Below are 111,603 nucleotides of genomic sequence, written 5' to 3' on the forward strand. Positions count from 1 at the left end.
GTTAGGCGAATTCCCCCGGAGCGGCAAGGAAAATTGTGCGGTGCGGAATTGCACTTCGCGCCGCAGCATCGGCTACACTCCTCCCGATATGATGCTCCGGAGCCCATCCCATACGAGCTTCGAGCCGGCGAGGAAGGCCATCGTGTACATGAAGGGATAAAAGATCTGCGGCTTCATCCGCCGGACGATCCAGGCGCCGCAGGCGGTCGCGACCATGGCCAGCGGGAAGAGCGTTGCCGAGGTCTTGAGATTGCTGAAATCGAGTTGGCCGAGGGCGAAATAGGGGATGAGCTTCACAGCATTGAGGATTGCGAAGAAGCGCACGATGGTGCCGGTATATTCGCGCGGCGCGAGCTTCAGCGGCAGTGCGTATATCTGGAAGGGCGGACCGCCGGCATGGGCGACGAAGCTGCCGTACCCGGCGAAGGAGCCCCAGAGTGCTGCCGGACCGGCGCGCTGCGGCTTCGGCTGGATGGGCGCGCCATTGCGGCTGCGCCACAGGGTGTAGACATAGCGCAGTACGAAGACCACGGTGATGAGCCCGATGATCAGCCTCAGCGCGTCGCGGGGCACATAGGCGGACGTGGCCCAGCCGATGGCGATGCCGGCAAGCGCGCCCGGAAGGAGCATCACAAGGGTTGGCCGATCCCCGTGCTTGCGCCAGATCCAAAGGGAAACGATGTCCATGGCGATGAGGATCGGCAGCAGCAGCGCCGCGGCCTGTACGGGCGAAACGGCCATGGACAGGATCGGGACGCCCATCAGCGACAGGGCCTCGCCCATGCCCCCCTTGGACAGGCCAACGAGCAGGACGGCCGGAACGGCAACGAGATAGAAGTCGATGTCGGGAAGCATTGGCGGCGGTTGATCCTTTTGTCATCTCCGTCTATCGGTTTTCCCGAATGAAATCGAGTGCCGGCTTCCGGCCCGAAGCGAGATCGCCAGGATTGACCCATGAGCAACATTGAAGACCGCTGCCGCCTCGTGCTGGTCGTTCCGGATATCGCAGATAGCGCGGAACGCGCGAAGCTCGTCGGCGAGGCGCTGAAGGGCGGCGACGTAGCGTCGGTGATCGTGCCGCAATACGCGCTCAGCGATGCGGATTTCCAGAAGCATGCGGAAGCGCTCGTACCGGTGATCCAGCAGGCCGGCGCCGCGGCCTTGATAGAGGGCGACACGCGGGTCGCCGGACGGGCGAAGGCGGACGGTCTCCACATCGCCGGCGGTCCGGATGCGCTGGCCGATGCGATCGAGCGGCACGCGCCGAAGCTGATCGTCGGCGGCGGCAACGCCACCGACCGTCACCATGCGCTCGAGATCGGCGAGCTGCGGCCCGATTACGTTTTCTTCGGCCGCACGGATGGCGACATAAAGCCGGAGGCGCATCCGAAGAACCTGGCACTCGCCGAATGGTGGGCGTCGATGATCGAAATTCCCTGCATCGTCATGGGCGGCACGGATCCGCAATCCGCGCTTGCGGTCGCTGAAACCGGTGCCGAGTTCGTGGCGCTCCGCCTTGCCGTCTTTGGTGAGGCCGGTCAGGCACCGTCGGTGGTTGCGGCCGTGAACGCATTGCTTGACGAAAAAGCGCCACGGTTTGAAGGTTAAGACCTGCCGATGGTAATCCGCTCTCTCCTGAAATCCAGCCGGCCCGCAGCCCTTGCCGCCGCGATGCTTCTTGCAGTCGCGCCGGCAGCGGCTCAGCAACCGGTCGCGCCTGCGCCGGCCGACGAGGGCAGCGCGCCGAAGCGCGGGCGGATCACGCCTTTCAACGGCGCTGTACTGCCGGAGGATACGGAGCGCAAACCGGCAGCGGCCGGTCCGGAAAAGCCGAAGGCCAGCGACGGCAGCGCGCCTTCGAAGGGCGTCACCGTGTTCGATCGCATGGGAGCCGAATTGCCGGCTCTGCCCGAGGAAAAGCCCTTCACCGGCAAGATCGACGAAGCCTATGGCGCCTTCCAGCGGGGTTACTACCTGACGGCGATGGACCTTGCCTTGCCGCGGGCCCAGCTCGGCGACCCCGCCGCCCAGACGCTCGTCGCCGCGATCCTGGAACAGGGCCTTGGCGTTGCGCGCGACGCCAAGGCCGCCGCCTTCTGGTACGGCCAGGCGGCGAACAATGGCGACCCGGCCGCCATGTTCAAATATGCGCTGATCCTGATGGAGGGCCGCTACGTCAAGCGCGACCGGAAGAGGGCCGACGAACTGATGAAGAAGGCTGCCGATCTCGGCAACGCCTCGGCCCAGTTCAACTACGGGCAGACGCTCGTGGCCGACATGCCGGGCGAGCGGGGGCTGAAGGCGGCGATGCCCTATTACGAGAAATCCGCCGAACAGGGCATTGCGGATGCGCAGTATGCGCTCTCGCAGATCTATCTCAATGTCGACGGCATCGAGGAGAGCAAGCGGGCCCGTGCGCGCGAGTGGCTGCTCAGGGCGGCGCGGGCCGGCTATGACACCGCGCAGCTCGACATTGCCATCTGGCTGATCGAGGGGATCGCCGGCGACCGCAATCTCGAAGAGGGGTTTGCCTGGATGAAACGCGCCGCCGAAAGCGGCAACGTCGTCGCCCAGAACCGGCTCTCCCATCTCTATGTCAATGCCATCGGAACCCGTCCGAACCCGGTGGAGGCGGCAAAGTGGTACGTGCTCTCGCGCCGGGCCGGCCTCAAGGACGATGCGCTCGAGGATTTCTATCTCGGCCTCAACGAAACGCAGCAGAAATCGGCGCTGACGGCGGCAAACAAGTATCGCTCGACCTGACATGCGTCGGCGGACCCGATCTATTTCGCTTGAACTTCCGGGGTTTTTGTGGTCTTGAAGCCCCGGTTTTGTCCGTGGCCTTCCATCCCCGTGCCGCCGCGGACGGAGTGACGTCTCACTCGGTTTTTTGACGACGGTTCCCTTGCCCGCGCTTCGAGCTGCGGCCCGCATGCGGACTGTCAGACAGGTTCAATGTCCGGTCGAGCGGTCTCGGCCGGCCTTCGCTAGAGGAATTGCCGTATGGCCCGCTCCGCCCTTCTCAATGTCATGGTCCAGGCCGTCTTCAAGGCCGGCAAGTCGCTGGCACGCGATTTCGGCGAAGTACAGAACCTGCAGGTTTCCTTGAAAGGCCCGGCCGACTACGTTTCGCAGGCGGACCGCAAGGCCGAGCGGATCATCCGTGAGGAGCTCATGAAGGCCCGCCCGACCTACGGCTTCCTCGGCGAGGAGGGCGAGGAGATCAAGGGGACGGACGGCGCCCACCGCTGGATCGTCGATCCGCTCGACGGCACCACCAATTTCCTTCACGGCATCCCGCATTTCGCCATCTCTGTCGCGCTCGAGCGCCAGGGCGAGATCGTCGGCGCGGTCGTCTTCAACCCGGCGACGGACGAGCTCTACACCGCCGAGCGAGGCGGCGGCGCCTTCCTGAACGACCGCCGCCTGCGCGTCGGTGCGCGCAAGGCCCTCTCCGATGCCGTGATCGGGACCGGCACGCCGCATCTCGGCCGCGGCAATCACGGCAAGTATCTGGTCGAGCTGCGCCACGTCATGGGTGAAGTCGCCGGCATTCGCCGCATGGGCTCCGCCTCGCTCGACCTCGCTTATGTTGCGGCCGGTCGCTTCGACGGCTTCTGGGAACGGGACCTTGCCGCCTGGGACATGGCTGCCGGCCTCTTGCTCATCCGCGAAGCGGGTGGGTGGTCCACCGATGCCGAAGGCGGCAGCAAACCGCTGGAAGCGGGTTCGATCGTCTGCGGCAACGAGCATATCGCGAAGGCGCTTCGCGAGGTGATCCAACGACCGATTCCGTCCAAGTAACGGCAATATAATTCACCCGGAACCGTGCAACGTTTCCGGGATGGCGACATGCATAAAACAGCAACCTGAAGCGCGCCCAATGAATTCGATTTGAATGCGACGCGCTTTAGGGCCGTGCCCTTTGTTTTCCCTTCAATTCGGCGCAAACTTCCACTAGTCTCCGGGCCAATACGGATGGCCTGCGGCCATCGGCAGCACCGCTCTTCGATCGTCCTCGATTCGGGAATGGTGCAGCAATTCAGAGTGATGCGGCCGCCCTCTTGTTCGTCGGACAGGCGCGGAAGCTGCCGCAAAACCGGGAGACTGGCGAACTTATGGCGAAACTGAATCTGTCCGGGTGGCGCGATCGCGAAGACGTGGAGGAGGACTACGGTCCGCACAAGCTTTCGAGCCCGATGCCCTATTTCTGGACGATGGTCCTTTTCCTGATCATCGTCGGTTTCGTCGCTGCGATCCTCTTCCGCCAGGCAAGCGAGGCCTTCGCCGGCAATCCCGGCCTCAACGGACTGATCCTGGGCGTGCTCGTGATCGGTATCCTGCTGGCGTTCAACCATGTCCTCAGTCTGAGACCCGAGGTTCGCTGGTTCAACTCCTTCCGTGCCGCCGGCAGCGCCGACAAGGTCGGGCGCGATCCGGTGCTGCTTGCGCCGATGCGGGCTCTCATCGGGGGCCGCCAAACGACGGCAATCTCGACGGCCGCGCTCCGGTCCATCCTGGATTCCATCGCTGCGCGCCTCGACGAGTCGCGTGACATCACCCGCTATCTCGCCGGCCTTCTCGTTTTCCTCGGCCTTCTCGGTACGTTCTGGGGCCTGCTCGGCACCATCGGTTCCATCAACACCGTCATCCAGTCGCTGGATGCGGGAAGCGGCAGCACGGACGATCTCCTGAGCTCCCTCAAGGGCGGCCTTTCGGCGCCTCTCACCGGCATGGGAACGGCGTTCTCCGCCTCGCTCTTCGGTCTTTCCGGTTCGCTCATCGTGGGCTTTCTCGATCTGCAGGCGGGACGCGCGCAGAATCGCTTCTATACGGAGCTCGAGAACTGGCTCTCGTCGGTAACCGACGTCAGCTCCGGTTTTTCCTCGCCGGGCGACATGACCGACGGCGCTCCGGTGGAAGAACTGCGGCGGCTCACCGACCAGCTCACGCGCCTGACGCATGACGGCGGCGTGAACCAGCGTACCACCGCCGCGATGGCAAGCCTCGCCGAAGGCATCCAGGGCCTCGTCAAGAATATGCGCGGCGAGCAACAGATGCTGCGCGACTGGATCGAGGCGCAGCAGGAGGAGGCCAAGGCGATGCGCAAGACGCTCGACAGGCTGACGGCGCGCATCGGCCAGGCCGACCGGATCACCGTGCAAAGCGAGAAGGCCGTAGGACAGGCGAAGCTCAGCCGCATGGAAGACAGCGGAGGGGATTGATCATGGCGCTTTCCCGACGCCGCGAACCGCGGGCGATCAACTACTGGCCGGGCTTCGTCGACGCACTCTCGACGCTGCTCATGGCGATCATGTTCCTGCTCAGCGTTTTCGTCACCGCGCAATTCCTGCTCGGCAGGGAGATCAGCGGTAAGGACGAGGTGCTGAACCGGCTGAACAGCCAGATCAACGAACTCACCCAGCTTCTGGCGCTGGAGAAGAGCGGCAAGCAGGATCTCGAGGATTCGCTCGCCAATCTGCAGGCGTCGCTTTCACAGTCGGAAGGCGAGCGGTCCCGCCTGCAGGCTTTGCTCGACCGGGGCGCCGGCAGTGCCGAAGTCGCAGACGAAAAGATCGGCCGGCTTGGCTCGGAACTCGAAAACGAGCGGCAGGTCAGCGCCCGGGCGATGAGTCAGATCGAACTCTTGAACCAGCAGATCGCAGCGCTTCGCAGCCAGATCGCCGCCATCGAAGGTGCACTCCAGGCATCCGAGGCGAAGGACGACGCCTCGCAGGCCAAGATAGCCGATCTCGGCCGCAGGCTGAACGTCGCCTTGGCGCAGCGTGTCCAGGAGCTCAACCGCTACCGTTCGGACTTCTTCGGTCGGTTGAGGGAGATCCTCTCGGATCGGGAAAACATCCGCATCGTCGGCGACCGTTTCGTCTTCCAGTCGGAAGTGCTCTTTCCGTCCGGCGGCAGCGACCTGAACCCGGAAGGGCAGACCGAGATGGCGAAACTCGCGACGGCCCTTCTCGACCTTGCCAAGGAAATTCCGGCGGAGATCAACTGGGTGCTGCGCGTGGACGGCCACACGGACGATGTTCAGCTGTCGGGGATAGGGCGCTTCCGGGACAACTGGGAACTGTCGTCCGCCCGTGCTACGTCCGTCGTCAAATTCCTGATCTCGAAGGGCGTTCCGGCCGACCGCCTGGTGGCGGCCGGCTTCGGGGAGTATCAGCCCATCGCACCGGGCGAAAGCCAGGAAGCACGCGCGCAGAACCGCCGCATCGAGCTCAAGCTCACGGAGAAATAGGCGCGGGCGAAGCGACGAACAGTGCTTCGGCGCCGTGGTCGAACTGGAGCCGCGCGAGCTTCGCGTAGAGCCCGCCCTGGCGGATCAGCGACTCGTGGGTGCCTTCCTCGACGATACGGCCATGCTCCATCACCAGGATGCGGTCGGCCTTGAGCACGGTGGCGAGCCGATGGGCGATGACCAGCGTCGTGCGCTCCTGCATCAGGATGTCGAGCGCCTTTTGCACCAGCGTTTCGCTCTCCGCATCGAGCGCTGAGGTCGCCTCGTCGAGAAGAAGGATCGGAGCGTTTTTGAGGATGGCGCGGGCAATCGCGATGCGCTGGCGCTGGCCGCCCGAAAGGGTCACTCCGCGCTCGCCGACCAGCGTGTCGTAGCCGTGATCCAGCCTGCCGATGAACTCGTCGGCCTGTGCCGCAACGGCGGCGGCGCGCACCGCTTCGCGGCTTGCGTCCGGCACGCCGAAGGCGATGTTGTCGTGCACCGAGGTGGCGAAGATGGTCACGTCCTGAGGCACGATCGCAAGCCTCTCCCGCAGCTCCTCGGGATCGACGGCGCGCACATCCGTACCGTCGACGCGGATGGTGCCCTTCGCCGGGTCGTAATAGCGCAGGAGCATCGAGAAGACGGTGCTCTTGCCGGCGCCGGACGGGCCGACGATGGCCACCGTCTCGCCCGGTCTTACCGCAAAGCTCAAGCCCCTAAGACTCTTATAGTCCGGCCGGGCGGGATAGGCGAAGTGGACGTTCTCGAACTCGACCGCGCCTGTGGCAGGGACGGGCATTGCGACCGGATGCTCGGGCGCCTCGATCTCCGGCACTTCGTTCAGCAGCTCGTTCAGGCGCTCGGCGGCGCCCGCCGCCTGCGAGAGCTCGCCCCACACCTCCGAGAGTGCGCCGAGGCTGCCTGCCGCAAAAACGGAATAGAGCAGGAACTGACCGAGCGTACCCGCGGAAAGCGAGCCCGCCAGGACGTCCCGTGCACCGAACCAGAGCACGGCGACGACGCTTCCGAAGACCATGGTGATGGCAAAGGCGGTCAGCACCGAGCGCGCCCTGGTCGCAGCGCGCGCGGCGCGATAGGCCGCCTCCACCGCGCTGCCGTAGCGCGAGCGCGCGCTCTCCTCGCCATTGAAGGCCTGCACGGTGCGGGTGGCGGCGATCGCTTCGCCGGCATAGGCGGAGGCAGCTGCGAGCATGTCCTGCGCTTCGCGGGAGCGCCGGCGTACCGAGCGTCCGAAGCCGACGAGCGGGAAGACGATGAGGGGGATGGCCGCAAGCACGAGGCTCGAAAGCTTCGGGCTCGTATAGACCATCATGCCCATCGCGCCGAGACAGAGGATCAGGTTGCGCAGCGCCACGGATGCCGTCGCACCCACCGCCGACTTGATCTGCGTCGCGTCGGCCGTCAGCCGCGAGACGATCTCGCCGGACTGATTGACGTCGAAGAACGAGGCCGAGAGCTGCATGACGCGTGCGAAGACGTCGCGCCTGAGATCGGCGACGATGCGCTCGCCGAGCGAGATCACGAAGTAATAGCGGGCGGCACTGGCAAGGGCGAGGACCACTGCAAGCACCATCAGCATGGAGAAATAGGTGTTGATGAAGCCGGAATCGGAATTGGAGAAGCCGTGATCGATCATCCGGCGAACGGCCAGCGGCAAGGTCAGCGTGGTGGCCGCTGCAATGGTCAGAGAGACGGCAGCGCCGATCGCGAGGCCGCGGTAACGCGAGAGATAAGGCAGCACGGTTGCGAGCGGGCGTATGGACCTGCGCGCCGGCGTTTGTTTTTCTTGTCTTGGCACAGAGCCCCCCGTTCGCCTGTCACGGGGCCACAGCCTTGTGCGCCGCCGAGGCGCCAGAGCTGTGCGACTGCGATCTGCTGCCGTCCAGGACCGGTGCCGATCCGACGAACCATGCAGAGATCACAAGTCTTCCGCGCGGCACTTGTTATCCCGCAGACCTTCATGTATAGGCACGGCATCGAATTGGGAAGCCGCGGCCCAAGAGCGGTCTGCGGCTTCATTTACGTGTTCGGTCCCAAAGTCGCAATGCCTTGCGACAATTGGACCCTGGAACTCTAGGAAGATTGTTATGAAGGCAGACATCCATCCCGACTACCACACGATCAAGGTTGTCATGACCGACGGCACCGAATACGAAACCCGCTCGACCTGGGGTACGGAAGGTGCGACCATGAACCTGGAAATCGATCCCAAGTCGCATCCGGCCTGGACCGGCGGCAACCAGCAGCTCGTCGACCGCGGCGGCCGCGTTTCCAAGTTCAAAAAGCGCTTCGAAGGCCTCGGCCTCTGATATCAGGCGCTCGACAGCGTGTTTCGAAGCCCGGCAGTGCCGGGCTTTTTTGTTGGCTGCCACATTATCTTGCCGGCTTTTGGGCAGGTGGTCCTCGTTCGGGTCGCCGGTGCATGATCCTCGGTCAAGCCGGAGGATGACACCTGCGCGGGGACATTCCAGCCTATACATCGCGCGACGGCGACCCGATTTTTCCTCCGTCATCTTCGGGCTTGACCGGGGCTTGACCCGAGGATCCAACCGCAGGCATTCATTTCACGCCCGCGCCAACAAAAAACCCGGCACACATGGCCGGGCTTTGGATTTCAGGGGCAGGGGCCTGCCTCGCTCAACTCGCCCCGAAGGCCGTCTGCAGCAGCTTGATCTGCGCCTTGACGCCGTTCTGGTTGTCCGGAACGAAGCTCGTTGCTTCCTGGGGCCGATAAATCTCGCGGTCGAGCAGTGCGACCCGGTTCTGCAGCCGGAGCGACCGCTCGATGAGGTCGCGGAAGCTCTCCGGCAGATCGTTCCAGCCCGGCGCGCTGCGGTCGACGTTGAAGCTGTCCAGGCGCACCTTGCTCTTTTCCGACAGGACCTGCTCGCGGCTCATCTCGCCATTGTTGACGGCCCGCTGCAGCAGGAGCCACGAGGCCATCTGCATCAGCCGGGTGGTGAGACGCATGGACTCGGCAGCATAGAGAACGGATGCCATGCGGGGCAGCACCTTGGCGGCGGTGCGGCCAGGACCGTCGAGATAGCTTGCCGTTTCCTCGACCAGGCCCATCCCTTCAGCGTAGAGCGCCTTGAACTGCGCCGATGACGCAGCGTGACCGGCGAAACTGACGGTATTCAATCCTCTTTCGGACATGCCTGTATTCCCTGGTTCCAACGCATCACGACTGTCAGGTAACGGGCGGCTCTGGGAAAAGTTTCCTGAGGCCCCTCCATGCTCGAAGAATGATCCCATACCGCATTCCGCGCAAGGGCATTCTTAAGAAAGGGTTAATCTCCACACTTCTTTGAAGGCCGCCTGTCGCAAAGCAAAAAAAAGAGCCGCGCGAAGCGGCTCTCAAGGTAAAACAGGGAGAAAAATCAGACCCATTCGCCAGTCGGTGAAATTGTCTGAGTCCGGAAGGACCGGATGCTCAGACAATCGCAGAAAATGCTTAATTTGCGGTTAAAGGCCAAGCATTCTTCTGGATTAAACGTGCTGGAACCATTCCATCAGCGCTCAACGGAAAAGGCTTTCGGCGGCCGAACGGCTCGCCGATTTGCGGTTCCTCTCCGCTTCGAGCCTTGCAATTTCCTCCGTCAGAAGCGCGATGCGCGCGTTCAGCTCGTCCACGGAGAGCAGCGAAAGATCGCTGCCGATCTCGTGCTCGGTCTTCTTTTTCGGCTGGTCCTCGTCATACAGGCTCATTCGATCTCTCCTCTTCCTGGGGATCGTCGGCGCCTTCGTCCGGCAGTTCCTCCAGCGGAGCCGCACGCGGCGAGAGCTGCAGGCTCTCCGGCGTCGTCGCCGTGCCGGCATTGACCGGCGAGAAGTTTTCGCGCTCGGCCGCGGGCACCGGTGCGCGCCGGCGGCTGCGGACGATTGCATAGGCAGTGATCAGCATATGCGCACAGGCCGTGATCATGAAGAGGCCATAAGGCCCGCTGGCGGTCATTATCGGCCCGCCGATCGTCGGGCCGATGATCGTGCCGATGCCGTAGAGCAGCAGGAGCCCGCCGGAAACCTTCACGAAATCCTCGGGCGTGGCGAAGTCGTTGGCGTGGGAAACCGCGATCGGGTAGAGCGCATTGGCGGCCGCGCCGTAGATCGCGATCAACGTCAGAACGATCCAGACCTGGCCGGGCTCGACGAGGAAGATCAGGAGGCCGGCGAGAGCGCCGACCCCGGCGAGCGCGGCAAGCACATAGCGGCGGTCGATACGGTCGGAGATGCGGCCGGCCGGCAGTTGCATGACGGCGCCCGAGAAGATCGCGACGCTCATCATCGCCGCAACTGTGCTGTCCGACAGCCCCGCCTGGCGGCCGAAGACCGCGCCGAGCGTGCCGAAGGCGCCGTTGGCGATGCCGATGAGCAGGATGCCGAGGAAGGAAACCGGCGAATTGCGGTAGAGGCCGCGCAGATCGAGGCGGACCTGTTTCAGCGGCTGCGGCGAGGCGGCCCTGGACAACAGCGTCGGCAGCATGGCCACGCAGTAGAGAATGCCGCAGATCATGAAGAAGAAGGTCGTCGACGTTTCGCCGAAGGGAATCATCATCTGGCCGCCGACGACGCCGAAAAGGGTGATGGCGATATAGAGCGAGAAGATCACGCCGCGGCTCTCATTGGTGGCGCGCTCGTTCAGCCAGCTTTCGATGATCATCGACGTTCCGGCAGTGGAGAAACCCGTGACCGCGCGCAGCGCCAGCCACCAGATCGGGTCGATCAGAATGCCCGTCAGCAGGGAAACGATGGCGATCAAGGCCGTGAACACGCTGAAGGCGCGCACATGCCCTATGCGCTTGACGACGTTCGGCGCGAAGAAGCAGCCAAGCACGAAGCCGGTGGCCCAGAGCGTACCGAACAGGCCGAGGATGGTTGTCGGATAGCCCTCCGCGGTGCCGCGCACCGGCAGGAGCAGGCCCTGCAGGCCGTTTCCGAGGAAGAGAAACAGGGTACCGAGCAGCAGCGCGGCAACGGGAAGCAGGTTATTTCTCATCGTCCACCCGGAATTCGTTCGCCCTTCGGCGTGTCGTGACGAGGACCGCCGCTCTGCCGATGGAAATCAATACCACCGGTCATTGCAAATCGACGGCGAAAACAATAGCCCTCTATGCGACGAAAAGTGACGTCCGTATGGCGTCGCTCCCATTGCGGCGGATCTTCCCGGAAATGAGCGAATGTCAAAGGCACTGACGGTTCTCCTGCTGCTGGCCATGTGCGTCCAGCTCATCAAGCCGCTCGGCTTTCCGGGCCTCAGGCAGCGCCGCGATTTCTGGAAGATTGCCGTCTTCGCCATCGTCGTGATGATGGTCACGGTGCTCGTGCGTCCTTGAACTCCTGCCGTGCCACGCGGGATCTCGATTCTCCGGCGGCTCGGCGTTCCCCGAGAAACAGCAGCTTGGGCTAGGGCCGCGCTATTGTCGTCACCAAGTCGCTCTATCTCCGCACGACATGACGACAGGAAAAGGTTAAATTACCGTGCTCGGCCACAAGATGAAGATCGAGGCTCTGTTGGAACGTCGTCTCACCGCCATTCTCGCAGCCGATGTCGTGGGCTACAGCCGCCTCATGGGAGCGGATGAGGCCGGCACGCTCGCGGCGCTGAAGCGCCACCGCCGCGAGCTGCTGGAGCCCAGGATCGCCGATCATAAAGGCCGAATCGTCAAGCTGGCAGGAGACAGCATGCTCGTCGAGTTTTCGAGCGTGGTGAACGCTGTTGCCTGTGCCGCCGCCATTCAGCGCGGTATGCTCGCCGCCAACGAGGGCTTGCCGAAGAGCAGGCGCATCGAGCTCAGGATCGGCATCCATCTCGGCGACGTGATCGTCGAGGACGGCGACATCTTCGGCGACGGCGTCAATGTCGCGGCGCGGCTCGAAGGGCTTGCCGACCCTTCCGGCATCGCGGTTTCTGCCTCCGTGCGGGACCATGTCGGCTCGAGACTCGATGTCGGCTTCATCGATAAGGGCGAATACAGTCTGAAGAACATCGCATCGACCGTTCGCGTCTATACGGTGTCCCTCGGCGACAATTCGCTCGGCAAGCGTGCGGAATCGTCCGGCGTGGTCGACCGCGGTTACGAATTATCGATCGCCGTCCTGCCCTTCACCAATATGAGCCATGATCCCGAGCAGGAATATTTCTCCGACGGTATCACAGAGGACGTCATCACCGATCTTTCGAAGATTTCGCGCCTGCACGTCGTCGCCCGCAACACCGTCTTCACTTACAAGGGCAAGTCCGTGAAGGTTAAGCAGATCGCCCATGAACTCGGCGTTCGCTTCATCCTCGAAGGCAGCGTGCGCAAGGCGGGCGGGCGCGTGCGCATCACCGGCCAGTTGATCGACGCGCAGACCGGCGGGCACCTCTGGGCCGATCGTTACGACCGCGATCTAACGGATATATTCGCGATTCAGGACGAGATCACGCACGCCATCGTCGACCAGCTCAAGATAAAGCTTCTGCCGGAGGAGAAGAGGGCGATCGAAAGCGACCCGACGACCTCGGTCGAGGCCTATACCTACTATCTCCGCGGCCGCCAGTTCTCCCATACCTGGACCCGGCCCTATCTGCTGCTCGCGCGTCGCATGTTCCTGAAGGCCGTCGAACTCGACCCGAACTATGCGCGGGCCTATGCCGGCATCGCCGAGTGCGAATGTGCGATCAGGGACTGGCACGAAAAGGAGTTTCCGCTGGAGAGCATACTCGACATGAGCGCCAGGGCGCTCGCGCTCGATCCGAACCTGGCGGAAGCGCATGCCTCGCGCGGGCTCGCATTGAACCACGACGGCCAGACGGAGGAAGCAAGCCGTGAGTTTCTCCAGGCTCTGGCGCTCGACCCTTCGCTCTATGAGGCGAATCTATATTATGGCCGTTTCCTCTTCGCGCAGGGTCGATTCCGGGAAGCGATCGGATTCTTCGAGCGCGCGGCGGAAATCCGGTCGGACGATTACTTTTCGCCGATCCATTTGATGGGTTGCTACCTGTCGCTTGGTATGGAGACCGAGCGCCAGCGCTGGGCGCGGATCGGCATCGAAAGAGCGCAAAGCGCAATGGAGCGGAACCCCGAGAATGCCAGCCCGGCGCATCGCGGTGCATTGGCGCTAGCGCATATGGGCGAGGCGGAACGTGCGAAGGAATGGGTTTCTCGCGCGCTGGCGATCGATCCGGACGATATCGTCGCGCAGTACAATGCAGCCTGCGTCCATTCGCTCCTCGGTGAGGGCGAACGTGCGCTGGAACTGCTGGAAACCGTGGTGCCGCAGAGCTCCAGCTACCATGTCCAGTGGTTCAATCAGGACCCCGACCTGGACCTCATTCGCGACGATCCGCGCTTCCGCGCGCTCCTCGACGCACTCGCAGAGTGCAAGGGCGGGAGGCGCTGAATAGTTCGGCGATCAGATCTCGATCTCGCCGCGCATCGCCGAAACGCAGTCGCCCGAGACGCTGACCTTGCGGATTGTGCCGTTCCTCTTGTCGATACCGACCGTGATGAGGCTGCGGCGCCCCATTTCCACGCCCTGTTCGATGACGAGTTCCACCTCCGCGTCGGCCGCGGGAAGCAGCGAGACGAGGTAAGCGCCGAGCGCCGCCGAAGCGCTGCCGGTTGCCGGATCCTCGATGACGTTGTCGAGCGGCGCGAACATGCGTGCCCTTACCTGGCCGGGCCGCTCGCGCGTGCGGGCATAGAGAAACAGGCTGAAGCTGTCTTCCGCAAGCGGATAGCGGATATTCGCCTCCTCGAAGGCCGAGACGTTCGGCCGGGCTCTCGAAAGGGCCTCAACGTCGCGCACCTCAGCGACGGAGAAGGGCAGTCCGACCGAAATGCGCACCGGCGGATGATTTCGGTCGATGAGGTCGTCCTGGCGCAGCGATGCGCAGGCGGCAATCGTCGCGGCGTCTATGGCGGGGCCGATTTGCAGCGCCTGCGGGGCGACGATCCTTGCGCCCGTGACGATGCCGTCACTGCCGAGAAGGGTCACTTCGACCAGGCCCGCCTTTTCCTCGAAACGCAATGCGCCGCCCGGGTTGCGGCCGAAGATTTCCTGTTGCCGGCCGAGCACGAAGGCCGTGCCGACATTCGGGTGGCCGGCGAAAGGCACTTCGGTCGTCGGCGTGAAGATGCGCACGCGCGCAGTGTTCTCCGGGTTTTCGGGCGGAAGGACGAAGGTGACTTCGGAATAGCCGAACTCGGTGGCGATCGCCTGCATCCGGGCCTCGCTCAAGCCCCGCGCATCCGGGATGACGGCAAGCTGATTGCCGGCGAAACGCTCGGCCGTGAAGACGTCGACGGTAATGAAGGAGACGGTGCTCATGGGGCCCTCTGGTCGGTCGCAGATGGCGCAGATTTAAAGTCGTCGCCGGCGCTGCTGAAACAGCGAACTTGTCTCCCTGACAATTGTCGGGGCAGCAAGGCGGCGCCATGCAAAAAGGCCCGGCGGCATCGCTGTCACCGGGCCTCTCCTCTCTCCCTCTGACTATTTTGGCGCTTAGGCTGCCTTTTCGAAGTCCTTCGTCCAGCTTCCCTTGGCGGCGAGGCTGCACATCTTGGCGCGATGGGCGAAGGCGCGCTGACCGGCGGCGACGTTTTCCGACTTTCCGCCCCAGGCATTGAGCGCTTCCTGCTGCAGTGCCCGGCCATAGGAGAAGGTAAGCTTCCAGGGCAGGTCGTGCGCTGCGTTCATGGCCGAAAGGTGGGCCGTCGCCTCTTCGGTCGATTGGCCGCCGGAGAGGAAGGCGATGCCCGGAACAGCCGCCGGAACGGTGCGCTTCAGCACCTTGATGGTGCGTTCGGCGACCTCGTCGACGGACGCGTTGCGCGCTTTTTTGCCGTCGATCACCATGCTCGGCTTCAGGATCATGCCTTCGAGCCTGACGCGGAGCTCGCCAAGTTCCTCGAAGACTGTGCGCAGGACCCATTCGGTGACTTCTTCCGAGCGCTCGATCGAGTGATCGCCGGGGGCGCCATCCATCAGCACTTCCGGCTCCACGATCGGTACGATCTTCGCCTCCTGGCAGAGCGCGGCATAACGGGCGAGCGCATGGGCATTGGCCCTGATCGCGCCCCAGGTCGGGAGAGCGTCGGAAATCGCGATCACGCCCCGCCATTTGGCGAAGCGGGCGCCGGCCTCGTGATATCTGGCGAGGCGGGCGGCGAGCCCGTCGAGGCCTTCGGTTATCGTTTCATTCGGGAAATGGGCCATCGGCTTGGCACCGGTGTCGACCTTGATCCCCGGGATCGAGCCCGCGTTGCGGATGACGTCGGCGAGGGGCGTGCCGTCGGCAGCCTTCTGGAACAGTGTTTCCTCATAGAGGATGACGCCGGAGATATACTCGCGCATCGCATCGTCCGAGCGCAGCAGCATCTCGCGATAGTCGCGGCGCGAGTTCTCGGTGGACTCCAGGCCGATGCTGTCGAAGCGCTTCTTGATCGTTGCGGTCGACTCGTCTGCAGCGAGCAGGCCCCGGCCATTGGCGACCATGGCAACCGCAATGTCTTCCAGTCTTTCGCTCATATTCTTCTCCTACACACAGCGCCGATCACCAGCGGAACAGCGAATGAATCCAATCTCGAACTGAGGCGCGAAAGCGTCGTTCGCACCTCAGGAACAAAGGCGCGTTAACAGAAGATACCGTGCGGGAAAATGGCAGTAAAACGGGCTAAAACGATTTAAATAATTTTAATCGTTTGAAAAGGCATAATTATTTTTGATGGTCAGGTCAGAAGCTCTCCTCGAAAGCCCCTCACCCTAATCCTCTCCGTTCCGACGCTACGGCATGCACATATCTCTTGTTGTCCAGCCCTTCGCGGACAGTAGCGAGGCTTGCGGATGGGTCCATGGGATCAAACCCGTATGCGCTAACATTGGCATTAGCGGTCACCCGCCCCTCATCCGCCTGCCGGCACCTTCTCCCCGCAGGCGGGGAGAAGGGACAAGCGGCGCCGACTGAACCCCGCATTCACCGTCCGCCCGAGGGCGCGAGCGGGCGCGGCATATCCCTTCTCCCCGCCTGCGGGGAGAAGGTGGCGGCAGCCGGTTGAGGGGCAATCCCGACCGAGCGGGTTGAGGCGGTTGGGTTCCCGAGGGATCCCTTTCATGAGCAGTATCCGCCGCACCGGCGCGCAAGAGATATGTGCATGCCGTAGCGTTCCGACGGGGAGAGGGGACTGAAAGTCGCCGCGAATCTCCTTCGCCCCGCTTGCGGGGAGAAGGTGGCCGGCAGGCCGGATGAGGGGCTGAAGCCGAGCTCAGTTCCGCTGCCGGAGAACATCTACGCCCGGCAAGGGCTTGCCTTCCATCCATTCGAGGAAGGCGCCGCCGGCGGTCGAGACATAGGTGAAATCGTCCGCGACCTCGGCATGGTTGAGTGCTGCGACCGTGTCGCCGCCGCCGGCGACGGAGACGAGCGAGCCGGCGCGGGTGCGGGCTGCCGCGTGTTTCGCCGCCGCCACGGTCGCCCTGTCGAAGGGCGCGATCTCGAACGCGCCGAGCGGGCCATTCCACACGAGGGTTTCGGCGCGCGAGATCCATTCGTTGATGGCCTCGATCGATTTCGGCCCGACGTCAAGCACCATGGCGTCGGCAGGGATGGCCTTGATATCGACGACCTCGTTGTCGGCACCGGCCTTGAACTCACGGGCAACGACGCCGTCGACCGGAAGCACGATTGCGCATCCCGCTTCCGAGGCGGCCGCGAGGATGGCCTTGGCGGTCTCCGCAAGATCGTGCTCGCAGAGCGACTTTCCGACATCGACGCCTTGCGCCGCGAGGAAGGTGTTGGCCATGCCGCCGCCGATGACCAGCGCGTCGACCTTCTTCACGAGGTTCTGCAGAAGGTCGATCTTGGTCGAGACCTTGGCGCCGCCGACGATCGCGACGACCGGGCGCTTCGGATTGCCGAGCCCCTTTTCAAGCGCTTCGAGCTCCGCCTGCATGGTGCGGCCGGCATAGGCGGGAAGGTGATGGGCAAGCCCCTCAGTCGAGGCGTGGGCGCGATGGGCGGCGGAGAAGGCGTCGTTGACATAGATGTCGCCATTGGCGGCGAGCGCCGTCACGAAGTCCGGATCGTTCTTCTCCTCGCCCTTGTGGAAGCGGGTATTCTCGAGCAGCAGCACTTCGCCGTCGTTCAATTCGGCAATGGCGTTGGCGGCCTTGTCGCCGATGCAGTCGGCAGCGAAATAGACGCGCTGGTCGAGGATCTCCTCGACGGCGGAGGCGATCGCCTTCAGCGACATGTCGGCGACGGGCTCGCCCTTCGGCCGGCCGAAATGCGCGAGCAGAACGACTTTCGCGCCCTTCTCGGAGAGCTCGCGAATGGTCGGCGCCACGCGTTCGATGCGGGTGGTGTCGGTCACCTGGCCGTCCTTGACAGGCACGTTCAGATCGACGCGCACGAGAACGCGCTTGCCGGCGATGTCGGTCAGATCGTCGAGAGTCTTGAAAGTCATCAGATGGTCTCCGGTGATAGTCTCTGGAACAGGGTAGGGTAGTCGAGGACCAGGCCGTCCTCGTCCACCGGCAGGTCCGCCGTGAAGCTGCCGTCCGCCGCCTCGTAGCGGTAGAGCTTGCCGTCATCGAGGCAGGTATAATGCTGGCCGTCGACGGTCGGTTCGAAGCTGTCGAAGGGCACGTAAAGCATGTTGAGCCTGGCGGTGCCGGATTGCCGGGTGAGGCCCAGGCGGCGGATCGGCAGCGTGTTCGTGAAGGGCGTGCCGGCGAGGTCGATATCGACGCAGCCATCGAATTGCGGCAAGGCCGTTCCGTCTGCTTTGCGCCAATGGCCGTGCCCATCGGACATGAGGTGCAGCCTCTGCCCTTGGGTCGTTTCTATGAGAAAGGAAAAGACGCGCCAGCCGGCATCGCAGTCGATTCGGTAGCGGGCGCCATAGGCCGTTGCGCCGCGTTCGCCGATGAGAACGCTTTCGGCGCGGATGGCCGCGCCGAGCGATGTATCGATAGTCCTGAGCGTCAGATGTTCAAGCCCTTCCCCTTCGAGCGGACGCCAGCGCACCGTCGTTGAGGAAAGAGCCCGGAACATCGGTCTTAGATGAGCTTGCTCAGGGCAACCGCCGTGTCCGACATGCGGTTGGAGAAGCCCCATTCATTGTCGTACCAGGACAGGATCGAGACGAACTTGCCTTCCATCACCTTGGTCTGGTCCATGTGGAAGACCGAGGAACGCGGATCGTGGTTGAAGTCGATCGAGACGTTCGGAGCGAGCGTGTAGCCGAGAACGCCCTTGAGCGGACCGTCGGCGGCAGCCTTGATGGCCGCGTTGATTTCCTCCTTGGTCGTCTCGCGCTTGGCGACGAACTTCAGGTCGACCACCGAGACGTTCGGGGTCGGGACGCGCACGGAGATACCGTCGAGCTTGCCCTTGAGTTCCGGCAGCACGAGACCGACCGCCTTTGCAGCTCCCGTAGAGGTCGGGATCATCGACAGCGCCGCGGCGCGTGCACGGTAGAGATCCTTGTGCATCTGGTCGAGCGACGGCTGGTCGTTGGTGTAGGAGTGGATCGTCGTCATCATGCCGTGATCGATGCCGACGGCATCGTGCAGCACCTTGGCGACCGGTACCAGGCAGTTGGTCGTGCAGGATGCGTTGGAGATGACGAGATGATCCTTCGTCAGCTTGTCGTGGTTGACGCCGTAGACGACGGTCAGGTCCGCGCCGTCGGCCGGAGCCGAGACGATGACGCGCTTGGCGCCGGCTTCCAGATGAGCGGCTGCCTTGTCGCGGGCGGTGAAGATGCCGGTGCACTCCATCGCGATGTCGACGCCGAGTTCCTTGTGCGGCAGTTCTGCCGGATTGCGGATCGCGGTCACCTTGATCGGCTTGCCGTTGTTGATGACGATCGCGTCGCCGTCGACCTTCACGTCGGCCGGAAAGCGGCCGTGGATGGAATCGAAGCGCAGCAGGTGAGCGTTGGTCTCGACCGGACCGAGGTCGTTGATGGCAACGACTTCGATGTCCGTGCGGCCGGATTCGACGATGGCGCGGAGAACGTTGCGGCCGATGCGGCCAAAACCGTTGATGGCGACTTTCACTGTCATATCGGGTCTCTCCCTGTCAGAATGCGTGTGGTGGGAAGGAGGACATCCGGGAATGTCCTCCAGGCTTGGTCAGGACAGCTTGGCTTCGGCGGACGCAACCACGACTTCTGGCGTAATGCCGAAGTGCTTGTAGAGATCCTTGTAGGGGCCCGAAGCACCGAAGCTCGACATGCCGATGAAGATGCCATCGTTGCCGATGAAGTGGTCCCAGCCCTGGCGGATGCCGGCTTCGACGGCGATCTTGACCGGCGACGTGCCGATGATCGCCTGCTGGTAGTCCTCGCTCTGCTCGGCGAAGAGCTCGAAGCAGGGGACGGAGACGACGCGCGTCGCGATGCCCTTGGCGGTCAGCGTCTGGCAGGCCTTGACGGCGATCTCGACTTCCGAGCCGGTGGCGAAGATCGTCACCTGCGCATCGCTTGCGGAGATCAGGTCATAGGCGCCGCGGGCGCAGAGGTTCTGTTCCTCGTATTCCGTGCGCACCGCCATCAGGTTCTGGCGGGTGAGCGCAAGACCGGAGGGGCGCTTGCGGTTTTCCAGGGCGAGCTGCCAGCATTCGGCGGTCTCCGTCGCATCCGCGGGGCGGAACATCAGGAGATTGGGGATGGCCCGAAGCGCGGCCATGTGCTCGACCGGCTGGTGGGTCGGCCCGTCCTCGCCGAGACCGATGGAATCATGCGTGAGCACGTGGATGACGCGGATGCCCATGAGCGCGGCAAGGCGGATCGACGGGCGGCAATAATCCGAGAAGATCAGGAAGCCGCCGGAATAGGGGATGAGGCCGCCATGCAGCGCCATGCCGTTCATTGCGGCCGCCATGCCGTGCTCGCGCACGCCGTAGTGGATGTAGCGGCCGGAGAAATCGTCCGGGGTGATGGAGTGTGTCTGGCTCGTCTTGGTATTGTTGGAGCCGGTCAGGTCGGCAGAGCCGCCGATCGTCTCGGCAAGTACGCCGTTGATGACTTCCAGCGCATCCTCCGAAGCCTTGCGCGTCGCCGGCGAGGGCTTGGTCTCGGCAAGCTTCTGCTTGTAGGCGCCGATCGCCGAGGCGAGGCTGCCTTCGAGCTCGCCGGAGAAGCGGCGGACGAACTGCGCCTTCTTCTCCGCCTCAGCAGCTTCGAGCCGTTCTTCCCATTCCTTGCGCGCCTTGGCCGACCGCAGGCCTGCGATGCGCCAGGCGTCGAGCACGTCGGAGGGAACCGTGAACGCCTCGGCTTCCCAGCCGAGCGCCTTGCGGGTGGCGGCGATTTCCTCGGCGCCGAGCGGTGAGCCGTGGACCTTGTGCGTACCGGCCTTGTTCGGCGCACCGAAGCCGATCACGGTCTTGCAGGCGATCATGGTCGGCTTGTCGGACTTGTGAGCCTCTTCGATCGCGGCGGCGATCGCTTCGGGATCATGGCCGTCGACGGCGATCGTGTGCCATTTGCTGGCGCGGAAGCGGGCGTGCTGGTCGGTCGAGTCGGCAATGGAGATCGGACCGTCGATCGAGATGTTGTTGTCGTCCCAGAAGACGATCAGCTTGTTGAGCTTCAGGTGGCCGGCAAGCGCGATCGCTTCCTGACTGATCCCTTCCATCAGGCAGCCGTCGCCGGCGAGCACATAGGTATAATGCTCCATCAGTTCGCTGCCGAACTCCTCGCGCAGCTTGCGCTCGGCGATCGCCATGCCGACGGAATTGGCAATGCCCTGGCCGAGCGGACCAGTGGTCGTCTCGATGCCGGCGGCGTGGCCGTATTCCGGGTGACCCGCCGTGCGCGAACCCAGCTGGCGGAAGTTCTTGATCTCGTCGATGGTGATGTCGTCGTAGCCCGTGAGGTAGAGCAGCGAATAGAGCAGCATGGACCCGTGGCCGGCCGACAGGACGAAGCGGTCGCGGTTCGGCCAGGCGGGGTTTTTAGGGTCGAAACTCAGATAGCGGGTGAACAGCACTGTTGCGATATCGGCGGCGCCCATTGGGAGGCCAGGGTGGCCGGAATTTGCCTTCTCGACGGCGTCCATGGAGAGGAAGCGGATTGCATTCGCCATCCGGTCGTGTTTTTCGCGAGAGATCATGACTGTTCCGTTTGCGTTCGGTGGTCAGGGGACGGTCTCTATCCTCCAAAGACCGCATGAGAAGCGGCAGACACATAGCAGGTGCGTGAGCCGAGTCAATAAATACGGGCCCTCCGCGACCAAATGCGGCGGCCCCCGCGCGGTGTCTCTCGATGGCAGAAACGCCGCCGGTCGGTGGCCGGTTCGGGAGGCGAAATCGACCATCCACAGCTTCCGCAGTTCAATGCCGCGCTTGGCATTGTTGAGACTTGCGTAATAGGTTTAAAAAGAAAAGGGCCGAAGTGATGAACGCTCTACGATTCGGCCTTGGAGCGGGGCGCGTCCAGGCAAGGTGCAGGCGCTCCGCACTTTGTTTTAGGGCAGGGCGAAGCCGCTCCCCCTAGAGAGGTATCGGAAGACATGCCGGCAAAGACGGTCAAGGCGGCGATCGACGAGTTGCGCAACGCGGTTCAGTCTCTTGAAATCGCGATCGACGGCCGCTTCGACAAGGAAAGGGATGTGAGCGAGTTCGAAGGCGAGGTCAGGCGGGTCAACGAGGACCGGTCTCGCCTGGCGCAGGAACTCGACCAATCCCAATTCCGCGCCAACCGGTTGGAAGAGGTCAATCGCGAGGTATCCCGTCGTCTGGTGACGGCGATGGAGACTATTCGCGCGGTGCTGGATCGCTGAGGTTCTGAACGTATGGCGCAGGTGACGGTAACGATCGACGGCAAGGCCTACCGCATGGCTTGCGAGGAAGGGCAGGAAGATCACCTCGGCGACCTCGCGACCAGGTTCGACCAGTATGTCGGCCATCTGAAGGCCCAGTTCGGCGAAATCGGCGACCTCAGGATCACCGTCATGGCGGGGATCATGGTCATGGACGAGTTGAGCGAGGTCAATCGCCGGCTGAAGAGCATCGAAGCGGAAGTGGACGATCTGAAGAGAGGCCGCGATACCGCGCTTTCGGATCAGACGAGAAGCGAGGAGGCGCTTGCCTCGGCGCTCGGCGAAGTGACGGCGCAGATTCAGGATATCGCCGCCAAGCTCAACGGGCGGCCGACTCCCTCGGCAAATTGAGCCCCGCCTGCGATTTCGCAGAAATTATGCAGCTCCATCGCATCCGGCTCTGGTGAAAAGCCCCGGGACGCTCTATATCTGCCAGGCGATCTGCGCTTCCCGACAGGAACCACAATCCCCGGGGCCATACACGATCTCAAGGGGACTGTCCCTGGCCGGACCCGTGGGTCCGGGCATACGGTGCCCACCTACCTAGTAGGTACCCGGGATCGTAAATCATCCATCGGTCGTCGTGGATCGCACTTCTTCCTTTTCCTTCTCGGCCGGTGCCCGGAACGCTCGGCGGATGGCATCCGCCATCGCGTCGACCGTCGGCGACCGGTTCCCGCGCCTCGTCCGCAGCACGACATTGGTCATGTCGATGATGCCGAAGCCGTCCTCCTCGGTAAGTTCCCTGCACCCCGCCGGTATGGCGGTTCGCGACAAGGGTGCGATGGCAAGGCCCGAAATGAGGGCGGCGATGAGGCCGCCGCTCGTGCGGCTCACATATGCGATGCGAGACTCTATGCCGCGGCTCTGCAGGCTCCGCCGGGCCAGTTCGTCGCACCAGCCGCCTTCGGCATAGGTATAGGTCGCGATCGGTACCGGCCGGCGCTCATGGGCACCGTGCTGGTCGCAGGTCGCCCAGACCGTAGGGTTCACCATCAGGACCTCGTTCCGGCTGCGCCCGCCCGGCTCGAAGACGACGGCGATGTCGAGTTCTCCGGCGGCGAGCGCTGCCGAATTGGCCATGGAGGTTTCCTGCCGCACCGTCACCTCCACGCCAGGATGAATGGCAGCGAAGGCGCCAAGTGCCTTCGGAAGCGTGGAGTTGACGTATTCCTCCGAAATCCCGATCCGGACCGAACCCTCGAGCGCCGGCGAACGCATGGTCGCCGCGGTGTCGTCGAGAAGAGAGACGATGCGGCGCGCATTGTCGGCGAGCCGCCGCCCGTCATCGGTCAGTATGACGCCGCGCGAATGGCGTTCGAAAAGCGCCGAGCCGATGAGTTCCTCGAGCTTGCGGATCTGCATGCTGACGGCCGACTGCGTCCGCCGCACCGTATCGGCAGCCCGCGTCAGGTTGCCGGTGTCGGCGACCGCGAGAAAGGTTCTGAGCAGATCGCTGTCGAGCGGAGTTGACATGCTGTCGCCATAAGAAAACCTGATGACAGGCATGGTTGCAATTCATTTGTCAGATGTCAACAAAGGAGAGAGGATCGCGGCTGTCGCTTTCCTTCCGAGGGTCTCGCCATGCCCGTTCTGGTCGTGCCAGCACATCCTGCCGCTCGAAGCTCCCCGTCGCTTGCGACGGCGTTTGCGCGTTGGCGGCTGGGGCTCACCCTTTACCTGGAATGGTCGATCGTAAGCCGTCGCGCCGACCCGCACCTGCTGGCAGACGCAGCTATCCCGGAGACCTATCGTCTCTGGCGCGAGGAAGCCATGCGCCAGCGTGAAGCGGTTCGGCATCTGCACTGGATGCTGTAAATCAGCTCCATCGGGAAATCGCCATAAAGCGTCGCGATACGCGAACGAGTCGCGAAGTAGTGCAAAAGCGGCGGCCGCATGGTTCCAGCCGGAGGCCGTTTTGCGCTATGGCAGGGGCATTCCGATCATGTAAAAGCGGTTCGGTCTGCCCGGAAGGAAGGTTCGATGTCACCCAGGGATTTGAAGGCAGCGTTGAGGAAGGAGCGGCTGGCGCTCCGCGATGCGATGCCGGCGGAAGTGCGGATCGAGGCGAGCCTTGCCATGGCCGATCATGCCGGCGACATTATCGCGCTCGATCCGGGACATGTCGTCTCGGGCTTCTGGCCGATCCGTTCGGAGGCCGACGTCCGGCCGCTGATGGTGCGGCTCAGGGATCGCGGTGCGCGCCTCTGCCTGCCGGTGATCCTGGACAGCAAGGCCATCGTTTTCCGGGAATTGCTCGACGGCATCGCAGTCGTCGAAACCGGTTTCGGCACCACCGGTCCCGGCCCCGATGCGCCGGAAGTCGATCCGGACATCATGCTCGTACCGCTTTCGGCCTTCGATGCCGTGGGCCATCGGATCGGCTACGGCGCCGGCTATTATGATCGGGCGATCGAGCGGCTGCGTCGCAAAGGCCACATGCCGCGCCTGATCGGGATTGCATTCGACTGCCAGGAAGTGGCATCAGTGCCGGCTGAACCGCACGACGTGGCGCTGGACGCCGTATTGACGGAGAGCGGTTTTCGGCATTTCAGAGCGGGATGAGGATACTTTGCGCGGATTCCGCCACATCCTGTCTAAATTCATGGAACCGACCACGTGCATGATTTGGTGTCGATCCAAATTGCCTTGGTCCAAGCGGGATTGACCGGCATGCGACTTCTGTTTCTGGGGGATATGGTGGGCAAGACGGGTCGCATGGCCGTCTGGGAGCGCCTCCCGGGACTCGTGAGCGATCTCAAGCTCGACTTCGTCATCGTCAATGGCGAGAACGCAGCCGGCGGGTTCGGCATCACCGAAGACATCTTTCTCGAGACGATCAGCGCCGGCGCCGATGTAGTGACCACCGGCAATCACGTCTGGGATCAGAAGGAGGCGGTGGTCTTCTGCGAGCGGCACGATCAGTTCCTGCGGCCGGCAAACTATCCTGCGGGGACGCCGGGTCGCGGTTCCAATCTTTTCTTCGCGCGAAACGGCGCACGCGTTCTGGTTGCCAATGTCATGGGGCGGGTCTTCATGCATCCCGAGCTCGACGATCCCTTCAAGACGGCCGAGGCGATCCTTGACGCCTGCCCGCTCGGCGAGCAGGCCGATGCAGTCGTCTTCGATTTTCACGCGGAGGCGACGAGCGAGAAGCAATGCTTCGGCCACTTCGTCGATGGGCGTGCCAGCCTGGTGGTCGGCACGCACACCCATGTGCCGACGGCGGACCATCAGATACTCAACGGTGGCACCGGCTATATGAGCGATGCCGGCATGTGCGGCGACTACGACTCGTCCTTGGGGATGGACAAGGAAGAGCCGCTCAACCGCTTCATCTCGAAGATGCCCAAGGGCCGCTTCGAAGCGGCATCCGGCCCGGCGACCATCTGCGGCGTCGGGATCGAGATTTCGGACCGGACGGGGTTGGCGGAGAAGATCGCGCCGATCAGGATCGGCCCGCGTCTGGCCGAGACGATCCCGCAATTCTGGGTTTGAGCGGCAGAGCTTTCTGTTTCTCCACCTGCAATCCTGCCGCGCTCTGCCTCTGCCGAATTGCCTTTTTTCAAGGGTGACAGACCTTTCAAATGGTGGCAGGTTAGCGACCAAATGAGAGCCGCAATCCACGCGGCCGCTATTCGCAAGTTTCCATGCCCAATAGTTGAAGCGGGATGCGGGCGGAGGCGCCCATACTTTCCCTCGTCCCGCCTTAGTGCAACCGAGCCCTAGAGCGCCGCACGTCTGTCGGACGCTTAAAGGTCGCTATAGCGCCCCGGTATTGGAATGTCGCCGCGCCAATTGCAGACCCCGGTGCCGGCGATCTGATGTTCAGGTAATTTGGAGAGCGTGCATGTTGCGAAAGTGGCGTCTGCCGGCCATCGCCGGCGTATTCGTCTCCCTTCTCGTTTCGGCACCGGCGGTCGCGCAGGACGCGCAGATGCCGACGGTGACCGTTGCCAAGCCGGTCGTGCGCGACGTCATCGACGCCGACGAATTCATCGGCCGCTTCGAGGCGGTCGACGAGGTTTCGATCCGCGCGCGGGTCGGAGGCTATCTCGATCAGGTCTTCTTCACCGACGGTGCCATGGTGAAGAAGGGCGACAAGCTCTTCGTCATCGACCAGCGCCCGTTCCGCACCGCTCTTTCCCAGGCGGAAGCCTCGCTCGAGGCAGCGCGATCGACGCTCGTCTTCGCGGAGACCACGTTCAAGCGAACGGAATCGCTCGCCGGAACCGGCACGCTCTCCGTGTCCAGGCTCGACGACGACCGCCGGGCGCTGCTCTCGGCACAGGCGAATGTACGCGGCGCCGAGGCGGCGGTCGAGCGGGCCAAGCTCGATCTCGATTACACCACCATCACCGCGCCGCTGAGCGGCCGCGTCGACCGGCGGCTCATCTCCCCGGGCAATCTCGTCCAGGCGGACCAGACGGTACTGACGACGATCGTCTCGCTCGATCCGATCGATTTCTATTTCGATGTCGACGAGCGCCGGCTGCTTTCCTATGCGCGGACGGCGCGGGAACGCGGCAGCGCGCTGCAGGAAGGGGCCGGCTCCATCCCGGTGCTCGTCACGATCGCCGATGCCAACGAGCCGCCTTTCGAAGGCAAGCTCGATTTCGCCGAGAACCGGGTCGACAACGAGACCGGCACGATGCGGGTGCGCGCCCGCTTTGCGAACCCCAAATTCGTCCTGCAGCCCGGCCTGTTCGGGCGTGTGGAAGTCGAAGGCTCGAATACCTATCGAGCGGTTCTCGTCCCTGACGAGGCAATCGCTGCCGACCAGAACGAACGCATCGTCTATGTGGTCGGCGAGGATGGCAGCGTCGCCACCAAACCGGTCCGTCTTGGCCCGAGGCTCCACGGTTACAGGGTCATCCGCAGCGGCTTGACGGGGGACGAGACAGTCGTCGTCAACGGCCTCATGCGCGTCCGGCCGGGGGTGAAGGTCAAGCCCGAACTCGTCGTCCTGCCCCCCGAGGCCGCGCAATCGGCGGAGAATGCCCAATGAGGTTCGCGCATTTCTTTGTCGACAGACCGATCTTCGCATCGGTGCTATCGATCGTTCTGCTGATCGTCGGCAGCATCGCCTATTTTCAGCTTCCGGTGGCGCAGTATCCGGAGATCGCACCGCCAACCATCGTCGTGCGCGCCTCCTATCCGGGCGCGGATGCGGAGACCGTCGCCAATACCGTTGCTACCCCGCTCGAGCAGGAGATCAACGGCGTGGAGAACATGCTCTACATGTCCTCCTATGCCACCGCTGACGGTTCGATGGCGCTGACGATCACCTTCAAGCTCGGGACCGATCTCGATCAGGCACAGGTGCTGGTGCAGAACCGTGTTTCGATCGCCGAGCCCCGGCTTCCCGAGGAAGTCCGGCGCATCGGCGTCACCACGACGAAGAGCTCGCCGGATCTGATGATGGTCGTTCATCTGCTTTCGCCGAACGACCGCTACGACCAGCTTTATGTTTCCAACTACGCCCGCACGCGCATCCGCGACATATTGGTCCGGCTGGACGGAGTCGGCGACGTTCTTCTGTTCGGCGAGCGTGAATATGCGCTGCGCATCTGGCTCGACCCGCAGAAGCTCTCCGCCTACGGCATGACCGCAGGCGATGTCGTCTCCGCGCTGCGCGAGCAGAACGTCCAGGTCTCGGGCGGCTCCATCGGTGGTCCGCCGATGTCGAGCGACAGCGCCTTTCAGTATACGGTGACCACCGACGGCCGCTTCAGCGACGCTCGTCAGTTCCGCTACGTCATCGTCAAAGCGACCGAAGAGGGCAGGCTCGTCCAGTTGCAGGACGTCGCCCGCATCGAACTCGGTGCGCGCGAATACGTGACCAACAGCTATCTCAACGGCAGCCCCGCCGTCGCGCTCGGCATCTTCTCCCGCCCCGGCAGCAATGCGCTCGCTGCGGCCGATGCGATCCAGGCGACGATGACCGAACTTTCGCGAGATTTTCCCGAAGGGCTCGAATACAGGATCATCTACAATCCGACGGAATTCATCTCGGAATCCATCGACGAGGTCTACAAGACCATTGCGGAAGCCGCGCTTCTCGTCGCCCTGGTCGTGATCGTGTTCCTGCAGTCGTGGCGCACGGCGATCATTCCCATCGTCGCCATCCCCGTTTCGCTCGTCGGCACATTCGCGCTTCTCTATGCCTTCGGTTTTTCGCTGAACATGCTGACGCTTTTCGGTCTGGTCCTCGCGATCGGCATCGTGGTCGACGACGCGATCGTCGTTGTCGAGAACGTCGAGCGCAACCTCGCGCGCGGGATGACGCCGCGCGAGGCGGCGCATGTGACGATGGACGAGGTGGGCGCCGCGGTCATCGCGATCTCGCTCGTCCTGACGGCTGTGTTCGTGCCGACCGCGTTCATTCCCGGTATTGCCGGGCAGTTCTACCTGCAATTCGCGGTAACGATCGCAGTCGCGACGGTGATCTCCGCGGTCAATTCCCTGACGCTCTCGCCGGCGCTCGCCGCAATCCTGTTGCGGCCGCACGAGAACCACGAGCATGAGAGCCGCAATCCCCTGACGCGGCTCGGCCGCGGGTTTGCCAACGGCTTCAACCGCGGCTTCGACCGCATGGCCGATGGCTATGCATGGACGGTGCGCCACCTCGTCAGGACGCGGATCGCGCTGGCCGGGGCGCTCCTCGTCTTCGTCGCCCTGCTCGGAGCCACCTGGTACATGGCGCAGGTCGTGCCCCGCGGCTTCATACCCACGATGGACCAGGGCTATGCCATCGTCGTTATTCAGCTTCCCGACGGCGCCTCTCTCGAGCGCACCGATACGGTCGTCCGGCGGGCCTCGGAGATGATCCGCGAGGTACCCGGCGTCAAGGATGCGGTCGCCTTTGCCGGTTTCAACGGCGCGACCTTCACCAATGCATCCAATTCCGGCGTGATCTTCACGCCCTTCGACAGCTTCGAGGAACGCCTCGAGCAAAAGCAGAGTGCTGAACAGATCATCGGCCAGATCTTCGGTGCCATGCAAGGCATTCAGGAGGCTTTCATCATCGCCGTTCCGCCACCCTCCGTGCGAGGCATCGGCAATTCGGGCGGCTTCAAGATGCAGATCATGGACCGGCAGAGCGCCGACATGCGCCGCGCGCTCGGGCTCGCCTATCAGATGATGGGAGCGGCCAACCAGACGGAGGGGCTGACCGGCGTCTTCACCACATTCACGGCCTCCAGCCCGCAATTCTTCCTGGCGATCGACCGCGACAAGGCGCGGGCCCTGAACGTCCCGATCCCCAATATCTTCGAGACGCTCTCGATCAATCTGGGGACGTCCTACGTCAACGATTTCAACGCCTTCGGCCGCGTCTATCAGGTCCGCGCCCAGGCCGACCAGCAATTCCGGCTGGAGCGGGAGGACATACTCGCGCTCAAGGTACGCTCCGCCTCGGGCGCGCTCGTGCCGCTCGGAACGCTCGTCGAAATCCGCGATACGAGCGGTCCGGCGCTCGTCCAGCGCTACAACATGTATGTCTCGGTTCCCGTTCAGGGCAATCCCGCGCCGGGCGTCTCGACGGGCAGCGCCCTCGACAAGATGGAAGCGCTTGCAGGTCAGATCCTGCCGCAGGGCACGACCTTCGAATGGACGGAACTCGCTTTGCAGGAGCGCCAGACCGGCAACACTGCGGTCTTCATCTTCGCTCTTTCGGTGGTCTTCGTCTTCCTGGCGCTCTCGGCGCAATATGAAAGCTGGGTGCTGCCGCTGGCCATCATCCTGATCGTGCCGCTTGCCGTCCTCGCGGCACTTCTCGGCGTTTCGATCCGGGGCTTCGACAACAACGTGCTGACCCAGATCGGGCTCATCGTCCTTATCGGTCTTGCCGCCAAGAACGCGATCCTCATCGTGGAATTCGCCCGCCAGGGCGAGGAGGAGGGCAAGACGCCGATCGAGGCGGCGATCGATGCGAGCCGGCTCAGGCTGCGGCCGATCCTGATGACCGCTTTCGCCTTCATTCTCGGCGTCGTGCCACTGGTCATCGCCACGGGGCCCGGCGCCGAAATGCGCCAGTCTCTCGGTACCGCGGTCTTTGCCGGCATGCTCGGGGTCACCTTCCTCGGCCTGTTCCTGACGCCGGTCTTCTACGTGGCCCTGCGCTCCCTGCGCCGCAAGCCCGCACCGGCGGCTGCGCCGGCGCCGGCGCCGGGAGAGTGAGGAGACCAGGCGCATCGGCAATGACGTAATTGTGAGCGGTTGTCCGTCGTTAGACGCTGGACGCGATCACGACCTTGAATGATCCTGCCTGCCGCCCGGCATGAGCGGCAACGCGGGATGCGGGCGGAATGAGAGAGCAAGTTTTTCATCCCCCATATGTGAGAGGTGAAGGATGCTGCTGCGATACCTTGCCTACACCCTGACCGTCATCTGGCTCATCCATGCGCTCTGGCCGACACCGGCTCACGCGCAGCAGGCGAAAGCCCATGTGAGCCAATGCCAGGCGATCGCGGCAGCCACGCCGGCGGCGACGTTCGCCAGCTTCTCGGCCGCCGACGCCACTCCGGTGGCGTCGGCCGACACGAGCGAGGTGACGATCACCTTTCTCGGCCATTCGACCTTCCTGATCGAAACGCCGGGCGGGGTTTCGATCGCCACGGACTACAACGGCTGGTTCCGGACCCCATCGCCGCCTACGGTGGCGACGATGAACAGGGCCCATTCCAGCCACTACACCCTGGCGCCTGATCCGGCGATCGCGCATGTCCTGCATGGCTGGGGCGACAATGGCGAGCCGGCGGATCATGACCTCGTCGTCGGCGACGCCTATATCCGCAATGTGACGACGGATATCCGTTCAGGCTTCGAGGGCATGGAACGGGACGGCAATTCGATCTTCATTTTCGAGATTGCCGGGCTCTGTATCGGCCATCTCGGCCATCTGCACCACGAGCTCGACGAAAGCCATTACCGGCAGATCGGCCGGCTCGACGTGCTCATGGTGCCGGTGGACGGCGGGCTGACGATGGGCGCGGAGAGCATGAGCCGTGTCGTCTCGCGGCTGCGCTCGGCGCTGATCCTGCCGATGCACAGGCCGATGACCAACGACTTTCTGGCGATGTTCGGCGATGACTTCGACAAGCGCTTCGCCACGGAGCCTTCCGTGAAGGTGTCGCTGCGTTCCCTGCCGAGCAGACCGCTCATCTATGTCCTGCAGGGCGTTTGAGGACCGCTGCAGCGCATTTCCCGCCTCCTGAAAACACGACGCGACTGCTGGACTGGACGCGGCAATGAAACTATAAGGCGCCCGATCTCACCAAAATCACGCATGCAGAGGGCGTCATGGCTGGCCATTCACAGTTCAAGAACATCATGCACCGCAAGGGCCGTCAGGATGCGGTGCGCTCCAAAATGTTTTCCAAGCTCGCGCGCGAAATCACCGTCGCAGCAAAAACCGGTCTTCCCGACCCGACGATGAATCCGCGTCTGCGTCTGGCGATCCAGAACGCCAAGGCGCAGTCGATGCCGAAGGACAATATCGAGCGCGCGGTCAAGAAGGCTGCGGGCGGCGATGCCGAGAATTACGAAGAAGTCCGCTACGAGGGCTACGGCCCGGGCGGCGTCGCGGTCATCGTCGAGGCGCTGACGGACAACCGCAACCGCACCGCCTCCAACGTACGATCCACCTTCACCAAGGCGGGCGGAGCGCTCGGCGAAACCGGTTCGGTTTCCTTCTCCTTCGATCGCGTCGGTGAAATCACCTACAAGCTCTCCGCCGGCGACGCCGACAAGGTCATGGAAGCGGCGATCGAAGCGGGTGCCGACGACGTCGAGACGGATGAGGAAGGCCACACGATCACCTGCGGTTTCGAGGATATCGGCGAGGTGTCGAAGGCCCTCGAAGGCGCGCTCGGCGAGGCGGAGACCGTGAAGGCGGTCTGGAAGCCGCAGAATACCGTGCCGGTCGACGAGGAAAAGGCACAGTCGCTGATGAAGCTCATCGACAATCTCGAAGACGACGACGATGTCCAGAACGTCTACTCGAACTTCGAGGTCTCCGACGAGGTCCTGGCGAAGCTTTCGGCCTGAGGAGAGGAAGGGTACCCCCCTCTGGCCTGCCGGCCATCTCCCCCGCAAGGCCCGCAAGGGGGGAGATCGGCAAGCGGCGATGTTCCACTCAATTCAATTAGGCAGCGTGCACGCACTGCGTTCACCGTCGGGCAGGACGGGAGATGCCCGGCAGGGCAGAGGGGGGCGTATCGGGCCGGTTGGATCAGAGCACTCAACCCGTTCTTCGGACCCCGCCGAAAAGCTTCACCGAACGCAACCGCGCTTCCATGTCGAAGATCGGCATCGAGACGATCAGCTCGTCCGCCCTGGTGAGATCCACAAATGCCTCGATCTTTCGGCGGATCGTCTCGGGGCCGCCGACCACCGCGTAGCTCATTGCGTGGTCGACGAAAATCTTCTCGTCCTGGCTCCAGAGGCCGTCCATCGATTTGACCGGCGGCGGGAAGCGCCCGCGCGCATTGCGGCGAAGCGCGACGAAGGATTGCTGCATGGAGGTGAAGAGGTGGTTCGCCTCCTCGTCCGTGTCCGCTGCGACGCCCATGACTCCGACCATGACATGCGGCTTGTCGAGCTGTGGCGACGGGGTGAAGCGCTCGCGGTATATTTCGAGCGCGGAAAGCAGCATGTCCGGCGCGAAATGCGAGGCGAAGGCGAAGGGAAGGCCGAGCATGCCGGCGAGATGGGCGCTGAAATGGCTCGAACCGAGCAGCCAGATCGGCACGTTCGAATCCGCGCCCGGAACGGCGATGATCTTCTGGTCTTCGGTCGCCGGGCCGAGCAGCGCCTGCAGTTCCACGACATCGTTGGGGAAATTGTTGGCGCTCGCCTCCATGTTGCGGCGGAGCGCCTGCGCCGTTCTCATGTCCGTGCCGGGCGCGCGGCCGAGGCCGAGATCGATGCGGCCGGGGTAAAGCGCCGCAAGCGTGCCGAATTGCTCGGCGATGACGAGCGGTGAATGGTTGGGCAGCATGATGCCACCTGAGCCGACGCGGATCGTCCGCGTGGCCGAAGCCACATGCGAAATCACGAGAGACGTCGCGGCGCTGGCAATGCCCTTCATGCCATGGTGTTCGGCCAGCCAGAAGCGCTGATAGCCATTCTCCTCCGCCGCGATTGCCAGCCGCCGCGAATTTTCGAGCGACTCTGCGATGCTGCCCCCTTCGGTGATCGGCGACAGGTCGAGAATGGAAAAGGGGATCATGGCGAGGCTTTCAATTAAGAGAAATTGATCTTCCGCAATGTAGGTTCAAGTTTCCTTACGCCAAGGGTGCCCCGGCGCTTTTAGGCAGTGCGCGGCCATTTCTGTGCAATGTTTTTGTTTTGTTCACTTTTTGCTGGCAGCGTCCCGCCGACCGAAATAGGGTGAAGCATGCAGAATACGATTCGCATCATCGGCATCGATCCGGGCTTGAGGCGCACCGGCTGGGGGGTCATCGAAACGCTCGGCAATTCGCTGCGTTTCGTCGCTTCCGGCACCGTCACTTCCGATGGCGAGATGGATCTTGCCTCCCGCCTCTGCCAGTTGCATGACGGGCTTGCCGAGGTGGTGCACGGCTACCAGCCGCACGAGGCCGCTGTCGAACAGACCTTCGTCAACAAGGATGCGACCGCCACGCTGAAGCTCGGCCAGGCGCGCGGCATCGCCATGCTGGTGCCGGCCCGGGCGGGCTTGAGGGTCGCGGAATATGCGCCGAACGCCGTCAAGAAGGCCGTGATCGGCGTCGGCCACGGCGAAAAGCAGCAGATACACATGATGTTGAAAGTCCTGATGCCCAAGGCCGAGTTCAAAGGCAACGATGCCGCCGACGCGCTCGCCATCGCCATCTGCCACGCCCATAACAGGCAGGCAGTCACGAGCCGCCTTGCGGCGCTTGCGGGGTAGGTCGTGCGAATGAATATGACGGCAAGCGATACGCCCTCTGGCCGGCAGGTCAAAGGGCGTTGGAGGGCAACCGGATGATTGGCAAGCTCAAGGGCACGATAGACGAGATCGGCGAGGATCACGTGGTTCTCGACGTGCATGGGGTCGGGTATGTCGCCCATTGCTCAGCGCGCACGCTCGGAAAGCTCGGAAGCGCCGGAGAGGCGGCCGTGCTCTTCATCGAGACCTATGTGCGCGAGGATCAGCTGAAGCTGTTCGGGTTTCTGAGCGCGTTGGAGCGCGAATGGTTCCGCCTGCTTCAGAGCGTTCAGGGTGTGGGATCCAAGGTGGCGCTGGCGGTGCTCTCCACGCTGACCCCCGGGGAACTCGCCAATGCCATCGCCTTGCAGGACAAGACGTCGATCTCGCGCGCGCCGGGCGTGGGTCCGAAAGTTGCCGTGCGCATCGTCACCGAACTCAAGAACAAGGCTCCGGCCTTCGCCGGCGAGATGGCACCGTCTATCGGCCTCAAGCAGGAGCTCGGCGAAGGCGTTGCCGCAGCGCCGGTTGCGGACGCGGTCTCGGCGCTCACCAATCTCGGCTATTCGCGAGACCAGGCGGCCAACGCCGTTGCGGCTGCGCTGAAAAACGGCGGGGAGGGCGGCGACAGCGCCAAGCTGATCCGCCTGGGCTTGAAGGAGCTGTCGCGGTGAGGACGCGGCGAGCCTTCCTGCGGCCACAAAAGCATTGGAGTAGAGGGACGCTGGCCGTTCTCGCTGGATTGATCCGGGCGCCCCTATTATGGTTGAGCGCGGCAGCGGCGGTGACCGGCCTCAACGCCGGCACCCCTATGGCCGCGGACAGCCCGAAACGGAAGCAATGACATGAGCGAAGCCGCACGTCTGATCGCGCCGGAAAAGCGAGGCGAAGACCTCGATGCGACCATGCGCCCGCAGACGCTCGACGAGTTCACCGGCCAGGCTGAAGCGCGCGCCAATCTGAAGATCTTCATCGAAGCGGCGCGCAACCGCGGCGAAGCGCTCGACCACGTGCTCTTCGTCGGCCCGCCCGGGCTCGGCAAGACGACGCTGGCGCAGATCATGGCGAAGGAGCTCGGCGTCAATTTTCGCTCGACTTCCGGCCCGGTGATCGCCAAGGCCGGTGACCTTGCGGCGCTGCTCACCAATCTCGAAGAGCGCGACGTGCTCTTCATCGATGAAATCCACCGCCTCAATCCGGCCGTCGAGGAAATCCTCTACCCGGCCATGGAGGATTTCCAGCTCGACCTCATCATCGGCGAGGGGCCGGCGGCTCGTTCGGTGAAGATCGATCTCGCAAAGTTCACCCTAGTGGCGGCGACGACGCGCCTCGGACTGCTGACGACGCCGCTGCGCGATCGCTTCGGCATCCCCGTGCGGCTCAATTTCTATACGGTCGAGGAGTTGGAACTGATCGTCCGGCGTGGCGCGCGGCTGATGGGTCTCGGCATGACCGACGAAGGCGCGCGCGAGATTGCCCGCCGCGCGCGCGGCACGCCCCGCATCGCCGGCCGCCTCCTGCGCCGGGTGCGCGACTTCGCCGAGGTCGCACGGGCGGAGGCCGTGACGCTAGAGATTGCCGACGAGGCGCTGACCCGGCTGCTCGTCGACAGCATGGGTCTCGACCAGCTCGACCGGCGCTACCTGACGATGATCGCCCAGAATTTCGGCGGCGGGCCGGTGGGGATCGAGACGATCGCCGCCGGGCTTTCCGAGCCGCGCGACGCGATCGAAGACATCATCGAGCCCTATCTGATCCAGCAGGGCTTCATCCAGCGCACGCCGCGTGGCCGCGTGCTCACGGCGAATGCCTGGAAGCATCTCGGCCTCAATCCGCCACGGGATGTCGAGGCAAGCCAATTCCGGCTGACGCTCGAGGACGACTGAAATGAACACCCGGCGGGGCTTCATGAAGGTCCTCGGCGGTGGATTGGTGAGCGCCGTGGCCCTGGGCAGCTACGCCTTCGGCATCGAACCGCTTGCGCGTCTGAGGGTGGCCCGCTACGCCCTGACGCCACCCGGCTGGAGCCCCGGCCTGAAGCTCCGCCTGGTCGCGCTCGCGGATATTCATGCCTGCGAACCCTGGATGTCTGCGCGCCGCATCGCATCCATATGCGAGCGCGCCAACGGACTCGGCGGCGACGTGACGGTCCTTCTCGGCGACTACGCTTCCGGCATGAATCTCGTGACGCGCTATGTCCATTCGAGCGAGTGGTCGAAGGCGCTTGCCACGCTCAGGGCACCCCTCGGCGTCCATGCGATCATGGGAAATCATGATTGGTGGGAAGACAGGACCGCCCAGAAGAACGGCGGCGGCGATACCTTCGGCCATCGGGCATTGGCCGGCGTCGGCATTCAGGTGTACAGCAATCGCGCGGTCCGCCTTGAGAAGAGCGGCTTCCCCTTCTGGCTCGCAGGGCTCGAGGACCAGCTTGCGCTTCTGCCGGGACGGAAATGGAAACGCGCGTGGATGGGCGGCCTCGACGATCTCGATGGCACGCTTGCACAGGTGACGGACGAGGCGCCTGTGATACTGCTCGCGCACGAGCCGGATATTTTTCCGAAGGTGCCCTCGCGGGTGGCATTGACACTATCCGGTCACACGCATGGCGGACAGGTGCGCTTTGCCGGCCACTCGCCCGTCGTGCCATCGCGTTTCGGCGACCGGTACGCCTATGGTCATATTGTCGAGGGAGATCGCAACCTCATCGTCTCGGGCGGCCTTGGCTGCTCCATCGCACCGATCCGTTTCGGCGTGCCGCCGGAAATTGTGGTCGTCGATCTCGGATGACCGGAATTGCCCCTCATCCGGCTGCCGCCACCTTCTCCCCGCATGCGGGGAGAAGGGACTCGCGGTTTCGTCATTGCAACCAATATCGGCCGCGCATTCGCAGGGGGCATGTCCCCTCTCCCCGCTCGCGGGGAGAGGGTTAGGGTGAGGGGCGAAATCTTGGTTCAACGGTCACAGCTTGCACGGCAAGCTCCCGGATCGTCGCAGCCAGTCTTTCCCTTCCGCCCGGCACCCAGCCGAGAGCGCGCAGCTTCTCCGTCGACATCGTCTTGAATGCTGCCGCTTCCGCTGCCGGCGGCAGAGGGTGCGGGCAGCCGGTTGCAGCCTGGAGAAAGGAGAGGATCTCGCGGTTGTCGGTCAGCACGTCGGAGACGTTGAACACCTGAGCGGATATTCTCGCCGGTTCGGTTTCGAGCATGAGGCGGACGGCCTGGGCGACATCGTCGCCGTGGACTTCCGTGCCGATGCGCCTTGGCACCGGCCGGCCGGCAATGTAATCGGAAAAGAGATCGCTCCACTTGTGTTTTCGTCCCGGGCCCGCGGGGCCGTAGACACCGGTGACGCGCAGGCTGGTCGTGACGAAACTGTGGTCGGTCATCGATTTCAAGGCGTTCTCAGTGGCGAGCTTTACCTGTCCGTAGAACGTGTCCGGCTCGACAGGTGACGTCTCAGCGACAACCGGCGGCGCCGTCTCGCCATAGACGGCGCGGCTCGACAGGAAAACGCAGCGCCGTACGCCGGCGGCGCGCGCTTCCTCGAAAAGGCGAACGGAGCCGTCGAGATTGGCGCGGCGGAAACTCGTGGGGTCGTCACCCTCGCCTCCGCGATATCTGCCCTCGACATGCTCGAAGGCCGCATGGACGAAATAATAGATATCGTCGAAGGCGCCGGCCTGGTCCGCATCCGCATCGAGACGGAGCGGCACATGGGACACGGGTTGCGAATAAAAGCCGGCAGGCGGCGGAGAGCGCCCGCCGACCGTGACCTCATAGCCGTTTGCCAGCAGGTGCTCGATGATGAAGCGGCCGACGAATCCGGTGCCGCCGGAGACGAGAACGCGGGTCATGGCGACGTGATGCCGGCGTGCGGCGGGTTGGGAAGACCGGCAATATCGGGAATCTGCTCGCCGGTCAGAAAAGTGTGCCAGAGATCGATCAGCGGGCGCAGCGCATCCGCGCGCGGATGATCCTTCTCCCACGGCTTTTCATACTGGTAATGGAGCACTCCGATCGAGCGCCAGTCCCAAAGCTCAGGCAGGTTGAACCACACATACTGCAGCATGTTCATCGTCACCGGCAGGCCATGCCAATCGGGGAAGAAGCTTTGCAGAAAGGTCTGGTCCGTGCGCGGCCAGAAGGCGTCCGGCGCATCGAGGGCCGCGAGCATCTTCTCGAAGGTCGCGACTGCCGGCTCGGCGACGAAGACGCCGGAGTTCAGGCGGTGGAAGTCCGCGAGACTCTCATAGACGTTCGGCGCTGCGGCAAATTCCGGATAGAGAAACAGCTTGTCGATGTTGCGCAACACGATCGCGTCGGCATCGATGAAGATGCAGCGTTCGTATTCGACGAGTTGCCACAGCCTTATCTTGCAGAAATTGTCGAGCGGCGAATGGAAATCGGGCTTGCGTCCTTTTGTGAAGGGGGCCTGCTCATGCACGTTGCGGCGCTGATGCCGGGCGTTGAATTCGTCCGAAAGCGGCAGCAGGTCGGTTTGGATCAGGCGGCAGTCGAATTCGGTCAGCGGCTCGAGGGAGGCGGCATCCACCCCGCCGGTATGGAGCACGACGATATCTGCGGGCGTCCGGGTGAGACGGATCGATCTGAGCAGGGCCCGCGCACCGAGCGCGTAGTCGCTGTTGGTGACGAGCGTCACGAAAGCGTGGCGCGCAGTCACCGTGGAGGAGGGACTGAGCCCCTCCGGACTGGCGAAGACGCGGCTCATGAAACCGATTTCAGCCGCTTGCCCTCCGGATCGTGGTTGATCAAGGGGGCGATGTCCTTCGTCCAGGCGGAAACCGCCGGCACGCGCGAGCGATCGACGCGATAGGCGAATTTCTTCGCCACGTCGACGATCTCCGAAAGCAGCCCGTCTTCGAGCCGAACCGGATTGAGTCCGAGCGCGAGGAATTTCTCGTTCCGCACCACGAGCTCGTTCTCGGCCGCTTCCTTGCGCGGATTGGGCAGCCAGGCGATTTTCGCGCCGGTCATGCGTGCGACCATCTCGGCGAGATCGCGGATGCGGTGCGTTTCCGTCATCTGGTTGAATATCTCGACGCGGCTGCCGCGCGCCGGCGGGTTCCTGAGCGCGAGTTCGATGCAGCGCACCGAGTCCTGAATATGGATGAAGGCGCGCGTCTGGCCGCCGGTTCCGTGAACCGTCAGCGGATAGTCGATTGCTGCCTGGATCAGGAAACGATTGAGGACGGTTCCGTAATCGCCGTCATAGTCGAAGCGGTTGATGAGCTGCGGATGACGCCGCGTCTGCTCCGTATGCGTGCCCCAGACGATGCCCTGATGCAGATCGGTGATCCTGAGGCGGTCATTCTTCGCATAGAACTGGAAGAGCAGCTGATCCAGGCACTTGGTCATGTGATAGACGGAGCCCGGATTGGAAGGATAGAGGATTTCCTGGTTCACCGTCTCTCCGCCCATGGTCTCGATGCCGACGGGCAGGTAGCCTTCAGGGATCGCCGCCCCGATCGTGGAATAGCCGTAAACGCCCATCGTACCGAGATGCACGAGATGGGCATCGAGTTCGAGTTCGACCAGTGCGTTCAGGAGATTGTGGGTCGCGTTGACGTTGTTGTTGACCGTGTAGTTCTTGTGCCTGTCGCTCTTCATCGAATAGGGGGCGGCCCGCTGCTCGGCGAAGTGGACGACCGCATCGGGCCGATGCTCCGCCAGCCAGTTCTTCAGGAGTTCGTAGTCGCGGGCGAGATCGATCAGATTGAAGTGAATACGCCGGCCGGTTTCCGCGTGCCAGATGCGCGTGCGCTCCTGGATGGAATCCATCGGCGTCAGGGATTGAACGCCGAGTTCCGTGTCGATCCAGCGGCGGGAGAGATTGTCGAGGATGTGAACCTCGTGGCCCGCATCGGACAAATGCAGGGCGGTGGGCCAGCCGACGAAACCATCACCGCCGAGGACTGCAATCTTCATGCACGATTCTCCTGCTCGGGAAGAGGACAGGGTCCTGATAGGATAGGATTGTGACAAAGCTGCAGTGCTTGCAAATGTCTTTTTGTTCCTGCACAGGAAAACGCAATAAATCCTCCCGGAGAATGCCATGTCACTGATTTCGCTTGCCGGCGAGCTGACCGAGACCGGCCACCGACTGATCCAGCGGGTCTATTACGAGGACACCGATTTTTCCGGCGTCGTCTACCATGCGCGCTATCTGCATTTCATGGAGCGCGCCCGGACCGACTATCTGCGGCTTCTCGGCGTCGAGCAGGCGTCGCTGGCGATCGAAGGCGACGTGGAAGGCCTCGTCTTCGTCGTCCACCGTATGGAAATCGACTTCAAGGCGCCGGCGCGCATGGACGACGTCCTGACTATCGAGACCGCGACCGAAAAGGCCGGCGGCGCAAAAATGATCCTGCAGCAGCAGATCAGGCGCGGCGACGCGCTGCTGATCGCGGCCAAGGTAATCATCGCGGTCATCAACGGTCAGGGACGGCCACGGCGTCTGCCGGAGGCACTGGCAACGAAATTCCTGGCTGCGCAAGCGGCTTCCGCGTGAGCGGCCGGCTCATTCGACCGAGTTCAATATCTTCTTCGTCAGCGACTGACTGATCTTGCCGATCTCCCGCCACGGATCGGTCCCGGCTTCGATCCGCTCGATAATGTCCGGAATCTGAAACCCGTTGGCGGCTTCGAGGCCTTGGAGTTCGTCCCAGCCGACCGGTGTGGCGACCGGTCCGCCGGAGCGCGCGCGGGTGGAATAGGGCGCGATCGCCGTGGCGCCGCGATCGTTTCTCAGCCAGTCTATGAAAATCTTTCCCTTGCGCTTCGCCTTCGACATGGTGGCGACGAAATTGTCCGGATCGCGCTCGGCGATAGATCGCGCGAGCGCTTTCGCGAAGCCTTTGGCCTCCTCCCATTCGGCATGGGGGCGGAGCGGAACGATGACGTGGACGCCCTTGCCGCCGGTCACCATGGGCACTGTTTTCAGGCCGATCTCGGCGAGTTCGTCGCGGAGCCTGAGGGCTGCCGCCTTGACTGTCTCGAAGTCGACGCTCGGATCGGGGTCGAGATCGAAGACCAGACGGTCGGGTTTCTCCAGCCGGTCGATGCTTGAACCCCAGATGTGAAACTCGAGCGTCCCCATCTGCACCGCGGCGACGAGGCCCTTGGCATCGTGGATGTACATATAGTTCTCGGTGTCGCCCGATGCCTCGGTAATCGGCACTTCCCAGATCGCCTCGGGAAAGCCGTCGCTTGCGTGTTTCTGGAAGAAACAGTGCCGCTCGCCGCCCTGCGGGCAGCGCACCAGCGAAACGGGGTGATCGGCGGCAAAGGGGAGCATCCTCTCGGCGACAACGGCATAATAGCGGGCGAGATCGATCTTGGTGATGCCCTGGCCTTCGAAGAGCACCCGGTCCGGATGGGAGATGCGGATGCCGAGGACATCGGCGTCTCCCTGCACAGGCGGCGTCTTGCGCGTCCTGGCGGAAGATTTGCTCTTGGCGGTCTCCGGCTCCGCTTCTGCCGGCTTCGGTGTCTCCAGTTTCACGGCCCTGGCCTCCTTGTCCTCGCGCAATCCCTCGAATGAACCGTGACGGACATGTCCGTCGGCCGTGAATTCGGCGAAATCCACCTCCGCCACCAGGTCCGGCTCAAGCCATACCGAATTTCGCATTCTCTCTCGCGGCACGCTGTCGAAGGGCGACGTATCGCGCTTGCGCTTTGCGAAGGCCGCGGCGAGGTCCTCCATTGTCTTTCCGCTGAAACCGGTGCCGACGCCGCCACGGTAGATCAGCTTCCCGCCTTCGAAGGTCCCGACGAGCAGCGAGGCGAAGGCACGTCCCTTCTTCGAAGACGGGGTATAGCCACCGATCACGAACTCCTGGCGCTTCGTGCATTTCACCTTGAGCCAGCTTCGGCTGCGCCCGCTGCGATAGGGGGCATCCGCCTCCTTGGCGATTATACCCTCCTGGCCGGCCTTGCATATCGCGGAAAGCACGTGCTCGCCATTGCCGCGGACATGCTCGCTGAATTGTACGGTAGAGGTGGCGCCGAGCGTTTGGAGCAGCGCTTCGAGCCGTTCCTTGCGTTCCACGAGCGGCTTCCGGCTCAGATCCTTGCCGTCGAGCTCGATGAGATCGAAAGCGTAAAGCCGTGTGCTGGCCCCCGTTCTAAGCGCCTTCTGCAGGGCCGAAAAGGTCGATCCGCCTTCCGAAAGCGCCACCACTTCGCCATCGATCAGAGCGGACTGGCAGTCGAGTTCGGCAAGGGCGGCGGCAATTGCAGGGAACTTCTCGGTCCAGTCGAGGCCGTTGCGCGTGTAGCAGCGCACGGTGCCGGCACCGACGGCGCAGACAAGACGGTAGCCGTCGAACTTGGCTTCGTTCAGCCATGCGTCGCCGGCGGGCACCTTGGTCACCAGAGTCGCCAGCTGCGGTGCCTTGAAGGCGGGCAGCTTGCCGGAGGCTTTTCGCGTCGCGCGCTTGCCTGCATTGCCGTTTTCGGCGATCGCGCCGGCCTCGAGATTGGCCGAGATGCTCTTGTTGGAATGCCAGACCCGCGCCCGCTTCTCGCCCCTGCCTTCGGCGATCTCCTCCATCGTCCGGCCGGTAACGATGCTGGTGATGTTCTCGTTGATCAGGCTCTCGCCGTCATCGGAGGCGACATCGTCCGTTTCCTTGACGAGCAGCCAGTTCTCGCGCTTTTCGCCTTCGCGTGGCCGCATGCGCACCAGCGCCCAGCCGCCCTTCATTCGGCTGCCATGCAGCTTGAAGGAGAGCTTGCCCTTCTTCAGGGCTTCTGACGGGTCATCCTCCGGCTCCCACCAGCCGGTATCCCAGAGCATCACGGTACCGCCGCCATACTCTCCCTTCGGTATCGTTCCTTCGAAGTCGCCATAGGCAAGCGGGTGGTCTTCGGTACGCACGGCCAGGCGCTTGTCTTCGGGGTTGAGGCTCGGGCCGCGTGTGACCGCCCAGCTCTTCAGCACGCCCTCCCATTCCAGGCGGAAGTCGTAGTGCAGGCGGGTCGCAGCGTGCTTCTGAACCAGGAACCGCATCCTGTTGTCCCCGCTGCGCCGAGCGACCGCTCCCTTGGGTTCGCTCGTCCGCGTGAAATCGCGGCGCCGGTTATATTCGGAAAGCGGTTCATTGCGAGCGGCCATGGATCGTCAGCCCGATTTCGGCTGGAAGGCTGTATGTTTCGGGGACCAGGGGCTCATGGCACCGAAACGTGCGACCTGCTGCGAAGTTCCGTATCGCGCAAGCTCACTCGAACTGCGCGCGCGGTAATACTCCCTTAACCATAATGGTGTCTTAATCCGTGTATCAGGATTTGTGCAGTGCACGTCATCCTTTGACCAAAATTGACGGCAAGAAGGCAGGCTGAAGCGAGTAGATCGCAATGCCGCGATCGGTGGCAATACCGGGGCATTCCTGCTGCAGGACATTTGGGCGACCCGGTCACGAGCATGAGTTGCTCTGCCGGGTGTTTGGATTCGGGGACTGAAATCGATGGAACAGGTTGGATTGGCCGCGACGAGCGACGTGACCCTCTGGTCGCTCTTCATGCAAGCGGGCTTGGTCGTGAAGCTGGTCATGCTGGGGCTCATCGCCGCCTCGGTCTGGACCTGGGCTATCGTCGTCGACAAGAGCCTGAATTACGGGCGTGTCCGCCGGCAGCTCGATAATTTCGAGCAGGTATTCTGGTCGGGTCAGTCGCTGGAGGAGCTCTATCGGACCCTCTCGGACAGGCAGACGAGCGGAATGGGCGCGATCTTCGTTTCGGCCATGCGCGAATGGAAGAAAAGCTTCGAGCGCGGCGCGCGCGCGCCGATCGGCCTGCAGATGCGGATCGACCGTGCGATGGACGTGACGCTCGCCCGTGAATCCGAAGCGCTCGAGGCAAGGCTCGGCTCGCTGGCGACGATCGGCTCGGCTGCCCCCTTCATCGGCCTTTTCGGCACCGTCGTCGGTATCATGACCTCGTTCCAGGCCATCGCCGGCTCCAAGTCCACCAACCTCGCCGTCGTTGCTCCCGGTATCGCCGAAGCGCTGCTTGCGACCGCCATCGGTCTGCTCGCCGCCATTCCTGCCGTTATCGCCTACAACAAGTTCACCGCCGATGCCGGCAAGCTGACGGCACGCATGGAAGCCTTTGCCGACGAGTTCTCCGCCATCCTGTCGCGGCAGATCGACGAGAAGCTGCAGCCTTCTCGCCAAGCCGCGCAATAACGACCTCAAAGCACGGAGACCACGCTGATGGGTATGGCAGTTGGCGGAGCCAAGGGGTCGGGCGGCGGGCGCCGCCGCCGCGGCGGCAGAAGAAGTGCGATCAGCGAGATCAACGTCACGCCGCTCGTCGACGTCATGCTGGTTCTCCTCATCATCTTCATGGTGGCTGCGCCGATGATGACGGTCGGCGTGCCGATCGATCTGCCGGAAACGCAGGCGAAGGCCATGAACGCCGATACGCAGCCGATCACCGTCTCGGTCAACCCGGCGGGCGAGATCTTCCTGCAGGAGACGCCGATAGCGATCGACGAGGTCGTCCCGAAGCTCGAGGCGATCGCCACGACCGGCTACAATGAGCGCATCTATGTGCGCGGCGACACCAATGCCGACTACGGCACCGTGATGAAGGTGATGGCACGCATCTCCGCGGCAGGCTTCAAGAACCTGGGTCTCGTAACGCTTCAAGAACAAGAGAAGTGATCGTCCGAATGAAGGGCAGTATCGCTACATCTGCTGTCCTCCACGCCCTGGTCCTGACCTGGGCGCTGGTGTCGCTTGGCAGCCCGGCCGATTTCGAGGTCGCGGACGTCGAGGCGCTGCCGGTCGACATCGTGCCGGTCGAGTCGATCACGCAGATCCAGCAGGGCGACAAGAAGGCTCCGGCCAAGGAAAAGGCATCGCCCGTTCCGACCAAGAAGCCGACGCCCGTCGAGAACGCCGAGAATGTCGGCGAGAACGACGTCGACCTGAAGACGCCGCCCACGCCCAATGTCAAGCCGGTCGAGAACGAGTCGGCCGCAGCGCCGCAGAAGACCGAAAAGGCCCCGCCGACGCCCGATCCCGTGAAGGAAGAGATCGAAAAGGTCGAAGAGACCAAGCCGGCCGCCGAGCCCGCGACGGAAGTGGCGGCACTCCCCGAGCCCAAGCAGGAAGTAAAGCCGGATACGAAGCCGGAACCGGCACCGGCGGAAGAGCAGCCCGCGGAAAATCCCGAGGCCGAGGCTCTGCCGGACAGGGTGCCGACGCCGCAGGTGAAGCCCAAGGTCGAAAAGCCCGCGCAGACGGCCAAGACGCCAGAGCGCAAGAAGGAAGAGGTCAAGAAGGAGCAGAAGAAGGCGTCCTCCCAGAAGGAGAGCGACTTCAATGCCGACGAGATCGCGGCGCTGCTCAACAAGCAGGAATCCTCCGGCGGCGGCGCCAAGCGCTCGACCGAGGAGGCGGCCCTCGGCGGCAAGAAGACGACGAGCGGCAACACGCTTTCGCAGAGTGAAATGGACGCGCTTCGCGGTCAGATCCAGAACAACTGGTCGATCATTCCCGGCATGGCCGACGCGGCGGATGTCCGCATCAAGGTGACGATGCGGCTCGACCCGAACGGCGACCTGATCGGCGAACCGGAAGTGGAAGCCAGCGGCGGCTCGGATGCGGCGCGGCGGGCACTCATGGGTGGTGCACGCCGGGCCATCCTGAAGTCCGTTCCCTTCAAGGGGCTGCCGGCCGACAAATACGATTCGTGGAGCGAGGTCGTCGTCAACTTCGACCCGAGCTCGATGCTCTAGACAGGTTGGGCCGGTTGTGGGCGGAATATTGCGCCTCATCCTGCTCGGAACACGAAAGGCTGAAAGGCTTTATGGAAATGCTGAGACGCAATTTTTTCCGCCTCCTGATGGTGCTGGTCGCCGGCTGCGGGCTCATTGCCTCGCCGGCAAATGCGCTCGTCGAGATCAACATCAACAAGGGTAACGTCGAGCCGCTGCCGATCGCGATCACGGACTTCCTGCAGGGCGAACTCGCCCAGAAGATCTCCGGCGTGATTGCCGCCGACCTGAAGCGCTCCGGGCTTTTCGCGCCGATCGACAAGGGCGCCTTCATCGAGAAGATCTCCAATCCCGATGCCACACCGCGTTTCGAGGACTGGAAAGTGATCAACGCGCAGGCGCTCGTCATCGGCCGCGTCACGCAGGAAGGCGACGGCAGGCTGAAGGCGGAGTTCCGCCTTTGGGATACCTTTGCCGGCCAGCAGATGCTCGGTCAGCAGTTCTACACCCAGCCGGAGAACTGGCGCCGGGTCGCCCACATCATTGCCGACGCGATCTATGAGAGGATCACCGGCGAGAAGGGTTATTTCGACACGCGCATCGTCTACGTCGCCGAAAGCGGGCCGAAGAATGCGCGCAAGCGCCAACTCGCCATCATGGACCAGGACGGGGCCAATTCCCGGGCGCTCACCAATTCCAACGACATCGTGCTGACGCCGCGCTTCTCGCCGAACCGTCAGGAAATCACCTATATGTCGTTCGAGAACCAGCAGCCGCGCGTTTATCTGCTTCAGCTTGAAACGGGGCAGCGCGAGGTGGTCGGCAATTTCCCGGGCATGACCTTCGCCCCGCGTTTCTCGCCGGATGGCCAGCGGGTGATCATGAGCCTGCAGCAGGAAGGCAACGCCAATATCTATACGATGGATCTGCGCTCGCGCACGACGACGCGGCTCACCAACACCGCGGCGATCGACACCTCTCCCTCCTATTCGCCGGACGGCAGCCGGATCGTCTTCGAAAGCGACCGCGGCGGCAAGCAGCAGCTCTACGTCATGGGCGCCGACGGCTCCGGCCAGACGCGCATTTCCTTCGGCGACGGTTCCTATTCGACGCCCGTCTGGTCTCCGCGCGGCGATCTCATCGCCTTCACCAAGCAGTCGGGCGGGAAGTTCTCGATCGGCGTCATGAAGCCGGACGGGTCGGGCGAGCGCATTCTCACCACCGGCTTCCACAATGAAGGCCCCACCTGGGCGCCGAACGGCCGTGTCCTGATGTTTTTCCGTCAGAACGCCGGTGCGGGCGGCCCGCAGCTCTATTCGATCGATCTGACGGGCTATAACGAGCAGCTTGTCCAGACGCAGGGCTTCGCCTCGGATCCGGCCTGGTCGCCGCTGATGGAATAGGGCATCCGCCGCGAGCCCAATCGAGAGAAATGATGAGATTCAAAGATTTCGGGCCAATACGGCCCGAAATTCTTCGTGATCGCGCGTCCACAGTTATGGCAGGGAATGAGGCGAATGTGCCGCTTTCTCGCCGCAAAGTGCTGGTGTAGCAGGCGCCCCGACGCACATTGTCGATTTGTTAACCATATCCGTTGAAAAGCAATTAACCGCTTCCGGTTACAGTCTGGCAACCGTGAATTTGACACTTCTCAAGGAGACCCGGCCCATGAGCCGAATTGACACCCCGGCAGCAAGCCGCATGCAGACCATCGCCCGCAATCCGGTCATGATCGCGCTCGTCATGACGCTTGCCCTTGCTGGCTGCGCTTCGAAGAAGAACCTGCCGAACGATGCTGCCGGCCTCGGTCTCGGCGCAGGCGCGGCGACCCCGGGCTCGCAGCAGGACTTCACCGTCAACGTCGGCGACCGCATCTTCTTCGATACGGATTCGACGTCGATCCGTGCCGACGCGCAGGCGACGCTCGACCGCCAGGCCCAGTGGCTGGCAAAATATCCGAACTACGGAATCACCATCGAAGGCCATGCCGACGAGCGCGGCACCCGCGAATACAACCTGGCGCTCGGCGCCCGCCGTGCTGCCGCGACCCGCGACTATCTCGTCAGCCGCGGCGTCCCCGGAAACCGCATGCGCACGATCTCCTACGGCAAGGAAAAGCCGGTCGCCGTCTGCGACGACATCTCCTGCTGGTCGCAGAACCGCCGCGCCGTTACCGTGCTCGGTGGCGCCGGCAGCTGATTATTCGGCATAGAAGGTGAATTCGAGGGGCGGTCTACGGGCCGCCCTTTCTTTTTTACCACACTTTGGCCGAACTCCGTTGCTTTTTCACGGGAGTTGGAAAACTGTGCGGCACCCCGCCTCGGAATCGGCAAATGTACTGCGCAACGCGATCCAGGGCGGGATAATCGGTTACGAACAGGACAAATGAAATGAAGAAATTTGTCGTGGCAGGACTGCTTGGCCTCGTGACCCTTGCGGGTCTCGGCTCTACAGCAGATGCCATGCCGCTTTCCGGGCTCTTTGCCCGCACGACGCAGACCGATGCCGGCAGCAAGGGCGACCTTCCGGTAATGAAGGTGCAATCACCCGATATTGCGCGGGTCGGTCAACTCGAGGAACAGATCCGCTCCCTCAATGGGCGTATCGAGGAAATGAGCTTCCAGCTCCTGCAGATGCAGGAGCAGATCCGGAAGTTCCAGGAGGACAACGAGTTCCGCTTCCAGGATCTGGAAAACGGCAGGTCCTCCTCCAAGAAGAGCGGCGCGCTTGAAACGCCGAAATCGAATGATCAGGCGTCCGTCACCCCCGGGGTGACGGATAGCCGGCCGTCGGGCGCTCCGGCTGCCGGCGGCGCCGATATGGCGGGTGTCGATCCCAACGCGCCGGGCGCCGCGCCCGCGCCGGCGACGCTGGGGCAGATCATTTTCGACGAGAACGGCAACCCCGTCTCGGCAACGGCGGGCGTAGAGCCCGGGGCCAACGCCACTCTGCCCGGCGTCGATACAGGGCTTGCGACCCAGGGCGGTGGCCTCAACGACAATCCGGGAAGCGTGCCGGACAGCGGACAGGCGACCGCGTCTCTCAGCGATCCGGGCGATCTCTACCAAGCAGGCTACAGCCACGTGCTTTCCGGCGATTACAGCATCGCAGAGCAGGAATTCCGCGATTACCTCGATGCCTTTCCAAGCGGCGACAAGGCGGCGGATGCGAGCTTCTGGATGGGCGAGGCACAGTATTCGCAAGGCAAGTACAGCGACGCGGCCAAGACCTTCCTCAACGCGCATCAGAGCCACGGCAAGTCACCGAAGGCTCCGGAAATGCTCTTGAAGCTCGGCATGTCCCTCGGCGCCCTCGACAACAAGGAGACCGCCTGCGCCACGCTGCGCGAGGTCAACAAGCGCTATCCGAAAGCATCACCCGCCGTGAAGGCGAAGGTGGCGAGCGAGCAGAGCCGTTTCGGCTGCTGAGGCGGGCCCAGATGCCCCATGCCGTCCTCGATACGGCCCGAAATTTTCTCCGATCCTTTATCACGCCCCGCAGGATCCTGGTTGCCGTCTCCGGTGGCAGCGACTCGATGGGGCTGCTTGTAGCCCTGCATTCGGCGATCGCCGCAGATGAGCGCCGCGGATTTTCCCTTGCCGCCTGCACTGTCGACCATGCGCTGAGGCCGCAGTCGGCTCGCGAAGCCGAAGATGTGGCGGCCTTTTGTGCTGCGCTCGGCATTGCCCACCGTATCTGCCGCTGGGAGGGCCCGAAGCCGTCGACCGGCATCCAGGCGGCGGCTCGAAACAAGCGCTACGAATTGCTGGCTGAGGCCGCCGACGCGCTCGGCGCCGATTGCATCGCGACCGGCCATACCCGCGACGACCAGCAGGAGACCGTCGCCATGCGCATTGCCCGCGGCAAGGGTGATGGTGCCGGAGACGGGCAGGGCGAGGGGCATGGCGGCGCCGGCATGGCCGCGTCCATGTTATACGGACGGCGGATCTGGGTGTTGCGGCCGTTTCTCGGCTTGGCGCGCGCCGAGATCCGCAGCTTTCTCCAGGCACGCGGCGTCTCCTGGATCGACGATCCGAGCAATGCAAACCCCGCCTTCGAGCGGGTCCGGGTGCGTGCCCGTATAGCGACATCCGGAGGGATGCCGACGCCCTTGGGCAACGGGCGCCAGCGCGCCGCCTCTTCCGCCAGAGCCGCCGCCCTGATCGAGAAGCGTATCCGCGTTCACGAGGCGCTCGTCGCGGAGGTCTCGGCGCGGCATGCCGGGGAGATCGACGATCCGGACTGGCGCCGTGCGCTCCTGACGGTCGCGTCGGTTCTCGGCGGGCGCGAGCACATGCCCGCTCTCGCCACGGTGCAGCGGCTTTCGCAGTTCCTGCGATCGGGTGAGCCTGGCCGCATGACGGCGGGACGGGTCGTCTTCGACCGGCGAGCAAGCGGTCTCTATCTCTATCGAGAGGCGCGCAACCTGCCGGTGCTCGCCGTTGGACCGGGCCGGCAGGGCACTTGGGATGGGCGGTTCACGGTAAAGAGCCGCGGGCCGGCGGTTACGGTCGCCGCGGACGCTTCGGCGAGGTTGTGGACCCAGAGGCTTATTGACGCAGGGCTGCCGGCGGGGATTGCCAAGCGCGGATCCACGGTGGCACCAGAAATCGCGTCGACGGACGGCGCGGGGCTCGCCTTCGGCGAGGCTCCGGCGCAAGTCGAGTACCACATCGGGCTTTACGACACCTTTTTGCCGGGTTTCGACAGGATCATGGCGGATGCGGTCGCCGTGTCGTTTGGGCGTGATCGATACCCCGCGCCGCCGGTGCACGATGTTTTGATAGAAATGGAAACGTAACCGGCGGTTTTCCTTGGCAAGGTCACCCCGGACACCTATGTTAGGGACAAGAATACAGTCCGGCAAATGCGCGGGCTGCGCCAGGTTCCGGGGAGTTCGATGAACCCTAATTTTCGAAATTTTGCCCTTTGGGCAATCATAGCGCTTCTCCTGATAGCGCTATTCAGCATGTTCCAGCAGCCGACCGAACGAGCAGGCTCGCGTGAAATTCCATTCTCGCAGTTCCTCAAGGACGTCGACGCGAGCCGCGTGAAGGACGTGGTGATCACCGGTTCGAAGGTGATCGGCAGCTACACCGAGAGCGGGGCGACCTTCCAGACCTATGCGCCCGCCGTCGACACGGCGCTGACGGAGCGGCTGGAAGCCAAGGACGTCACGGTCACGGTTCGGCCGGAGACGGACGGCTCGTCGGGCTTCCTCAGCTATATCGGAACGCTGTTGCCGATGCTCCTGATCCTCGGCGTCTGGCTGTTCTTCATGCGGCAGATGCAAGGCGGCTCGCGCGGCGCGATGGGTTTCGGAAAGTCCAAGGCAAAGCTTTTGACGGAAGCGCATGGCCGCGTGACCTTCGACGACGTCGCTGGTGTCGACGAGGCCAAGCAGGACCTGGAGGAAATCGTCGAATTCCTGCGCGACCCGCAGAAGTTCCAGCGTCTCGGTGGCCGCATCCCGCGCGGCGTGCTGCTGGTCGGACCGCCCGGCACCGGTAAGACGCTGCTTGCCCGCTCGGTGGCCGGTGAGGCGAACGTGCCCTTCTTCACGATCTCGGGTTCGGACTTCGTCGAAATGTTCGTCGGTGTCGGCGCATCGCGCGTCCGCGACATGTTCGAGCAGGCGAAGAAGAACGCGCCCTGCATCATCTTCATCGACGAAATCGATGCGGTTGGCCGTCATCGCGGCGCCGGTCTTGGCGGCGGCAACGACGAGCGCGAGCAGACGCTGAACCAGCTGCTGGTCGAGATGGACGGCTTCGAGGCGAACGAGGGCATCATCCTCATCGCCGCGACGAACCGGCCGGACGTGCTCGACCCGGCGCTGCTGCGTCCGGGCCGCTTCGACCGCCAGGTCGTCGTGCCGAACCCGGACATCAACGGCCGCGAGCGGATCCTGAAGGTGCATGTCCGCAACGTGCCGCTCGCACCGAACGTGGACCTCAAGGTGCTGGCGCGCGGCACGCCGGGCTTCTCGGGCGCCGATCTCATGAATCTCGTCAACGAGTCGGCGCTGATGGCGGCGCGGCGCAACAAGCGTCTCGTTACCATGCAGGAGTTCGAGGACGCCAAGGACAAGATCATGATGGGCGCCGAGCGCCGCTCCTCGGCCATGACCGAAGCCGAGAAGAAGCTGACCGCCTATCACGAGGCGGGCCATGCGATCCTTGCGCTCAACGTCCCCTCGGCCGATCCCTTGCACAAGGCGACGATCATTCCCCGGGGCCGTGCGCTCGGCATGGTGATGCAGTTGCCCGAGGGCGACCGCTACTCGATGAGCTACAAGTGGATGATCTCGCGTCTCGCCATCATGATGGGCGGACGCGTTGCCGAGGAACTGACCTTCGGCAAGGAGAACATCACCTCGGGCGCATCCTCCGATATCGAGCAGGCGACGAAGCTTGCCCGGGCGATGGTGACGCAGTGGGGCTTCTCCGACCAGCTCGGACAGGTCGCCTATGGCGAGAATCAGCAGGAGGTTTTCCTCGGCCATTCCGTCGCGCAGCAGAAGAACGTTTCGGAATCGACCGCGCAGAAAATCGACAACGAAATCCGCCGGCTGATCGACGAGGCCTATGAGACGGCACGCCGCATCCTCGTCGAAAAGAACCATGAATTCGTGGCTCTCGCGGAAGGCTTGCTCGAATACGAGACGCTGACCGGCGACGAGATCAAGGCTCTGATCCGCGGCGAGAAGCCGGCGCGCGATCTTGGGGACGATACACCGCCGCACCGCGGCTCCGCAGTGCCTTCGGCCGGTACGAAGAAGGAAGCCGGCACGAAGGGCGAGGAGCCTGAAGGCGGGTTCGAACCGCAGCCGCAATAGGTTCCTACACATGCGCAAATCAAATGCCGCCGCTCCGGAAGGGGCGGCGGCATTTTTGGATGCTCACGGTTTCAATGAAGCAGTGGTGCGCGCTGGTTTTGCGTTCATGCTTCAGGCGACCCGGCCGAAGCGTTGAAAGATCCAGTTGTAACGCGCTGTAATGATTTCTGATGTTATGATCGGTGCCGTATATTGCGGTTTTATGGCAAATATGGCGCAGATCTGCAGGCGGGGTCGCGGAACTATGAAAAACAATAGCGGAACACGCAGGCAGACGCGGCCGGCACAAGAGACGATGCCGAAGCAGGACAACGGAGTTTTTATGAAGCGCAGATATTTCGGCACCGACGGCATTCGCGGCCAGTCCAATATATTTCCGATGACGCCGGACCTCGCCATGCGGGTCGGCATTGCAGTGGGAACCATTTTCAGAAACGGCGCTCACCGACACCGGGTGGTGATCGGCAAGGATACGCGCCTCTCCGGCTATATGCTCGAGAACGCGATGGTCGCGGGCTTCACGGCGGCGGGGCTCGACGTCTTTCTGCTCGGCCCGATCCCGACGCCAGGCGTTGCCATGCTGACGCGGTCGCTGAGGGCCGATATCGGCGTGATGATCTCCGCCTCGCACAATGCGTTTCGCGACAACGGCATCAAGCTCTTCGGACCCGACGGCTACAAGCTTTCGGATGACATCGAGCAAAAGATCGAGGACCTGCTGGAGCAGGACATGTCCGGGCAGCTCGCCAAGCCGGAGGATATCGGCCGGGCCAAGCGCGTCGACGGTGACATCTACCGTTATATCGAGCAGGCCAAGCGGACGCTGCCGCGCGACGTCACGCTGAAAGGTCTCCGGATCGCCATCGACTGCGCAAACGGTGCCGCCTACAAGGTCGCGCCCTCCGCCCTTTGGGAACTCGGCGCCGAAGTCGTTACGATCGGGACCGAACCGAACGGCGTCAACATCAACCTCGAGTGCGGATCGACGCATCCGGCGGCGCTTCAGAAGAAGGTGCACGAGGTGAGGGCGGATATCGGCATCGCGCTCGACGGAGACGCCGACCGTGTTCTGATCATCGACGAGGAGGGGGCGGTCATCGACGGGGACCAGCTCATGGCGGTCATCGCCGACAGCTGGGCGGCAGACGGCATGCTCAAGGGCGGCGGCATTGCCGCGACCGTCATGTCGAATCTCGGCCTCGAACGCTACCTTCAGGCGCGCCGGCTCAAGCTTCACCGCACGAAGGTGGGCGACCGCTACGTCGTCGAGCAGATGCGTCAGGACGGCCTGAACGTCGGTGGCGAACAATCGGGCCATATCGTGCTTTCCGATTTCGGCACGACCGGCGACGGCCTCGTCGCGGCGCTGCAGATCCTCGCGGTCGTCAAGCGCCAGGGCAAGACTGTGAGCGAAATCTGCCGTCGTTTCGAGCCGGTGCCGCAGGTCCTGAAGAACGTTCGCGTGTCGGCCGGCAAGCCCCTGGAGGATGCCGCCGTGCAGCAGGCGATCGCTGAAGCAGAGGCGCAGCTCGCCAAGAACGGGCGGCTGCTCATCCGGCCCTCCGGCACCGAACCGCTGATCCGCGTCATGGCGGAAGGCGACGACCGCGGTCAGGTCGAGCGCATCGTCGACGAACTCGTAAACGTGATCGGCGGCGTGCGCAACGCTGCCTGAAGAAGTAGCCTTTGCCCCTCATCCGGCCTGGCGGCCACCTTCTCCCCGCGCGCGGGGCGAAGGGACAAGGGGCCTGCCCTCGTACGCCATCGCCTCCCGGTGTCAGGGAGTGAAACCGTTGCCACGAGTCACCTTCTCCCCGCGCGCGGGGAGAAGGTGCCGGCAGGCGGATGAGGGGCAACTATTGTTGGCTACGACGACCGAATACTGCCGGCAGTTAATATTCAAGGTAAATTTTTGTAGTTAATCAGGGATTAACCATTCCCCTTCATTATGCGTCGAAGCATACGGAACCGCTGCGACTATGATCCGTCAGCCGTTCAAGAATACTCTAATGTATTGGGGTTGGGGCATGAAGAAGATTTTTAGGGGCGTTGCTGCGGCTCTGCTGAGCGGCACGCCGGTATATGCAGCGGACGTCTATCAGCCGCCCGTGGAGGCGCCGTTCGTCGAGCAGCCTGTGGAGGTGGTCGAAGCCAGCGGCTGGTATTTGCGCGGTGACGTCGGCTATGCGTGGAACGATTTGCGCGGGGCCCACTATTTCCAGGGCTCGAACAGCAACCTGGTCGATTTCGACCGCGCCGATGTGGATGATTCCTACGTCCTTGGCGGCGGTGTCGGATACCAGATCAACAGCTATCTGCGTGCCGACGTCACGCTCGATTATCTCGGCGAGTCCGACTTCAACGGTTCTACCAGCGGCGGTTGCGGGGTTGCCGTCAATTGCGTCTCGAACGATGTCGCATCGATGTCCGCCTGGAGCCTGCTCGCCAATGCCTATGTGGACCTCGGGACCTACGGCGCCTTCACGCCCTATGTCGGTGCCGGTATCGGTGGCACCCGGGTAAAGTGGGGAACGCTGCGCAACACGAGTTGCGACGTCACGGATCCGAGCAACTGCGACCCGACGATCGAGCACAAGGGCGAAAGCGATTGGCGCTTCACCTATGCGCTGATGGCCGGTACCTCCGTAGATCTCACCTGCAATCTCAAGGCCGATGTCGGCTACCGCTTCCGCCATATCAACGGCGGCAACATGTTCGGCTACAATCTCAACAGCGGCCCGGCCTACGACAAGGACATCTATGTGCACGAGGCGCGCGCCGGCTTGCGCTATTCCTTCGGCAACAATTGCGAAGCGGCCTATGTGCCGCCGGCCGAGCCGATCGTATACAAGTGATCCGAGCTAGACCTAGACTGCGGAGTTTCGAAGGGCCGTCCCATGGGGCGGCCCTTCCGTTTTGTCGCCCTTTCCACATTCCTAAGAGACATGGTTAACCCATAGTTAACCCGTGCCTGCAATAGTTAACGCGAATGGTCAGCTTCATGCTGCAGCGCTTTGCGTCCCCATATGCGCAAGCCCGCAGCTTGGCCGAGCGAAAGGGCATGGCATGGATTGGCGACGGGGATTTTGCAGCATGGCGTTCTGCGCCGGCCTGTTGGCGCCGTTCTCCGCACAGGCCGCCGACGAAGAACTGCTCGACGCGCCCGAGATCACGATTTCGCCGGAAGCGACCGGCGGCGGCCGCATTTATCTGCGTGGCGACATCGGCTACGCGGCCTGGCTGGACGAGGGCGATCCCTTCTACCGCTCCTTTGGCGGCACGGGAGAAGTTTCCTTCGACAACGCACGCTTCGACAAGCCGCCCTCCGCCACGATCGGTCTCGGCTATCAATTCACCGACGTCATTCGTGCCGACCTGACGGCCGAATATTTCGAGGGCCGCTTCGACGGGTCGTCGCTGTCCGCCAGTCCGTGCGCGGGCGAGGGCGCTGGGACAAGGTGTGCCCTTTCCCACAGCGCCAATTTTTCCGCGCTCGGCCTGATGGCAAACGGTTATCTCGATCTGGCGACGCTTGCCGGTTTCACGCCGTATCTCGGTGCCGGTATCGGAGCGACCCGGATCGACTGGAAAACGACCCATGAAACCTCGACTTGCGTCGGGGCAGGCGGGGCCTGCTCCGGGGCGGCGGGCGGTGCTTCCTACGGCGGGCGGGACAGCTGGCGCTTTACCTATGCCCTCATGGCGGGTGTCTCCTACGATGTCACGGATCGGCTGAAGTTCGATGCGGGCTATCGCTATTCGCAAATCGCGGATGGCGACATGTTTGGCTCCGGGGGCGCGAAGGGTCATGACGACGGACTCTCACGCCATGAGTTCCGCGTCGGCCTGCGTTTCGCGCTTTGGTGATGCAGAGCGGGTTTGCTCGAAACGGCAAAAGTTTCTTCAATCGCGACGCGACCGCTTGACTTCCTCTCCGAGCCGCAATATTTCCGGCGGCGGGACACCCCTCCCCAACGAGGGGCTTCTATCTGAGAGGATAGCATATGACGAAGCCTGCCAAGCCGGCCATGCGCCCGGCCAATACTCATTTTTCTTCTGGTCCTTGCGCCAAGCGTCCCGGTTGGACGCTCGAAGCTCTCTCCGATGCCCCGCTCGGTCGCTCGCACCGTGCCAAGATCGGAAAGAGGAAGCTCAAGCAAGCGATCGACCTTACCCGCGAAATTCTCGAAGTTCCGGCCGACTACCGTATCGGTATCGTCCCCGCTTCGGATACCGGTGCCGTTGAAATGGCGCTCTGGTCGCTGCTCGGCGCCCGCGGCGTCGACATGCTGGCCTGGGAGAGCTTTGGTGCCGGCTGGGTGACCGACGTCGTCAAGCAGTTGAAGCTCTCCGACGTACGCCGCCTCGAAGCCGATTACGGCGAGCTCCCGGACCTGTCCAAGGTCGATTTCGACCGCGACGTAGTCTTCACCTGGAACGGCACGACCTCCGGCGTGCGTGTCCCGAATGCCGATTTCATTCCCGCGGATCGCAAGGGCCTGACCATCTGCGATGCGACCTCCGCCGCCTTCGCGCAGGCGCTCGATTTCGCCAAGCTCGACGTCGTGACTTTCTCCTGGCAGAAGGTGCTCGGTGGAGAGGGCGCCCATGGCGTGCTGATCCTCAGCCCCCGCGCCGTCGAACGGCTGGAGACCTATGTCCCCGCCTGGCCGCTGCCGAAGATCTTCCGCATGACCAAGGGCGGCAAGCTGATCGAAGGTATCTTCACCGGCGAGACGATCAATACGCCGTCCATGCTCTGCGTCGAGGACTATATCGACGCGCTTCTCTGGGCGAAGTCGGTCGGTGGCCTCGAAGGTCTGGTGGCCCGCGCCGATGCCAATGCCGAGGTCATTCACCGTTTCGTTGCAGCCAATGACTGGATCGCCAACCTCGCGGTGAAGCCCGAAACCCGCTCCAATACGTCGGTCTGCCTGAAGATCGCCGACAATGATGTGTCGGCGCTCGACGCGGACGCACAGGCCGCCTTCGCCAAGGGCGTCGTGGCCCTCCTCGAGAAGGAAGGCGTCGCATTCGACATCGGCCACTATCGCGATGCGCCGTCCGGGCTTCGCATATGGGCGGGCGCGACGATCGAGACGTCCGACATGGAAGCGCTGATGCCGTGGCTTGCCTGGGCTTTCGAGACCCAGAAGGCGACGCTTTCGCAGGCTGCCGCCTGATCCGATGCGATCCGCTTCGCTCTCCCTGAGGGCGAAGCCTAATCCCCAATGGTTCAGACCTGTTTTTTCAAGGAGGCCTTCATGGCACCTCGCGTTCTCGTATCCGATGAACTGTCGGAAACCGCTGTCCAGATATTCCGCGACCATGGCGTGGAAGTGGATTTCCAGCCGAAGCTTGGCAAGGACAAGGAGAAGCTTGCCGAGATCATCGGCAATTACGACGGCCTCGCCATCCGCTCAGCCACCAAGGTGACCGAAAAGCTGATCGCCGCCGCGACCAATCTCAAGGTCGTCGGCCGCGCCGGCATCGGCGTCGACAATGTCGACATTCCCGCCGCTTCGCGCCGCGGCATCATCGTCATGAACACGCCCTTCGGCAACTCGATCACCACCGCCGAGCATGCGATCGCCTTGATGTTCGCCGTTGCCCGCCAGCTTCCCGCTGCCGACGGCTCGACCCAGGCCGGCAAGTGGGAAAAGTCGAAGTTCATGGGTGTCGAGATCACCGGCAAGGTGCTCGGCGTCATCGGCGCCGGCAATATCGGCTCGATCGTCTGCGCCCGCGCGATCGGTCTCAAGATGCACGTCATCGCCTATGATCCGTTCCTGTCGAAGGAGCGGGCGGAGGAAATGGGGGTCGTCAAGGTCGAGCTCGATGAACTCCTCGCCCAGGCAGACTTCATCAGCCTGCACGTGCCGCTGACGGACAAGACCCGCAACATCCTGAACGCGGAGGCGATCGCGAAGGCCAAGCCGGGCGTGCGTATCATCAACTGCGCCCGCGGCGGTCTCGTCGATGAAAAGGCGCTTGCCGAGGCCCTCAGGGCCGGCCACGTCGCCGGCGCAGGCTTCGACGTCTTCGAGGTCGAGCCCGCCACCGAGAGCCCGCTCTTCGGCCTGCCGAACGTCGTCTGCACCCCGCATCTCGGCGCATCGACCACCGAGGCGCAGGAGAACGTCGCTCTGCAGGTCGCCGAGCAGATGTCGGAGTATCTCGTTAAGGGTGCGGTCACCAACGCCATCAACATGCCGTCGATCACGGCGGAAGAGGCGCCGATCCTAAAGCCCTTCATCCGGCTCGCGGACGTTCTCGGCGCCTTTGTCGGGCAGGTCACCGAAAGTGCGATCAAGGAGATCGAGATACTCTACGACGGCTCGACCGCGGCGATGAACACCAAGGCGCTGACGAGCGCGGCGCTCGCCGGCCTGATCCGCCCGCAGGTGGCCGACGTCAACATGGTTTCGGCGCCGGTCATGGTCAAGGAAAAGGGTGTGATCCTTTCCGAGGTCAAGCGCGACAAGACCGGCGTCTTCGACGGCTACATCAAGTTGACTGTAAAGACGGCGAACCAGACCCGCTCGGTCGCAGGTACCGTCTTCTCCGACGGCAAGCCGCGCTTCATCCAGATCAAGGGCATCAATCTCGATGCGGATGTCGGCAATCACATGGTCTACATCACCAACACCGACGTTCCCGGCATGATCGGCTTCATCGGATCGACCCTCGGCGACGCGGGCGTCAACATCGCCAACTTCCAGCTCGGCCGTGAGAAACAGGGCGGCGATGCAATCGCGCTGCTTTACGTCGATGGCCCGGTTTCGGAGATCGTGCTCGACAAGCTGCGGGCGAACGAAGCGATCCGCCAGGCAAAGCCGCTGGTGTTCAATATCGACTGAGCACGGTCGCCCCCCTCATCCGGCCTGCCGGCACCTTTCCCCATCGTGTGGGGAGAAGGGGCCGGCAGGCGGATGAGGGGCGGGTTACTACAGCGCGGCGCGATTTCTCACGCGCGCGAACATGCGAGCCTTTATGTCACCGCGGCAGCTTCGGCCGGCCGCGTTCGGCGATGGCGATGCCGCCGAGGACGAGTGCCAACGCCGCGAGATGAAACGGGTGAAATATCTCGCCGACCAGAAGGACGGAGAGAAGGGTCCCGAACACCGGAATGGCGTTGATGAACAGACCGGCACGGTTGGCGCCGATCATCTCGACGCCGCGAACATAGAGAACCTGCGACATCAGCGAGGGGAAGATCGCCGCATAGATCACGATCGCCCAGCCGGTCGCATCCGGCATGATCGCCGTGCCTTTCCCCATCTCCCACAAGAGGAGCGGTATGGCGCTCAGCAGCGCCCCGAAGGCCGGGGCGGCTATGAAGCTCTGCCAATGCATCGCCGGTTTCCACCGCAGCGCAACCGTATATGCGGCATAGACGATGCAGGCGAGGATCATCAGCGCGTCGCCGAAATTGAAGCTCAGGCGCATGAGGCTCGCGAGATCGCCATGGGCGGCGGTAATGAGCACGCCGATCAATGTGACGGTAAAGCCGATGACCTGGGCGAGCGACGCCTTCATCTTGAAAAGCGCGAAATTGAAGATGAAGATCAGCATCGGAATGCCGGCCTGAAGGATGACGGCATTGATGGCGCTGGTGTATTGCACCGCGGAATACAGGAACGCATTGAACATGGTGAAGCCGACGGCGCCATAGGCAAGCAGCTGCAGCCAGTGCTGGCGGATCTTTTGCCAGTCGCGGCGGATCTGCGGCGTCATCAGGACCAGGATGACCGCAAGCGCGAGCAACCAGCGCAAGGTCGTCAGCATCATCGGGCTGACGTGCCCGACGGCCATCTTGCCCGCTACCGAATTGCCGCCCCAAAAGAGCGCGGTAATACCGAGATAGAAATAGGCCCTGGCGTTCACGATGATACGGTCCGTGCGGGATGGAGGAGGATTGCCGGAATGGCACGAGAGTTCGAGATATAGGCGTTAAATCCGCGGTTTGTCATTCAAAAAGGACTGACCACCGCTCATAACGGGGTCGCTTTCCGAAAGACAACACAGTATAGATGCGCGGGTTTGAGAACAGCGCACCGTCCGCATGCGCGCGTGAACAGGAAGAGAATTATGACGAATGTCGTGGTGGTCGGATCCCAGTGGGGCGACGAAGGCAAAGGCAAGATCGTGGATTGGCTCTCGGAGCGCGCCGACATCGTGGTGCGCTTCCAGGGTGGCCACAATGCCGGCCACACGCTGGTGATCGACGGCGTCAGCTACAAGCTGTCGCTGCTGCCTTCGGGTGTCGTCCGTCCCGGCAAGCTCGCCGTCATCGGCAATGGCGTGGTGATCGACCCCCATGCATTGCTCGCCGAGATCGACAAGCTTGCGGCCCAGGGCGTCAAGGTCACGCCCGAGAACCTGCGCATCGCCGACAATGCCACGCTCATTCTCTCGCTCCACCGCGAGCTCGACGGCATACGCGAGGATGCGGCTTCCAACAGCGGCACGAAGATCGGCACGACCCGCCGCGGCATCGGTCCGGCCTACGAGGACAAGGTCGGCCGCCGCGCGATCCGCGTCATGGATCTCGCCGATCTCGACACCCTTCCGGCCAAGGTCGATCGGCTGCTGACGCATCACAACGCGTTGCGCCGCGGCCTCGGCGAGGCGGAAATCAGCCATCAGGCGATCATGGACGAGCTGTCGTCGGTTGCCGAGCGCGTGCTGCCGTTCATGGACACGATCTGGCTGCTCCTGGACCGGGAGCGCCGCAAGGGCGCACGGATCCTTTTCGAAGGCGCGCAGGGCACGCTGCTGGATATCGATCACGGCACCTATCCCTTCGTGACCTCGTCGAACACGGTCGCCGGTCAGGCCGCCGCCGGCTCGGGCATGGGCCCCGGTTCGCTCGGCTATATCCTCGGCATCACCAAGGCCTATACGACGCGCGTCGGCGAGGGGCCGTTCCCGACCGAACTCGACGATGAAATCGGCCGCTTCCTGGGAGAGCGCGGCCATGAATTCGGGACGGTGACGGGTCGCAAGCGCCGCTGCGGCTGGTTCGATGCTGCGCTGGTGCGCCAGTCGGTCGCCGCCAACGGCATCACGGGCATAGCGCTCACCAAGCTCGATGTGCTCGACGGGCTGGATGAGTTGAAGATTTGCGTCGGCTATACTCTGGATGGACAGCAGATCGATCATCTTCCCGCAAGTCAGGCACAGCAAGCTTCGGCAAAGCCGGTCTATATCACGCTCGAGGGATGGAAAGAATCGACGGTGGGTGCCCGCAGTTGGGCCGATCTTCCGGCGCAGGCGATCAAGTATGTTCGCCAGGTCGAGGAACTGATCGGCGCGCCGGTCGCGCTACTTTCGACCAGCCCGGAACGGGACGACACGATACTTGTGACGGACCCTTTTGAGGACTAGTGTCGGCGCAGGGAAAGCGGCGACGCGGCAATTGCCGCGGGTCTCGAAATTGAGAAAGTACTGATGGCGGATTTTGTTGCAGTTATTCGCAGGACGGTCGACGGCCTGTCGGAAAACACACTGGAAATGCGAGGCAGGGTCTACGAGAAGGCGCGCGGTGCCGTACGCCGTCAGCTCGAGAGCATGAATCCAAGGCCCTCGGACGACATGATCAACCGCCAGCTCAACAAGCTGGAACAGGCAATCTCCGAGGTTGAAAGCGAACACGCCGAAGCCCTGCCGCCGGTCGAGGAGACCGAAGCTATCGAGCCGGATACGCTCGAAGCACCGCCGAGCGACGAGGCCGCCACACCGGTAACACAGGAGGCGGAGCCCGAGGGACTGCCGGCCGCATCCGTCGAAGCGGAACAGACCGCTCCAACTCCGGTCGAAGAGCCTGCTTCGGACGCCGCCCCCGAAGAGCCTGAAGATCTGGTGCAAGCGGCCCCCGATGAGGAGCCGCCTGCACCGGTTGCCGAGGCGCCCACGGTCGACACGCGCGAAGAGGCACCGCTTCACGAAGAGGAGCCGGTCGACGCTGCCCCGGCCGTTCCGCAATGGGATGAGCCGGCCGAGGAACAGCAGCCGGCCGCCGAGGCCGATGCGCAGCAGGAACATCCGGCCGACGTGACGGCCCCCGGGCCCGATTCGCAGGATGTCAGCCGCGATGAGGCTGAGATCGCAACGCATCCGGCCGAGCCGGCGCCGGTGGAGGTCCAGGCCGAGGATGTGCCGGACAGGCCGGGACCATCCGAGTGGGCCTTGCCCGAATGGGAGGATACCACCCCCCCGGCACGGCCGAGCGAGACCCCGGCCGAGCCGGAAGACCATAGGCAGGACGAGACATCGCCGGCCGAGCCTGAACGGCTTGGCATACATCCGGTCGAGCCGGAAAAGGCGGAAACGCAGCAGCAGGGCGGCGAGGCCGACGCAGCGCGCTCCTGGTCATTCGACGACAGCGACCCCTTTGCCCAAGGAACCGAAGGCAAGAAGGACCGGCCGGCCGACGAGCCGGAAATTTCCGAATGGTCGTGGCCCGTCGAGAAGGCTCCGGCGGCCGCGAACCAGGAAGAGCGTGCCGGCACGGCCTGGGACCATGTCGATGATCTGCTCGGTTTTGACGACGACGGGCGAACGGCGAATGGTCCGACGAGCAACAAGGACAAAGACAGCAGCCTTGCCGCGCCGCCGGCGGTCCCTGCTCGCCCCACTTCCTATCGCACCACGCCCAAGCCCAGCCGGTTCAGCATCAAGCGCCTGTCGATCGGCGCGGCGGTCGTGCTTCTCCTCGGCGCCGGCGGCTACGCCTACTGGCAGAACAGAGAGGCGGGCAATGCCTGGCTCACGGGCATGGTCGCGAAGCTCATGCCGGGTGATCCCGCCGAGGCACCGGCACCGGCGACGCCCGGTAGCGAGGCCGAGCCGGCGAACCGACCGGCCGAACAGTCCGGCATCGAGGAAAATGCAGCGCTTTCGGATGCTGCATCCACCAAGTTCACTCAGCGGCTGCTTGCCGATGGAACGGAAATGGACGAGGGACCTGCCGTCGCGAACGAGACGGCAGCTTCTCAGGAAGGCAAATCCGTCGCCGCACGGACGCATGCGGTAGAGCCGCCGAACGCCAATGCCGGCGTGCAGCAGGCGGCAGCGGATCAGACAGCCTCGCCGGTGCCCGGCCAGGCCGCCAGCGAGGCAGCGCAGCCCGAGGTTTCCGTCGCCGATGGCGAGAAGATGTTCCTCTATGAAGAGAGGCTCGGCCAGTCCTCACCGACCGCGATCCCCGGCACCGTTGCCTGGTCGATCAAGGAGGAATCGCCCGGCGGCGATGCCAAGCCCGAGCCCGCGATCCAGGCGCAGATCACGGTTCCCGATCGTGGCCTCACGGCACTGATGACCATCAAGCGCAATGCCGATCCGTCCTTGCCCGCAAGTCACGTGATCGAGTTCGTGTTTTCGCTGCCCGAGAGCTTCGAGGGCGGCGCCATCGACGGCGTCCAGCGCGTTTCGATGAAGCGAACCGAGCAGGACCGCGGCGATCCGCTGATCGCAGTCCCGGCGAAGATCACCGACGATTTCCACATGATCGCGCTCAACGATTTTGCCGAAGCGGTCAGCAACAACACCGAGCTTCTGCGCAGCCGCAGCTGGATCGATATCCCCATCACCTATCGCAACGGCCGCCGCGCGCTCCTCACCTTGGAGAAGGGGCAGGGCGGAGCGGACGCCTTCAACAAGGCCTTGCAGGCATGGGGCAGTCCCGGCAGCACAGCTTCCAGCGGGCAGTAGAGCACTTCCTGGAAAAGTGGGTAACGGTTTTCCGTCCGGTAGTGCGTGGTTTCAGAGCACATGAAGACATGAAAAAATCCCGGCTGGGTGTCCAGCCGGGATTTTCGTTTGTCGAGAAAGTGGTCCTTTAAGCGCCTTCAACCACGCGCAGCGCACTGGCTCGTTCCAGCGCAGCCTTGCGCACGGCCTCCTGCACCTTTTCGAAGGCACGAACCTCGATCTGCCGCACGCGCTCGCGGCTGATGTCGAACTCGGTCGAAAGATCCTCCAGCGTTATCGGTTCCTCGGTGAGGCGGCGGGCCTCGAAGATCCGGCGCTCACGATCGTTCAGAACCTTCATGGCATTGGCCAGCAGTGCGCGGCGGCTCTCGAGCTCGTCCTGTTCGATCAGGATTTGTTCCTGATTGTCGTGATCGTCCACCAGCCAATCCTGCCACTGGCCGGAATCGCCTTCGCTCGCCTTGATCGGCGCGTTGAGCGAAGCGTCGCCCGAAAGGCGACGGTTCATCGAGACGACCTCTTCCTCACTGACCTTCAGGGTCGTGGCGATCTCCTTCACCTGTTCCGGCTTGAGATCGCCTTCATCGAGCGCCTGGATGCGGCCTTTCAGCCGTCTCAGGTTGAAGAACAGGCGTTTCTGGTTGGCCGTCGTGCCCATTTTGACCAGAGACCACGAACGCAGGATATATTCTTGGATGGCAGCCTTGATCCACCACATGGCGTAGGTCGCGAGGCGGAAGCCGCGATCGGGCTCGAACTTCTTGACCGCCTGCATCAGGCCGACATTGCCTTCGGAAATGACTTCGCCGATCGGCAGACCGTAGCCGCGATAACCCATCGCGATCTTGGCGACGAGGCGAAGATGGCTCGTTACGAGCTTGTGCGCGGCCTTGCGGTCGTCATGCTCCTGATACCGCTTGGCGAGCATGTACTCTTCCTGCGGCTCGAGCATGGGAAATTTGCGAATCTCGTCGAGATAGCGGTTGAGACCGCCCTCTCCAGCAGCAATGGTCGGCAAGGTATTGCGGGCCATGAAGCACCCCCTTTGTGCGTCGCCGGCCTCCGGGACGGCAGGCCGGGCCTGTGGGTCTTCATCCAAGACCCCACGAGGCTAATAGATAAGTGCGGCGAAAGCATGATTCAAGGAATCCAGTTTCACGCTGTCGTGAAACTGGAGAAAGAAATCGGCGAGTTGAAACGCCTATAAGATTGGAATCTTCACACGCAAATTCAAGGGGCTCCGGCCCGCAGCGCCGCGATCAATTCCTGCATATCCGCCGGCACGGGCGTTTCGAAATGCATGGTCTCGCCGGTTGCGGGGTGTTCGAATTGCAGCATGAAGGCGTGCAGGGCCTGTCGCGGAAAGCGATTGACGGCGGCCCTGGCCGGTTCCGGCAGCAGATTGGCCTTGGTGCGGAAGGCCGCGCCGTAATCCGGATCGCCGATGAGCGGATGACCGATATGGGCCATGTGCACGCGGATCTGGTGCGTACGCCCGGTCTCCAGATGGCACTCGACGGTGGAGGCGAGAGAGGTGCCGTCCGGTTTCTCGTGATAGCGCTCGACCACCTCGTAATGCGTGATCGCCTCGCGTGCATCGTCGCTGTCTTCGCGTTTGACGGCCCGTTTCGTCCGGTCGCCGGCCCGCCCCAGCGGCGCGTCGATCTTGCCCTTCAATTGGCGCGGCCGGCCCCAGACCACGGCGCGATAGGCGCGCTCGAGCGGCCCGTTGCGGCCATGGTCGGCGAACTGATCCGAAAGGTGGCGGTGTGCGGCATCGTTCTTCGCGACCACCATGACGCCGCTCGTGTCCTTGTCGAGGCGATGCACGATACCGGGGCGCTTGACGCCGCCGATGCCGGAAAGGCTGTCGCCGCAATGGTGGATGAGCGCGTTGACGAGGGTTCCCGTCCAATTGCCGGCGCCCGGATGCACGACCAGACCGGCCGGCTTGACCAGTACGATCAGGTCGGCATCCTCGTAAAGCACGTCGAGCGGGATCGCCTCACCCTTGGGTTCGGGATCCTCCGGCTCCGGCAGGGCAATCCGGAAGGAGTCGCCGGGATGAACCTTTCGCTTCGGTTCGGTGACGGTCGCGCCGTTGATCGAGACGGCTCCTTGCTCGATCAGGCCCTTGATGCGATTGCGGGAAAACTCGCCCTCAAGCGCTTCCGTCAGGAAGGCGTCGAGACGCCCGGCCGCGTCATCGCCTGCCGTCAGGACTTTCCTATTGCCGGGCGCTTGTTTAAAGGGATCGTTCATTCCGTTCCAATTCCGATAGAAAGCCGACCATGACCGCAATCGAGCCTGAAGAACAGGAAGACAAGCCGCTTGACCCCGCGATGGAGAACGTCCGTCGCAAGATGGTGCGCCTGCAACTCGTCTCGGCCGGCGTGATGCTGGTGATGCTTATGGCCGTCCTCGGGGCGATTGTCTACAAGCTGACCCGCACGGACGGAAGCGCCGAGGCGGCGCAGCCGGCCCTGAGCGTGCCCGGCGATGCGCCGGTGAGCGCCATTGCGGCGCTGCCGGCCGGCTTCTCGGTGAGCAATGTGGCGCTTTCCGGCTCGCAGCTCGTCTTCTACGGCAGTTTGCCCGGTGCGGAGCCGCGTGCGATCGTTTTCGACATCAGGGCTGGCCGCATCGTCGCCGACGTCACGGTCAGGACCAACTGACGACATGACTGAGCCTCTCCTTCGCATCGACGACCCGGCGGACCCGCGCATAGCCGGGTTCCTGTCGATCAAGGAGCGCGATCTGACGGGACGGCAGGGCCGCTTCATCGCCGAGGGGACCGTGGTGCTCAGGATGCTTGCGGCTTCGCATCGCGAAGGGCGCGGCATCGCAGCCGAGGCAATCCTGCTCCTCGAGAGCCGGGTCGCCGGCGTCGCGGAGCTGCTCGCGCAGTTTCCGCCGGACGTTCCGGTCTATGTGGCCGCCAGCCGCGTCTTCGACGCGATCGCCGGGTTCAACATGCATCGCGGCGTGCTGGCGCTCGGCCGGCGCGATGCCGCGCCGGGCCGCGATGCGCTGATTGCAGGCTTACCGCAGTCGAGCCTCGTGCTCGCCGCCTGCGGCATATCGAACCACGACAATATGGGATCGCTCTTTCGCAACGCTGCGGCCTTCGGGGTCGATGCGGTGCTGATGGATTCGACGAGCTGCGATCCGATGTACCGCAAGGCAATCCGCGTATCCGTCGGGTCGGTGCTGACGCTGCCCTTCGCGCGCGAGGGTACGGCGGCGGAGCTGATCGAACGTCTTCAGACGGCAGGTTTCGTCGTCTGGGGTTTGTCCCCGCGCGGCACCGCCGACATCAACGCAATCCCGCCGGCGCCGCGCACCGCATTGCTTGTCGGCACCGAAGGCGAGGGACTGCCCGAAACGATCCTTTCGCAAATCCGCACGGCCCGCATCCGGCAGCGGCCCGGCCTGGACAGCCTCAACGTGGCGATGGCGGCGGGCATAGCGCTGCATCAGGTTGCAAGCATCAACGGCAGGATTTGAGCGCAACGGCGAGCGTTCAGGCAAGATGGGTGCGGATGCTGCCCCTCATCCCGCTGCCGCGACCTTCTCCCCGCCATGCGGGGAGAAGGGGCCAGCCGCAGGCTTGAAAGCTGATCTCCAGGGAGGACAATCCAGGCGAGACATCGCCGCTTGTGCCTTCGCCCCGCTTGCGGGGAGAAGGTGCCGGCAGGCGGATGAGGGGCATGCCGCCTTCGGCAGGCGCCCTGATCTCATTCGGGCTCCAGCATCTCCTTCACCCGCCGCGCCAGGCTCCTTCGGCCTGCCTGCCCTTCGGCATCCTCGCCGGCAAGAAGGCCGTGGATGGGCGAGGTGTCGCCCTCGCGCGTCGCCGTCAGGGTGACCATGCCAGCCGCGATTTCGGCCATCTCCCCGCGGAGCGCCTCGTCGTGAGCAGCCGATTTGGAACCGACAAGGCGTTCGGAGAGCGCTGTCGCCCGGTTTCTGAGATCGTCGGAAAGCGCGGTCGTGTCGAGGCCATCCGTCGCGGCGTCGTGCCCGTCCGCATGCTTCGAACGCTTCGCACCGCGCGTTTTGACCTGCGACCTCAAACGGGCGATCTCTGCCGCGCGCTGTTCGAGGGCACTTTCGCGGTCGGCATTGGCCGCCGTTTCGCGGGCGAGCCGGTTTTCGAGTTGATGCATGCGTGCCTCGTCTCCGGTGAGGCGCAGCTCCATTTCCCCGGCGCGGGCGGTTTCTGCCTTCAGGTTGGCGCGCAAAGTCTCGCGCTCGTCATGCATCGCTCTCATCCGGCTCTTCAAGTGCTCGATTTCGGTGTCGCGCGCCGCAAGGTCTATCTTGAGGCCGTCGAGGTCCGCGCTCTGCTTGTCGATCCGGCTCTGCAGCGAGCGCACGGTCTCGGAATTCGCACCGTTCTCTCGTGCCGAGCTTTTGGCAGCCGCCTCCATGCTTTCCAGGCGTTGTTCCAGTTGACGGATGGCAGAGCGCATGGTGGCCGCCTCGACGTTCATATCCGCCAGCTGCGCCTGAAGTTCGGTGTTTTCGCTCACCAGATGGCGCGTGTCCCTCAGGGTCCTTTCATGCTGAACCATCAGCGCGACAGCCTTGTCGCGCTCGCGGCGCAGCGCCTGAAGCGTCTTGGCGTTTTCGACGGCATAAGTCGCGCGCGCCGCATCCCTTTGCGCGCGCACTTCCTGCGGGCTCAGAGGCATCGTTGCCTTCAGCCTGTCCTCCGCAAAGCGCACGATGCGCCTTTGGATGGCAGGTGCGACGAGAAGGCCGATGACGACCGCCGTCAGGAAGCCCAGGGCAAAGAGGAGCGCATATTCAATCACGTGCGGGCCGTTTCAGTGTGGACCGGGTCTGCAGCAGGCAGTCATTCGCGTTCATGCAGTAAGCATGATGCAGGAAATGCTGCAACAATTACCGCAAGCTTGCACGTCTTTTCGAAGGGCAGTTCATCGGCGCCGTGCCGCGGGCGCCTCAGAAGGGGTTCCAGGTCGGCTGCTGCGTCAGCTTGAGATAGCCGACATTGATACCGAGCCTCGCGCCGATGCCGGTGCGGATCGGCACCACCACGACATGTTCGTCCGTCAGCACCGTCATGCCGACGCCGGCGACCACGTAAGCCGAACCCGAGACGCCGCCGAAGCGCTTGTAAAGAGCCGGGACGCTCGGCAGATTGTAGACGAGCATCATGGCGCGGCTGCCCTGGCCGCCCCAGTCGAGCCCGAGTGACGGGCCCTGCCAGAAGACGCTGTGCTGCCCCACATTCTTGGTATGGAGCTCGCCCTCGCCATAGGTGACGCCGGCGATGAAGGCACCGGATCCTTCCTGACCGAGGATATAGCCGTTCGGCAGGCCATAGCGCTCGAAGGCGCGCTCGACGACCTTGGCAAGGCCCCCGGACGTTTCGCCGAAGAAACCATGACCGGCGTCGACGATCTCCTGCATCGTGTACTGGCTTGAGTTTTGCGATTGCGCCTGCGCGCCGGAGGTGCCGGCGATCAGGGTGCCGGCCACCAGGGCCATCATGGTCACAATAGCGCGGACAGCCATCAGGGTGGTCTTCATCATCGGCTGCATCGTTTCCTCCGTCGGGGCGCGAAAGCGGCTCGCGCGCCGGCCGTCATGACCGGCTCTTCCATCGGCTGCGCCGTCGGTGCCGGCACGGGCCATTTTCACAAGCATGCGCGCGGGACGCACTAGCATTTGGAACGAGTGCACCTTATCGGCTTCCAGGAACCCACCTGAAATCGGGGTGCTCCGACAATTTGAACGGATCATCTTAACAATCGGTTTACCAAATGTGATGTCATTATGGCTTATCGACATATGGCACGACCGCCCGCCTCATGATCTTACTCACGACCGTGCGGGAGCTGCGTCGGGCTTATGCGCGCCCGGCGCCGCGACAGCCCGTGATCCGGTTTGAAGCGAGCAAGGAAGAATGATGGCAAAGAATCCGAATCTGACGTTGACGGGACACGATCTGGCCGCGCTGCTGTGCAGCCGCGTCTGCCACGACATCATCTCGCCGGTCGGCGCCATCAACAACGGTCTCGAACTCCTCGACGAGGGCGGCGCCGATGCGGACGCGATGGACCTGATTCGCACCAGCGCGCTCAATGCCTCGGTACGGCTGAAATTCGCGCGCCTTGCCTTCGGGGCCTCGGGCTCGGTCGGTGCCTCGATCGACACCGGCGAGGCCGAGAAGGCCGCCAAGGATTTTGCCGCTTCGGAGAAGAAGACCGAGGTCAACTGGAACGGACCGCGCGCGATCATCGCCAAGAACCGCGTCAAGCTGCTCCTGAACCTGTTCCTGATCGCTTACGGCTCGATCCCGCGTGGCGGCGTCATCGACATCACTCTGGAAAATCCAGAGTTCGACGCGATATTCACCCTCAATGCCAAGGGTCGGATGATGCGCGTGCCGCCCAAGCTGGTGGAGCTCATCTCCGGCACGCCGGAGGAGGCGGTCGACGCACATTCGATCCAGCCCTATTACACGGTGCTCCTGGCGGAAGAGGCCGGTATGGCGATCGACGTCGTATCGACCGGCGAAGCGATCGTCTTCACCGCTCGCGTCGTAGCGCCCGAAACGGTGAGCGCCTGAGGCGGAACCAAGCGCGGCTTTCGGCAAATCTGGCCGATTTCCATCGTCTCATTGCTCCGGTGACGGGAGGACCCATGCGCCCTCCCGTATGCTTCACGACCGCATCCCTCCGACCGACCGGAAGCGTCGGCGGTTTTCAGCGCGGCGGGTGATGCCGCGTCACCGCGGTAACTGTTTCTTTGCCAAATCCGTATAGGATTGCTTCATGGAGATGGTTTCGCGTGTGGCGGAGCGGGAAGGAGATGGACGTGCGGCGCTTGATGATTGCTGACGGATCGGATGTTGTGCGTAAGGTCGGGAAGCGTATCCTGTCGGGAATGGGATTCCTGGTTTCCGAGGCGCCGAGCAGCCTTGAAGCGCTGGTGCGATGCGAGGCCGAACTGCCGAACATCCTGATCGTCGATGCGGGCCTGGACGGTGCGCTCGACCTGATCGGCAATATCCGTCGCCTGCCTGAGGGCGCTTCGGTGCGGATCTATTACTGTGTCGTCCAGGCGGATCTCAAGAAGATGATGGCCGGCAAGCGGGCCGGTGCCGACGATTTCCTGCTGAAACCGTTCGACCGCAAGATCCTGACGAGTGTTTTCGCCGGTCAGTCGATGGCGGCCTGAAACAGAGCCGGTCCTATGGGGTCACGCGGGGCTTACCCAAGCGCTCACCTGCACCATCTTCCGATAGGGCAAGGCTTTCTCTCTTGATTCCTCATTCCTGTGCTCGTCACAGGAATCCAGCCAGGCCAAGTCCTCGGGCTGAAAAGACCCTCCCGCGCCGCAGACGCAGCGCTGCTGGATTCCTGTGATACGCACAGGAATGAGGCAGAGAGAAAAAATGTATCCGCCACCAATCGCTGCTATGCGGCGTCACGTGCTTGCTGTGACCGGTCAATATGCGTCGGCAACAAAAAACCCGCCCTGACTAGGCGGGTTCGGCTGCGATTCGGGCGAGGCGGCAGATGCGGGTATGTCGCCTACGGGAATGCCGGAAATCAGGCGGTTTCCAGGTAGTCGCTGCCTTCCGGTTCGCGCAGCACGTAGCCGCGGCCCCAGACGGTTTCGATGTAGTTGGCGCCGCCGGCGGCATTGGCGAGTTTCTTGCGCAGCTTACAGATGAAGACGTCGATGATCTTCAGCTCCGGCTCGTCCATGCCGCCATAAAGGTGGTTCAGGAACATTTCCTTGGTGAGCGTCGTGCCCTTGCGCAGCGAGAGCAGCTCCAGCATCTGGTATTCCTTGCCCGTCAGATGCACGCGCTGGCCGCCGACTTCCACGGTCTTGGCGTCCAGGTTGACGATCAGCTCGCCCGTCGAGATGACCGACTGGGCATGGCCCTTGGAGCGGCGCACGATCGCGTGGATCCGGGCCACCAGCTCGTCCTTGTGGAAAGGCTTGGTCATATAGTCGTCGGCGCCGAAGCCGAGGCCGCGCACCTTGTCCTCGATACCCGCCATGCCCGAAAGGATGAGAATCGGTGTTTTGACCTTCGACAGACGCAGCGTTCTGAGAACTTCGTAACCGGACATGTCCGGCAGGTTCAGGTCGAGGAGAATGATGTCGTAGTCGTAAAGCTTGCCGAGATCGACGCCTTCTTCCCCGAGATCTGTGGTGTAGACGTTGAAACTTTCGGACTTAAGCATGAGCTCGATGCTCTGAGCCGTCGCGCTGTCGTCTTCGATCAGTAGAACCCGCATAGTCTTCCCCTTTTCCGCCGCCCAAGGTTGTCGTGGCATCCTTACGCGATACGGATCCAGTCGTTGCCTGATTTGGAGGCTGCCACCAAATGGTTAACAAATTCTGATTCACTCTGGCAAGGTGTATCGAAAATGTTAAATATTTTTAGCAGTCTCCTGATTCAAAACGTAAATCTGAAATTGCGCTCCTCATGCGATACATGAGGGAATGCCGTTAACTGACTCTTCCGACTCGTAAATGCGCGAAAGTCCACATTTCATGCATCAGCATTTACGGAGCCTTAAATCATCGCACCTATGATTAACGATGCCCGTAAACGAAAGGTTACCAGCGGTAGGCATTTGTTAAGGCCGCGGTCGATTTTTGTTTCCGGCTCGGTTGGGCCGGCACAACGGGCCGCAGATCACGGGGATTCCGGGCGAACCGGCTTCTCTAGTGGTCGATTAGAAGGAGTTAGAGCGGGATGCGGGCGGAGATCTCCTTCACAGCTTTCCCTTATCCCGCTCGGGAACAGTAACCGGGGTCTCGGTATCCACGGGAGTATTGCGTATGAAAGCACGTGAGAGCCTAGTCCGACTGAAGGAATTTCAGGTTCGGGAAAAGCAGCGCCAGCTCAGCCAGCTTCAAATGATGATGGCCGAGTTCGAGCGCATGACCAAGGATCTGGAAAACCAGATCGTCTTCGAGGAGAAGAAGTCGGGAATTTCCGACCCTTCGCATTTCGCCTATCCCACCTTCGCCAAGGCTGCCCGCCAGAGGGCCGATAATCTCCAGGTTTCCATTCGCGAGCTGAAAATGCAGCAGGATGCGGCCGAGCTCGCGCTCGAGGAGGTGCAGGCGGAATATGCGAGGGCAGCAGCGCTCGAGGAGCGGGATACGGGTGCGCGGCTGCGCGCCTGAGAGAGCAGCTACGGCACCGCGTATCTGATGAGACGCGCGGTGCCTTACAGCGCCGCGCGTCTTATCAGACGCGCAAAGGGCGCTCTAACTTGTTGAATCGGCGCATTGTGCTTTTCGAAGATCGATTCCGATTGTCGGGCCGATGCGGCAGGAGAAGGGGTCCCTTGCACTATCAGCCCTGGATCACATCCCGCCACTCCGGATGGCGCATGACCTGAGCGCGCATGAACGGGCAGAGCGGGATGATCTTCCAGCTGCCCTTTCGGGCCTCTTCGATCGCGTGAAGGGCCAGCGCCTGGCCGACGCCTTTGCCGCGCAACGCGTCCGGAACGAAGGTGTGGTCCACGATTATGAGATGCGGCGACGACCTGGAATAGGTCATCTCACCGGTGTGGCCGTCGAGCGTCGCCGTGTAGCGGCCTTTTGTATTCGTTTCTTCCTGGGCGATGTCCATCGGGCGTCCTTCGTTCCCATGCGTTGGTGGCGATACGGTAGCTGCAGCATGATCTGATGGATGGTTTTATCGTCAAATCGGCTGAAACGAAACCGGCGGCTCAGGAGCACCCAAGCCGCCGGTTCGAATTATGGCCCTGCAGGGGATTGATCAGTGGCGATATTGCTGGATGCGCGTCGTGCGCAGGCCGGCGAGACCATGGTCATTTATCGAGGATTGCCAGGAGAGGAATTCCTCTACGGTCAGCGTGTAACGCTCACATGCCTCTTCGAGGCTCAGAAGGCCACCACGCACGGCGGCGACGACTTCAGCCTTCCTGCGGATGACCCAGCGCCGGGTATTGGCCGGCGGCAGGTCCGCGATCGTCAAGGGGCTGCCATCGGGGCCGATGACATATTTCACGCGTGGACGCATCATTTCGGTCATGGGACTCTCTACACAAACTCAAGACCATATGGCTGTGACCTTAGCTTGCCACATTTAATAATTGCCTAAACCGTTGATAACCATTTGATCATCATTTGAGCGGCCTCGGCCGCGGATGGTTCGCAAGGGTGGCTATTCGTGACGGAAGGAAACGGCAGGCCTTCCTAGAATTTCGGGACGCGGGCCATGCAATCACCACATTTCGCTTCGACTGGAATTCGCGACAGCGAGGCGCCGGATCAAACGGGCGTCCACGTGTATGCTCCCGGAATAAACCGGGGCGTCACGAAGTTTGCGGGCGGCGCGGCTCATGTCTGCGGCGCGGGCAGGGGGGCGCTTTCAGCCACCGGGCCAAGACCGCTTTAGTCTCCATAGCGGCGGCAACGCCGGCAGCACGGTGACCGGAATGAAGGATTCGAACGAACCGGCCTCGCGGCGCGAGGCCGAAGCAAACATGCCTTTCGAGATCGACCCCGCATCGGTGCGCACGGAGTACGAGCTCCTGCATCTGATGCGGCGGCTGATCTCCCGCTACGGATTCGCGCATTTCATGATCGCGCGTCTGCCTCTCGCCGACGAGCAGCGCTTTTCCGAACGTCTCGTGCTGAGCAATTGGCCCGCGGAGCTGGTACAGCAGTATGACGCCGGCGAGACGTTCCAGACCAGCGAACTGGTAGAGCGCCTGCGCCAGACGAAGCTGCCCGTCACCGGCGGCCCTGAACTCATGGAGCCCGCGGGCAGGGGCGCCGGCAAGGCCGCGGTTATCCGCCTCCCGCCCCATGCCGGTATGGGTCACTTCGCGGTGCTGCTGCACACGACCTATGGTGAGCCTTTTGTGGCAGTGCTCTCCGGCACGCGGGACGAACCGGCCGGCGCGGAGCGTGCGACGCTCTATCTGGCGCTATTGCAGCTTTTCGAATGCCTCGAGCGTACCTTCGATGCCGGCAGCGGCGCCCGCGAGAAGCTCTCGAGCCGGGAGGTCGAATGTCTGCGCTGGGCGGCGGCCGGAAAGAGCAGCGACGAGATCGCCATCATTCTCGGCATATCCGCCTATACGGTGAGCAGCTATTTCAAGAGCGCGACCCGCAAGCTCGACGCCGTCAACCGCATGCAGGCGATCGCCCGGGCGATGCGGATGAAGCTGATCTGACGGGTCGAGTGCTCGGCCGGCGTTCTGCCGTCCACTCTTGCCGTGACGGGCGCAAGTTTCTATATGTCGCGGCACGGAAAAGTCTGATGCATGCCGCCCGACACCGAGCAGCGGTTTTGGGATGACGGCATGCACGAAGAAAATACCAGAAGGGCGTAGACCCTACAGAATATGCCGCGCCGCCCTCATGTGCCGCCGTGCGGCCTCAAGCGTGAAACAGGGTGCCGGTACAGGAGCCGCGCCCGGATGCCGGATTGGATCCCGTGAACAGTCTCGATTTTGACCGCAAGCCCGAAGATACGCGCGTCGTCGTCGCCATGTCCGGCGGCGTCGACTCTTCCGTCGTGGCGGGGCTTCTCAAACGCGAGGGCTACGACGTTCTCGGCATCACGCTGCAGCTTTACGATCATGGCGCGGCGGTGCACAGGGCCGGCTCCTGCTGCGCCGGTCAGGATATCGACGACGCCCGCCGCGTCTGCGAGACGATCGGCATTCCGCATTATGTCCTCGATTACGAGGCGCGTTTCCGCGAGACGGTGATCAACCCCTTCGCCGAAAGCTATATCGCCGGCGAGACGCCGATCCCGTGCGTGGCCTGCAACCAGACGGTCAAGTTCGCCGACCTGCTTGCGACCGCCAAGGAGCTCGGCGCCGATGCGCTCGCCACCGGCCATTACATCCGTTCGCGGCCGAGCCCGAAGCCGCGTTATGCCGGCCAGCGCGCGCTCTACCGGCCGGCCGACGCCGAGCGCGACCAGAGCTATTTCCTCTTTGCGACAACGCAGGAGCAGATCGACTATCTGCGCTTCCCGCTCGGCGGTCTTCCGAAGAGCGAGACCCGGGCGCTCGCCGAGGAGATGGGCCTTGTCGTCGCCAAGAAGGCCGACAGCCAGGACATCTGTTTCGTGCCCCAGGGCAAATACAGCGACATCGTCTCGAAGCTGAAGCCGAACGCGGCGCTTGCCGGCGAAATCGTCCATCTCGACGGTCGCGTACTGGGCGCGCACGAGGGCATCCTGCATTACACGATCGGTCAGCGCCGCGGCATCGGTGTCGCGACCGGCGAGCCGCTTTATGTCGTCTACCTCGACGCCCGCTCGCGCCGCGTGATCGTCGGCCCGAAGGAGGCGCTGGAGACGCGCCGCGTCTACCTGCGCGACGTCAACTGGCTGGGTGACGAGGAACTGGAAGCGGCAGCCGGACAGGGCTTCGAATGCTTTGCCAAGGTGCGCTCCACCCGCCGCCCCGCGCCGGCGGTCCTCAAGAGCGATGCCGAAGGGCTATATGTCGAGCTCGTCGAAGGCGAGGCGGGTGTCGCGCCCGGCCAGGCCTGCGCGCTCTATTCCGGCACCGGCGAGGATGCGCGCGTCTATGGCGGCGGCTTCATCCGCAGGTCCGAGCGCGAGCCGGCCGCGGAAGCGGCGCTGAAGGCGCTCTTGCAGGCGCCGGCGGCAGCGTAAAGCGGGCGATTCCGGCGTGGCGGGAAAACATCGCTTTTTCCCGAAGACATTGCTTGACACTAGCCGGAACAGCGCCTTATAAGCCGCCCGACCAGCCAAGACGGGCTTCGTTCAGAAGCTTTCACGGCACCGGCGGCGGAGTAGCTCAGTAGGTTAGAGCAGAGGAATCATAATCCTTGTGTCGGGGGTTCGAATCCCTCCTCCGCTACCAATCCTTCCCGGTCCATTCTGGACACATAGGTAACCGGTTTATTCCTGAGACATTGGCCGGTGCGATCCTGCATATTGTCGCTGGGCGCGAGCAAGGTTCACCAAAACGGCTTGCCGGATCTGCGAGGGAGTGCCGGCCCTCCCGTCCACTCGATGAGCTTTCTTATTTTTCGAGCGCGCTCTATCACTCATAGCGCCTCGCTCTCGCTCTTGCGTGAAAGCTCTGAAGCCGCCACCAGAGCCAGTGGAAGCGCCGAGTCTTCTGCACTGAATTCTAACGTCGTTAAATGAGTTACTGTCAAAGGTCATACTCGAAAGATCATTAGAGTAGATTTCTGCCGGTTACTTGATCAAGACGGTTTTGGCCGTCGGTCGCTCCTGCGCCGGATCCATTCTCCCAACTTTATGACGAGAACTGTCATCGGCGTTGTCTACCCTTATTTCTCGCTCTGGAACTTAATTCTGCTGTAGTGGTTTCCCTGGAGGAAAGAACCTAAAGGAGAACTCCAAATGGCTGACAGAGGACCAACAGTAGTCAACACCGGGGGCAGCGGCGGTGGGTGGGCCGTCGCGGTAATCGTGATTCTGCTAGTTGTCGGAGCCTTGTTCCTGTTTGGCGGCGATCTCTTCGACGGCAGCGGCGGTGGTGGAAATACCGACGTCGACGTGAACGTGCCGAACGTTGAAGCGCCGCAGGCACCTTCAGGCGGACAGGAAACGCAGGCGCCTTCAGGCGGCGAGGGAACGTCGCCGGGCGGCGCTCAACAGTAGTCATCAACGTCGAGCCGTCCCTCGACGGCTTCCGGAACTGGCGAGCGCGCCTGGTGAGGCGTGGTTCATTTCTCCCGAAGCGCTCGCCCTGATGTCCTGCCGCCTGGTCCGTCCTCCCCGGCTCAAAGACGCGGAAGGGCGGAACTAATCCGCTCCCCTGCCGTTCAGATATGAGTTTAAGAAAACTCTCAAATGAGAGCATGGAGGAGAAGTCATGAGCATCGGCAGGCTTTTCGCGGCCGGGTTGATTTTGGGCGGCGCGGCGGCTGCTTTACCTTCTGCTTCGTCAGCCCAGTCATTCGACCTGTATATCGGTCCGGACGGTCCGCAGCTGCGTGATCGCAGATACGACGATGATGACTACGATTATCGTCCGTCTCGCGGCTGCAGCGAGCGTCAGGCCATCCGTCGTGCCTACCGGCTTGGAATCCGCGACCCGGATATCCGGTCGGTCACGCGGCGCGAGGTCGCGGTCGACGGTGTCGGCCGGCGCGGCCGGCTTACCACCGTCTATTTCGCAAATCGGCCGGGATGTCCTCGCATAGGTTGAGCCTCGTCTGCTACAGCGCCGCGCGTCTTATCAGACGCGCAAAGGTCGCCGTGGCACTTTGATCTGCTGCATGTTTTTGTCCTTTAATCGGATAGGATTAAAGGACACATGCAGTAGTCGCCGCGCGTTTCCGGACGCACGGCGCCATTTGGCATGCTGCTACAAACGCCAGCGCTCGGGCAAGGCGGTGCACTGGCTGTATGGAGGAGGCGGGCGACGGAACTTCCCGGGGCCGGCCTTGTTAGAGCAATTCCAGGAAAAGTGCGCAGCGGTTTTCCGTCCGGAGTTGCGGCAGAAGGGTGAGCAATTCCAGGAAAAGTGCGCAGCGGTTTTCCGTCCGGAGTTGCGGCAGAAGGGTGAGCAATTCCAGGAAAAGTGCGCAGCGGTTTTTCCGTCCGGAGTTGCGGCAGGAGGGTGAGCAATTCCAGGAAAAGTGCGCAGCGGTTTTCCGTCCGGAGTTGCGTCAACGAAAGGTTAGAGCATTGCCGGAGCGGAAATGCTCTGGATCACGATGTTTTTAGGACTGGTTGACCTAAAAACATGACCGTGATCGATTGCACGAAGTTGGAGCGGGATGCGGGCGGTAAACCGCACACACTTTTCCTCATCCCGCTCCGGGTCGGTCAGGAGGATCGCATGCCGGCGCCGAAAGAGATGGATTCCGCATTGACCAGTCTTCCCCTGAGAATCGGGGCCTATGTCCCCGACGATCTCCTGGAGGACTGGTTCGCCCCGGGAACGGGAATGAACCCGCCCTCGGAAAAGGCTTTGACCGAGGCAGCCGCATACGGCCGGCGGTTCGAGTGCGAATTCAAATATTATCCCGAGCGAAAGGAAGGGGTCTTCTGGAAATGGGTACCAGCCATCTGAACGAAGGCAATCTGGAGGCGAAGGCCATCAATGCCGTTATCGAAGAACTTCAGCGGCAGGCGGCAGAAAACCCTTCGAAGCTTCAGGTCCGCCAGGCGGGAGACAAGCTCGCGGTCAATGGAGAGATCGACGTCGATGCGGTGGTGATGGTGGTCGTAGGGTCGATGGCAGGCGGCCCTTGAGCCGCCTCCGCCTTCCTTCGGCCCTATGCCCTTGAGCCGGTCCGTTTCGGGTCTGCGCGAGCGCGTGCCATGCGCGCCCGCGAAGGGAGGGCCTCAGGAAGGATTGTCCTTGTCGCCCGTGGCGCTCGGCGGATTTTCGTCGATGGTATTGATGCCGTCGGCATTGACCTTGGTGTCCTCGATCCGGGTGGAATTGGTCGAGGAGAAGCGGTCGACATAGACGTAGAAAATCGCACTGGCGATTATGATGACGGCGGCGCCGATCAGCGCCAGTCGTTCCCAGCTTCTGCTCATGACATCACCTCCGGTCGCTCATGGTCGGAAACCGCAGCCGGCCGCAAAGGTTCCGGCCCGCGGGAGCCGCCGCCGGACTTGACGCGACGGGGGAACCATTTGTGCCCGTTCGACGTTAGAACCAACGCAGTTGGGAGGCGCAGGATGAGACACGCGGAAATCGGAAAGCTCGACAAATCCCAGGCCAGGCATGTCTGGGACGTGGCGGAGTATTGCAGGCGGACCGGCATCAACAAGGCCGAGGAACGCCGCCTGATCAGGGTTCTCGGGCGATTTGCATCCAGCCACGAGCTTCAGATGAACATCGTGCGTCCTCAGACGCGCATCCGCTGACATCTCCGCGTCTCCATCGCCATTGAATCATTCACTGTTTCGTCGAACAGTGAATTCAGCCGCAGGAGGCGCGCGTGTGGGCAACCCTGGCCGGTGCACTTCTTTTCATCAGCGGGCTTCTCTACATGGCATGGGAGGCGCTCGGACGGCGACGGCTGAGCGAGCCGCCGCAGCCCGCGGAACGCAATCCCAAGCAGACGCTTGAGCCGCGCGGGCAAGGCCTGCGTTTTCTGAGCCCGTTGCGCAATTGGCTGGGCGTCGCGCTCATGCTGGTCGGCGGAATTCTCCTGCTCTTCGGCATGCGCTGAAGCGGCGTGCCTTCATATTTCCGGCCGAACAAAGGACGGCTGACGGCGCGGCGCTCAGGCCGGGCCGATCTCGATCAGGAAAGCTTCCGAAGCGATGTCGGCCGAGAGCGTGAGCGTGCCCGGCTGGACGAGGACCGCCGCGTCGAGCCCGTGCAGGGTTGCGGAGACGCCTTCGGTCACGAGCGCAACGCTGCCGCGATGACAGAAGAGAACGAGATCGCGGGCGCTCGTCGTCACCGGTTGCGAGCCCTCGACATGAATCCTGCGCACGCGATGTTTCAAAGCCTGGCGGCGCGTCATCACATTGAGATCGGTGACCGGGCCATCCACGAGCGTCGCGGACGTCGGCACGTCGGCGGGGAAGGTGAGGGGGGTATCCGAGGTGGTCAGCAGTTTCGGTTGCCGGCCCTCGATCGCAAGCGTCATCCCGCTGCCCTCCAGGATCGATAGGGTGCGGTCGATGCCGGGAAAGATCGAGAAGGCGCCATTGGTGGCGACGGTCGCCATGCTTATGCGCCAGTCGAAATCGGCAATGGTGGCACGGTCCGGAGAGACGGCGATTTCCACCGTCTCTCCGCCGCCGTTCTTCCACGGCATATGCCTGTACTCGCTCGAGCGCAGAATTCGCATCATCGTCAGCCGAGCCATCCCATCGACGTTCCGACCCAAATGATCGGCGCCGTCACCACTATGCTCAATACGACGCGAATATACCAGATCACCAGAAGATCGCGAAAGCTGAGCGGGATCGAGGTCGCCAGCATGCAAGGGACCGAGGCGGACAGGAACAGGACCTGACTGACCGATACCACCGCGACCAGGAACTTCACCTCGGGCACGGCCTCCTTGAGCAGGATGGCGGGCAGGAACATCTCGGCGAGCCCTGAGGCGAGCGCCTTTGCCGCCTGCATCGGCTCGCCGAACTGCGCGAGCCAGGTGAAGGGGTAGAGCGTCAGGCCGAGAATGTCGAAGATCGGCGTGAACTTGGCGGCGAGAAGCCCGATGAGCCCGACAGCCATGATGCTCGGCAGGATCATCGCCGCCATGCGCAGTCCGTCGAGGAAGCTTTCGCGTAGCAGCGTCGGCAGGGCCTTGGCGATTGCTGCCTGTTCCAGGCCCGTCTCGACGGCGACGCTCAGGCGGCTGCGGCCCGGGGGCAGCGGCTGGTCCCGATCGCCCTCGTGCGCAAGCCGGGAAAGCGGCCAGATCCGGGCGGTGATCGCAGAAACGATGAATGTGACGACAAGCGTCGTCCAGAAGTAGAAATTCCAGATATCCATGAGCCCCAGCGTCTTCGCCACGATGATCATGAACGTAGCCGACACGGTGGAAAAGCCTGTCGCGATGATCGCCGCTTCGCGCACCGTGTACTTGCCTTCGCGGAACACGCGGTCGGTGATCAGGAGCGCAAGGGAGTAGCTGCCGACGAAGGAAGCGACGGCGTCGATGGCGGACCAGCCCGGCGTACGCCAGATCGGCCGCATCACGGGCTGGACGAGCACGCCGGTGAATTCGAGAAGGCCGTAGCCGATCAGGAAGGCGAGTGCCAAAGCGCCGATGGGTACGATCAGCCCGACCGACAGCACCAGCTTGTCGAAGAGGAAGGGCAGCATGTCGGGGGCGAAGAAGACCTCGGGCCCGATGCCGGCGAGATAAAGGCCGGCAAGGACCAGTCCGAGGACGCGCAGGACCGAAAACACGGCATCGGTCGTCGTCTTGCGCCAGGTGCCCTTCGCGATGGGGCCGAAGGCGCCGTAAGCCATCAGCAGCAATACGAAGCCGATCGCCACCGGCCGCGCATGGGTCGATATGGCGGTTGCCGCATGGTCGAGCAGGATCGTCGACTTGCCGTTGATTTCGACCGGCACGAAGAACAGGAATATGCCGATGAGGCTGAAAAGGATGAGCCGCAATGCGGCGCCGCCGCGCGAGCCCCCTGCCTCGGTGGTGATGTGCGTCATGTAGTCTCCTCCCTTCCTTGTTCAGAGCGGGTTACAGCTGCCCGTGTGCCGGCGCGGCTCGCATCAGCCGCCGCATCCGGTCAAAGTCTTCGTTCATCGGGCGATCGTCGCGATAGGCGGGGATCGCCGAGCGTATGTGCCCGTAAAGGGCAGCGGTGCGTTGCGCCTTGCCCTGCGCTTGCGGCTGCAGCTCATAGGCCTGTGCGGCCGCAAGCAGTTCGATCGCCAGTATCCGCTCGAGATTGTCGACGATCGAGAGCGCTTTCCAGGCGGCCGGTGTCGCATGGGTGAGCATGTCTTCCTGAAGCGCGGAGGTGATGCCGCCGTCGAGACTGGCGGGTGCCGCGAGCCGCCGGTTTTCCGCTACGAGCGCGGCAGCCGTGTACTGCGCGATCATGTAACCCGAGGAAACGCCGCTATCGCCGGCGAGGAAGGCAGGAAGACCGCTCACCAGAGGGTTCACCAGCCGGTCGATGCGGCGCTCGGAAATTGCTGCGACTTCCGCCACTGCGACGGCGAGGCTGTCCATTGCAAGGCCAAGCGCGGCACCGACGGCATGGGCTTGCGAATGCACCTCGGGTGCCTCCGGCGAACCGGCAACGGCCGGGTTGTCGGTAACGCTTGCGAGTTCGCGGTCGACGATTTCGGCCACCTGGCCGAAAGCGTCGCGGACGGCGCCATGCACCTGCGGTACGGCCCTGAGACTGAGCGGATCCTGGGTGCGGGTCCCGGCCGTACCTGCGAGCATCGGGCTATCCGCCAGCCAGTCGCGCAGACCCTCGCCGACCGCGCTCAGGCCAGGGGATTGCCGCAGTGCCAAGGGCAACTCGGCAAAGGCATTGGCTTGGCTGCCGAGGTTTTCGTAAGTCATCGCCGCGGCTGCATCCGCCCAGGCGAAGAGCCTTTCCGTGCGTGCGAGCGCCAGCGCCGCCAGACCGGTGGCGCATGGGGTCCCGTTGACGAGGCTCAGGCCTTCTTTCGCTTCGAGCCGCAAGGGCGCAAGCCCCAGACGGGCGAGGGCATCGGCGCCGCTCAGTCTTTCCGTCCCCTGCATGGCCGAGCCCTGACCGATCAGCACGAGGCCGATCGCGGCGGCGTGGGTTAGATATCCGACCGAGCCCCGCGACGGAATGAGAGGGATGATGTCGGCATTGAGCAGCGCCAGGAGCATTTCGGCCGTCTCGACCCGCACGCCGGAATAGCCGTGGGCGAAGTTGGCTATCTGTGCTGCCATGACGGCCCGGGCTTCCACTCGACCGAGCGGATCTCCGACGCCGCAAGCGTGGCTCAGGATGATGTTGCGCGAGAGCGCCTGCTGGTTCTCACGGCTGATGATGACATCGCATAGCGCGCCAACGCCGGTGTTGATGCCGTAACCGCGGATGCCGCGCTCCACCAATGCGTCGACGATCCGGCGGGCCTGGGCGATCCGCCGGCGCGCCGGTCCGGACAGGTCCAGAGAGGCGCCCTCGGCGATCGAAGCGATCTCGCGCCAGGTAAGCGGTCCATCGAGCGAAATCATCTCACCCATGGGTCTGCGGCCTTTCGTGCCGGCGCTGGACGAATCGGGCAACATAGTCGTTGGCAGGGTTGTCGAGAATATCGTTCGGTGTGCCGACCTGACCGTCCCTCAGGATCGCGATCTCCGACCCGATGCGCAGGGCCTCGTCGAGATCATGGGTGATGAAGACGATGGTCTTCGCAAGATTCCGCTGGAGTTGCAGCAACTGGTCCTGCATGTCGCCGCGGATCAGTGGGTCAAGGGCACTGAACGCCTCGTCCATCAGGATCACATCCGTGTCGGCAGCGAGCGCTCGTGCAAGGCCGACGCGCTGCTTCATGCCGCCCGAGAGCTGATGAGGAAATTTCGCGTCGTAGCCCGAGAGGCCCACAGTATCGATCCATTTCATGCCGATGTCGCGGGCATCGTCCTTCGACACGCCGCGCACGCGCTGGCCGTAGACGACATTCTGGAGCACGGTCCGATGCGGCATCAGGGCAAAGCTCTGGAAGACCATGCTGACGCGCCGCATGCGGAAGGCGCGCAGCGCCTTCGCACCGAGGTCGAGGATATTGTCGCCGTCGAAGAGGACCTCGCCGCTCGTCGGTTCGATCAGCCGGTTGATGTGGCGCACCAGCGTCGACTTGCCCGATCCGGAAAGCCCCATGATCACGAAGATCTTTCCGGCGCCGATCTTGAGGCTGACATCGTTGAGGCCCACGGTGCAGCCGGACCTGGACAGGATGTCGGCTTTATCGAGCCCGTCCTCGACCATGGCGAGCGCCTTCTTCGCGTCATGCCCGAAGATCTTGTAGACGTTCCGGATCTCTATATCAGCCATTGCGGGCGTCCTCCGTCCGGGGCTTGCCGAAGCCTTGCGTGATACGGTCGAGCACGACCGCCAGAATGACGATGCCGATGCCGGCCTCGAGGCCCTTGCCGACGTCGAGCGTCTGAATGCCGTTCAGCACCTGTTCGCCGAGGCCGCGTGCGCCGATCATCGAGGCGACGACGACCATCGACAGCGCCATCATGATCGTCTGATTGAGGCCGGCCATGATCGTCGGCGTCGCAAGGGGCAGTTCGACGCCGAAGAGAATCTGTCCCGGGCTGCCGCCGAACGCCGTCGCAGCTTCGACGACTTCCGCATCAACCTGGCGGATGCCGAGATCGGTGAGCCGGATCAGCGGCGGGACGGCGTAGATAATGGTCGCGAGGATTGCCGGGACCTTGCCGAGCCCGAAGAGCATCAGCGCCGGGATGAGATAGACGAAGCTCGGCATGGTCTGCATGACATCGAGCACCGGCAGAGTGATGTTGCGGACGACGCGGCTCTTCGCGACGAGAATCCCCATGGGCACGCCGATCACCACCGAGACGATGGTCGCCATCAGCATCAGGGCGAGCGTCTGCATCGTCAGATCCCAGAGTCCGAGGACGCCGACGGTAACCAGCAACGCGCCTACGGCCAGCGTCAGCGACCAGCGCCGCGAACTCCGCCAGGCAAGCGCCATGAAGGCGAGAATGACGAGCCACCAGCGCAGGCCGCGCAGGATCCATTCGATGAACAGAACGGCCTTCAGGATGACGCCGCTGATCGCCTTGAAGACCCAGCCATAATTGGTGACGAGGGCCTGGATGAAGTCGTTCACCGGCGCGCGGATCGAGAGATTGAGAGAGTCCGGAAACATCGGATATCGTTCCTTGTTCAGGTGGGAGGCGGGAAGCCAAGACCCTCCTGGCCCGGGGAAGCAGCCTTTCGCCTACGATCGCAGCGCCCCGCCTGGTGGCGGGGCGCTGCGATTGCCGGCCGGAAAGGGCCACCGTTACTTGAGACCGGCTTCGATCTTGCCGCGCGCCTCGTCCGAGACCCACTTGCTCCAGATGTCGCCTTTGGTTTTCAGGAATTCGGCGGCAGCCGCCGTGGCGTCGACCTTGTTGTCGGCCATATAGGCGAGGCTGGCGTTGACCTCATCGAGCGGGAATGTTGCCTTTTCCAGGATCTCGACGATTTCCGGAGCTTCGGAAGCGAAGGTGCTGTTCACGCCATAGGCCACGTCGACGGAGGGAAAGGCGCAGCCTTCGTCACGTTTGCCGTTGGCGGTGCTCAGTTCTTTCCAGCAGGCTTCGTTATAGGCCGGCTCTTCGAGCTGGATCAGCTTGAATTTCCCCATGATCGCGGTCGGCGACCAGTAATAGAAGAGGATCGGCTCGCCCTGAAGATAGGCAGAGGTAATCGCCGCGTCGAGCGCTGTCCCCGTTCCGGGGCGGAAGTTCACATAGGTCTCACCGAGCTTGTAGGCCTCGAGCTTGGCGGTGCTCACGCCCTCGCAGGTCCAGCCGGAGGGGCAGTTGAGGAAGCGGCCTTTGGATGGCTCTTCCGGATCGGCGAAAATCTCGGCGATCTTCGGATCGGTAAGCTGTGATACGCTTTTCAGGTCCGGCGCCTTGGCTTCGATATTGCGAGCGGGATCGCCGTGGACGACGTAGTCCGGCACGAACCAGCCTTCGCTGGCGCCTACGAAGGTCTTGCCGACGGCAACCACCTTCTTTTCTTCCACCGCCTTGTTCCAGACGTCCGAACGGCCGAGCCATTCCTCGGCGAAAATCTGCACGTCGTTGTTGGCGGTTGCCTGTTCGAGAGTCACGGAATTGCCGGGGATCGAGTCGACCTGGCAGTCGTATCCCTTGGAAAGGATCGTTTTCATGACCTCGGTGATGAAGGCGCCGCTTTCCCAGTCGATGCCGGCGAAGGTCACGGTCTTGCCGTCGCCGCAATAGGAAGCATTGGCGCCGCTGGCGGAAGCCGCCAGCATCAGGCCGGCGGCAGCGAAGGTGAGTCTCATTGTGCTGATCGACATGCGCATTCCCCTTTTTTAAATTGCGATTCTTCGATTGCTATTTGAGCTTGTTCAGAACGCGCGCGAAGGCGCGGTCGATATCTTCCTCCCGGTCATGCCGTCCATTGCGGATCTTCCATTCGCCCGCGATCATGACGTCGCGAACCGTATCCCCGCCGAGTGCGAAGAGCCAGCGGTCGAGAATCTGGTTGCCGCTTGCCGCGGCGATATAGGGATTGGAGCCGTCGAGAACGACGAGGTCGGCCATGGCGCCGGCGCGGATGCCCGGCTCTTCCATTCCGGCCGCTTGTCCGGCCGCTTGGGCGCCGCCCGCAAGCGCCGCATCGAAGATTGACCTGCCGACGGAGGCGCCGGGCGCGGCGAGCCGGTTGCGCCTGCGGTCGCGCAGGCGCTGGCCGTATTCGAGGAGCCGAAGCTCTTCCGCGACGCTCGTCGCGACATGGCTGTCGGTCCCGACCCCGAAGCGGCCGCCTGCGGCAACAAAGTCGACCGCGGGAAAAATTCCGTCGCCGAGATTGGCCTCGGTCGCGGGGCAAAGGCCGGCGACCGCTCCCGAATGGGCGAGCCGTCTCGTCTCGTCGGGCGTCATGTGCGTCGCGTGGATCGCGCACCAGCGCTCGTCCACCGGCATGTTGTCGAGGAGCCATTCGACCGGGCGCCGGCCGCTCCAGGCCAGGCAATCTTCCACTTCGCGGGGTTGCTCGGCGACATGGATGTGGATGGGGCCGGTGAGGGGCGACGATTGCAGGATCGCGCGCATTTCTTCCGGCGTCGCCGCCCGCAGCGAATGGATGGCATAGCCAAGCCTCGCGCCTGTCGCATTGCAAGCGGGCGAGAGCCGCTCGAGCAGCGCGAGGAAGCGGTCCGGATCATGAAGGAAGGGGCGCTGCCCCGCGCTCGGCACAGCGCCGCCGAAATTGGCATGGGCGTAGAAGACCGGCAGATGGGTGAGGCCGATGCCGGTCGTCTGCGCGGCCCTTAGTATCCGCAGCGACATTTCCGCCGGGTCCGCGTAAGGCGTGCCGTCGAGCTGATGATGAAGGTAGTGGAATTCGACGACACGGCCGAAGCCGCCCTTCAGCATTTCCACATAGAGCTTGGCGGCGATCGCCTCGAGATCGTCCGGGTCGACCAGACCGACGGTGCGATACATCTCCTCCCGCCAGGTCCAGAAGCTGTCGTCGCCTGTTCCGGCCACTTCCGCAAGGCCGGCCATCGCACGCTGGAAGGCGTGGGAATGCAGGTTGGCCATCGCCGGCACAATGGGTCCGGATAGATGCTCGGCGCCCGGCGCCTTCGATTGCCCTGCTTCCACCGCGAGAATGCGTCCCGCCGCGTCGACGGAGATCGCGACGTTCTCGGACCAACCGGTCGGCAGCAGCGCCTGTTCGGCAAACAGTCGATGGGCGGACGAAGCTGTCATGAGAGCCGTTCCTGTACGTGGTTGTATATGGAACTATAGATATTTTGTTGTGGCGCGCAAGTTGGAAATAAAGGAAAACAATCGCTGATTTGCCGGGCCGGCGGCGCCCGGCCGCAACGGAGCATCGCATGGCGGTATTGGGGCGCAAGAGCGACAGGGCGGTTTTCGACGACGGGCCGGTACCGCGCTATGAGGCGGTCAAGCAGTTCATCCGCAGCCGCATCGAAAGCGGCGAATGGCCGCCGCACCATCGCGTACCGTCCGAAAACGATATCGTCGCCGATCTCGGCGTCAGCCGGATGACCGCCAATCGCGCACTTCGCGAACTGGCGAGCGAGGGTGCGATCACGCGGGTCCAGGGAGTAGGGTCCTTCGTGGCTGCCCACAAGGGCAGTACGGCCCTTCTCGAGGTGCGCAATATCGCCGACGAGATTCGCGAGCGCGGCCACAGGCATACCTCGCGGATCACGCTGCTTGAGGAGGAGCAGGCAAGCACCGAGGTCGCGGAGGCGCTCGGGCTTGCGGCGAAAGCGCGGGTCTTTCACTCGATCATCGTCCACGCGGAGGACGACGTTCCGATCCAGATCGAGGATCGTTTCGTCAATCCCGCAATCTGCCCCAATTACCTGGAACAGGATTTTACCAGCATGACCCCGAACGTCTATCTGACGTTGGTGGCGCCGATCACGCGGACGGAGCAGATCGTCGAAGCCGTTCTGCCGAAGCCGTGGGAATGCAAGCTTCTTTCGATCGGCCGCGGCGAACCGTGCCTGATGATCCGTCGACGGACCTGGTCGGAAGCTGCAAATGTAACGGTCGCGTGGCTCACCTATCCGGGCACGCGCTATCGTCTGGAAGGTGTTTCGCAGTAAGAACGACACCATCGCAGAGACGGGAAGGAAATGATGGAAGACGAATTGCTGAAGCGCCGCACGCAGCTTGCGAGGCCGGACGTGTCGATCGAAGAGGCGCAGGCAATCCTGGCCCAACATTACGGCCTTTCCGGCGATCTCACCGAACTCGGCAGCCAGCAGGACCGCAACTACCGCGTCGACACAAGCGAGGGGCCTTTTGTCCTGAAGATCGCGAGAGCCGAATATGCGCGGGTTGAGATCGAAGCCCAGAATGCCGCGTTGCGGCATGTCGCTACCAGGCCCGATGCTCCCAAAGTGCCCGAAGTGGTGTCCGCCCTGAGCGGCGAGGAAATCGTTACCGCAGCCGTTCGCGAGGAAACCTATCAGTTCCGCTTGCTCACCTATCTGGACGGCACGCCTCTGACGCGCCGCAGGCACCTGGCCGTGGAAACCGTGGCGGCACTCGGCGATGTTGCAGGCCGGTTGGCGGTCGCACTCAGGGATTTCGATCATCCGGGGCTCGAGCGGGAGCTGCAATGGGACCTCAGAAGGGCAGGGCCGGTGGCGCTTCACCTGCTTTCGGCCATGAGCGACGTCGATCTGCGCAAGCGCATTGCCGAGGCGATGGTCGGCGCCATGCGCAGGGTTCAGCCGCTGATGCCGGAGCTGCGCCTGCAGGCGATCCATCAGGACGTCACCGACGACAATGTCGTGAGCCGCGCGGACAGGAGCGGGCGCCTCATCCCGGACGGCGTCATCGATTTCGGCGACGTGCTGAAAGGGTGGGTGGTCGCCGATCTTGCCGTTACCTGCGCATCGCTGCTGCATCATGCGGGGGGAGATCCCTTCCATATCCTGCCGGCGGTGAAGGCGTTCCATGCCGTCTGCCCTTTGACGGATGCCGAATTGAAGGCGCTCTGGCCGCTGATCGTTGCGCGTGCCTGCGTTCTCGTGGCAAGCACGGCGCAGCAGCTCGAGGTCGATCCGGAAAATGCCTATGTCGAAGGCAATGCCGCGCATGAGCGGGAAATCTTCGACGTTGCCGTTTCCGTGCCTCTCGAGCTCATGGAACATGCGATCGGAGAGGCTGTGGAGCGGTCGCCGCAGCTTTCTCCGCCCGGGATGGGCCGCCGGCTGCTGCCCGAGCTCGACCCTTCGGAAATCGGCATCGTCGATCTCTCCGCGCTCGGCCCGCACCTTCCTGCCGACCGCTGGCATTACGAAGACACCGAAGCCCTGCTCCTGCAATCGGCGGCGCGTGCTGCCGGTGCCGCGGCCACGCGCTATGGCGAATACCGGCTGACGGAAACCAGGCTCCTGCAGGCGAGCGCCCCCCGGACATTCGCCCTGCACGTGGATTTATGCCTGCATGGGCAGACTGCCTTGCACGCGCCTTTTGCCGGCCGGCTCCACCAGCGCGGCGGCAAGCTGATCTTATCGGGCGAAGGTCTCCATCTCCATCTTTACGGCGTCGAGGCAGCCGACCTCGCCGAAGAGGCGTTCGAGGCGGGCGCACGGATCGGCGTGGTCCCCGGCGATCCGTCGGCCCTGGGGTTCATGCGCGTTCAGCTTTGCACTACGCCGGAGTTGGACCCGCCCGCCTTCGCTGCATCGCATCAGGCGGGGGCATGGCGCCGGCTTTGCCCGTCGCCCTCGCCCATCCTGGGCTTCGATTGCGATGCGGCCTTGCCGGACGCGGCCGGGCTCCTCGAGCGCCGCCGCCGGCACTATGCCCGGCCGCAGAAGAACTATTACCGCACGCCGCCGCAGATCGAGCGCGGCTGGAAGGAGCATCTCTTCGACGTCGAGGGCCGCGCTTACCTCGATATGGTCAACAACGTCACCCTCGTCGGCCACGGGCATCCGCGCCTGTCGGCTGCGGTCGGGCGGCAATGGTCGCTGCTCAACACCAATTCGCGGTTCCACTATGCTGCCGTGACGGAGTTTTCGGAGCGCCTTGCGGCGCTTGCGCCGGAAGGGCTCGACACTGTCTTTCTCGTCAACAGCGGATCCGAGGCGAACGATCTCGCCATCCGGCTCGCCTGGGCCCATTCCGGAGCGCGCAACATTATCTCGCTGCTCGAGGCCTATCATGGCTGGACGGTCGCGAGCGACGCCGTTTCCACCTCGATCGCCGACAATCCGCAGGCGCTGACGACGCGCCCCGACTGGGTCCATCCCGTCGTCTCGCCGAACACCTATCGCGGCCCGTTCCGCGGGGAGGATTCGACGGTGGGCTATGTCGATGCCGTGTCTCGAAAGCTCGCGGAATTGGACGAGAAGGGCGGGAAGCTCGCCGGCTTCATCTCGGAACCGGTCTACGGCAATGCCGGCGGCATTCCGTTGCCTTCCGGCTATCTGGAAGCGGTCTACGCCATGGTCCGGGAGAGGAGCGGCGTCTGCATCGCCGATGAGGTGCAGGTCGGCTACGGGCGGCTCGGCCATCATTTCTGGGGTTTCGAGCAACAGGGCGTCGTGCCCGATATCATCACCGTCGCCAAGGGCATGGGCAACGGCCATCCGCTGGGCGCGGTCATCACCCGGCGCGAGATTGCCGATGCGCTGGAGAAGGAAGGCTATTTCTTCTCTTCCGCCGGCGGCAGCCCCGTGAGTTCCGTCGTCGGCTTGACTGTCCTCGACATTCTTCACGACGACGCCCTGCAGGAAAATGCCCGCGCGGTCGGCACCCATCTCAAGAGCCGGCTCGAGGCGCTCGAGGACCGGTTTCCGCTCGTCGGCGCCGTTCACGGCATGGGGCTTTACCTGGGCGTCGAATTCGTCCGCGACCGCGAAACGCTCGAACCGGCCACCGAGGAAACCGCGGCGATCTGCGACCGCCTTCTCGATCTCGGCATCGTCATGCAGCCGACCGGAGACCATCTGAACGTCCTGAAGATCAAGCCGCCGCTTTGCCTCGCCCGGGAGAGCGCCGATTTCTTCGCCGATATGCTGGGCCGGGTGCTCGAAGAGGGATGGTAGGAAAAAGGCGCCGCCGGGATTCCCGGCGGCGCGTGCTGCATGTTTTTGGCCCTCAATCGGCTGCGATCGAAGGAAACATGCAGTAGGTCAGCGGACCGGCGGCGCGTAGACCAGGCCGCCGTTGTTCCAGAGCTTGTTGAGACCGCGATCGATCCTGAGCGCGCTCTCCTTGCCCAGGTGGCGCTCGAAGATCTCGCCATAATTGCCGACCGCGGCCACCGTCTGGTAGGCCCATTTCGGATCGAGCCCGAGCGCCTTGCCGGCTTCGTTGTCGATGCCGAGGAAGCGCTTTTGTGCGGCGGTTCCGCTTTCGAGGAGCGAAGCGGCATTTTCCCGGGTGATGCCCAGCTCCTCTGCCTCTATCATCGCGAAGAGCGTCCAGCGAACGACCTTGAACCATTGATCGTCGCCCTGGCGGACGGCAGGGCCGAGCGGCTCCTTGGAAATGACCTCCGGCAGGACGACGAAGCGGTCAGGGTCGTTGAGCGTCAGCCGCTGCGAATAGAGCGCGGAGGCATCGGTGGAATAGACGTCGCAGCGCCCGGAATTGAAGGCCTGGATCGTCTGGTCCGCCTTTTCGAAGGCGATCACCTGATACTCGATCTTGTTGGCGCTGAAATAGTCCGCCATGTTCTGTTCGGTCGTGGTGCCGGTCTCCGTGCAGACGGAGGCGCCCGAGAGCTCCTTGACGCTCTTCACGCCGATATCGCCGCGCACCATGAAGGCCTGGCCGTCATAATAGTTCACGCCGACGAAGCTCATGCCCAGATCCGTGTCGCGCGAAAGCGTCCAGGTGGTCTGGCGCGAAAGCAGGTCGACCTCGCCGGACTGCAGCGCGGTGAAGCGCTCCTTGGTCGAAAGCGGCACATATTTCACCTTGTCCGGGCTTCCGAGCGTGGCGGCCGCGACCGCACGGCAGAAATCGATGTCGAAGCCGGACCACTCGCCCTTGTCGTCCGGGGCAGAGAAGCCGAGCACGCCCTGGCTCACGCCGCAACGCAGCTCGCCGCGTTGCTTGACGACGTCGAGGGTTGCGGCCTGCGCCGTGGTGCCGGCAAGAAACGCCGTCGCAAATAATGCCAAAATTCCGGTTTTCATCGTCCCGTTCTCCTCCGTTTTTTGAGACGCAACTATCGGGTTCCGGAACGCGTGCGTCCCGGAGTTGTCTGGTTTTTCGGTGGTGCTTCTACCTCGTGCTTATCCCGCTTGCGCCAGCACGGCCCCGAATGTTTCCTCGAGCACGGCAATCAGATGATCCGCATCCCGCTTCGAAAAGATCATCGGCGGTCGCATCTTCAGCACGTTGTCATGTGGGCCCTCCGTGCCCATCAGCACGCCGCGCTGGCGGGCTCCGTTCGCGACGGCCCGGGCGATCTCCGTCGCCGGCGCCCTGGTCCTGCGGTCGCTGACGAGCTCGATGCCGAGGAAAAGGCCGAGGCCGCGGACGTCGCCGATGACCTCGTAGCGCTCCTGCATGGTCCGGAAGGCGGTGAGAAGATGATTGCCGATATCGAGCGCATTGCGGCGCAGGTCCTCGCCTTCGATGACGTCGAGCACGGCGAGACCGACGGCGCAGGATACCGGGTTGCCGCCGAAGGTGTTGAAATACTCCATGCCATTGTCGAACGACGCCGCGATCTCTCGCGTGGTGACGACCGCGGCAAGCGGATGACCGTCGCCGATCGGCTTGCCCATGGTGACGATATCAGGGACGACGCCTTGCGTCTCGAAGGCCCACCAATGGCTGCCGACCCGGCCGAAGCCGACCTGCACCTCGTCGGCGATGCAGACGCCGCCGGCCTCCCGAACCATGCGGTAGACGTCCTTGAGGTAGCCGTCCGGCAGAAACACCTGGCCTGCGACGCTCGGAATGGATTCGGCGAGGAAGAAACCCGGCGCTTCGCCTTGGGCGCGCATCGCCGCGATCAGCTCGGCCACGTTTTCGGCGAAGCGCTTGCCGTGTTGCTCCGGCGGCCAGGCGGCCGGCGCGTGGTAACTGTCCGGAACGGCCGCCACGTGAACATGCGGCTTCTGGCCCTTTCCGCCCTTGCGGCGAAATTTGTATGCGCTGAGATCGATCAGCTCCTGCGTCGTGCCGTGATAGGCCCAGTCCAAAACGACGGCGTTTTCGCGGCCCGTATGGGCGCGCATCAGGCGCAGGGCGAGACTGTTGGCTTCGGAGCCGCTGTTGGCGAAGGCGGCGACGGCGAGTTCCTTCGGCATCGTGGCCGTCAGCCGCTCGGCATAGGCGACGATGTTGTCGTGCAGGTAGCGCGTGTTGGTGTTGAGCGTCCCTGCTTGCCGGGCCAATGCCTCCACCACGGCCGGATGGGCGTGACCGATGTGGCAGACATTGTTGAAGCAGTCGAGATAGGCGCGGCCGCGATCGTCGATCAGCCAGACGCCTTCGCCGCGCACGAACTTGATCGGTTTCTCATAGGAGATCGACAGGTTCGGCAGCAGCAGATCTTTCCGCCGCCTGATGATCTCCTCGTGGGGGCGGCCGCTCCGGTCGTAGAATTCCCGCGCAATGCCGGCAAATGTGCTCGCGTCGGGGAAGAGCTCCGCCCAGACGTCGAGATAGCGCTCCTCGCCGACGCCGAGGATGTCCGTCGCTGCGAGACTTGTGTCGGTGGAGATCTGCAGATGCAGATGCGGCGCCCAGCCGCCGTTTTCTTCCGGTGCGCCCATTTCACCGACAAGCGCGCCGGCCTCCAGCCTGTCGCCGGCCTTCAGCCGACCGACGGCCTCATGGGCAAGATGCCCCCAGAGTGTCAGGAAAGGCGGGCAACCGTCGGGTTCATGGCGCAGCGCGATAAGGCAACCGTATCCGAGCGGATCCTTCTCGATCTCGACGCTCGCGACGGTGGCTGCAAGCGGCGTATGGACCTTGGTGCCGGCGGTCTTGAAGAGGTCGAGGCCGAGATGGCGCGTGCGGCGGGTCTCTTCGATCAGGCGGGAGACGAACATCTCGCCCGAATAGACGGTGCGGGCTTCACCCCAGGGGCCGATGCCGAGCTCGACGCCGGTCGTGCGGCAATGCTCTTCCCATACCGATTGCGCGTCATGCGGCCGTCCGTCCGCCGAACTGACGGTCATCGGATGCGTCGGATCGCCATAGGGGACGAGAGCGGCGGGATAGGTCGCGGCTGGACGATCGAGAAGCGGCAGGAGGCTTTTGCGATTTTCGCCGATCCAGGAGGCGACGGCGTGCGCTCCGGCGACTGTCTCGAAACCGCAGGCCTTTCTCAGGATCGCGGTGGCGAAACGCGGGTTCATCGCATCGAGCTTGCGCAGCAGCGCCCAGGCAGGTCTTTCGCTGATCGCGAGATAGGGATTGTCGGCGGTATGCGCCCGGCGTGATGCGGAGATCGTCACCGAGGTGACCAGCCGCATGGCAATCAGGTCGAAGAGGAGACCGACTTCCTCTTCGAGAAGGGCGTATTCGGCATGGTACCCATCGGCGATCGCAGCCGCAGCGCCGATCGGATCGGGGTGGTCGAGGCCGGCATAGGCGGCGGCGATCGCGACTTCGGCAATGACGGGTGCGTAGAGGGCGTCGCCGAAGTCGATGATACCGGAAATGCGGTCTCGGTCGTCCTCGTCGATGAGGACGTTCCAGTCGTTTGCGTCATTATGGATGACGGCGGAGCGCAGCATCGGGAGCCGCGGGGCGACCCGCTCGTCGAAGCGGTCGAGAAAGCGCTGGAGAAGAGCACGATCCTGGAGATCGGCCACATGTGCGAGCCGTCCGGCAGAACGTCCGGCATTGCGTATGTCCCAGTCGAGGTCGCGCAGTGCGCCCGGATGCATGAAGCCCTTGAGCGAGGCATCGAAGCGGCCGAGCATCCGGCCGAGGGAGTGAAGCGCTCCGTCGCTGCGATCGGACTGCGCGAGCGGAGTTCCCGGAACCCAGGTGACCAGCCGCAATCGATGGACCATCCCGCGCCTCGTGGTCGCCGCGAGGTTCGCACCGGACAGTGTCGGCTGCAGATGCGGGACCGGCAGGTCCCCTGCATTTTCGCCGGCGTGCTTCAGCAGCGCTGTCTGGAAGTCGCTTTCGATTTCCGGCTCGGCGCCGTTGACGATCTTCAGAATGTAGCAGCGGCCCTCGCCGGTATTGACCTTGAAGTTCTGGTCCCGCTCGCTGTCCAGCGGCTGAAGTGACCCGTTCAGGCCGAAGTGCTGCTTAAGGAGGGCCTGCGCTTCCTCGGTCGTGAAATCCGGCGTCGTTTTCAGCATGTCGTTCATGGAGACCCCCGCTCTCGGTCCACGAGAGTTGCACGCCCGCCCAGTATGTGCATCCGGCATTTCGCCGGTTGCACCGGCACTTTGTTTATAATAACCGTCATCTTGCCGGCGCCGCTCGACAGCCGCCCGGCAGTCCCTCTGGCCGGCCGCAGGAGGCAGGAAATCGACGCGACAGACCGAACGATCCTCAGCATATTGAGCCGCGAGGCGCGTATTCCCATGAAGTCGCTTGCCGGGCGTATCGGGTTGTCTCGCAGTGCGACGGCCGAGCGCGTCGCGCGGTTGGAAAAGGCCGGCGTCATTCGCGGCTATCGCGCCGACATCGGCCAGTTGGAGGAGGGGCAGATCGAGGCTTTCCTGCTGGTGACGCTGAAGCGGACGCCCTCGCTCGGCGTGCTCGACCGGCTGGCCGGGTTTTCCTCCGTCAGGCGCGTTTTCTCAGTCAGCGGCCAGCTCGATCTCGTGGTGGAAGTGAAGGTCGCGTCGATCAATGCGCTGAACGAACTGCGCAACGAAGTGGCGCAGCTCGACAATGTCGAGGATCTGACGACGTCGATCGTCCTGCGCCGTGATATCGAACGAAGCTGAGCGTCTACGCTCTTCCAGGCGGAAAACCGCGCGCATTTTCCTCATCCCGCTTAGTACCGACTGCGCGGCCTGCTGCATGTTTCCTTTGATCGTAGCCGATCAAAGGACAAAAACATGCAGCAGATCAAAGTGCTACAGCGACCTTTGCGCGTCAGATAAGACTCGCGGCGCTGTAGGACACCTATCGGAGGACTGCAATCTCTCCTCACTCTCATCTCTGTGCTCGTCACAGAGATGAGAGCAGCGCCGCGTCTGCGGCGCGGGAGGAGTTCTTTCCGCCCAAGGACTTGGTCTGGCTGGATCCCTGTGACGAGCACAGAGATGAGGAAATCAAACAGGCCGCGGCGGGTACCGAAACTCAACAGGCCTTAACCCTCGCTCAGCATTTCAGCCTCGCCGCTCGAACGGCCGATGAGGCTGCGGCGGACGCGGCCGACGTCGCGCCTCGGCGGCTCGCCGAAATGGCGGGCATATTCGCGGCTGAACTGGGACTGGCTCTCATAGCCGACCTTGTGGCCGGCATCGCCGGCATCGAGGCGCTCCTCGAGCATCAGCCGCCGTGCCTCCTGCAGGCGCAGCTGCTTCTGGTACTGCAGCGGGCTCATCGCCGTGATTGCCTTGAAATGGTGATGAAGCGAGGAAACGCTCATGCTTACGCGGCTTGCGAGGTCGTCGATGCGCAAGGGGCGGGAATAATGCTCCTTCAGCCAGGACACCGCGCGGCCGATCTGGTGCGGCTGGCTCTCCGTGGTCGCCATCTGGCGGAGCCTGGCGCCGTGCGGTCCGAGCAGCAGCCGATAAAGCAGTTCCTGCTCGACCAGCGGCAGCAGCACCGCAATGTCGTCCGGGCGGTCGAGGAGCCGCAGCAGCCGAAGCGCCGTGTCCTCAAGATCGGGAGTGAGCTTGCTGACCGTCATGCCGCGCGGCGAAGCCGGAGCTTTCGCAGCCTCCGGGCCGATGGCGTCGAGGAGCGCCGGAAGCCTCGTCGTATCGATCTGGAAGACCATGCTGAGATAGGGCTCCTCGGGCGAGGCGAGCGATATCTGAGAAAGAACCGGCAGGTCGATGGAGGTCAAAAGGTAGTCCGAGGCGCCGTAGACGAGGGTTTCCTCACCGAGCACGACACGTTTGGCTCCCTGGACGATGATCGCCAGGCTCGGCTTGTAGGCGGCGCAATTCGGCTTCGCGGAAACGGAATGCCGATGAACGCTCAGCCCTGGAATAATCGTCGGATGATCGCCGTCCTCTCCGGCGATCCGGGCAATGATGTCGATCATTTCCTGACGCGGCATGCGCTGTGATTCTGTCATATTCGGTGGACTTTCCAATACCTTAGATCCGTGCGGAGACAGGGGGCAGATAGGTTGTCGGCGCTATGCCGCCACCTGGCTTCCACGATTCTCGCAGAATCGTGCAAAAGTTTTGCAGGATCGCACTAACGCAATGGCCTTGTGAGACAGCATAGTCCGCCCTGCCGCCTGCGGTCCATAGACCAATGGGCGCGCCACTCCCAGACATGAAGGACAGACCCATGGCCATTGCAAGAGGATATGCGGCGACGGACGCGTCGAAGCCGCTCGCACCCTTCACCTTCGAGCGTCGCGAACCGCGCGACGACGACGTGGTGATCGACATCAAATATTGCGGCGTCTGCCATTCCGACATCCACCAGGCGCGCGACGAATGGGGCAATTCGACCTTCCCCATGGTACCGGGCCACGAGATCGTCGGCATCGTCAGGGCGGTCGGCTCCCAGGTCACCAGGTTCAAGATCGGCGACCGGGTGGGCGTCGGCTGCTTCGTCGACTCCTGCACGACCTGCGCCAAGCGTGATCTCGACCTGGAGCAGTATCTGCCCGGCCTCGTGGTGACCTACAACGGCGTCGAGGCCGACGGAACCCCGACCCAAGGCGGCTATTCCGACCATATCGTCGTCAAGGAAGGCTATGTGCTCTCCATTCCGGAGAACCTTCCGCTCGATGCTGCCGCACCGCTGCTTTGCGCCGGCATCACGCTCTACTCGCCGCTGCGTCACTGGAAGGCCGGCCCCGGCAAGAAGGTGGCGATCGTCGGCTTGGGCGGTCTCGGCCATATGGGCGTGAAGCTCGCCCATGCGATGGGCGCGGAGGTCACGGTGCTCAGCCAGACGCTTTCGAAGAAGGAGGACGGGCTTAAGCTCGGGGCGGACCACTACTACGCGACGAAGGATCCGGAGACATTCACGAAGCTCGCCGGCAGCTTCGACCTGATCATCTGCACGGTCGCGGCCGAGATCGACTGGAACGCTTATCTCAACCTCCTGAAGGTCGATGGCGATCTGGTGCTCGTCGGCATTCCGGAGAATCCGGTGCCGGTCCATGCCTTCTCGCTGGTGCCGGCACGGCGCAGCATTTCCGGCTCCATGATCGGTTCGATCAAGGAGACGCAGGAAATGCTCGATTTCTGCGGCGAGCACGGAATCGTTTCGGAGATCGAGACGATCCGCATGGAGCAGATCAACGAGGCCTATGAGCGGGTGGTGAGAAGCGACGTGCGCTATCGCTTCGTGATCGACATGGAATCGATCAAGGCTTGAGCTTGGGCGGGCCGCTGCCGCTACTCAAAGCAGCGGCAGCGGCCCGTCGTTCTTGATCTCTTCCATGACCGCATAGGTCCGGGTCTCCTTGACGCCCGGGAGTGTCCAGAGGACCTGACCGAGGAAATTGCGGTAGGCGGCCATGTCCTCGAAGCGGGTCTTGACGAGATAGTCGAAGCCGCCGGCTACCATGTGGCATTCGAGCACTGCGGGCGCCTGCTTTATGGCGGCCGCGAACTGGTCGAAGACCTCCGGCGTCGTCTTGTCGAGCATCACTTCGATGAACACCAACAGCCCGAAGCCGAGTTTGTGGGGGTCGAGACGCGCACCGAAGCCGGAGACGTAACCTTCCTTCAGAAGCCGCCTCAGGCGTTCGCTGGTCGCCGTCGGGGAAAGCCCGATCCGGTCCGCCAGCTCCAGATTGGTAATCCGCCCGTCCGCCTGCAGGATATTGAGGATTCTCCGGTCCGTCTTGTCGATCTGGTGCATGGCCGCCTCCGCTTTCGGTGCTTCAGGCGGCAAGCCGTGTTTCGGCGAGCTTCACCCAATAGGAAATTCCGTGCGGAATGGCTTCGTCGTTGAAGTCGTAAGCCGGGTGATGCAGTCCCGCCGTATCGCCATTGCCGATGAAGACGAAGGCGCCCGGCCGGGCCAGCAGCATGTAGGAGAAATCCTCGCCGCCCATCATCGGGTCGAGCGCTGCGTTGACGTTGCCTTCGCCGGCGATCGTGGCGGCGACGGCAAGCGCGTGACCGGCCTCGGCGGCGTGGTTTACCGTCACGGGATAGTTGCGGCCGTACCAGACGTCGACGGTGGCCCCGTAGGCGCCTGCGATGTTCTCGGCGATCTGGCGGATACGGGCTTCGCCGGTGTCGCGCACTTCCGGCGTCAGCGCGCGCACGGTGCCGGCGAGTACGGCCTGTTCGGGGATGACGTTGTGCGCGAAGCCGGCATTGAACTTGGTGACGGAGACGACGATGGAGGCAAGCGGATCGATGGTGCGCGAGGCGATCGTCTGCAGCGCGTTGACGATCTGGGCGCCGATGGCGATCGGGTCGATCGTCTTGTGCGGCTGAGCGGCGTGGCCGCCGCGGCCCTTGACGGTGATGTTGAACTCGTCGGTTGAGGCCATGATCGGGCCGGCGCGGCTGCCGAAATGGCCGACCGGCATCCCCGGCATGTTGTGCATGCCGTAGACCTCTTCGATTGCGAAGCGCTCCATCATGCCGTCCTTCACCATCTCGTTGCCGCCGCCGCCGCCTTCCTCTGCCGGCTGGAAGATCACCGCGACATTGCCGGCGAAGTTACGCGTTTCGGCGAGGTACTTCGCCGCGCCGAGCAGCATGGCCGTATGGCCGTCATGGCCGCAGGCATGCATCTTGCCGGGGGCCGTCGAGGACCAGGCCCTGCCGCTTGCTTCGGTGATCGGCAGGGCGTCCATGTCGGCCCTGAGGCCGACGGTGCGGCCCGGGCCGCGATTGCCGCGGATGAGGCCGACGACCCCGGTCCGGCCGAGGCCGGTCACGATTTCGTCAACGCCGAATTCCCTCAGTTTTCTTTCGACGAAGGCTGCCGTATTTTCGACCGCGAACAGGAGCTCCGGGTTCTGGTGCAGATGGCGCCGCCATTCGGTCACTTCGTTCTTGAGCTCGGCGGCACGGTTTAGAATCGGCATTGTTCGTTCCTGTCGATCTGTTCGTTCACTTTGGTTCGGCACGTGAGGCCCGACGCTTCTGCATCCGGCTGGAGTCTCGCCGGCGGAGTGTCCGGGCGGTGGATTGGCGCGGCAGCCAGATGAATGGGCTTTGCCATCTCCTTGCCATATAGGCTAAATAGCGGGACGATACGAGGCAACTCCGGAATTTCGAGGTTTGGATTGTGGCAATAGCACGATTCCCGTTGGGCGACAGGTTGGGCAGGATGGGCATGCTCGCGGGGGCTTGCGCCGTCTTCTTGGCTGCGGCGCTGCCTGCATCGGCCAATCCGCGGCTGGTGATCGACGTCGATACGCTCAAGGTCTACGAGCATCAGGACATCTTCCAGAAATGGTATCCGGCGTCGCTGACCAAGCTCATGACGGCCTATACCACGTTCCGGGCCATTCAGGCGGGACAGCTGACGCTGCAAAGCCCGGTGGTCATGACGAAGAACGCCGCTTCGGAGCCGCCGAGCAAGATGTTCTACAAGCCCGGCCAGAAGATGACGCTCGACAGCGCGTTGAAGATGATGCTGATCAAGTCGGCGAACGACGTCGCCGTCGCGATCGCCGAGACGGTCGGCGGATCCGAACAGGCCTTCATCGAGAAGATGAACGCCGAGGCGCGCCGCATCGGCATGACCTCGTCGCATTTCATCAATCCCAACGGCCTGCCCGGTCAGGGGCAATATACGACCGCCCGGGACCTTGCGGTGCTCGCGGTCACGCTGAAGCGCGAATTCCCGCAATATGCTTCCTATTTCGCGCTGGAAGGCTTCACCACCGGCAAGAAGGACTATCCCAATTACAACATGCTGATCGGCCGCTTCGATGGCGCGGACGGCATGAAGACGGGGTTCATTTGCGCCTCGGGCTTCAACCAGGTCTCCTCGGCGAGCCGCGGCGGCCGCAGGGTGGTATCGGTCGTGCTCGGTGAAGACAGCCTTGCAGCGCGTGCCGACGAGTCGGCCAGGCTCCTGCAGATGGCTTTCACCACGGTGAGCACGGGCAAGCCCTCGCTTGCGGAGATCGTCCCTTATGGCGAAACCCACGGGGTGGTTGCCGACATCAGCAAGGAAATCTGCTCGAAGCAGGCGGCGAAGGTACGCAGCGAGGGGCGTGACGAGGCCGGCCGGCAGAAGCTGCTTTCACCCTATATCCACGAGATCGACCGCCCGCTGAAACTTGCCTTTGCCGGCCTCATACCCGGCAGCGACGACAAGACGGCCAAAGCCGGCAGCGATGCCACGGCACAGGGTGACGCGGTCGAGATCGCCAATGTGCCGATTCCGGTCCCGCGCCCGAGCTTCTGAACGGAGTCTTTTCATGAACGGTCCAATGCCGGTGGTGCCGGTCTCGATCCTCACCGGCTTTCTCGGCGCGGGCAAGACGACCCTTCTGAACCGGGTGCTCAAGGATCCGGTGCTTGCCGACACGGCCGTCATCATCAACGAATTCGGCGATGTCTCCATCGACCACCTCCTGGTCGAGGCGTCGAGTGACGGCGTCATCGAGCTTTCCGACGGCTGCCTGTGCTGCACCGTGCGCGGCGAACTCGTCGATACGCTGGCCGATCTCATGGACCGGATGCAGACCGGCCGCATCAAGCCGCTGAAGCGCGTCGTCATCGAAACCACCGGTCTTGCCGATCCGGCACCGGTGCTGCAATCCGTCCTCGGCAATCCCGTGATTGCCCAGAATTTCCGGCTGGACGGAGTCGTCACCGTCGTCGATGCGGTCAATGGCGAGCAGACGATCGCCAATCATGTGGAAGCCATGAAGCAGGTCGCGGTGGCCGACCGGCTGGTGATCAGCAAGAGCGGGCTCGCCAAAGATGATGGTGTCGGCAGGCTCGAGGCGCGGCTCAGGGATCTCAACCCGCGCGCGCCGATCATCGACGGCGACACGGAAGAGGCGGGCCGGGCCGATCTCTTCGCCTGCGGTCTTTACGACGCCACGACCAAGGTCGCCGATGTCGGCCGCTGGCTCCAGGACGAGGCCCATGCGGACGGCCACGGCCACGTTCATGACCACCACCACGAAGATGGTCACGGCCATGGGCACCATCACCATCATCACGACGTCAATCGTCATGGTTCGGACATTCGCTCATTCAGCATCGTGCATGATCGGCCGATCGAACCGATGGCGCTGGAGATGTTCATCGACCTCCTGCGCTCGGCCCATGGGGAAAAGCTCCTGCGCATGAAGGCTATCGTTTCCGTCGCCGACAATCCGGAGCGGCCGGTGGTGCTGCACGGCGTGCAGACGGTCTTTCACGCGCCGGAGCGGCTTGCCGCCTGGCCGGATCCGGCCGATCGCCGGACGCGAATGGTGCTGATCACCAAAGGCCTGGACGAAGCATTCGTGCGCGACCTCTTCGACGCATTCACCGGCAAGCCGCGCGTCGATCGACCGGACGCGCAGGCCCTCGCGGACAACCCCCTGGCGGTGCCGGGGATGAAGTTCTGAGGCCTCCGGCCGGGCTTTCTTCATCACCCCCTGCTCGCCGGGGGCTTGATTTTCAGGTCCCTCAGCGCTACGTATATCCCACTCGTATATGGCAAAAAGGAATGGACCTTGGCCAGTTCGACCGTATTCATCAGTAACCGTAGCCAGGCGGTCCGGCTGCCAAAGGCCGTCGCCTTTCCCGAGGGCGTGCATCAGGTCGATATCCTCAAGATCGGCCGCAGCCGCGTGATCGTCCCCCAGGGCAAAAGATGGGACGATCTGTTCCTCAGCGGGCCGCGCGTCAGCGAGGATTTCATGAGCGAGCGTGATCAGCCGGTGGCGGAAACACGCGAATCCTTCTGATGCTCACCTATATGCTCGATACCAATATCTGCATCTATGTGATGAAGACCTATCCGCCGGCCGTGCGCGAAAAGTTCAACGGACTGGCGGAGCAGCTTTGCATATCGAGCATCACGCTGGGAGAATTACACTATGGCGCTGAAAAATCGGCCCGGCGCGTTGAGAACCTTACGGCTATCGAACATTTCGTGGCACGGCTGGAGGTGCTGCCGTTCGCAGACAAGGCAGCGGCCCACTACGGGCAGGTTCGGGCTGAACTGGAGCGGACGGGAACGCCATGCGGCCCCCACGACATGCAGATCGGCGCGCATGCGCGCAGCGAAGGGCTGATTGTCGTGACCAACAATATACGCGAGTTCGTCCGCATGCCGGGTGTAAGGGTCGAGAACTGGCTGTGACCGATCCGAAGGCGCGGGAGTGCTTTAAATTTGGTTAGCTACACCGCTTGCGGATAAGGAAACGATGTCCGCCTGCGATCGGCTCAGCCTGTTCCAGCCGATGCCCGTCCTCGTTGCAGAAATGCGGGATGTCTATCACGGCCAGCGGGTCCGTCGTTTCGATCTCGATGAGTGCGCCGGGCGTCAGGTTTTCCATTCGCTTGCGCGTCTTCAAAACGGGAAGGGGGCATTTCAGCCCCCTCAGATCGTAGCGTAGCCTCGCTTCCTCGGGCATCAATTGCCCCAGAGTTTCCAGAACGGGCGCTTCTTCGGCTGCTCGGCGGGTTGCTGTTCGGGTGCCGGCGCTTGCGCATTCCCGGCGGGAGCGGCGGCAACCTGAGCATTGTCCTGCGCCGGCGGTGCTGCCTGTTGCCCGCTGGCGGCGGCTTGCGGCTGGCCCGGTGCGGGCTGTTGAGCGGCCGGCTGACCTGCGCCCTGCTGCGCGGGAGCCTCGGCGGCGGGTGCGGCCGGCGCGGCCGCGGGCTCGCTGCGAGAGAACAGACCCCAGAGCGACTTCCTCGCGGGCTCGGCTTGCACCGCTGCCTGCTCCACGGGGCGCTCGAGCGGGTTGGCCTGCGGCACCGGCAGGCCCTTGCCTTCGCGGGCCGCCTTTTCCAGCGCTTCCTTCTGGATCAAGGTTGCCTGCTTGGCTTCCTCGGCCTCTTTCTGTTCGGCAAGCTTCTTCTCGAGATCGCTTACCTTGAGCAGCTTGCCCGCATCGAGCGAGGTGCCGGTCGGCGCATAGGCAAGCTCGCGGCCCTTGCGCTGGTCGGCGACGACCGCCTTGCGTTCGGCCTCGGTCGGCTCATACCAGACCATGCCGTCGAATTTCTTCAATGCCTTCTCGTAGTCGCGCCGATAGTCCTTGTCGTAGCTGGCCATCGCCATCTGCAGCGCCGGCGGCGTCGTCATGGCAGGGCACTGGCCGGCCGCATTGAACTGCCCCTCGGCCTGCTGATTGAAGACGTATTTCCTCTCGCAGACATTCACTGCCGGCGGGCGCTTGGTCACTTCGAACTGGTCGTAGCCGGCCTTCAGCATCTTCCAGAAGTCGATGTTCGGATTGTCGCGGTGGCGCGCCATGTTTTCCGCCGTCATGCGGAAGGGAAAGGCCTGAAGCTGCACGCTTTCCTGGCCGCCCTTGAACGCGTCGCGGGCGAGCGCGAAAATCTCGATGATCTGCTCGTTCGTCATCGAATAGCAGCCGGCCGAAGAGCAGGCACCGTGGATCATCAGATGCGTGCCGGTGCGGCCGTTGGCCTTGTCGTAGGTGTTCGGATAGCCCGTATTGATCGCCAGGTAGTAGCTCGAATTCGGGTTCATCTGGTGCGGATAGAGCGGATAGAATCCCTCCGGCGCCTGCCGGTCTCCCTCCTTCACCTTGGGCCCGAGCTTGCCCGACCAGGCGCAGATCTTGTAGCTCTTCAGAAGCTGGAACCGGTTCGCCGTGTTCGCCTTCCAGACTTCGAGCGTCCCTTCTTCCTTGAAGATGCGCAACAGGATCGGGGACGTCTTCTGCATCCCCAGCTCGCGCATCTTGCTGACCATCTTGCTGGAAAGCTGGTACTCGGTCTTGTTCTTGACGGACGACAGGTTGACCGAATCGAGCGTCTCGTTGGTGCAGCCCGCAAGAGCGGCTGCGACAGCGGCGGTGAGGACAAGGTTCCTGAAACGCATCGGCAAAAGCCCGTTCTAGCCACATTCTATCCGTGCACGCCGGTTCCACGAAGGACAGGCGTCAACGAATCAGTACGTCATTATTCTTCACGAAATCTTAACCGTGCAGGCGCCCCCTGCGAATGGCCATCTCTCATGACCTCATGAATATGGCCAAGATTTGGCCACACTCCGATTTCCGGTTGCTGACGTCAGGGAATAATCGCAATGGTTCGGATTGGAACGGCTCGGGCCGGAGCCGTAATCAGAGGTTACGGCCGATATTCAGATATTTCTGCCGCCGGTCGGCCCGCAATTCGTCGCCATTGCGTGCGGAAAGCTCCTTGAGAGCGTCGCCGATCACGGTTTCCGTGCGGCTGATGACCGCGTCCGGGTCACGGTGGGCTCCACCGACAGGCTCCGGGATTATTCCGTCGATGACGCCGAGCGACTTCAGGTCTTCGGCGGTGATCTTCATGTTGCTGGCGGCCTCCTTGGCGCGCGTCGAGTCGCGCCAGAGGATCGAGGCCGCACCTTCCGGGGAGATCACGCTGTAGATCGCGTGCTCCAGCATGTAGACGCGGTTGCCGGTCGCGATCGCGATCGCGCCGCCCGAACCGCCTTCGCCGATCACCACGGTGACGATCGGCACCTTGATGTTGAGGCACATTTCGGTCGAGCGGGCGATCGCCTCGGCCTGGCCCCGCTCCTCGGCGTTGACGCCCGGATAGGCGCCTGCCGTGTCGACCAGCGTTATCAGCGGCAGGCCGAAACGGTCGGCCATCTCCATTATGCGCGTCGCCTTGCGATAGCCCTCGGGTCGGGGGCTGCCGAAATTGTGCTTGATGCGCGACTTGGTGTCGTTGCCCTTCTCCTGGCCGATGACGGCGACGGGCGTGCCGTGAAAGCGGGCAAGCCCCGCCTGGATCGCGTCGTCATTGGCGAAATTCCGGTCGCCGGCAAGCGGCGTGAACTCGGTGAAGAGGCGCGAGGCATAGTCCAGGAAATGCGGACGCGAGGGGTGGCGAGCGACCTGGGTCTTCTGCCAGGGGGACAATTTGGAATAGATCTCGACCATCGCATCGCGGACGCGCCCTTCCAATCGGGCGATCTCGTCTGATGTGTTAACGCTCTCGTCTTCGCTGGCGAGCTTCTTCAGTTCGAGAATCTTGCCTTCGAGATCAGAGATGGGTTTTTCGAAGTCGAGATAATTGTGCATCAGACGCGTTTCCGATCGTTTTTCGACAAGGGCCGCCCTGCCAAGCCATTCCGTCAGGCGGACCTAATCCTGTTTTTTCGCCTGTTTGGCAAGGGGGTGATGGTTTTGCACGAGGTCGTGAAGCCGTTCTTCCAGCACATGCGTATAGATTTGTGTCGTGGAAATGTCCGAATGGCCGAGCAGTTCCTGCACGGCACGAAGGTCGGCGCCGTTGGCGAGCAGATGACTGGCGAAGGCATGGCGCAGCACGTGCGGTGAAATCGCCGCCACCCGGATGCCTGCCCGTGCCGCAAGGCTCTTGAGGTCGCGGGCAAAGACCTGCCGCGGCAGATGGCCGGACTTGCCATTGGAGGGGAACAGCCAGGGGCTGTCCGCACTCTCTTCCTGCAGTGCTTCCCCATAGGCCCGCATGGCGCGGATCGCCGCCTGCGACAGCGGTACGAGCCTTTCCTTGTTACCCTTGCCGCGAATGATGAGAAAACGCCCGTTCTGCGCAAGCACGCTCGCCGGCAGCGACACGAGCTCGCTGACGCGCATGCCTGTCGCATAGAGGAGCTCGATCAGCGCGTGCATGCGCAATTTCGCCATCGCGTCGTCGCTGCCGGATTTCGCCTCCGCTTCCGCCTGGCCGATCAGCCGGGTGACGTCTTCGATGCTGACGGTCTTCGGAAGGGTGCGGGCTTTCTTCGGCGCGTCGAGGATGCCCGTCGGGTCGTCCGTGCGCAGCCCTTCCGCATAGAGGAACTTGTAAAATTGCCGGAGGGCCGAGAGCCGCCGCGCCTGCGACGACGCTTTGAAGCCCTGGCCTGCGAGATGGGAGAGATAGCTTCTGAGATCGTCGGCCGAGGCGTCGGTGAGCCCGGTGCCGCGCGAGCGCAGGAAGGAACGCGCGTCCTCGAGGTCGCGCTCGTAGGATTGCAGCGTGTTCGCCGCCGCTCCACGCTCGGCGCTCATCATTTCCAGGAAGGCTTCGACGTAGGCTGCGGACATATCCGTCATTGCGGCTTGTTGACCCGTTCGGAGGGAATGCGCACCGTCACGTCCCGCTCAACCGGGACGACGAAAGTGACGAGCGCCACCATCGTGCCATAGACCATGCCGGCCGCGACGGCGCAGATGAACAGGAAGCGGAAGAGGGTGGGCATTCAAGTCTCCTCTGCATGGCGCCGGAAAACCGGACCTTTTCGCGGGCGGACCATGCAGCCGTTCGAAACGCTGTAGCGCGTCCAATATGAACGCTGCAGCGGGTGCGTGAACTATATGAACGGCGCCGCCCAAGAGTGCAAGAAGCCGGCCCCCGATCCTTGCAGCGCCGCGCGTCTAATCAGGCGCAAAGGCCGCCGGTCCGCACGTCCAAGCGAAGGCGCCGAAAATCATTGAATCGGATAGGTGGGAAAAGTGGTAGTATCAAGTAGTAGTATAGGGATGTGCCATGCAAACGGAAAAGCTCAGTATCAGTCTGCCGGTCGACATGGCGCGCATGGTGCGCCGCCGGGTCGAGGACGGGGCTTATGCCTCAAACAGCGAAGTCATCCGTGACGCATTGCGACTGTGGCAGGAGCGCGAACAGGAACGCGGGCATCGCCTTGATGCCATCCGCGCCAGCCTCGATGCCGCTGCCAACGATCCGGCACGCCATGGCAGCGCCGAGGTTTCGGCTCATTTTGACCGTCTTCTGACCCAGACAGAGAAGACTGCCAAGTCGTGAGCCGCGAACTCGTCTTTACGCCGGCGGCGCTCGTCGATCTAGAGGAGACATTTTGGTTTGTCGCTGCCGATAATCCTCGTCGCGCCCGCAGCTACGTCGCAGAGATCGAACAAGCTGCCGCAATCTCTGCGAGACGCCGTTGATGGGCCGTGGAAGACCGGATTTGCGGCCGAACCTGTTTATCTTCCCGCTTTGGCGACGTGTTCTGATCGCCTACGAACTGCCGGACAATCGCGTAGATATTCTGCGCGTGTTTTCAGGCGGGCAGGATTACGAAGCAATCATGTCTGGCGAGTAGGTAGGTCCTGATCTGCAGTGGCGACGGCTTGACGCTCCCCCCCGATTTGTCGATACCGGAGAGGAATGGGGAATTTGAAGCGCAATGAACGATGTGACCGAACCGGTTTCCGCGACGCTGGCCGAAAGGGCGAAGCGCACTCTCGGTAAGCGCAATCTCGTTTTCATCGGCCTGATGGGGGCAGGTAAATCGGCAATCGGTCGGCTGACCGCCCAGGCGCTCGGCGTTCCTTTCGTCGATTCCGACCACGAGATCGAGCGGGTCTCGCGCATGACGGTCGGCGATCTCTTCGCGACCTACGGCGAGGAAGAGTTCCGGGCGCTGGAGGCCCGCGTGCTGAAGCGCCTGCTCAGGTCCGGCCCGCGGGTGGTGTCGACCGGCGGCGGCGCCTATATCAACGAGCGCTCGCGGCGGCATATCAAGAAGGGCGGCCTGACGATCTGGCTCAACGCCGAGCTTGACGTGCTATGGGAGCGGGTAAACAAGCGCGACACCCGGCCGCTTCTGAAGACCGAGAATCCGAAGCAGACGCTCGAGAACCTGATGCGCGCGCGCTACCCGATCTATGCCGAGGCGGACCTGACCGTTCTCTCGCGCGATGTGAAAAAGGAAGCGATGGTCGAGGAGGTTCTCGCCGCCATCGCCGATCATCAGAAAGCCTGAAGCCATGACCAGCCATGTGATGCCAACCGCCGAGCGCAAGGTCCGCGTCGATCTCGCAGAGCGTTCCTACGATATCCTCATCGGCCCCGGTCTGATCGCCGCGGCAGGCAGGGAGATCGCTTCCCGGCTCAAGGGCCGGAAGATGGCGGTCATCACCGACGAGAACGTCGCGCCGCGTTATCTCGAACCACTGATGGCGAGCCTCGGGGAAAGCGGCATCGAGGCCGTCTCCCTCATCCTACCGGCAGGCGAGAAGACCAAGAGCTTCGAGCACCTGATCCCGGTTTGCGAAGCCATCCTCGGCGCCAGAATCGAGCGCAACGACGCGGTGATCGCGCTCGGCGGCGGCGTCATCGGCGATCTTACCGGCTTTGCCGCCGGTATCGTCCGCCGCGGTTCGCGCTTCATCCAGATCCCGACATCGCTGCTGGCGCAGGTCGATTCCTCGGTCGGAGGCAAGACCGGGATCAATTCGCCGCATGGCAAGAACCTGATCGGCGTCTTCCATCAGCCCGACCTCGTCCTCGCCGATACTGCCGCGCTCGACACGCTGAGCCCGCGCGAATTCCGCGCAGGCTATGCCGAGGTCGCGAAATACGGCCTTATCGACAAGCCGGAGTTCTTCGAATGGCTCGAGAAAAACTGGCAGGCGGTGTTTGCAGGCGGACCCGCCCGGATCGAGGCGATTGCCGTCAGCTGCCAGGCAAAGGCTGACGTCGTTGCCGCGGACGAGCGCGAAAACGGACGTCGCGCCCTCCTCAACCTCGGCCATACCTTCGGTCATGCGCTGGAGGCCGCCACCGATTACGACAGCAAGCGGTTGGTGCATGGAGAGGGCGTTGCGATCGGCATGGTTCTGGCGCATGAGTTTTCAGCCCGGATGAATCTTGCGAGCCCCGACGATGCGCGGCGGGTGGAGGCCCATCTGAAAACCGTCGGCCTGCCGACGCGCCTCGCCGACATTCCCGGTGCATTGCCGCCGGCCGATCGGCTGATGGCGGCGATCGCCCAGGACAAGAAGGTGAAGGGAGGCAAGCTCACCTTCATCCTTACGAGGGGCATAGGCCAGTCCTTCGTGGCGGACGACGTGCCCTCCTCGGAGGTGTTGAGCTTTCTTATGGAAAAGCATCCGCGATGACCGACGTGCTCCTGGGCTTTCTGACGGAATACTGGCTGTCGCTGCTTTCCGTTATCTGCCTTCTCGTTATTTCAGCCTTTTTCTCCGGCTCCGAGACGGCGCTGACCGCGGCCTCGCGCTCGCGGATGCATACGCTGGAGAACAACGGCGAGGAGCGGGCCGGCATGGTCACCCGGCTGATCGAGCGTCGCGACCGTCTGATCGGGACGCTGCTCATCGGCAACAACCTCGTCAACATCCTGGCCTCGTCGCTGACGACGAGCCTGCTGATCGGCCTCTTCGGCGATTCGGGCGTGGCGATCGCCACAGTCGCCATGACGGTACTGCTCGTCATCTTCTCCGAGGTCCTGCCGAAGAGCTGGGCGATCGCGTCGCCGGACCGGTTTGCGCTGGCGGTTGCGCCTTGGGTTCGCCCCTTCGTTGCCGTCGTGGGTCCGGTATCCTCCCTCGTCAACGCAATTGTCAGGCGCATCCTGCACCTC

105 protein-coding genes, 1 tRNA gene, 1 other RNA gene and 2 pseudogenes (1 of these 109 running past the window's edge) are annotated in these 111,603 nt (G+C 63.3%); 66 read left to right on the forward strand and 43 right to left on the reverse strand.

What is annotated here, in order from left to right:
- Positions 1-72: 72 nt before the first annotated feature.
- Positions 73-855 carry a sulfite exporter TauE/SafE family protein gene (locus M1D34_RS01060; protein ID WP_498780270.1) on the reverse strand — a complete coding sequence of 261 codons (783 nt, stop codon included), beginning with the start codon at positions 853-855 and terminating at the stop codon, positions 73-75.
- Between the two features lie 99 nt (positions 856-954).
- On the opposite strand from M1D34_RS01060, the gene M1D34_RS01065 reads away from it, so the two are divergent.
- From M1D34_RS01065 to M1D34_RS01085, 5 genes are all read left to right on the forward strand, one after another.
- Positions 955-1,608 carry a thiamine phosphate synthase gene (locus tag M1D34_RS01065; protein ID WP_003536020.1) on the forward strand — a complete coding sequence of 218 codons (654 nt, stop codon included), beginning with the start codon at positions 955-957 and terminating at the stop codon, positions 1,606-1,608.
- A 9-nt stretch (positions 1,609-1,617) separates the two neighbouring features.
- Positions 1,618-2,763, forward strand: a complete 1,146-nt coding sequence (locus tag M1D34_RS01070; protein ID WP_003536019.1) for a tetratricopeptide repeat protein — start codon at positions 1,618-1,620, stop codon at positions 2,761-2,763.
- 240 nt (positions 2,764-3,003) lie between these two features.
- Positions 3,004-3,804 (forward strand): inositol monophosphatase family protein, encoded by an 801-nt coding sequence (locus tag M1D34_RS01075; protein ID WP_018096807.1) that lies wholly within the window; start codon positions 3,004-3,006, stop codon positions 3,802-3,804.
- Positions 3,805-4,118: 314 nt separating this feature from the next.
- The gene (locus M1D34_RS01080) at positions 4,119-5,225 is read left to right on the forward strand and encodes a MotA/TolQ/ExbB proton channel family protein (RefSeq protein ID WP_003536017.1); all 1,107 of its coding nucleotides are present in this window, start codon (positions 4,119-4,121) and stop codon (positions 5,223-5,225) included.
- A gap of 2 nt (positions 5,226-5,227) precedes the next feature.
- Complete coding sequence (locus M1D34_RS01085) at positions 5,228-6,256, forward strand: peptidoglycan -binding protein (protein ID WP_003536016.1); 1,029 nt, start codon at positions 5,228-5,230, stop codon at positions 6,254-6,256.
- Here the strand turns inward: M1D34_RS01085 and M1D34_RS01090 are convergent.
- Positions 6,243-8,057 carry an ABC transporter transmembrane domain-containing protein gene (locus M1D34_RS01090; protein ID WP_498780274.1) on the reverse strand — a complete coding sequence of 605 codons (1,815 nt, stop codon included), beginning with the start codon at positions 8,055-8,057 and terminating at the stop codon, positions 6,243-6,245. The genes M1D34_RS01085 and M1D34_RS01090 overlap by 14 nt on opposite strands.
- Positions 8,058-8,346: 289 nt before the next feature.
- Here M1D34_RS01090 and rpmE point away from each other — a divergent pair, with 289 nt between their 5' ends.
- Positions 8,347-8,568 (forward strand): 50S ribosomal protein L31, encoded by a 222-nt coding sequence (rpmE, locus tag M1D34_RS01095; RefSeq protein ID WP_010970183.1) that lies wholly within the window; start codon positions 8,347-8,349, stop codon positions 8,566-8,568.
- A gap of 328 nt (positions 8,569-8,896) precedes the next feature.
- On the opposite strand, the gene rcdA is transcribed toward rpmE, so the two are convergent.
- From rcdA to M1D34_RS01110, 3 genes are all read right to left on the reverse strand, one after another.
- Positions 8,897-9,415, reverse strand: a complete 519-nt coding sequence (gene rcdA, locus M1D34_RS01100; RefSeq protein WP_003536013.1) for a protease adaptor protein RcdA — start codon at positions 9,413-9,415, stop codon at positions 8,897-8,899.
- 363 nt (positions 9,416-9,778) lie between these two features.
- The gene (locus tag M1D34_RS01105) at positions 9,779-9,967 is read right to left on the reverse strand and encodes a DUF1192 domain-containing protein (RefSeq protein WP_003536012.1); all 189 of its coding nucleotides are present in this window, start codon (positions 9,965-9,967) and stop codon (positions 9,779-9,781) included.
- Positions 9,954-11,255 (reverse strand): MFS transporter, encoded by a 1,302-nt coding sequence (locus tag M1D34_RS01110; protein ID WP_003536011.1) that lies wholly within the window; start codon positions 11,253-11,255, stop codon positions 9,954-9,956. The genes M1D34_RS01105 and M1D34_RS01110 overlap by 14 nt, the downstream gene beginning before the upstream one ends.
- A 181-nt stretch (positions 11,256-11,436) precedes the next feature.
- On the opposite strand from M1D34_RS01110, the gene M1D34_RS01115 reads away from it, so the two are divergent.
- Together M1D34_RS01115 and M1D34_RS01120 are read left to right on the forward strand one after the other, a co-directional pair.
- Positions 11,437-11,592 (forward strand): hypothetical protein, encoded by a 156-nt coding sequence (locus tag M1D34_RS01115; RefSeq protein WP_003536010.1) that lies wholly within the window; start codon positions 11,437-11,439, stop codon positions 11,590-11,592.
- Between the two features lie 145 nt (positions 11,593-11,737).
- Complete coding sequence (locus M1D34_RS01120; protein ID WP_010970181.1) at positions 11,738-13,642, forward strand: TPR end-of-group domain-containing protein; 1,905 nt, start codon at positions 11,738-11,740, stop codon at positions 13,640-13,642.
- 12 nt (positions 13,643-13,654) lie between these two features.
- On the opposite strand, the gene M1D34_RS01125 is transcribed toward M1D34_RS01120, so the two are convergent.
- The 6 genes from M1D34_RS01125 to tkt all read right to left on the reverse strand — a co-directional run bounded on the left by M1D34_RS01125 (position 13,655) and on the right by tkt (position 21,364).
- Complete coding sequence (locus tag M1D34_RS01125) at positions 13,655-14,572, reverse strand: PhzF family phenazine biosynthesis protein (protein ID WP_010970180.1); 918 nt, start codon at positions 14,570-14,572, stop codon at positions 13,655-13,657.
- Between the two features lie 174 nt (positions 14,573-14,746).
- Complete coding sequence (locus M1D34_RS01130; RefSeq protein ID WP_498780279.1) at positions 14,747-15,772, reverse strand: class I fructose-bisphosphate aldolase; 1,026 nt, start codon at positions 15,770-15,772, stop codon at positions 14,747-14,749.
- Positions 15,773-16,506: 734 nt separating this feature from the next.
- Positions 16,507-17,706, reverse strand: a complete 1,200-nt coding sequence (locus tag M1D34_RS01135; protein WP_003535994.1) for a phosphoglycerate kinase — start codon at positions 17,704-17,706, stop codon at positions 16,507-16,509.
- Positions 17,706-18,296 carry a putative glycolipid-binding domain-containing protein gene (locus M1D34_RS01140; RefSeq protein WP_010970178.1) on the reverse strand — a complete coding sequence of 197 codons (591 nt, stop codon included), beginning with the start codon at positions 18,294-18,296 and terminating at the stop codon, positions 17,706-17,708. The genes M1D34_RS01135 and M1D34_RS01140 overlap by 1 nt, the downstream gene beginning before the upstream one ends.
- A 5-nt stretch (positions 18,297-18,301) precedes the next feature.
- Positions 18,302-19,312 carry a type I glyceraldehyde-3-phosphate dehydrogenase gene (gene gap, locus M1D34_RS01145; RefSeq protein ID WP_003535991.1) on the reverse strand — a complete coding sequence of 337 codons (1,011 nt, stop codon included), beginning with the start codon at positions 19,310-19,312 and terminating at the stop codon, positions 18,302-18,304.
- Between the two features lie 69 nt (positions 19,313-19,381).
- Positions 19,382-21,364 (reverse strand): transketolase, encoded by a 1,983-nt coding sequence (tkt, locus tag M1D34_RS01150; RefSeq protein ID WP_003535989.1) that lies wholly within the window; start codon positions 21,362-21,364, stop codon positions 19,382-19,384.
- A 399-nt stretch (positions 21,365-21,763) separates the two neighbouring features.
- Here tkt and M1D34_RS01155 point away from each other — a divergent pair, with 399 nt between their 5' ends.
- The 3 genes from M1D34_RS01155 (at position 21,764) to ssrS (ending at position 22,666) form a co-directional block, all read left to right on the forward strand.
- Positions 21,764-22,033 carry a DUF4164 domain-containing protein gene (locus M1D34_RS01155; RefSeq protein ID WP_003535987.1) on the forward strand — a complete coding sequence of 90 codons (270 nt, stop codon included), beginning with the start codon at positions 21,764-21,766 and terminating at the stop codon, positions 22,031-22,033.
- Positions 22,034-22,045: 12 nt separating this feature from the next.
- Positions 22,046-22,423: a cell division protein ZapA gene (locus M1D34_RS01160; RefSeq protein ID WP_003535985.1), complete on the forward strand. Its 378-nt coding sequence runs from the start codon at positions 22,046-22,048 to the stop codon at positions 22,421-22,423.
- Between the two features lie 84 nt (positions 22,424-22,507).
- Positions 22,508-22,666, forward strand: a non-coding RNA gene (gene ssrS, locus M1D34_RS01165) — 6S RNA.
- Between the two features lie 90 nt (positions 22,667-22,756).
- Here ssrS and M1D34_RS01170 read toward each other — a convergent pair.
- Positions 22,757-23,581: pseudogene (locus M1D34_RS01170) on the reverse strand (LysR family transcriptional regulator); the annotation flags it as partial.
- A gap of 75 nt (positions 23,582-23,656) precedes the next feature.
- Between M1D34_RS01170 and M1D34_RS01175 the strand changes: the two are divergent.
- The 7 genes from M1D34_RS01175 (at position 23,657) to M1D34_RS01205 (ending at position 32,122) form a co-directional block, all read left to right on the forward strand.
- Complete coding sequence (locus M1D34_RS01175; RefSeq protein ID WP_498780284.1) at positions 23,657-23,890, forward strand: hypothetical protein; 234 nt, start codon at positions 23,657-23,659, stop codon at positions 23,888-23,890.
- 165 nt (positions 23,891-24,055) lie between these two features.
- Entirely contained in the window at positions 24,056-24,637 is a 582-nt protein-coding gene (locus tag M1D34_RS01180) for a 5-formyltetrahydrofolate cyclo-ligase (RefSeq protein ID WP_027993298.1), read from the forward strand.
- A gap of 108 nt (positions 24,638-24,745) precedes the next feature.
- Positions 24,746-25,570 carry a TIGR00282 family metallophosphoesterase gene (locus M1D34_RS01185; protein WP_003535977.1) on the forward strand — a complete coding sequence of 275 codons (825 nt, stop codon included), beginning with the start codon at positions 24,746-24,748 and terminating at the stop codon, positions 25,568-25,570.
- A gap of 352 nt (positions 25,571-25,922) precedes the next feature.
- Positions 25,923-27,080: an efflux RND transporter periplasmic adaptor subunit gene (locus M1D34_RS01190; RefSeq protein WP_003535976.1), complete on the forward strand. Its 1,158-nt coding sequence runs from the start codon at positions 25,923-25,925 to the stop codon at positions 27,078-27,080.
- On the forward strand, positions 27,077-30,253 hold the full coding sequence (locus M1D34_RS01195) for an efflux RND transporter permease subunit (protein WP_028003133.1): 3,177 nt from the start codon (positions 27,077-27,079) through the stop codon (positions 30,251-30,253). Before M1D34_RS01190 ends, M1D34_RS01195 begins: the two co-directional genes overlap by 4 nt.
- Positions 30,254-30,425: 172 nt before the next feature.
- On the forward strand, positions 30,426-31,259 hold the full coding sequence (locus M1D34_RS01200) for an MBL fold metallo-hydrolase (protein WP_003535971.1): 834 nt from the start codon (positions 30,426-30,428) through the stop codon (positions 31,257-31,259).
- 116 nt (positions 31,260-31,375) lie between these two features.
- Positions 31,376-32,122, forward strand: coding sequence for a YebC/PmpR family DNA-binding transcriptional regulator (locus tag M1D34_RS01205; RefSeq protein ID WP_010970171.1), 747 nt, complete (start codon positions 31,376-31,378; stop codon positions 32,120-32,122).
- A gap of 193 nt (positions 32,123-32,315) precedes the next feature.
- Here M1D34_RS01205 and M1D34_RS01210 read toward each other — a convergent pair whose 3' ends face one another.
- Entirely contained in the window at positions 32,316-33,305 is a 990-nt protein-coding gene (locus M1D34_RS01210; RefSeq protein WP_028011257.1) for an LLM class flavin-dependent oxidoreductase, read from the reverse strand.
- Positions 33,306-33,473: 168 nt separating this feature from the next.
- Between M1D34_RS01210 and ruvC the strand changes: the two genes are divergently transcribed.
- The 4 genes from ruvC to M1D34_RS01230 all read left to right on the forward strand — a co-directional run bounded on the left by ruvC (position 33,474) and on the right by M1D34_RS01230 (position 36,794).
- The gene (gene ruvC / locus M1D34_RS01215) at positions 33,474-33,986 is read left to right on the forward strand and encodes a crossover junction endodeoxyribonuclease RuvC (RefSeq protein ID WP_027993294.1); all 513 of its coding nucleotides are present in this window, start codon (positions 33,474-33,476) and stop codon (positions 33,984-33,986) included.
- Between the two features lie 74 nt (positions 33,987-34,060).
- The gene (gene ruvA, locus M1D34_RS01220; protein ID WP_003535964.1) at positions 34,061-34,678 is read left to right on the forward strand and encodes a Holliday junction branch migration protein RuvA; all 618 of its coding nucleotides are present in this window, start codon (positions 34,061-34,063) and stop codon (positions 34,676-34,678) included.
- A 171-nt stretch (positions 34,679-34,849) separates the two neighbouring features.
- Positions 34,850-35,890: a Holliday junction branch migration DNA helicase RuvB gene (ruvB, locus tag M1D34_RS01225; RefSeq protein WP_028003134.1), complete on the forward strand. Its 1,041-nt coding sequence runs from the start codon at positions 34,850-34,852 to the stop codon at positions 35,888-35,890.
- Between the two features lies 1 nt (position 35,891).
- Positions 35,892-36,794 (forward strand): metallophosphoesterase, encoded by a 903-nt coding sequence (locus M1D34_RS01230; protein ID WP_498780289.1) that lies wholly within the window; start codon positions 35,892-35,894, stop codon positions 36,792-36,794.
- Between the two features lie 139 nt (positions 36,795-36,933).
- On the opposite strand, the gene M1D34_RS01235 is transcribed toward M1D34_RS01230, so the two are convergent.
- Genes M1D34_RS01235 through M1D34_RS01245 form a run of 3 tightly spaced genes read right to left on the reverse strand, consistent with a single transcriptional unit; the run spans position 36,934 to position 39,952 of the window.
- Positions 36,934-37,860: an NAD-dependent epimerase/dehydratase family protein gene (locus tag M1D34_RS01235; RefSeq protein WP_498780291.1), complete on the reverse strand. Its 927-nt coding sequence runs from the start codon at positions 37,858-37,860 to the stop codon at positions 36,934-36,936.
- Entirely contained in the window at positions 37,857-38,735 is an 879-nt protein-coding gene (locus M1D34_RS01240) for a glycosyltransferase (RefSeq protein WP_498780293.1), read from the reverse strand. The genes M1D34_RS01235 and M1D34_RS01240 overlap by 4 nt, the downstream gene beginning before the upstream one ends.
- Positions 38,732-39,952 (reverse strand): NAD-dependent epimerase/dehydratase family protein, encoded by a 1,221-nt coding sequence (locus M1D34_RS01245; RefSeq protein ID WP_003527600.1) that lies wholly within the window; start codon positions 39,950-39,952, stop codon positions 38,732-38,734. The genes M1D34_RS01240 and M1D34_RS01245 overlap by 4 nt, the downstream gene beginning before the upstream one ends.
- Before the next feature lie 127 nt (positions 39,953-40,079).
- On the opposite strand from M1D34_RS01245, the gene ybgC reads away from it, so the two are divergent.
- A complete protein-coding gene (ybgC, locus tag M1D34_RS01250) occupies positions 40,080-40,535 on the forward strand; it encodes a tol-pal system-associated acyl-CoA thioesterase (protein WP_003527598.1) in 456 nt (151 codons plus the stop codon).
- A 9-nt stretch (positions 40,536-40,544) separates the two neighbouring features.
- On the opposite strand, the gene ligD is transcribed toward ybgC, so the two are convergent.
- Positions 40,545-43,142, reverse strand: coding sequence for a DNA ligase D (gene ligD / locus M1D34_RS01255; RefSeq protein ID WP_498780296.1), 2,598 nt, complete (start codon positions 43,140-43,142; stop codon positions 40,545-40,547).
- Positions 43,143-43,491: 349 nt separating this feature from the next.
- Here ligD and tolQ point away from each other — a divergent pair, with 349 nt between their 5' ends.
- The 14 genes from tolQ (at position 43,492) to serA (ending at position 59,447) form a co-directional block, all read left to right on the forward strand.
- Positions 43,492-44,211, forward strand: a complete 720-nt coding sequence (gene tolQ / locus M1D34_RS01260) for a protein TolQ (RefSeq protein ID WP_003527594.1) — start codon at positions 43,492-43,494, stop codon at positions 44,209-44,211.
- A 27-nt stretch (positions 44,212-44,238) separates the two neighbouring features.
- Positions 44,239-44,691: a protein TolR gene (gene tolR, locus M1D34_RS01265; RefSeq protein ID WP_003527592.1), complete on the forward strand. Its 453-nt coding sequence runs from the start codon at positions 44,239-44,241 to the stop codon at positions 44,689-44,691.
- 8 nt (positions 44,692-44,699) lie between these two features.
- Positions 44,700-45,770, forward strand: coding sequence for a cell envelope integrity protein TolA (tolA, locus tag M1D34_RS01270; RefSeq protein WP_003527590.1), 1,071 nt, complete (start codon positions 44,700-44,702; stop codon positions 45,768-45,770).
- Positions 45,771-45,841: 71 nt separating this feature from the next.
- Positions 45,842-47,152: a Tol-Pal system beta propeller repeat protein TolB gene (gene tolB, locus M1D34_RS01275; RefSeq protein ID WP_010970163.1), complete on the forward strand. Its 1,311-nt coding sequence runs from the start codon at positions 45,842-45,844 to the stop codon at positions 47,150-47,152.
- A 265-nt stretch (positions 47,153-47,417) separates the two neighbouring features.
- Positions 47,418-47,948 (forward strand): peptidoglycan-associated lipoprotein Pal, encoded by a 531-nt coding sequence (pal, locus tag M1D34_RS01280; RefSeq protein WP_003527588.1) that lies wholly within the window; start codon positions 47,418-47,420, stop codon positions 47,946-47,948.
- 191 nt (positions 47,949-48,139) lie between these two features.
- Positions 48,140-49,177, forward strand: a complete 1,038-nt coding sequence (ybgF, locus tag M1D34_RS01285) for a tol-pal system protein YbgF (protein WP_003527587.1) — start codon at positions 48,140-48,142, stop codon at positions 49,175-49,177.
- Positions 49,178-49,188: 11 nt separating this feature from the next.
- Complete coding sequence (gene tilS / locus M1D34_RS01290; protein ID WP_498780301.1) at positions 49,189-50,550, forward strand: tRNA lysidine(34) synthetase TilS; 1,362 nt, start codon at positions 49,189-49,191, stop codon at positions 50,548-50,550.
- 99 nt (positions 50,551-50,649) lie between these two features.
- Entirely contained in the window at positions 50,650-52,587 is a 1,938-nt protein-coding gene (gene ftsH, locus M1D34_RS01295) for an ATP-dependent zinc metalloprotease FtsH (RefSeq protein WP_003527585.1), read from the forward strand.
- A gap of 10 nt (positions 52,588-52,597) precedes the next feature.
- Entirely contained in the window at positions 52,598-52,723 is a 126-nt protein-coding gene (locus M1D34_RS01300; protein WP_003527584.1) for a hypothetical protein, read from the forward strand.
- A gap of 186 nt (positions 52,724-52,909) precedes the next feature.
- Complete coding sequence (gene glmM / locus M1D34_RS01305; protein ID WP_498780304.1) at positions 52,910-54,262, forward strand: phosphoglucosamine mutase; 1,353 nt, start codon at positions 52,910-52,912, stop codon at positions 54,260-54,262.
- 304 nt (positions 54,263-54,566) lie between these two features.
- The gene (locus M1D34_RS01310) at positions 54,567-55,442 is read left to right on the forward strand and encodes an outer membrane protein (protein WP_013844837.1); all 876 of its coding nucleotides are present in this window, start codon (positions 54,567-54,569) and stop codon (positions 55,440-55,442) included.
- Between the two features lie 211 nt (positions 55,443-55,653).
- A complete protein-coding gene (locus tag M1D34_RS01315) occupies positions 55,654-56,454 on the forward strand; it encodes an outer membrane protein (RefSeq protein ID WP_498780306.1) in 801 nt (266 codons plus the stop codon).
- Positions 56,455-56,591: 137 nt separating this feature from the next.
- On the forward strand, positions 56,592-57,770 hold the full coding sequence (locus tag M1D34_RS01320; protein ID WP_498780308.1) for a phosphoserine transaminase: 1,179 nt from the start codon (positions 56,592-56,594) through the stop codon (positions 57,768-57,770).
- Positions 57,771-57,851: 81 nt separating this feature from the next.
- The gene (gene serA, locus M1D34_RS01325; RefSeq protein ID WP_107608365.1) at positions 57,852-59,447 is read left to right on the forward strand and encodes a phosphoglycerate dehydrogenase; all 1,596 of its coding nucleotides are present in this window, start codon (positions 57,852-57,854) and stop codon (positions 59,445-59,447) included.
- 136 nt (positions 59,448-59,583) lie between these two features.
- On the opposite strand, the gene M1D34_RS01330 is transcribed toward serA, so the two are convergent.
- Positions 59,584-60,474, reverse strand: a complete 891-nt coding sequence (locus M1D34_RS01330) for a DMT family transporter (protein ID WP_003527571.1) — start codon at positions 60,472-60,474, stop codon at positions 59,584-59,586.
- Positions 60,475-60,678: 204 nt separating this feature from the next.
- On the opposite strand from M1D34_RS01330, the gene M1D34_RS01335 reads away from it, so the two are divergent.
- Together M1D34_RS01335 and M1D34_RS01340 are read left to right on the forward strand one after the other, a co-directional pair.
- Complete coding sequence (locus M1D34_RS01335) at positions 60,679-61,977, forward strand: adenylosuccinate synthase (protein WP_003527570.1); 1,299 nt, start codon at positions 60,679-60,681, stop codon at positions 61,975-61,977.
- Between the two features lie 63 nt (positions 61,978-62,040).
- Positions 62,041-64,302, forward strand: a complete 2,262-nt coding sequence (locus tag M1D34_RS01340; RefSeq protein WP_498780311.1) for a hypothetical protein — start codon at positions 62,041-62,043, stop codon at positions 64,300-64,302.
- Between the two features lie 127 nt (positions 64,303-64,429).
- On the opposite strand, the gene rpoH is transcribed toward M1D34_RS01340, so the two are convergent.
- Together rpoH and M1D34_RS01350 are read right to left on the reverse strand one after the other, a co-directional pair.
- A complete protein-coding gene (gene rpoH / locus M1D34_RS01345) occupies positions 64,430-65,335 on the reverse strand; it encodes an RNA polymerase sigma factor RpoH (RefSeq protein ID WP_003527567.1) in 906 nt (301 codons plus the stop codon).
- 197 nt (positions 65,336-65,532) lie between these two features.
- The gene (locus M1D34_RS01350) at positions 65,533-66,564 is read right to left on the reverse strand and encodes an RluA family pseudouridine synthase (protein WP_498780313.1); all 1,032 of its coding nucleotides are present in this window, start codon (positions 66,562-66,564) and stop codon (positions 65,533-65,535) included.
- A 29-nt stretch (positions 66,565-66,593) separates the two neighbouring features.
- On the opposite strand from M1D34_RS01350, the gene M1D34_RS01355 reads away from it, so the two are divergent.
- The gene (locus M1D34_RS01355) at positions 66,594-66,977 is read left to right on the forward strand and encodes a hypothetical protein (protein ID WP_003527564.1); all 384 of its coding nucleotides are present in this window, start codon (positions 66,594-66,596) and stop codon (positions 66,975-66,977) included.
- A 4-nt stretch (positions 66,978-66,981) separates the two neighbouring features.
- Positions 66,982-67,809: a TrmH family RNA methyltransferase gene (locus tag M1D34_RS01360; protein ID WP_498780315.1), complete on the forward strand. Its 828-nt coding sequence runs from the start codon at positions 66,982-66,984 to the stop codon at positions 67,807-67,809.
- A 230-nt stretch (positions 67,810-68,039) separates the two neighbouring features.
- On the opposite strand, the gene M1D34_RS01365 is transcribed toward M1D34_RS01360, so the two are convergent.
- Positions 68,040-69,122, reverse strand: a complete 1,083-nt coding sequence (locus M1D34_RS01365) for a hypothetical protein (RefSeq protein ID WP_498780317.1) — start codon at positions 69,120-69,122, stop codon at positions 68,040-68,042.
- Positions 69,123-69,270: 148 nt separating this feature from the next.
- Positions 69,271-69,873 (reverse strand): DUF1134 domain-containing protein, encoded by a 603-nt coding sequence (locus M1D34_RS01370; protein WP_010970153.1) that lies wholly within the window; start codon positions 69,871-69,873, stop codon positions 69,271-69,273.
- Positions 69,874-70,240: 367 nt separating this feature from the next.
- On the opposite strand from M1D34_RS01370, the gene chpT reads away from it, so the two are divergent.
- Together chpT and M1D34_RS01380 are read left to right on the forward strand one after the other, a co-directional pair.
- The gene (gene chpT / locus M1D34_RS01375; protein ID WP_003527560.1) at positions 70,241-70,903 is read left to right on the forward strand and encodes a histidine phosphotransferase ChpT; all 663 of its coding nucleotides are present in this window, start codon (positions 70,241-70,243) and stop codon (positions 70,901-70,903) included.
- Positions 70,904-71,145: 242 nt separating this feature from the next.
- Complete coding sequence (locus M1D34_RS01380) at positions 71,146-71,514, forward strand: response regulator (RefSeq protein WP_010970151.1); 369 nt, start codon at positions 71,146-71,148, stop codon at positions 71,512-71,514.
- A 374-nt stretch (positions 71,515-71,888) separates the two neighbouring features.
- Here the strand turns inward: M1D34_RS01380 and ctrA are convergent, their stop codons facing one another.
- Positions 71,889-72,590, reverse strand: coding sequence for a response regulator transcription factor CtrA (gene ctrA / locus M1D34_RS01385; RefSeq protein WP_003527557.1), 702 nt, complete (start codon positions 72,588-72,590; stop codon positions 71,889-71,891).
- 550 nt (positions 72,591-73,140) lie between these two features.
- Between ctrA and M1D34_RS01390 the strand changes: the two genes are divergently transcribed.
- A complete protein-coding gene (locus M1D34_RS01390; RefSeq protein WP_003527555.1) occupies positions 73,141-73,491 on the forward strand; it encodes a hypothetical protein in 351 nt (116 codons plus the stop codon).
- A 172-nt stretch (positions 73,492-73,663) separates the two neighbouring features.
- Here M1D34_RS01390 and M1D34_RS01395 read toward each other — a convergent pair whose 3' ends face one another.
- Positions 73,664-73,945: a GNAT family N-acetyltransferase gene (locus M1D34_RS01395; protein WP_003527553.1), complete on the reverse strand. Its 282-nt coding sequence runs from the start codon at positions 73,943-73,945 to the stop codon at positions 73,664-73,666.
- A 150-nt stretch (positions 73,946-74,095) separates the two neighbouring features.
- Positions 74,096-74,371 carry a CtrA inhibitor SciP gene (sciP, locus tag M1D34_RS01400; protein ID WP_003527546.1) on the reverse strand — a complete coding sequence of 92 codons (276 nt, stop codon included), beginning with the start codon at positions 74,369-74,371 and terminating at the stop codon, positions 74,096-74,098.
- 406 nt (positions 74,372-74,777) lie between these two features.
- Here sciP and M1D34_RS01405 point away from each other — a divergent pair, with 406 nt between their 5' ends.
- The 7 genes from M1D34_RS01405 to M1D34_RS01435 all read left to right on the forward strand — a co-directional run bounded on the left by M1D34_RS01405 (position 74,778) and on the right by M1D34_RS01435 (position 79,564).
- Complete coding sequence (locus M1D34_RS01405) at positions 74,778-75,521, forward strand: helix-turn-helix transcriptional regulator (RefSeq protein WP_153313672.1); 744 nt, start codon at positions 74,778-74,780, stop codon at positions 75,519-75,521.
- 263 nt (positions 75,522-75,784) lie between these two features.
- On the forward strand, positions 75,785-76,981 hold the full coding sequence (mnmA, locus tag M1D34_RS01410) for a tRNA 2-thiouridine(34) synthase MnmA (RefSeq protein WP_013844832.1): 1,197 nt from the start codon (positions 75,785-75,787) through the stop codon (positions 76,979-76,981).
- Positions 76,982-77,115: 134 nt separating this feature from the next.
- Positions 77,116-77,192: transfer RNA gene (locus M1D34_RS01415), tRNA-Met, on the forward strand.
- A gap of 509 nt (positions 77,193-77,701) precedes the next feature.
- Complete coding sequence (locus tag M1D34_RS01420; RefSeq protein ID WP_003527539.1) at positions 77,702-77,962, forward strand: hypothetical protein; 261 nt, start codon at positions 77,702-77,704, stop codon at positions 77,960-77,962.
- 214 nt (positions 77,963-78,176) lie between these two features.
- Positions 78,177-78,512, forward strand: a complete 336-nt coding sequence (locus tag M1D34_RS01425) for a hypothetical protein (protein ID WP_498780325.1) — start codon at positions 78,177-78,179, stop codon at positions 78,510-78,512.
- Between the two features lie 636 nt (positions 78,513-79,148).
- Complete coding sequence (locus tag M1D34_RS01430) at positions 79,149-79,382, forward strand: hypothetical protein (protein ID WP_014526973.1); 234 nt, start codon at positions 79,149-79,151, stop codon at positions 79,380-79,382.
- Positions 79,364-79,564, forward strand: a complete 201-nt coding sequence (locus M1D34_RS01435; protein ID WP_018096871.1) for a hypothetical protein — start codon at positions 79,364-79,366, stop codon at positions 79,562-79,564. Before M1D34_RS01430 ends, M1D34_RS01435 begins: the two co-directional genes overlap by 19 nt.
- A gap of 93 nt (positions 79,565-79,657) precedes the next feature.
- On the opposite strand, the gene M1D34_RS01440 is transcribed toward M1D34_RS01435, so the two are convergent.
- Positions 79,658-79,858, reverse strand: a complete 201-nt coding sequence (locus M1D34_RS01440) for a hypothetical protein (protein WP_153313670.1) — start codon at positions 79,856-79,858, stop codon at positions 79,658-79,660.
- Positions 79,859-80,002: 144 nt separating this feature from the next.
- On the opposite strand from M1D34_RS01440, the gene M1D34_RS01445 reads away from it, so the two are divergent.
- Complete coding sequence (locus M1D34_RS01445; RefSeq protein WP_003527526.1) at positions 80,003-80,191, forward strand: hypothetical protein; 189 nt, start codon at positions 80,003-80,005, stop codon at positions 80,189-80,191.
- A 53-nt stretch (positions 80,192-80,244) separates the two neighbouring features.
- A complete protein-coding gene (locus M1D34_RS01450; RefSeq protein ID WP_003527524.1) occupies positions 80,245-80,499 on the forward strand; it encodes a hypothetical protein in 255 nt (84 codons plus the stop codon).
- A gap of 54 nt (positions 80,500-80,553) precedes the next feature.
- Here M1D34_RS01450 and M1D34_RS01455 read toward each other — a convergent pair whose 3' ends face one another.
- From M1D34_RS01455 to hutF, 7 genes are all read right to left on the reverse strand, one after another.
- Positions 80,554-81,147 (reverse strand): HutD/Ves family protein, encoded by a 594-nt coding sequence (locus M1D34_RS01455; RefSeq protein ID WP_003527522.1) that lies wholly within the window; start codon positions 81,145-81,147, stop codon positions 80,554-80,556.
- Positions 81,135-82,460, reverse strand: a complete 1,326-nt coding sequence (locus M1D34_RS01460) for a YjiH family protein (RefSeq protein ID WP_153313669.1) — start codon at positions 82,458-82,460, stop codon at positions 81,135-81,137. The genes M1D34_RS01455 and M1D34_RS01460 overlap by 13 nt, the downstream gene beginning before the upstream one ends.
- A 31-nt stretch (positions 82,461-82,491) precedes the next feature.
- Complete coding sequence (locus M1D34_RS01465; protein WP_153313668.1) at positions 82,492-83,991, reverse strand: HAL/PAL/TAL family ammonia-lyase; 1,500 nt, start codon at positions 83,989-83,991, stop codon at positions 82,492-82,494.
- Positions 83,984-84,802 (reverse strand): quaternary amine ABC transporter ATP-binding protein, encoded by an 819-nt coding sequence (locus M1D34_RS01470; protein ID WP_498780330.1) that lies wholly within the window; start codon positions 84,800-84,802, stop codon positions 83,984-83,986. Before M1D34_RS01470 ends, M1D34_RS01465 begins: the two co-directional genes overlap by 8 nt.
- Positions 84,795-85,652: an ABC transporter permease gene (locus M1D34_RS01475; RefSeq protein ID WP_498780332.1), complete on the reverse strand. Its 858-nt coding sequence runs from the start codon at positions 85,650-85,652 to the stop codon at positions 84,795-84,797. Before M1D34_RS01475 ends, M1D34_RS01470 begins: the two co-directional genes overlap by 8 nt.
- 135 nt (positions 85,653-85,787) lie before the next feature.
- Entirely contained in the window at positions 85,788-86,822 is a 1,035-nt protein-coding gene (locus M1D34_RS01480; RefSeq protein ID WP_498780334.1) for an ABC transporter substrate-binding protein, read from the reverse strand.
- A gap of 37 nt (positions 86,823-86,859) precedes the next feature.
- Positions 86,860-88,245, reverse strand: coding sequence for a formimidoylglutamate deiminase (gene hutF, locus M1D34_RS01485; RefSeq protein ID WP_498780336.1), 1,386 nt, complete (start codon positions 88,243-88,245; stop codon positions 86,860-86,862).
- 128 nt (positions 88,246-88,373) lie between these two features.
- Here hutF and hutC point away from each other — a divergent pair, with 128 nt between their 5' ends.
- Positions 88,374-89,117 carry a histidine utilization transcriptional repressor HutC gene (gene hutC, locus M1D34_RS01490; RefSeq protein WP_003527510.1) on the forward strand — a complete coding sequence of 248 codons (744 nt, stop codon included), beginning with the start codon at positions 88,374-88,376 and terminating at the stop codon, positions 89,115-89,117.
- A 30-nt stretch (positions 89,118-89,147) separates the two neighbouring features.
- The gene (locus tag M1D34_RS01495; protein ID WP_498780338.1) at positions 89,148-92,078 is read left to right on the forward strand and encodes an aminotransferase; all 2,931 of its coding nucleotides are present in this window, start codon (positions 89,148-89,150) and stop codon (positions 92,076-92,078) included.
- Between the two features lie 87 nt (positions 92,079-92,165).
- Here the strand turns inward: M1D34_RS01495 and M1D34_RS01500 are convergent, their stop codons facing one another.
- Complete coding sequence (locus tag M1D34_RS01500) at positions 92,166-93,176, reverse strand: amino acid ABC transporter substrate-binding protein (protein ID WP_498780340.1); 1,011 nt, start codon at positions 93,174-93,176, stop codon at positions 92,166-92,168.
- A 99-nt stretch (positions 93,177-93,275) separates the two neighbouring features.
- A complete protein-coding gene (locus M1D34_RS01505; protein WP_498780342.1) occupies positions 93,276-96,329 on the reverse strand; it encodes an aminotransferase class III-fold pyridoxal phosphate-dependent enzyme in 3,054 nt (1,017 codons plus the stop codon).
- 45 nt (positions 96,330-96,374) lie between these two features.
- Between M1D34_RS01505 and M1D34_RS01510 the strand changes: the two genes are divergently transcribed.
- A complete protein-coding gene (locus tag M1D34_RS01510; RefSeq protein ID WP_003527502.1) occupies positions 96,375-96,917 on the forward strand; it encodes an Lrp/AsnC family transcriptional regulator in 543 nt (180 codons plus the stop codon).
- A gap of 368 nt (positions 96,918-97,285) precedes the next feature.
- Here M1D34_RS01510 and M1D34_RS01515 read toward each other — a convergent pair whose 3' ends face one another.
- Positions 97,286-98,227 carry an AraC family transcriptional regulator gene (locus tag M1D34_RS01515; RefSeq protein ID WP_028011316.1) on the reverse strand — a complete coding sequence of 314 codons (942 nt, stop codon included), beginning with the start codon at positions 98,225-98,227 and terminating at the stop codon, positions 97,286-97,288.
- 221 nt (positions 98,228-98,448) lie between these two features.
- On the opposite strand from M1D34_RS01515, the gene M1D34_RS01520 reads away from it, so the two are divergent.
- Entirely contained in the window at positions 98,449-99,492 is a 1,044-nt protein-coding gene (locus M1D34_RS01520) for an NAD(P)-dependent alcohol dehydrogenase (RefSeq protein WP_013844829.1), read from the forward strand.
- A gap of 24 nt (positions 99,493-99,516) precedes the next feature.
- On the opposite strand, the gene M1D34_RS01525 is transcribed toward M1D34_RS01520, so the two are convergent.
- On the reverse strand, positions 99,517-99,981 hold the full coding sequence (locus M1D34_RS01525) for an Lrp/AsnC ligand binding domain-containing protein (protein WP_010970133.1): 465 nt from the start codon (positions 99,979-99,981) through the stop codon (positions 99,517-99,519).
- Positions 99,982-100,003: 22 nt separating this feature from the next.
- Positions 100,004-101,167, reverse strand: a complete 1,164-nt coding sequence (locus M1D34_RS01530; protein WP_107608339.1) for a M20 aminoacylase family protein — start codon at positions 101,165-101,167, stop codon at positions 100,004-100,006.
- A gap of 251 nt (positions 101,168-101,418) precedes the next feature.
- Between M1D34_RS01530 and M1D34_RS01535 the strand changes: the two genes are divergently transcribed.
- The 4 genes from M1D34_RS01535 (at position 101,419) to vapC (ending at position 104,400) form a co-directional block, all read left to right on the forward strand.
- Complete coding sequence (locus M1D34_RS01535) at positions 101,419-102,501, forward strand: D-alanyl-D-alanine carboxypeptidase family protein (protein ID WP_498781685.1); 1,083 nt, start codon at positions 101,419-101,421, stop codon at positions 102,499-102,501.
- A gap of 13 nt (positions 102,502-102,514) precedes the next feature.
- The gene (locus M1D34_RS01540; RefSeq protein WP_498780346.1) at positions 102,515-103,660 is read left to right on the forward strand and encodes a CobW family GTP-binding protein; all 1,146 of its coding nucleotides are present in this window, start codon (positions 102,515-102,517) and stop codon (positions 103,658-103,660) included.
- 108 nt (positions 103,661-103,768) lie between these two features.
- Positions 103,769-104,002 carry a type II toxin-antitoxin system antitoxin VapB gene (gene vapB, locus M1D34_RS01545; protein ID WP_010970129.1) on the forward strand — a complete coding sequence of 78 codons (234 nt, stop codon included), beginning with the start codon at positions 103,769-103,771 and terminating at the stop codon, positions 104,000-104,002.
- On the forward strand, positions 104,002-104,400 hold the full coding sequence (gene vapC, locus M1D34_RS01550; protein ID WP_013844828.1) for a type II toxin-antitoxin system toxin VapC: 399 nt from the start codon (positions 104,002-104,004) through the stop codon (positions 104,398-104,400). The genes vapB and vapC overlap by 1 nt, the downstream gene beginning before the upstream one ends.
- A 34-nt stretch (positions 104,401-104,434) precedes the next feature.
- Here the strand turns inward: vapC and M1D34_RS01555 are convergent, their stop codons facing one another.
- The 5 genes from M1D34_RS01555 to M1D34_RS01575 all read right to left on the reverse strand — a co-directional run bounded on the left by M1D34_RS01555 (position 104,435) and on the right by M1D34_RS01575 (position 108,459).
- The gene (locus M1D34_RS01555) at positions 104,435-104,674 is read right to left on the reverse strand and encodes a sulfurtransferase TusA family protein (protein ID WP_010970127.1); all 240 of its coding nucleotides are present in this window, start codon (positions 104,672-104,674) and stop codon (positions 104,435-104,437) included.
- Positions 104,674-106,116 (reverse strand): L,D-transpeptidase family protein, encoded by a 1,443-nt coding sequence (locus tag M1D34_RS01560; protein ID WP_498780350.1) that lies wholly within the window; start codon positions 106,114-106,116, stop codon positions 104,674-104,676. Before M1D34_RS01560 ends, M1D34_RS01555 begins: the two co-directional genes overlap by 1 nt.
- 244 nt (positions 106,117-106,360) lie before the next feature.
- Positions 106,361-107,314: an acetyl-CoA carboxylase carboxyltransferase subunit alpha gene (locus tag M1D34_RS01565; RefSeq protein WP_498780352.1), complete on the reverse strand. Its 954-nt coding sequence runs from the start codon at positions 107,312-107,314 to the stop codon at positions 106,361-106,363.
- 63 nt (positions 107,315-107,377) lie between these two features.
- Positions 107,378-108,313: a site-specific tyrosine recombinase XerD gene (gene xerD, locus M1D34_RS01570; protein ID WP_498780354.1), complete on the reverse strand. Its 936-nt coding sequence runs from the start codon at positions 108,311-108,313 to the stop codon at positions 107,378-107,380.
- A complete protein-coding gene (locus tag M1D34_RS01575) occupies positions 108,310-108,459 on the reverse strand; it encodes a hypothetical protein (RefSeq protein WP_003527468.1) in 150 nt (49 codons plus the stop codon). The genes xerD and M1D34_RS01575 overlap by 4 nt, the downstream gene beginning before the upstream one ends.
- A gap of 287 nt (positions 108,460-108,746) precedes the next feature.
- On the opposite strand from M1D34_RS01575, the gene M1D34_RS01580 reads away from it, so the two are divergent.
- From M1D34_RS01580 to M1D34_RS01600, 5 genes and pseudogenes are all read left to right on the forward strand, one after another.
- On the forward strand, positions 108,747-109,022 hold the full coding sequence (locus tag M1D34_RS01580) for a type II toxin-antitoxin system ParD family antitoxin (RefSeq protein WP_153313658.1): 276 nt from the start codon (positions 108,747-108,749) through the stop codon (positions 109,020-109,022).
- A pseudogene (locus M1D34_RS01585) lies at positions 109,019-109,320 on the forward strand (type II toxin-antitoxin system RelE/ParE family toxin). The gene M1D34_RS01580 and the pseudogene M1D34_RS01585 overlap by 4 nt, the downstream one beginning before the upstream one ends.
- An 84-nt stretch (positions 109,321-109,404) precedes the next feature.
- Positions 109,405-109,983 carry a shikimate kinase gene (locus tag M1D34_RS01590; RefSeq protein WP_027989814.1) on the forward strand — a complete coding sequence of 193 codons (579 nt, stop codon included), beginning with the start codon at positions 109,405-109,407 and terminating at the stop codon, positions 109,981-109,983.
- A gap of 4 nt (positions 109,984-109,987) precedes the next feature.
- A complete protein-coding gene (aroB, locus tag M1D34_RS01595; RefSeq protein ID WP_498780357.1) occupies positions 109,988-111,121 on the forward strand; it encodes a 3-dehydroquinate synthase in 1,134 nt (377 codons plus the stop codon).
- A protein-coding gene (locus M1D34_RS01600) for an HlyC/CorC family transporter (protein WP_003527459.1) crosses the window boundary here: on the forward strand, positions 111,118-111,603 show its 5' end (the start). 819 nt of this gene lie beyond the right edge of the window; 486 of the gene's 1,305 nt are visible here — the first part of the coding sequence; its start codon is at positions 111,118-111,120; its stop codon lies off the right edge, out of view. The genes aroB and M1D34_RS01600 overlap by 4 nt, the downstream gene beginning before the upstream one ends.

It is taken from the genome of Ensifer sp. D2-11, assembly GCF_054161295.1.

Bases quoted from the DNA above. Each gene is read 5' to 3' on its own strand.
- M1D34_RS01060 (WP_498780270.1), bottom strand. From the start codon at position 855: ATGCTTCCCGACATCGACTTCTATCTCGTTGCCGTTCCGGCCGTCCTG.
- M1D34_RS01065 (WP_003536020.1), top strand. From the start codon at position 955: ATGAGCAACATTGAAGACCGCTGCCGCCTCGTGCTGGTCGTTCCGGAT.
- M1D34_RS01070 (WP_003536019.1), top strand. From the start codon at position 1,618: ATGGTAATCCGCTCTCTCCTGAAATCCAGCCGGCCCGCAGCCCTTGCC.
- M1D34_RS01075 (WP_018096807.1), top strand. From the start codon at position 3,004: ATGGCCCGCTCCGCCCTTCTCAATGTCATGGTCCAGGCCGTCTTCAAG.
- M1D34_RS01080 (WP_003536017.1), top strand. From the start codon at position 4,119: ATGGCGAAACTGAATCTGTCCGGGTGGCGCGATCGCGAAGACGTGGAG.
- M1D34_RS01085 (WP_003536016.1), top strand. From the start codon at position 5,228: ATGGCGCTTTCCCGACGCCGCGAACCGCGGGCGATCAACTACTGGCCG.
- rpmE (WP_010970183.1), top strand. From the start codon at position 8,347: ATGAAGGCAGACATCCATCCCGACTACCACACGATCAAGGTTGTCATG.
- rcdA (WP_003536013.1), bottom strand. From the start codon at position 9,415: ATGTCCGAAAGAGGATTGAATACCGTCAGTTTCGCCGGTCACGCTGCG.
- M1D34_RS01105 (WP_003536012.1), bottom strand. From the start codon at position 9,967: ATGAGCCTGTATGACGAGGACCAGCCGAAAAAGAAGACCGAGCACGAG.
- M1D34_RS01110 (WP_003536011.1), bottom strand. From the start codon at position 11,255: ATGAGAAATAACCTGCTTCCCGTTGCCGCGCTGCTGCTCGGTACCCTG.
- M1D34_RS01115 (WP_003536010.1), top strand. From the start codon at position 11,437: ATGTCAAAGGCACTGACGGTTCTCCTGCTGCTGGCCATGTGCGTCCAG.
- M1D34_RS01125 (WP_010970180.1), bottom strand. From the start codon at position 14,572: ATGAGCACCGTCTCCTTCATTACCGTCGACGTCTTCACGGCCGAGCGT.
- M1D34_RS01130 (WP_498780279.1), bottom strand. From the start codon at position 15,772: ATGAGCGAAAGACTGGAAGACATTGCGGTTGCCATGGTCGCCAATGGC.
- M1D34_RS01135 (WP_003535994.1), bottom strand. From the start codon at position 17,706: ATGACTTTCAAGACTCTCGACGATCTGACCGACATCGCCGGCAAGCGC.
- M1D34_RS01140 (WP_010970178.1), bottom strand. From the start codon at position 18,296: ATGTTCCGGGCTCTTTCCTCAACGACGGTGCGCTGGCGTCCGCTCGAA.
- gap (WP_003535991.1), bottom strand. From the start codon at position 19,312: ATGACAGTGAAAGTCGCCATCAACGGTTTTGGCCGCATCGGCCGCAAC.
- tkt (WP_003535989.1), bottom strand. From the start codon at position 21,364: ATGATCTCTCGCGAAAAACACGACCGGATGGCGAATGCAATCCGCTTC.
- M1D34_RS01155 (WP_003535987.1), top strand. From the start codon at position 21,764: ATGCCGGCAAAGACGGTCAAGGCGGCGATCGACGAGTTGCGCAACGCG.
- M1D34_RS01160 (WP_003535985.1), top strand. From the start codon at position 22,046: ATGGCGCAGGTGACGGTAACGATCGACGGCAAGGCCTACCGCATGGCT.
- M1D34_RS01175 (WP_498780284.1), top strand. From the start codon at position 23,657: ATGCCCGTTCTGGTCGTGCCAGCACATCCTGCCGCTCGAAGCTCCCCG.
- M1D34_RS01180 (WP_027993298.1), top strand. From the start codon at position 24,056: ATGTCACCCAGGGATTTGAAGGCAGCGTTGAGGAAGGAGCGGCTGGCG.
- M1D34_RS01185 (WP_003535977.1), top strand. From the start codon at position 24,746: ATGCGACTTCTGTTTCTGGGGGATATGGTGGGCAAGACGGGTCGCATG.
- M1D34_RS01190 (WP_003535976.1), top strand. From the start codon at position 25,923: ATGTTGCGAAAGTGGCGTCTGCCGGCCATCGCCGGCGTATTCGTCTCC.
- M1D34_RS01195 (WP_028003133.1), top strand. From the start codon at position 27,077: ATGAGGTTCGCGCATTTCTTTGTCGACAGACCGATCTTCGCATCGGTG.
- M1D34_RS01200 (WP_003535971.1), top strand. From the start codon at position 30,426: ATGCTGCTGCGATACCTTGCCTACACCCTGACCGTCATCTGGCTCATC.
- M1D34_RS01205 (WP_010970171.1), top strand. From the start codon at position 31,376: ATGGCTGGCCATTCACAGTTCAAGAACATCATGCACCGCAAGGGCCGT.
- M1D34_RS01210 (WP_028011257.1), bottom strand. From the start codon at position 33,305: ATGATCCCCTTTTCCATTCTCGACCTGTCGCCGATCACCGAAGGGGGC.
- ruvC (WP_027993294.1), top strand. From the start codon at position 33,474: ATGCAGAATACGATTCGCATCATCGGCATCGATCCGGGCTTGAGGCGC.
- ruvA (WP_003535964.1), top strand. From the start codon at position 34,061: ATGATTGGCAAGCTCAAGGGCACGATAGACGAGATCGGCGAGGATCAC.
- ruvB (WP_028003134.1), top strand. From the start codon at position 34,850: ATGAGCGAAGCCGCACGTCTGATCGCGCCGGAAAAGCGAGGCGAAGAC.
- M1D34_RS01230 (WP_498780289.1), top strand. From the start codon at position 35,892: ATGAACACCCGGCGGGGCTTCATGAAGGTCCTCGGCGGTGGATTGGTG.
- M1D34_RS01235 (WP_498780291.1), bottom strand. From the start codon at position 37,860: ATGACCCGCGTTCTCGTCTCCGGCGGCACCGGATTCGTCGGCCGCTTC.
- M1D34_RS01240 (WP_498780293.1), bottom strand. From the start codon at position 38,735: ATGAGCCGCGTCTTCGCCAGTCCGGAGGGGCTCAGTCCCTCCTCCACG.
- M1D34_RS01245 (WP_003527600.1), bottom strand. From the start codon at position 39,952: ATGAAGATTGCAGTCCTCGGCGGTGATGGTTTCGTCGGCTGGCCCACC.
- ybgC (WP_003527598.1), top strand. From the start codon at position 40,080: ATGTCACTGATTTCGCTTGCCGGCGAGCTGACCGAGACCGGCCACCGA.
- ligD (WP_498780296.1), bottom strand. From the start codon at position 43,142: ATGGCCGCTCGCAATGAACCGCTTTCCGAATATAACCGGCGCCGCGAT.
- tolQ (WP_003527594.1), top strand. From the start codon at position 43,492: ATGGAACAGGTTGGATTGGCCGCGACGAGCGACGTGACCCTCTGGTCG.
- tolR (WP_003527592.1), top strand. From the start codon at position 44,239: ATGGGTATGGCAGTTGGCGGAGCCAAGGGGTCGGGCGGCGGGCGCCGC.
- tolA (WP_003527590.1), top strand. From the start codon at position 44,700: ATGAAGGGCAGTATCGCTACATCTGCTGTCCTCCACGCCCTGGTCCTG.
- tolB (WP_010970163.1), top strand. From the start codon at position 45,842: ATGGAAATGCTGAGACGCAATTTTTTCCGCCTCCTGATGGTGCTGGTC.
- pal (WP_003527588.1), top strand. From the start codon at position 47,418: ATGAGCCGAATTGACACCCCGGCAGCAAGCCGCATGCAGACCATCGCC.
- ybgF (WP_003527587.1), top strand. From the start codon at position 48,140: ATGAAGAAATTTGTCGTGGCAGGACTGCTTGGCCTCGTGACCCTTGCG.
- tilS (WP_498780301.1), top strand. From the start codon at position 49,189: ATGCCCCATGCCGTCCTCGATACGGCCCGAAATTTTCTCCGATCCTTT.
- ftsH (WP_003527585.1), top strand. From the start codon at position 50,650: ATGAACCCTAATTTTCGAAATTTTGCCCTTTGGGCAATCATAGCGCTT.
- M1D34_RS01300 (WP_003527584.1), top strand. From the start codon at position 52,598: ATGCGCAAATCAAATGCCGCCGCTCCGGAAGGGGCGGCGGCATTTTTG.
- glmM (WP_498780304.1), top strand. From the start codon at position 52,910: ATGAAGCGCAGATATTTCGGCACCGACGGCATTCGCGGCCAGTCCAAT.
- M1D34_RS01310 (WP_013844837.1), top strand. From the start codon at position 54,567: ATGATCCGTCAGCCGTTCAAGAATACTCTAATGTATTGGGGTTGGGGC.
- M1D34_RS01315 (WP_498780306.1), top strand. From the start codon at position 55,654: ATGGATTGGCGACGGGGATTTTGCAGCATGGCGTTCTGCGCCGGCCTG.
- M1D34_RS01320 (WP_498780308.1), top strand. From the start codon at position 56,592: ATGACGAAGCCTGCCAAGCCGGCCATGCGCCCGGCCAATACTCATTTT.
- serA (WP_107608365.1), top strand. From the start codon at position 57,852: ATGGCACCTCGCGTTCTCGTATCCGATGAACTGTCGGAAACCGCTGTC.
- M1D34_RS01335 (WP_003527570.1), top strand. From the start codon at position 60,679: ATGACGAATGTCGTGGTGGTCGGATCCCAGTGGGGCGACGAAGGCAAA.
- M1D34_RS01340 (WP_498780311.1), top strand. From the start codon at position 62,041: ATGGCGGATTTTGTTGCAGTTATTCGCAGGACGGTCGACGGCCTGTCG.
- rpoH (WP_003527567.1), bottom strand. From the start codon at position 65,335: ATGGCCCGCAATACCTTGCCGACCATTGCTGCTGGAGAGGGCGGTCTC.
- M1D34_RS01350 (WP_498780313.1), bottom strand. From the start codon at position 66,564: ATGAACGATCCCTTTAAACAAGCGCCCGGCAATAGGAAAGTCCTGACG.
- M1D34_RS01355 (WP_003527564.1), top strand. From the start codon at position 66,594: ATGACCGCAATCGAGCCTGAAGAACAGGAAGACAAGCCGCTTGACCCC.
- M1D34_RS01360 (WP_498780315.1), top strand. From the start codon at position 66,982: ATGACTGAGCCTCTCCTTCGCATCGACGACCCGGCGGACCCGCGCATA.
- M1D34_RS01370 (WP_010970153.1), bottom strand. From the start codon at position 69,873: ATGCAGCCGATGATGAAGACCACCCTGATGGCTGTCCGCGCTATTGTG.
- chpT (WP_003527560.1), top strand. From the start codon at position 70,241: ATGGCAAAGAATCCGAATCTGACGTTGACGGGACACGATCTGGCCGCG.
- M1D34_RS01380 (WP_010970151.1), top strand. From the start codon at position 71,146: ATGGACGTGCGGCGCTTGATGATTGCTGACGGATCGGATGTTGTGCGT.
- ctrA (WP_003527557.1), bottom strand. From the start codon at position 72,590: ATGCGGGTTCTACTGATCGAAGACGACAGCGCGACGGCTCAGAGCATC.
- M1D34_RS01390 (WP_003527555.1), top strand. From the start codon at position 73,141: ATGAAAGCACGTGAGAGCCTAGTCCGACTGAAGGAATTTCAGGTTCGG.
- M1D34_RS01395 (WP_003527553.1), bottom strand. From the start codon at position 73,945: ATGGACATCGCCCAGGAAGAAACGAATACAAAAGGCCGCTACACGGCG.
- sciP (WP_003527546.1), bottom strand. From the start codon at position 74,371: ATGACCGAAATGATGCGTCCACGCGTGAAATATGTCATCGGCCCCGAT.
- M1D34_RS01405 (WP_153313672.1), top strand. From the start codon at position 74,778: ATGAAGGATTCGAACGAACCGGCCTCGCGGCGCGAGGCCGAAGCAAAC.
- M1D34_RS01420 (WP_003527539.1), top strand. From the start codon at position 77,702: ATGGCTGACAGAGGACCAACAGTAGTCAACACCGGGGGCAGCGGCGGT.
- M1D34_RS01425 (WP_498780325.1), top strand. From the start codon at position 78,177: ATGAGCATCGGCAGGCTTTTCGCGGCCGGGTTGATTTTGGGCGGCGCG.
- M1D34_RS01430 (WP_014526973.1), top strand. From the start codon at position 79,149: ATGCCGGCGCCGAAAGAGATGGATTCCGCATTGACCAGTCTTCCCCTG.
- M1D34_RS01435 (WP_018096871.1), top strand. From the start codon at position 79,364: ATGGGTACCAGCCATCTGAACGAAGGCAATCTGGAGGCGAAGGCCATC.
- M1D34_RS01440 (WP_153313670.1), bottom strand. From the start codon at position 79,858: ATGAGCAGAAGCTGGGAACGACTGGCGCTGATCGGCGCCGCCGTCATC.
- M1D34_RS01445 (WP_003527526.1), top strand. From the start codon at position 80,003: ATGAGACACGCGGAAATCGGAAAGCTCGACAAATCCCAGGCCAGGCAT.
- M1D34_RS01455 (WP_003527522.1), bottom strand. From the start codon at position 81,147: ATGGCTCGGCTGACGATGATGCGAATTCTGCGCTCGAGCGAGTACAGG.
- M1D34_RS01460 (WP_153313669.1), bottom strand. From the start codon at position 82,460: ATGACGCACATCACCACCGAGGCAGGGGGCTCGCGCGGCGGCGCCGCA.
- M1D34_RS01465 (WP_153313668.1), bottom strand. From the start codon at position 83,991: ATGGGTGAGATGATTTCGCTCGATGGACCGCTTACCTGGCGCGAGATC.
- M1D34_RS01470 (WP_498780330.1), bottom strand. From the start codon at position 84,802: ATGGCTGATATAGAGATCCGGAACGTCTACAAGATCTTCGGGCATGAC.
- M1D34_RS01475 (WP_498780332.1), bottom strand. From the start codon at position 85,652: ATGTTTCCGGACTCTCTCAATCTCTCGATCCGCGCGCCGGTGAACGAC.
- M1D34_RS01480 (WP_498780334.1), bottom strand. From the start codon at position 86,822: ATGTCGATCAGCACAATGAGACTCACCTTCGCTGCCGCCGGCCTGATG.
- hutF (WP_498780336.1), bottom strand. From the start codon at position 88,245: ATGACAGCTTCGTCCGCCCATCGACTGTTTGCCGAACAGGCGCTGCTG.
- hutC (WP_003527510.1), top strand. From the start codon at position 88,374: ATGGCGGTATTGGGGCGCAAGAGCGACAGGGCGGTTTTCGACGACGGG.
- M1D34_RS01495 (WP_498780338.1), top strand. From the start codon at position 89,148: ATGATGGAAGACGAATTGCTGAAGCGCCGCACGCAGCTTGCGAGGCCG.
- M1D34_RS01500 (WP_498780340.1), bottom strand. From the start codon at position 93,176: ATGAAAACCGGAATTTTGGCATTATTTGCGACGGCGTTTCTTGCCGGC.
- M1D34_RS01505 (WP_498780342.1), bottom strand. From the start codon at position 96,329: ATGAACGACATGCTGAAAACGACGCCGGATTTCACGACCGAGGAAGCG.
- M1D34_RS01510 (WP_003527502.1), top strand. From the start codon at position 96,375: ATGTGCATCCGGCATTTCGCCGGTTGCACCGGCACTTTGTTTATAATA.
- M1D34_RS01515 (WP_028011316.1), bottom strand. From the start codon at position 98,227: ATGACAGAATCACAGCGCATGCCGCGTCAGGAAATGATCGACATCATT.
- M1D34_RS01520 (WP_013844829.1), top strand. From the start codon at position 98,449: ATGGCCATTGCAAGAGGATATGCGGCGACGGACGCGTCGAAGCCGCTC.
- M1D34_RS01525 (WP_010970133.1), bottom strand. From the start codon at position 99,981: ATGCACCAGATCGACAAGACGGACCGGAGAATCCTCAATATCCTGCAG.
- M1D34_RS01530 (WP_107608339.1), bottom strand. From the start codon at position 101,167: ATGCCGATTCTAAACCGTGCCGCCGAGCTCAAGAACGAAGTGACCGAA.
- M1D34_RS01535 (WP_498781685.1), top strand. From the start codon at position 101,419: ATGCTCGCGGGGGCTTGCGCCGTCTTCTTGGCTGCGGCGCTGCCTGCA.
- M1D34_RS01540 (WP_498780346.1), top strand. From the start codon at position 102,515: ATGAACGGTCCAATGCCGGTGGTGCCGGTCTCGATCCTCACCGGCTTT.
- vapC (WP_013844828.1), top strand. From the start codon at position 104,002: ATGCTCACCTATATGCTCGATACCAATATCTGCATCTATGTGATGAAG.
- M1D34_RS01555 (WP_010970127.1), bottom strand. From the start codon at position 104,674: ATGCCCGAGGAAGCGAGGCTACGCTACGATCTGAGGGGGCTGAAATGC.
- M1D34_RS01560 (WP_498780350.1), bottom strand. From the start codon at position 106,116: ATGCGTTTCAGGAACCTTGTCCTCACCGCCGCTGTCGCAGCCGCTCTT.
- M1D34_RS01565 (WP_498780352.1), bottom strand. From the start codon at position 107,314: ATGCACAATTATCTCGACTTCGAAAAACCCATCTCTGATCTCGAAGGC.
- xerD (WP_498780354.1), bottom strand. From the start codon at position 108,313: ATGACGGATATGTCCGCAGCCTACGTCGAAGCCTTCCTGGAAATGATG.
- M1D34_RS01575 (WP_003527468.1), bottom strand. From the start codon at position 108,459: ATGCCCACCCTCTTCCGCTTCCTGTTCATCTGCGCCGTCGCGGCCGGC.
- M1D34_RS01580 (WP_153313658.1), top strand. From the start codon at position 108,747: ATGCAAACGGAAAAGCTCAGTATCAGTCTGCCGGTCGACATGGCGCGC.
- M1D34_RS01590 (WP_027989814.1), top strand. From the start codon at position 109,405: ATGAACGATGTGACCGAACCGGTTTCCGCGACGCTGGCCGAAAGGGCG.
- aroB (WP_498780357.1), top strand. From the start codon at position 109,988: ATGACCAGCCATGTGATGCCAACCGCCGAGCGCAAGGTCCGCGTCGAT.